The following is a 115343-nucleotide window of genomic DNA, read 5'->3' on the forward strand; positions in this document are numbered from 1 at the left end:
AGCGGCCAAGTTGTACTGGCGAAGCGAACACCCAATCACCCGGATCCGGGAAATCCGTTGCTTCGTGCCAGACTTTCAGCTCGGCAAGGAGTTCCTCGGCGATGGGCATCTGCTTTCCGGATTCGTCAGTCTTTACTTCGTCAACGTTCTGACAGACGATTCCGCGCTCGATTTGGAGGCGGCTTCCGTTCCAATCGAAGTCTGCCCATTTCAGGGCGAGAGCCTCACTGATTCGGAGGCCGAGCGAGACGCACAGTATTGCTATCGTCCGAAAAGGCTCAGGCAGATGTTGGGCGAAGAGGCGAAACTCCTCGACCGTCAAACTCCGCGGTTTCTTCACCCTCTTGCTGCCGCCCTTGATGGACACCAGCTCCATGGGATTGCGTTGTGTCGGAATGTCGCCCCGCCACATGGCATAGTCCCACAGCAAATGCAGTATGCCGCGGATGTGGACCTTGCTCTTCGGTGAAAGGACCAGTCCGCCCAACCAGATTTCCACTGGTCGAGCCTGGAGATCGGTGATCACATTTTCCTCGAACTTCGGGAGGACATGACACCGCAACCAGACATCGTAGCTGCGACGCGTATCAATGCGCGTTGGCATCTTCTCTATCCGGTAGCTTTCTACCAAGGCTTTCACCTTCGGTGCATCAGATTGCGTTTGTTGTTTGTTAGTGTCGTCAATGAGCTGACGACGGTGTGGTTCTGCTGCGCGTCGTGCTGAGGCCTTCGTCGGTAAATCCGACTCGTGCCCCAGCGGCTTGGTTCTTCTGGCCCCGTTCTCATCGCGCCAAAGGAAGTTCCAGGTTCGACGTCGCTTGTCAAATACAACACTTCCTTGTTGATGCCGTGCTCGCTTGGTCATCAATTCCTCCTAGTGAGCACGGACGGCATCCGGGAGTTTATCAAAGACCTCAGCTTAGGATTGGTGACTTCCTTCATCGCTAATTCACCGTGACCCGAGCACGAAGCCAGTGTGCAAGTTCCGATACCAAGAACCGCCAGGTCTTGCGCGAGCCGTGGCCGAGTGGATGTGCGGGGAGCGCACCTTGACGTGCCCAGTGCAGCAGCGTCCTCCGGTTGATCTTCAGGAACTTCGCCGCTTCGGTCGCATCCACGAAGCACTCGGAAACAGGCTTTAATTGATTCAGTACGACTTCAGGACTGCTCATGACTTCCTCCATAATTCCCTTGCGTTGAGGCTTTTGCGCGTTGGTCATGCCAAGCTTCCATGGCGACCGAAGCGCTGGATTCATTGAAGCGGCTGCCGTAATACTTAATCGTCGTCGAGACATCGTTATGCCAAAGCATCTTCGACAGCGTCAGATAATCTTTTGCGTGTTCCTTCAGCCAAGCGAACGCGACGATGTCACGGAAGAGGTGCGGTGTTACGCGGCGGCCACCATATCGGAGCGTCAACTCCGAGATCAGATTGCTGACAAACGCCTTACCAGCCACGTCCGATTCCCGAGGAACAAAGAGCGTGTCACACTTGCGGCCGTTCAAAAGAATCGGGCGATATCGGCTTAGATATTCTTCAAGCAACCCGACGAGGTGCCGCGGCACGAGACAATGTATCGGCACTCTCGTCTTCGTCTCCTTCTGGCTGAACTTGACTTGCCAGAACTCGGCATTCGCGTTCGCCGCTTCGGCCAGGCAGGCCCACTCAGGCTTATCGATGTAGCTGAAGGCCGGCACCTTAGCCTTGAATAGATTCGGATTCGGCCCCGCTACGCGACACTCGCGGATGTTACGTTGACGCCAAGGGAAGACCAGCAACCAGGCCACCATCAACTCGCCCATTACGAGACGGGCGACGTGCTCTTCTCCGTGTTTCGCGGCGTCATAGCGGTCCGCACGTATCTTCGCCGGAATCGACTCCAGAACGGCGTAGTCGAGATACTTCCTAGCTTTTCTGGCCTTGACGTCCTCATAGGTTTCGATCGGAACAGCCTCCAAAAGCGGGCGGAACCAGCTCACTTCAATGGCGCGATGTGCCGGATGCTTTGACACTGCGGCGAGGACGGAAGACAGCTCCGACACCAGCGGTCGCCCCTGTATCTTCTGTTCGTTGATGCACCACGAAATGAAGCCGGCGACCGTTGACTTCCTGATCAGTTGTTCCAATGACCTAATCTCGCCAATGTCAGCGACCTTCGTCGCAAAGCCGTACAACGCGCTAAGGGTCTGCCTTACACTCGTCGCCGAGACTGCCCTGATTTGAGCGCGTTTCGGCCGTTCAGGCTCGAACTCAGCAGTCTTCCAGCGAATCACTTCAGTGACCTCGTCCTTCAACTGCTGCGGGAACTCCGACAGCGGAACTCCATACTTCTTCTTCCGAAAGAAACCAAGCGGCGCGTTCTTCGTGTATCCGCAAGCAATCAGCGTCCGCCAACATGAATTGACCGTCCACTCCAAGTGCGAATAGCGTCTTCCTTCCATCGTCCGCTGTAGGACCCAGCGGTCGAAGTCGTCTTGCGTGACCTCTTGAGGCGAACTCTTGGTTTGCGCTAACCACTTGGCGACCGACAGACACTCATTCGTCTTTGCCCGGCTCAAGATCGTCTGCCATTCGCTTGACAAATGTGCACAGGGCACCCACCCGAGTGCTTGGGCTGCCTCCATAAGAATCCGCATGTAGTTGACGTAGCTGCGAACAGCCCCTTCTTTATGCTTTCGAGATTCCAAGAAAGGGCGGAAGCCTTCACGATTCATATGGATCAGATCGAGCGAGATATCGTCGGCTGGCTTCGCGAGGAATGCAGCAATCTTTGCTGCTGTGCTCCGAAGCATGGGTGTCTGTGACGTCGGCTGGCTATTGAGGTGCTCAAGAAGATCCGCGAGGGTTCTCACATCCGCGCGCTCGCGCGCGAACAGCGAGTCAGAACTTGGAAGCATCTCAGCAATTTGCGCACCATTAGGACTATTAACGAATGACATATATGCAATTTCTCCTAGCTCAACTCCGGTTTGAGTTGGTTTTATGTGCGTATAAAACGCGACGACCTCGGCATTGCGACGCTCGCAACCGAAGAGATACGCAAGGACGGCTTGAGCCGCTGATATACGGAAGCTGAGTGCAGGTTTGCGAATCAGCTGCCGTGGTCAGCGGCTCTCTAGCGCTCATTACTTCCGCTCTTTCTGGCTGCTCTGAAGGAACTCCTCCAGATCCTGCGGGAAGAATTTCCAGCGGCCCGGGAGAGCGCGCGGGGTCAGGCGCCCCGCGGCGATCCAGTTCTGGATCGCGCGGATGCAGACGTTGAAAATCTTCGCCACGTCGCGGTTGGCGTACATCGGTTGAAGCGGGAGGTTCTGGATGGCCAGAATGGACTCCAGCAGTGGGTACTTCACGCTCTCTGAATTTTCCATCTCGTGTTCTCCTCGGCCGCCAGGCACACACTTCAAGCGTTTGCACGCAAAGGCGTGCGTGGCGGTCAATTAGTTGAAAGTTTTGCCAGCGCCGACGATCACTGCTTCGTCTGCATCTTCACGATGCACCAGGCAGAGGTGCCTACCAAAGCGTCGCAACTGCACGTTGCTGACGTAAGCGAGAATGACAGCGAATCAGGGGCGTGTGCAGAGCGCATCGGTCCAATGTACCGATGGGATCATTCCGGGGTGTAGGTGGTGGATGAGTCTTCGGAGCTTATGACTTTCCGGGCCTTGCGAGCGCGGCGCAGCCAGTCTTCAATCGCCTCACGGATGAAGGCCGTCACGGTCTGGTCATATTCGTGGGCGAGGGCAGTCAGTTCTCTCCATTGAGAGATGGGGATCCGAACTTGCATTTGCTTTTCCGGTTCCTTCTTCGGACGGCGCAGAGACGCTGGGATATCGTCCTGTTGCGGCCGCTTCTGAGGTTCTTCGTTCATTGATTGCTTGTCCTTTCTGGGTTCATGTTCGGTTTAGTGTTGACTCGGGCGCTTGCAAGCCCCGAGCAAAAAGAAAAGCCCCGGCCAGCATTGGCCGAGGCGATCGATTGAACTCTTCAAACCCTGGTCGGGCACATCACCGACCCATCCCAGTGCTCCGTGTTAAGAATTCTGAAGTACAGCCTGGAGCTTGGCGCTTTCTTCCTCTGTCAGTTTCCGAGATCTGCTCTTCATGGCATCTCTGATCTGCCACAAGTAGTTGGACACTGTAATCAACTGATCTTTCCCGTTGTCCTCGCCCAATCTCCGGCACATTATCCGGACTTTATAGCTCGCGCCAGTTCGGAAATCCATCGCAACGAATTGTTCCTCCTGAGGTCGGTGGTCCTTAAGAAGTATTTTTATTTTGTTCTTCTCTGCGAATTCGGCGAGCACTTCGGCGATGGTTAGGCGGCCCACCCAGCCTAGATTAACGGATTCATAAAGTCTGTAGCGCCTAGTCGCAATGTCGTTGCAGAGCACCATCACTTGAGTAAGTACGGTAAACGGATGTTCAGCCCACGCTTCAACGAAGGTGTAATGGACACTAAAGCTCCCGTTCGGCCCTGATAACCAATCCTCAGACCAATCTGTGTGACCAGTTCCAGACGAAACTCGACCTTGGTCAGCACTGGTCACTCGGAGCAGTGCATCAGTTAAAGCCGTTAGGCCAGCATCGAAGTTCTTGCGGAAGTCCGCATACTTCTTCTCGCGCAGGAATGGAGGAATTTCGCAATCTTCCAACAATACCGGGAGCACGATTACCCGCTTCTCGTCGAGCTCCCTAATAAGTCCTGCATTCAGTTCCTTCTTGCACCACTCAGAGGCGACGGAAGCTTTCGAGAGAACAACAAGTAGCGCACTCGCGTCCTGAATCGCGTCCTGAATTCGGTTAAGAAGAGAATCTCCAACATTCAATTCCCACTGGTCAACCCACACGTGCGCGTTACGCCTAACGAGCTGCGTTGCGAGCTTCGTCACAAACTTAGAATCCGCATGGGAATAGGAGATGAAGACAGGCATGATTCCCTCACAATAGTTAGCGCGTACCTGGACTCATTGGTGCACAAGTTAAGTCCTATGGCTTGATGAAACAGTGTACTCGCGTTTGCGATTTCAGAGTTGCTGATGTAACATACTGCTCGCTGGCACCCTCGTGTGCTCAGCAAATCTAAACGCAAGCCGCAGCGTCGGCATTGCAAGGAGCGTAGAAATGGGCACCTCTGTCCATCGTTTCCGCGCATTTGAAATGCGCAAGATTACCCACCCCGTATTCACTTCCATTGACAAGTACTGGATGACAGTTGCCGCGAAGGATTTCCCGGCGGGAATTAGCACGTCAGTGAATGCACGAGATCCTGTCGGCCTTAATCGACGTGTGTACCAGGACGTCCGTAGCAGTTTGGATGGCACCACTGCGATCCCAGGCTCCTTCGACCTCATGAACAAAGGGATCACAATCTTGGCTAAGTCCGTCAGGCTGGTTGATAAAGAGAAGGGTCTCTTCGATGTCACGATTGACAATGAAGAGGGCGGTATCGTGGATGGCGCTCACACCGCCGAGATCATTCAAACTGCGAATGACGAGGGCACAACGCCAGACGAGCAGCACGTTGAGGTGTATATCAGAACGAACGTTGGCGAAGACCTTATCAGCGACATCGCTCGTGGCCTCAACACTGGTATCCAGGTCGCAGCACAGTCTATTTACAACATCGCCGGAGTGTTTGACTGGCTGAAGGAAGAGATTAAGGGCCAGAGGTATGAGAAACGGATTTCCTGGCGCGAAAGTGATGATGAAGATTATGACGTTCGCGATCTCATCTCTGTGCTCGAGGTATTCAACGTTTTCGATTTCCCAAACGAAATGACGGTGAGCAAGCACCCGTACTCTGCCTATGAGAAATGGAGTGCGCCACTCAAAAAGTTTGCGGATGATTTCAATGAGAACAAGGATGACCTGAGTAGAAGCAAGTACTATCGACTCAGGAATTTGCTGAAGGATGGCTTAACCTTGTATGACTACATCCGACACGATTTCCGCGACATGCATAATGAAGACGGTGGTCGGACCGGAAGGATGAATCTGATTGAGGAAGCGTCAGCGCGGCGTGGCACATTCGATTTCCCGTTCGCCGGTCTGAGTAACAGTCAGTATCGGCTCACCAAGGGAGCAACCTTCCCGATATTGGCGGCGTTCAGAACGTATGTTGAGGTAAATCCCAGAACTGGCGAAGCCAAGTGGAGAGGAGGGTTCGGCAAAATCCTTGATATCTGGAAAGACGCTGGTCCAAGCTTGGTGGAGGAAACATACCAGTTGACGCAAGAGGGAATTCGGAATCCAGATGCGATCGGGAAGAACAGAAAACACTGGTCGAACCTCTACATGCGGCTTCAGGTGCGTCTGCTTCAGGAACGCTTACAGGAAGAGCAAGTGAAGGCTGCAGGCCGCCGTCGCAACAGTTGATTTCGATTGTGGCTCATTCGGGCGCGATACAGTATCGCGCCCGAATCGACTGCAATCCATCTGCAATCACTTACGGGTTACTTACACATGCTTTTGTGTACCTTCAGTGCCGTCCGCGCTCTGTAAGTACTTGAAACTACGTGTGAGCGCGGATTCGATTCCTTCCGCGCTCACCACTTAAAATAACAACTTTAGAAGTCTGCTACTTCCGCCGAAATCGGGTCGTGTGCCCTGTTCTGTGCCACACCCCTTGGCTTAGCCTGTGGCTCTGTCTCAACTTCCCGAATCAATTCATCCGCGGTAAATGTTACGAGGCGGGTTCGCTCAGTCGATGATTTGGGCGCCTTCAGCCTTGAGTCGTTCGAGTGCATCCCTCATCTGTTGCAACTGCTCGGGCGGGTGCCCCTGCCACTTCGTTACTTCTCCCACCACACGGAGTGGATCGCGAGAACGGTAGGAGAGCGTTGGATTTCCGGGAAACTTCTTGTCCGTCAGATTGGGGTCGTCGACGATCGGTCCGGTCGGCTCGACGAGGTAAATCCTCTCCGGCCCATCGCCAGCAGCCAGTTCAGCGCCCCAGATGGCAGCATCAAGCGTAGCTGTAAAGTAGACCCAGGAGAGGGGCTTCCCATCTCCGAAGTTGGAACTGAACCCAGCTAAAATCAGATCGCCGTGCGCAAGATCCGCACGCGTTCCATGAAAGTACTGTCGGCGAAACTTGTTATCGATTGTCGACATAGGTCTGGTACTTCCTCTTTGATGCAACTCGCATGATAAGGAGGAACGACAGGGATTGGATTGCAGCAGGATCCGTTCTCTCGCCTTATATTTTACGGGTGAGTTTCATCTTTTCTGCCAGATCTGGCTCGGATCGGTCGCGGTAATGTAGGACACCCCGTTGTGACGGATGATCTTTCCGGTGACGCAGATGTGCTTGCCTCGATAGGTGATCTCTGGGCGACCGAATTTCGCTCGATCGTTGCCCCAGATCACGATCGCAAAAATCTGATGCGGAAATGGCCGATCCAAGTCAATGAATGTGGGGGTACCTATCGTTGAACGCGCTACATGCGTGTTAACTGCTCGTCCACAGACAGAAGCGGTCTCTCCGATATGTTTCCTGGCCTGGGCCGGTGTGTAATGTGTCTGACCAAGGGCGATAGTCGTTAACGACAGACACAGGAGGAACGAAGCGATTTTGATCGCTTTTATCCATGTTGCCGGAAAATGTTGTGCGTTGCTCATAGGGGAGTTTCAAGCCTCCGCGTTCCTGCAAGTCCGAAGTTGTTAATGCGAAGACTACGTTAGGAAAACTGAGGTGATCTTTTGCTTTGTACAGGCTTTTTCATCTCTGTGCGACGGGCCAACAGGACGGCATCCTGGAACTGCGAGACAACCTCGATGTCCTTCGTGGTGAACGCCGGCACGTGCTGTGTGCAGTTGCCAACACTGACTTGATACTCGCTTTTGGTGCGTCGTATCCAGGTGGAAGCCAATAACATCCAGGATAGGCCTGCCGCTATGATGCCTAATCCTTCCGTGCTCCGTGCAGCACCAAATAGCACTAACAGGAACCCGCTGACGATCACGAACACGGGGAACCACCGAATCGGCTTACGTTCGGAAACCCTGACCTCTGTAGAACTGGTTATCGGCAGACGGAACTGTCCGATCGCTAGCTCTCCATAATCGACGCGAACGTCACCAATCTTAAGGATTGGCCCAGGAGCTTCGACGAACGAAGGGGTTCGCCGCTCAACATTCTCATGCAGCCATAACGCTGATGCCTCAGTGACAGCCATTGCCATCTTCCTCGCGTAGGTATCCGGATAGGACTTCCACGCGAGAGTTGAGAGAGCAATTCGGCAGCCATTGTCACAGGATGAGGCGTCCTGTGGTGACGTGATTCGATCCGGCACTCGGAATGCAGATCAATCTACTTCCAATGGCCTGGGAGGGCACATGGCATTCGATTTTCTTGCGACTCCGCTCACCATCCAACAAACCGGGATCACTCCCCGTTTGCTCGATGAATTGACGCTTAAGGTCTTGTATTTGAACGGGGAAATGTATGTGAGTGAGCTGGGGACCAAGCTTCATGTGTCCTTTCCCGTGGCGGACCAAGTGTTCCAGCGCCTACGTCGAGACATGTTTTGTGAGGTAACAGGGATGTCAGGTGGTGTGCATCGCGTGACCTTGACCTCACAAGGCAGAAACCGGGCCGTGGAAGCTCTGTCACTGAATCAATACGTCGGTCCCTGCCCGGTGTCCCTTTTTGATTACATCGCGCGTATTCAAGCCCAGACAATTCAGAGGATGGAAGTCACTCCTGACAAGGTAGAGGCCGCGTTGTCACACCTGGTATTGGAACCGGCGACCGTTACCCAGGTTGGAACCGCCATGGCTTCTGGCAAAAGTGTCTTCCTATATGGGTCGACTGGATCCGGAAAGACTTCGGTCGCCGAGGCCCTCCGCTCGGTTTTCGAGGACGAAAGCATATGGGTGCCGTACGCGGTGGAATTAGACGGCGACATCATTACGATCTTTGACCCAATCGTTCACGAGACCGTCGAATTCGAAACAAACGAGCAGATCGATCAGCGCTGGCGTGCATGCCGGCGCCCGTGCGTGAAGGCAGGCGGCGAACTCACGCTAGAGATGCTGGACCTGGAATTCAACCCGACCACCAAGTTCTATACCGCCCCCATCCAGATGAAGGCCAACAACGGCCTTCTCATCATTGACGACTTCGGCCGTCAGCGGATGCAGCCCACCGAACTTTTGAACCGGTGGATCGTTCCCCTTGATCGGCGAGTGGATTTTCTCACTTTGCGAGGTGGCCGGAAGCTGGAGATTCCCTTTGACATCTTTGTTGTCTTCGCCACCAACTTGCGCCCGTCTTCGCTTGTTGAAGAGGCATTTCTGCGACGGCTGAATACCAAGGTAAAGATCGACATCATCACACCAGCGCAGTTCCAGCAGATTTTCCAACGCATATGCGCTGATTGTGGACTTGCGTATCAAGAAGCTCTGGTCGACGATTTGATCGGAACGATCACGGTAGAGCTCCAGCAGCCTCTGCGCGGCTGCTACCCCCGTGACATCGTGCAGCAGATTGTCTGGGAGGCGCGGTATCGCCAGATCGCACCGGAGTTAACAAGGCAAACACTGCAGCAGGCTTGCCGGAACTATTTTGTTTCAAAAGAGGAAGATGAGTACGTGCCGGCGCGATGAAATCTTAAGTGTGCACGGAAGTCATATGACCATGTGGGCATCCTTACATGTGCAAAACTTTGCAGTGCTTGTGCCGTGCGTGCTATCGACGAGGTTTAACGATAACGATTAATAGATTTAGAATTAACAACTTACCGACAAAAACGGCCGTGACCAAAGTAACCACTTTTGCGGCATGACAATTGCATGTTTACAGTGCGACAGCTGAGCACGACACGCATGCCAGCGCAAAAGAAGCGCCGTCCCGCAGTAAGGGCCGAGTAGGGAACCTTCCTATCCTCCTTCGACGCTTCGCTTCCCCCGCTGATACCAGAGTTTGGGAGGGCCAAGTGTTGGGAGAGGCCATTCGTCTTTGGTTTTGTAGTCCCGATGCAGGATTCACTCAAGTTATCGTCAACGCACTTGGTGAGTCCGAGTACGACGTCCGTACCTCCGACAGTTTCGAAGCGGAAGAATCGGAGTATCAGACACATGTCTGGTCCGATGTAGTACTTCTCGACGTTCGCGCACTCCTGCGCGAAGGTGATCTTGAACGGACGTATCAACTATTAGATCGCCTACATAGCAGACATGTAGTTCCCGCGCCTCCTATCGTGACGATTATTCCTGAAGACGAGCGAACGATGACGCTTCGTCTCATGGAGCGGGGCGTACACGATGTGGTGACAAATCCGCCGAACATGACAGAACTTCGGCTGATTCTTCGTCGCGCGCATCGATACTTCCAGATTGAAAGAGAGTTGGAGCAACTGCGCTCGCAATCGCAGTGCGCTGGAAGTTTCGATGGGCTCATCGGACAGTCGAAGAAAATGCAGGACATCTTCGTCCTGTGCCGGAAGGCGGCCAGTTGTGATGTGAGCGTGATGATCACCGGCGAAACCGGCACCGGTAAGGAGTTGCTGGCGCGAGCCATCCACCGATACAGTTCGCGGGCTTCACAGCCGTTTGTGGCATTCTCCTGTGCCAATCTTCCGGAAACGCTCGTAGAAGATGAGCTCTTTGGCCACGAGAAAGGCGCGTACACCGGAGCGGCAGGTATCCGACGCGGACGAATCGAGACTGCTGACCAGGGAACGCTCTTTCTGGATGAAGTTGGGGATATGGCAGTTGGTTTACAACCGAAGTTCCTCCGGGTCCTTCAGGAACGTACATTCGAGAGATTGGGAAGTTGCAAGCCGATTCCAGTCAACATGCGAGTGATTTGCGCCACCAATCGCAACCCCGAGGAGATGATCAAGGAAGGAAAGTTCCGAGATGACCTCTACTATCGGTTGAATGTCGTACAGATTCATCTTCCTCCATTGCGAGAACGTCGTGATGACATCCCCTTGTTGGCGTACACGTTCCTGGAGCGATTCGCGAAGCAGTTCGGAAAGACCGTGAACAAGTTCTCGCGGGCGGCGTTACAACGACTGGAAGAGTACGAGTGGCCAGGCAATGTGCGTGAACTCGAGAACACGATTCAGCGCGCGGTGGTAATGACGGATGGAGAGGTGATCGAGCCCTGGCATTTCCCGGCGGCCATGCAGACGCAGGAAGCAGAGCCGGAGGAAGTGACAGATGCCATGTCCAACTACTACGAGGAGGAGGTTAGGCGCTTCAAGCGTCGGCTTCTGCTCCGAACGCTCGAAGAATGCAGCTGGCAAAAGTCGAGCAGCGCGCGGCGCCTGGGTGTCGCCCGCGGATATCTGCATCGGCTGATTCATCAACTGCACATCGAGGAGCCGGAGGTTGCCGCAACATTGTCCAGAAGTTGCGGGCGGGTTGCTGTGCCGAAATGAGATAGCGAACTCATTTTTGCCGCACCGCGGAATGGGAATGGCTGTGTGATTGCAACATTGGTGACACAGGGGCGCTCCGACAAGGCGAGTGTTCACTGATGGTGACAGTTATGCGAACAGGAATAACCAGGACTTTACGAAAAGAAGAGGGAGCAGAACTACTGGAGATGGCATTTGTCATCCCCCTTCTGTTTCTTCTCCTACTGGGGATCGTCTGGTTTGCGCGGGCATACAACGTCTACGAGACCATGACACGCGCTGCTCGCGAGGGAGCGCGCGTCGCGGTGGCGCCAGCATGCTCGATGTGTTCAGGAGGGGGGCAGCTGCCAAGCGTTACGACCGTTGCGTCGGCGGTGAACTCCTCGCTGGTCGCGTCGAACCTTGACCCAGCGAAAGTGACCTGCGGCACCTGTCCTGGAACGTGCAATGGCTCCGCTCCGGCCATCTGCTACAAGTCCGACATGCTCCTGAATGGATCCACTATGCCACCCCAGTACGGTGTGCTGGTGAGTTTTGAGTATCCGTTCCAGATGCATATACCGTTCGTTACATTCAACCAGAGCATGACGCTCACCGCGGCGGTTCGCATGAGGCAGGAGAACTGATGAGCCGCCAACGAAGCGTGACCACAACGATGGCAGCAGTCCGGAACCGGCTGGTTAAGAACTCGTCAGGGTCGGAGATGCTGGAGTTTGCATTCGCCCTTCCAATCTTGCTCGTTATGGCGCTAGTTGTCTCCCAGTTCGCGGGAGCTTTCAACTTGAAGCAGATCTTGAACAATGCAGCCAGGGAGGGAGCGCGTGTAGCAGCGGGCGAATTTTCCGATTATGGAACGTTGACTAGCTGTTCCTCGGGAGATTGCGTAGCAGCGGTCGCGGAAACTATCTCGAGTTATCTGCAACAGGCGAAGGTGCCAACAGCGTGCACCTTCAGTACTTCGGCGAGTTCGTCCGATACCACCAACTTTGTCTGGACTTTCACTTCCACCGGCGGCGGTACTTGTTCAGTAGCCGTGTTGAAAGTGGAAAGGGCGGTATCGGTCGGGGGCAGCCCGAAGACGAATACCCGTGTAACCCTGACTTATCCAAGCCCGTACACCATGGGAGGATTGACGAAGCTCCTGGTGGCTAGCAGTACGAGCGAATTACCAAATTCGCTGACCTCCAGCGCGATCATGCCGAACATTCACTGATGGCAGGTGTGGGATGGTGCAGCGGTACAGCTTTTGAGGTTAGGAGATGAGGACAATGAGCGGATCGGCGAACCATCAACGCGTGGAGAGGAACGGCGAGCGCGGCGCAACCCTGGTTATCGTTGCGCTTTCCTTAATGTTCGTGCTGGCCGCTACGGCGCTCTCGATTGACCTTGGCTCCCTCTATCTTCAGAGAAGCGAAGCGCAGCGTGCGGCGGACGCGGGAGCGTTGGCCGGCGCACAAGTGTTCGCCAACTCGGGCTGCGCTCTTGATGGAAGCTGTCTCAGCAGTTCTATCCAAAGCATAGCCAGCACGAAGGCGACGCTGATTGCGCAGCAGAATCTGATCTTCGGAAAAACACCAACTGTTCCTACTCCAACTTTCGCGGCAGGCGGCGGGAACCAGAATGATCCACTGATTACGGTGACCGTTCAGACCCCCGCAAAGACATTCTTTTTACCACTTTCTGCTGGTGCTCAAATATCAGCGAAGGCGACAGCCGAAGCCTACAACCCGGGAGGCGCGGGTACGACGACCGGCCCAACTGTCTGCACCAGTTGCCTGAAACCGTTCTTCGTGCCCAACTGCGATCCGAATCACACGAGCCCAGCAAATAGTCTCTGTCCCGCGGGGACAGGGAGTGGTGGCGGGTATCCCGCTGCCTTTTTTAACGCCGACGGCACACTTGCGAATGGGACCGATATTGTGGGCCGAGAGTGGCAGCTTCATTATCAGAAAGTTTTGAACAACGGCACGTATGTGCCAAGCCAGTGGCTTGAGGTTGCGTTCGATTCTGATCCGACGGCTGGTTGTCCGGGCGGCCAAACCGCCACCGGTTGGTCTGAGAATGTAATCAAATGTTCGACCAAGGTCATTACCTGTGGAACTCAGCTCTGTACGAAGAATGGAAACATGGTGGGTCCTAACAATCAGGCTGTGGGTGACCTGATCTCGTACGGTAACGGGAGGCCCAACGGCACGAACGCGACGGATTCGATAACGTGCAGCGGCGGCGTGTGTACGATGACAGCAGGGAGCGGAAATCCATTTGCGACCTCAGGCCAGACGATCTCGCAAAGTTCTGCCCTGATCTCCGTGCCTGTCTACGACGGCACTATGCAGTCCGGGGGCGGTGTTGTGACCGTCGTGGGCTACATGCAGCTTTTTGTTAAGAACATTCAGCACCAGGGACAGGACGACATCATTACCGCCGTTATTGTTGGCGCGATGACTTGCGGTACGAGCAACGGTGGTGCGACGTGCAGCACGACCGGTGGCGGAAGCGGCACTGGCGGGACTACGAGCGGTGGGGGAGCTACCCTGATACCCGTACGGTTGGTGCACGATTAGCCTGGCCCTGTTGAGACTCGTTTAACAACCCCTGCAACCTAACCTCGCCATTCAAAGCTGCGCCTCGCACGCAGCCTCTCCGGCCGACTGTTGAGTCACGGCCGAATCGAGTGTGTTGGGATTCACCACACTCCTCAGCAAAGGATCCACTGTCAGCGATCTGTTTCATCCTCAGGCGGCGGTGTCACCAATGGTGAACACATTGGATGAGATACGCGATGCACGTTTGGAAAAGAGGCCATAAGTGCATGAATAACAACTACTAAGAACGATTTCGTCGCCGAAAGCGAATTGGCAGCGGAAGTGCTACTACTCTGGTCGATCCGCAAGTTCCGTTCAAAAGAAAAAGGAGAAACACATGAAGAACCTCGTGATGAAACTGTGGCGTGAAGAATCCGGCCAGGACCTGGTCGAATACGCGCTGCTTGTGGTTTTGATCGCGCTCGCAGCGGCTGCCACTTTCCCGGCGCTGGCTACGGCTATCGACACTGCACTCGGAAAAGCCGAGACCTGTCTGAACACGGGAACCTGCTAACGGCTGTTTCGCTCGATTACAGGTCCATTTATCTAACGGTTGTGGCTGGTTGGCACTTCCACCCCAATTAGCCACAACCGAATTTGAAAAAAGTCTTGAGAGAAGGCAATGCCAGAGTCGACCGTCAATCCACCGATCCTAATCATTTGGTCCCTCGCACTCATTGTTGCTGTTATAGCGGGCGTGATTGACTGGCGGTCTCATCGCATTCCCAACTGGCTGACCGTTCCGTCGCTGCTCTTGGGGATCGTCGCGAATTCCGTTGTTCTCGGTTTTCATGGCACGAAGTTGTCGTTGGAAGGCGCAGGCCTTTGCCTGATCGCCCTGCTGCCCGTCGTCCTGGTACGCGGGTTGGGCGCAGGAGATTGGAAGTTGATGGGCGCGTTGGGAGCTTTTCTCGGCCCGTACGCCGTCCTGGTGGTTCTCTTCGTGGCCGTCATGATCGGCGGAATCATGGCGGTCGTTCAGATGGTGAGTCATCGTCGAGTAAAGCAAACCCTCACAAATCTCTGGTTCTTGTTGTCGATGCTGATCATGTTGAAGTTCAAGGCACACGAGCAGATCAGTATCGACAGTCCAAACGGCCTGAAGCTGCCGTTCGGCGTAGCGACGGCGCTATCAACGGTGCTCTGCTTCGGTTGGGTTGGTATAGGCGCACACATTGTTCGTTAGTTGAAGTTGACAGGAGTAGCGAATGAATCGCAATCGGTTAATCCTTGGATTATTGCTCGCAATCTCAACGGGCCTGGTCACGAGCTTCTACGTGTATCGCCAGATTAACGCTCGTGTAGTGAAGTCACCCCAGGCACCCATGCGACAGGTAGTTGTCGCAGCCCAACCGCTCACGTTGGGTACCCGCCTCACACGGGACCATCTGCGCACGATCTCCTGGCCTGCTGACCAGCCGATCGCCGGCGTGTTCGCGGACGTTCAAGAATGCGTCGATCGGGCGGTGATCACCTCGCTTGTAGAGAATGAGCCGATCATGGAGGGGAAGCTGGCTCCCAAGGATGCGGGCGCAGGGCTTCCGGCTGCCATTCCGGAAGGCATGCGAGCCATGTCGGTGTCGGTGAACGACGTTATCGGAGTCGCCGGCTTCGTGGTTCCGAGCACCATGGTTGATGTTCTGGTCACCGGATCTCCTGAGAGTAGCAACAAGGGCGACACCATCACTCGCACAGTGCTCGAGAACATTCGAGTTCTAGCCGCAGGCCAGAAGGTAGAAACCGATAAAGACGGGAAGCCGCAAACGGTTTCGGTGGTCACGCTGATGGTCACTCCGGAAGATGCCAACCAACTGGCCATGGCGGCGACCGAGGGCAAAATCCAACTCGCGCTGCGCAACACGATCGATACGAAGAAGATGGATCCTCCATCGGTGATGCAGGCAAGGTTCTTTTCCGGTGGGCCCGTGGCGCCTCCGTCTCGCAAAACGAAACGATCGAACCCTGTGGTTGCACCTCCGCCGAGCTACGTAGTCGAGATGTTCGTGGGCTCCAAGCGGGAAGACAAGTCTTTCACTGAATAAGTGAACGGAGTCGGAATGGAAACGAATCTTGGGCGTAAGGGGACATCAATGATCCGTACGTTAGCAGTCACAGCCTTGCTGGCAGCCGTGCTGGGTATATGCATTTCGACACCGGTTTCTGCAACGGCGCAAACAGCCGCGGAACAAGGTGTGGCCACTGCCGCTGCACAACAGAACACTGTAGGTTCGGCGGGACAAGCTCAGCCGGCTGGCTCCGTGCCGGCACCAACTTCGGAGGCGGGCAGTAACCCACCTGCCGACGCCGAAGTTCAGATGGGCGAGGGAACTGGCGAAGCACAACAGCAAACTCTGCACCTTTTAGTAGGACGCTCCCTGGTGATCACCTCCCCCGGGAAGATCAAGCGGATTTCCGTTGCCGAACCGACGATCGCCGATGCGATTGTGATCAGCCCGTTCCAGTTGCTTGTAAATGGAAAAAAGCCTGGAGGCGTTTCGCTGGTTCTTTGGAACGAATCCGGTCAAAGCCAGACCTTCGAACTGCTCGTTGATCTCGACATCCTCGGACTGGCGCAGAAGATTCGCGAGGTGTTTCCCGAAGAGTCGGTGAAGGTAGAGGCGTCGAAGGACGCCGTCATGCTCTCTGGCCCCGTCACTTCAGCGGCGGTTGCGGAAAAGATCCTTGAAGTGGCGAAAACGGCGAGCCCCAAGGTGGTAGACCTGCTGAAGGTTCCGACCGTGACCACCGGCCAGGTTCTGCTCCAGGTGAAGTTCGCTGAAGTGGATCGTGGCGCACTCAGCCAATACGGTATCAATTTGTTCAGCTTGCCCGGCAACAAGTTCATTGGCACAACGTCGACCCAGCAGTTCTCCCCTCCTCAACTACAGCGGAATGAACCGCTGACGCCTACGACTGGCGGGTTCGAGGTTTCGGACTTGCTGAACATCTTCGTCTTCCGGCCCGACATCAACCTGGCAGCAACGATCAAAGCGTTGCAGAACAAAAACCTGCTGCAGATCCTGGCCGAGCCCAACCTGCTGACGCAGACCGGCAAAGAAGCCAGTTTCCTGGCGGGCGGCGAGTTCCCGTTTCCGATCGTGCAGAATACCGGCGGAGTATCCGCCGTTACGATCCAGTTCAAAGAGTTCGGCGTGCGGTTGTCATTTACACCGACGATTTCCGCCGAAGGTGTTGTGCACCTGAAAGTGAAGCCAGAAGTTAGCTCTCTCGATTTCGCGAATGCTCTGAACGTGCAGGGCTTTACGATTCCTGCCCTTTCGACACGGCGCGTGGAATCGGAAATGGATCTCCGCGATGGGCAGACCTTCGCAATCGCCGGATTGGTCGACAACCGGGTGATCGAACAGTTCAACAAGGTACCGGGTATCGGCGATATCCCGGTGCTCGGAAAACTCTTCCAGAGCCGGACGTTCAACCGCACTCGAAACGAGCTCATGGTCGTGGTGACTCCGAAGATTGTTCAACCTTTGGAGCCTGGTCATGAGCCCCAGGGGCCTGAATTCCCGAAACCGTTCATGCCAGCGTCAGCAGCGCCTGCTGACAAGGCAGCCGGGAAGTGAGCGAAGTTCTGGAAAGAACGGGAGAGAAGGTAACGGTATGTCAGCATTGATGACAGCAGCGGTGGTGAGTGGAGATTCGAGCAGCAGCACGCAGATACAGGCGTGGGCGCAACAATCGGGTCTGATCTCCACCGTACAGCAGTGGCCGGTGTTGGGAGACAAGCTTCCCGAAATCGGCCTGGACGTGCCGGGCGTCATCATCCTTGATCTGCCACGTGATCCAGAAACATTACTCCAGTTTGCCGGGCTGGTTCGGCGTAAGAGCCCAAACACACGTGTGCTCGCTTGCATTTCGGGCTCTAACCAGGATTCACAGCTGCTGCTCAAAGCAATGCGGGCCGGCGTGCAGGACATCCTGCCGAAGCCACTCGATGTGAAGGCGTTGCAGGAAGTGTTGTCACGCTTTGCGCAGGAGTTGCAGGTTGCCGAACACAAGAAGATCGGCAAAGTCATTGTTGTGATGGGTGCCAAAGGCGGTGTCGGCGCGAGCACGGTGGCCGTCAATCTCGGCGTGCAGATGCGGCAGCTAACGAAGAAGCGCGTTGGCCTGCTCGATTTCGGATTCCCGCTGGGCGTCGTGCAGCTCATGCTCGACCTGAAGCCGAGTTTTTCCATCCGCGATGCGGTCGAGAACGTGGACCGACTGGACGACCACTTCCTGGCGGGGCTACTGACTCCGCATGCCAGCCAGCTCCAGGTCCTGGTGGGAGCAAGCCATCCGGAGCAGTGGGATTGCGTAAATGCATCGGCACTGATGCGCATCGTCAATGTGGCGAGGGCCAGCTTCGACACTCTTCTGATCGATTACGGCGCTCAATTTTCGGGCGAATGGGGACCGGTACTCACAAACTCCGAAATCATGCTGGTGGCGGAAGCCGACGTGCCGTCGCTCTGGGCGTTGGAAAGACGGCTCTACGCGCTTTCCAGTCTCGGAGTGAGGCCGGAGAAAACGCACGTGGTGATCAATCGTTGGCACCGCGCCGATGTAACCACGATCAAGGCCGTCGAGAAAACCATCAAGCAGCCAGTGTTTGCCTGCATCCCCAATGATTTCGGAAAAATCAGTGATGCCATTAACGCCGGTGCGCCGCTTTGCGGGAATCACAATAACGGCCTCTTACTGAAGTATCAAGAGATTGCCGCGAGGCTGTGCGGCGTCCGGTTACAGGATCCAAAGCGGAGTTCATTGAGCGGGCTTCTGCCGTTCAGGAGAAGTTAAATGGGTCATCCTGCTGTAGCACTGACTGATTTCGAGGCGTTGAAGGCGACCATTCATCGCAAGTTGATCCAGAAGCTGAACCTGGAAAGCTTGACTGCGGCCGATCGCGAAGTGGTTCGCAAAGAAGTCGCGCTCATTCTGGAAGGGCTCGTCCGTGGAGAAGTCACCCCGATGAGCCTGCGCGAACGGGAACGCCTCTCACAGGAAGTGCTCGACGAAGTTTTTGGTCTTGGACCCCTCGAGTCATTGCTGAAGGATGAAACGATCTCCGACATCCTGGTGAACAATCATAACCAGGTCTACATCGAACGCCGGGGCGTATTGGAGAAGACCCCGATCGTATTTCGCGACGACCAGCATCTGATGGCGATCATCGACCGGATCGTTTCGCGGGTCGGCCGCAGGGTGGATGAGTCCTCTCCCATGGTGGACGCCAGACTGCCTGATGGATCGCGCGTTAACGCAATTATTCCTCCGCTCGCGCTCGATGGACCGTGCCTCTCGATTCGTCGTTTTGGCAAGGATCGTCTCGACGCGGAAGGCCTGCTGGCGAAGAATTCTCTAACGACCCAGATGCTTGAACTGCTGCAGGGATGCGTGAAGGCCAGGCTGAACATTCTGGTTTCGGGCGGCACCGGTGCCGGCAAAACTACCCTGCTGAACGTCCTCTCCTCCTTCATCTCCAACCGCGAGCGAATTGTAACGATCGAAGACGCGGCCGAACTGCAGATGCAACAGGAGCACGTGGTACGCCTGGAAACTCGGCCTCCCAATATCGAGGGCAAGGGCTTTATCCGTCAGCGACAGCTGGTAATCAACTCTCTCCGTATGCGTCCAGACCGCATCATCGTCGGCGAAGTGCGTGGAGAAGAAGCGCTGGACATGCTCCAGGCCATGAACACGGGTCACGATGGTTCGCTCACAACGATCCATGCGAATTCGCCACGTGATGCTCTGATGAGACTCGAAACGATGGTCGCCATGGCGAACCTCAACATTCCGGACACGGCAATTCGCCGCAATATCGCTTCTGCGCTCGATGTCGTGGTGCAGGTTTCCCGTATGAGTGACGGCACTCGAAAGGTGACACACGTTTCCGAACTGGTTGGCATGGAAGGCGAAGTGGTCACCATGCAGGACATTTTCACTTTCAGGAAACGTGGAATTTCCGATCAAGGAACGGTCGTTGGGGAGTTTGTTCCAACCGGGATTCGGCCTAAGTTCTCAGAACGGCTTTTGGTCTCCGGGATTCGACTGCCCATTGACATGTTCGAAGCAAAGAGATCGGCGTAGGACAAAGGGAAGGAATTATGGCAGCACTGCTGAGCTTTATAACGTTCGTGGTGGTGGCGTTGACGCTGCTGATCATCGTCCTTCTGGCGGGGCGACCCAGTCGAGAGAAAGTTATCAGCACTCGACTGGAAGCCGTGCAGAAGGCGCAAAAGCGAGCGGGCGCGTCACCCGAATTGCAGTTGATCCGCGACGAGTTGCTCAGCGACATCCCGCTGCTCAACCGGCTTCTTCTGCAATGGTCCTCCGTAAGCCGCTTGCGGTCGTTTCTTGCACAGGCGGGTCTGCAGACCAGACCTGGGAAGATCGTTCTGATCAGTGGCGTACTCGCCGGCGTGGGCTACGTGGCGGGTTCCTTCTTCCTACATAACCACCTGATTTCCGCAGGAATTGCCGTCGCCATGGCGTTTATCCCGATGGGAGTCGTTTATTTCCTTCGCCGGCGCCGGTTCAGGGCTTTTGAAGAGCAGTTCCCAGAAGCACTCGACCTGCTCGGACGTGCAGTGCGCGCAGGGCATGCTTTTTCCACCGGCATGGAAATGATTGGCGAAGAACTAACGGATCCAGTCGCAGGCGAATTCCGGGCGACATTTGAACAGCAAAATTTTGGTCTGCCCTTCCGCGACGCCATGATGAACTTCACCGAGCGCATGCCAATTCTCGATGTCCGGTTCTTCGTGACCGCGGTGCTCATTCAGAAGGAAACGGGCGGAAACCTGGCGGAAATACTCGACACCCTGGCAAGAGTGATTCGAGACCGCTTCAAGATCTACCGTGAAGTCAAAGCTCGTACTGCCCAAGGACGTTTGTCGGCAATGATCCTGATCGCGTTGCCTCCCGCGATGATGGTGATGCTGTTGATCTTAAATGCAAAGTACATGCGGTTGTTGTTCACGGATCAGCTAGGGATCTACGCGCTCTTGTTGGCGGGCTTTTTGCAGATGCTCGGCACGTTCATTATCTGGAAGATCGTGAATTTTGAAGTGTAGGGGAAGCTTACATGCTGTGGTCCGTGGTCGCATTGACGTTCTTTGCAACTGCCCTCATCGTGCTGGCGATGATGTATGCGTTATCTTCACCAGCCACGGCTGTCCAAGAGCGGTTACGGACGCTATGGGATGGTCCGGCGATCAAGCTTTCCGGTAGCCAGCGGTGGACCACGCAGAAGGAGCGTGTGGAACAACTGGTGATAGGAATTGGTAAGTTCCTGCCTTCTTCTCCGCAGCAGGATTCCCGTACCGCGCGCATGATGGCGAGAGCGGGATATCGCAAGCCGGAGAGCGTGCTGTTAATGCGCGGCATTAAGGTTCTCTTCCCGGTCGGGCTGGCAAGCGCGGTTTATTTCACCGGTGTTTACCACTTCAATCCGATGCTGGTAGTGATGTTCACGCTGGTGCTCGGCTACCTGGTGCCGGAATTCTGGTTATCAAGACGAATAAACCGCCGGAAAACAAAGCTTAGACGCGCTTTGCCGGATGCTCTCGATCTGCTGGTGATTTGCGTGGAAGCCGGGTTGGGTATCGACCAAGGCATGCTGCGGGTGGCGGAAGAACTTCGGGTATCTCATCCCGAGTTGAGCGATGAACTGCACCTGACGAACATGGAGGTTCGTGTTGGCAAGACACGCCTCGATGCACTTCGAGCACTCGGCACTCGAACGGGCGTAGATGACATCAAAGCTCTCGTCGCGATGCTAGTGCAGACGGATCGATTTGGAACCAGCGTAGCGCAGTCGCTGAGAGTTCATTCCGACGACATGCGGCTTAAGCGGCGCCAGCGTGCCGAGGAGATGGCGGCTAAGACGACCGTCAAAATGGTTCCGCCACTGGTCTTCTTCATTTTTCCAGCATTAATGGTTGTGATTTTGGGTCCTGCGGTAGTTGCGTTGGTTCGGCAGTTGATGCCGACACTGAGTCACTAATTGCAAAAGGTTCAGAAACGTTAAAAGGAGGATGACATGGATACCACCACGATTCGGATCATTGCCGGGATTCTATGCGTGATCGTTTTCGGCATCATCGTGATGCGCCGTCGCGCGAAAGCTGCGGAGTAACTTTAACCAGGGACGAGAGAACGAAGACAATGCCAGTACAGAAAGAAAACAACTACTACGCCTATAACCGCACGCAGGAAAGCTTTGCTGCCACCGATGTGAAGGTTGCAGATGGCTACTTCAGTCGCCTGGTCGGCCTGTTAGGAAAGACCAAGCGGTGGGCTCGTGACGGACGTGGGTTGTGGATCGTCCCTTCAAAAGGAGTGCATACATTGGGAATGCTCTTCCCCATCGACGTAGTGTTCCTCGACAAGAACCAGGTTGTTGTTCACGTTGAGGAGCACTTACGTCCGTTTCGTATTTCCAAGGTGTCGCTCAAAGCCAGCAGCGTACTTGAGTTGCCGGCACACACTATTTTTCGGTCAGGCACTCGGGTTGGGGACCAGTTTGACATTAAGCCGGTGCCGCAATTCCAGAGCTCGCCGAAGATTAAGCAGGAGAAGGCGGAAAGCGCGAAGCCCAAGACTAACCAGCAACAGACTGAGGGCAATCAAAGCGAAGATCGAGCTGTTTCGGTTGCGAGCAGAGACGTTTTGACTTCGTTTCGGAGTGAAGTCGTGCGTCGGCTCGTTGAGCGTGGCGCAGCCGGCAGCGAATAACAACAAGTTCCCGCTGAGGCGGGAAATCCTCTGGCGAGATCGGATGCGAGGTTGTTCAGCGGATCACTTCGCAGCAGTAATACACGATCTCGCCAGCGGAGAAATCGGAGACCGGGAGACGAAGCGTATTACGGACCGGAGTGATTATGCCTTTGGTGCCACAATTACTGATTGAACGCAGGCGACGTCCCTGGTCTCCGTTTGCCTGTTCGTTGATACTTCACGTATCGGTTCTTATATCCCTATATCAAATAAGCTTGTTAACACCTTACTTCGTACGCCCCGTCGTCGCCGTACAACTCCGGCCTATCGCACACGAACAGATCGTCTACTACCATCTCGAACCATCCAAGTCGAATAGCAAATTACCTGAAATTCACATGGTGCTTCGGGGAGCACCAGGGACACCGGCTGAACCCGGTTCCGGTCCGGCCGGTTCGGGCAATGAGCCCAAACTCGTAATCGCAGTTCGCCATCCACAATCGGACAATCGTGTCCAAACCATTCTGCAGCCGGCCTTTCCCCCCGAGATCAAGATCAAGTCCAACGTTTCGCTGCCGGATATAGTTCCGATACAACTCGTCGCTGCCAAACCTTCTTTGGCTCCGCCTCCAGAAGTTATCGTCATCCGGAAGGCTTCCGAGCCTCTTCCAATTCAGCAACCACCTCGCGTGGCTGTTAACGCGAACGACATTGCGAAGCTCAGGTTGCCCCAAGGATCGAATGCCGTGGCGGTGCTCGCTCCGGCTGATACCCCGATCCAGATTAAGACCAGTGCCGCCCGCGGCGACGGCGGCGCTCCGGGGTTACTGGTGCTGAATCAGGAGGCGGGACCATTGTCAGAGGTGCTGGCTGTTCCAGCCGGCAACCGTTATGGCGATTTCACCTTGGCATCAGACGGCGGAAATGGACCCGGCGGTGGTGGTAACGGGAAGGGATCTGGTGGACCGGGCACGTCGTCTACAGGTGCTGGTGTTGGTGGCGGAGGGACGGGAAAGAGTGGGGGCGGCGGCGGAACTGGTTCAGGCAATGGAGGCAACGGAGGTCCAGGCAGTGGAGGCTTCGGTGAAGGCGGGAATGCCGAAGTCACGATTGCCATAGCGGGTGGTGGCGGTGCAGGCGGCACGGCCATTCGTGGGGGCCGTCCCGAGAGCCTGAACGGAAACGCCGAAGCCAGTATTTTCCCCATATCGAAGAAGGCGCGCGTGCGCAAAGCTCCGTTTCTGATTGCGGCAGGACCAGGGGGAGGAGGCGGACTTGATGTCTACGGTGCATTGCGGGGAGGAAAGATCTACACGATCTTCCTGAACATGCCGGGAAAGGCGTGGATCCTGCAGTATTGCGCCCGCGAAGGCGTCGTCCAGAAGAGCAATCAGGTGACGTTCAATGACCCGGTGGCCCCGCCGGATGCGACCGAAGAGTTCGACTTCCAGCGGGTTGCGGTTAAACCGGAAGATCGAAACAAGCTCATCGTCCTGAAGGCCCGAATTGGTGTGGACGGCCTGGTCGGCAACCTGATTCTGTTCCGGGGGGTGCAGGCGCAACTGGATGCGCTGGCCTTAAAAGCCTTCGCCAAATGGCACTTCATTCCTGCTACTCGAGGCGGCCAACCACTTCCAGTTGAGGTGTTGGTAGGCATCCCCGTGAGCCGCTAAAAGCGACGAAATACCGCCCACAGGAGCGTCTCCGCTACGTTCCTCTGGAGTCGGCGGCAAGAGCACGATTGGTGACACTCGAGGTCACTTGCGACGCAGAATCAACAACTTACAAGGATAGATTCTGGTCTGCGGCTTGCTTTAGTAAGCGGTAGGGATAACGATGCTGGCATCCAGGTCGAGAGCGTTGGCCATTGTAGGAGCGGGGGTTCTTGCGCTCGGAATGCTGTCGGCCTACCTGTTTGCGCCAGTTACTTCAACACAGGCAGTTTCCTTCGGAAAGTCAGATGATTTCTTCGCACCGCGTAGCTTCCCAATCAGGCTGAGCAGCCCGCAGCACGCAAACCCTGTCTACCCGTATTCGGTAATTCCTGGCGGTCTCCATGACCTGAAGTCGCTCCGCGAACTTGTTCAGCGAGACCCGGTTCTGGCACAGCACTACTCCAACCTGAGCTTGCAGAACGTCCGGTTCGTTACGGCATCGGAGAAGAAGAGCGTTTTTGTGTCGTACCGAATGAATGGGAGGATCTTCTGGACGACTCAGCGGGTACGTATTCCTAAAGGAGAGACGCTCATTACTGACGGTTCGGAGTGGATCCGAACACGATGCGGGAATCGAATTTCGGAGACACCGCAAGTTCCCACTTCCCCAGAAGAACCACCTGTATCGGAGCTCGAAGACCCAATCCCCACATTTCTTCCCGTACCGACGGATCCGGTGGATCCGCCGTCTACAGTGGAACAAGTTATTCCCCCTGTGATCGAGTTGCCCTCGAATGTGCCGACGGACGCATCGGACATCCCTCCCTTCGTTGTACCGCTTCCACTTCCGCCTGGTTCGTCATTTCCACCGTTCCTGCCTCCGATACCAATCGTACCGCCGCTGGGCCCCAGTCACCCTCCGGTAGATCCGCCGCCGGTTATTCCTCCTCCGCACCGGCCGCCTCCTCCGATGTCTGTGCCAGAACCACAGTCTCTTCTGCTATTGGCTACCGGGCTCGGTGTGTTGATCGGTGCTTGCCGGAAATACAACCGATAAAGTTAGAAGAGTTACATGAGCTAGTTGGACAATCGTTGTGATCTGCTCACCGTGACGCCATCTGAGTCCCCGACCTTGTTGGCAAGGCTATGAACGGACTTGTGTTACTTGCGTTTCCGGGTTCGCGCAAAAGCTAAGCGGCGCGCCAGACATGTAGCGGCGGATTTCTTCTCCAGCGATATGAGCTGCTTTCTCCGCGGCCTGCTGTGTGCCTCCCGCAATGTGAGGGGTCATCACAAAGTTTTGTAGCCGCAGGAGAGGTGAGTCTGTCGGGATGGGCTCGTCTGGGAACACATCGGCTGCGGCGGCGAACAGATGCCCTGATTCCAACGCCTCTTGAAGAGCGTCGTAGTCCAACAGACTGCCCCTGGCGCAGTTCACGAGAACGCTTCCGCGCGGCATGAGGCTGATTTGTTTTCGTCCTATCATCTTTCGCGTTTCAGGGGTTTCTCGTGCGTGGAGCGATACCAGCCTTGAGCGCTTTAACAGATCTTCAAGGCTGGTGATCTCGACGCCGGGGTCGGGAGGAGTTTTGGAATAGGGATCGTAAACGAGAACTTTTGCTCCGAAGCCCTGAAGTATTTTGGCTACGCGACTGCCGATGGCTCCGTAGCCGATCAGACCACAGGTTGAGCCGTTGATTTCAAAGCCCGCTGTTTCGTAGGTGTATGTCCCGATCCATTCGCGATTCCGAATGCCGCGATCGGTGAAGGGGATCCTTCGCAGCGCTGCGAGAGCCGTCGCCACGGTGAACTCCGCAGTCGCGACGGCATTTCTGCCGGGGGTGAAACCGATGGTGATCCCTGCTGCAGTTGCGGCTTGCAAGTTTACGTTTACGGGACCACCTCGGCAGACGATGAACAGCTTCAAATCCTTAGCGTGCGCAATGATTCGCTTAGTCAGAGGCGCGTGATGTACCACGCAAACGGAGACACCTTGCAGGAGATCAATCATCTCTTCTTCGGAGCCTGATGCTTCCCGGACTTCCGCGATATCGCGAAACGGCTCGAGAGGGAAGGGCGTGGTCCCCTGGACGATATCGAATGAACGGCGTGCATCGCCGAGGCCTTGAAGCATAAGGTTCGGAGTGATGAAGTGATCGCCCATTAGTAAGAGTTTTTTCGGCATGAGTGCTTGTCACCTAGGTACTGTTGTAATTGGGACGTTGAATGACAACAGAGAAACTGAACTGTTATCGATTATGAGTTCGGTAATGGCGCCATTCTGGAGCAAAGGAAATCTCTCGCGATACAAATGGAGCGGTATTCCGAGCAGCTTGCAGACGGCAAGGCGGAGCACAGTATTGTGAGCCACAACGAGGTGGCGAGCATCGGCGTGGCCGGAGGCAGCGATCTCGTACAGGGCCGAGACGGTCCTTTCGGCAGCTGCGACCGGATCTTCTCCCCCGGGTAGGTGATGCGCTACCGGGTCCTGGCGGAAGGCAGCATATTCGGCAGGGAATTGCTGCTTCATGTCGGAGGCGGTAAGGCCTTCGCCTCGGCCGAAGTCGAGCTCTTTCAGGCGATCGTCGATCTGTAATTTGAGACCGGTGCTTTCACATGAAGGCTGGGCAGTCACGACGGCACGCTTGAGCGGAGACGACCAGATTGATGAGAGTGCCGCCTTCGCAGCCCATCCGGCTAGTTGTTCTGCCTGGGACAAGCCTTTATCAGTGAGGGCAATCTCGGTGAGGCCTGCGTACCTGTTTTCCGCGTGCCATACGGTTTCCCCGTGGCGAACGATGACAACGCGGCTCATGCGAATGCGCCTTCGAGAGAGAATTTGCCAACGTTCTCCGGCAGCCAGCCTCGTTTTACCAACTCGGTGATAAGGGTGCCATAGGATCCAGCATATTCAGAGAAGTCGCGGTTCGGAGTGACAGACTCACTTGAATGAACCATTGCTGTGGTCGCTTCGCGAAGCGAGGAACGGTGAGCTGCAGCCAGAATACACATTCCGAACGCTGGTTCGGTTACCTGCGGGATCGTCAGTTCGCGCTGAAGAACATTGCTGCGAATCTGGTTCCATGCCTTGCTGCGGGTAGCTCCTCCGCTGATGCTGATCGTGCCGCCGAGATCGGCGCCCAGGTATCGAGCGTAGTCGAATGACAGTTTTTCGATGAATGCCACGCCCTGGAGAAGCGCGAGATATCGATCTGCGTCGGGAATTGCGCCTGCCTTAGGGCCGACAGCAAACGAGTGCGCTTCCGGCGCCGCGAAGGGGAATCGCTCTCCGTGACCTGCTAGCGGATAAATCACAAGAGAAGACGGAGATGCGTTTTCGACGGCGCGGCTAAGAGCATCCAAGTCGGCATCTTTCAGTTCAGCCGTCAAAACGCCGGCACCGGTGCTGGAAGCACCTCCGGGTAGCCAGAAGCTATCGGGAGAACGGTGGGAATACATCACTCCGAGCGGGTCGCGCAGGAGATATTTCGTGACACCCTTTAGGACGAGCGTTGTTCCGAGAACTGAATTCCAGTTCCCCGGCTTGGTTGCGCCAGATGCGATCTGCGCTGCGCAACCATCTGTCATACCTGCAAAGATAGGGGTGCCGGCGGGAAGGCCGGTTTCGTCTGCTGATGATTGGCAGATGCTACCTATCATCGTGCCGGGGCCTACCACGTCAGGTAGAAGATCAGTTGAAATGTCGAGTTGATCGAAAATCGAGGAAGGCCAACTGGAACGGACGAGATCGAAACCGGTTTTCAGGGTGTGGCTGCTGTCGGAGGCTAGAATATGACCCGCAAGTTGCGCGTTGATGAAGTCATTCTGGTGTAGAAGCTTTGCCGAAGCAGGGAAGATATTGTTTCGGATGAGCCACAGTAACTTCGGCAACGCCCAGGATGGTTGCATGCGATAACTGAGCTGCGACCACAGGCTGGCACCGATTTCATTCACACGAACGGCTTCGTCTTTCGCGCGTCCGTCATCGTACATCAATCCGTTGGTTAAGGGCCGGCGCTGATCATCGACGATGAGGATGGTGCCCGAGGTACTGTCTACTGCAATGCCCTCGATGTTAAAGGCCTTCCCGGATTGTTGATGTAACTGCTGTATTACGGAACGACAGCAGATGACGGTCGCTTTCCACCACTGGAGAGGATCCTGTTCGTGGCGCACGCCATCTCTCATGCTGGTGAGTGGCGCCGATGCTGATGCGACGACATCGCCTTGCAGGTTAGCGGCCAGCGCACGGACGCTCTGAGTGCCAAGGTCGATTCCGATGAACAGCGACTCTGTCATTTCCGGCCTGCCTGCAAATGCCACTGAGGTGCGGAGAGAGTGCGCACTTCACGGAACAACTGGTAGCGGCGATCATAGTGAATGCGCCACTCGCGGGACGGTCCGAATGACGCGGCCGTCTGGATATGTTGCCGGATACCGTCTGCGCTGCTCGCGATTTCACCAGTGGCTGAGAGGCCGAAAACGTAAGCACCGCGCGCACCGGTCTCGGTATCGCGCGGACGAAGCACTTTTACTCCAACTACATCGGCAATCATCTGGCACCAAAAATCACTTTGTGCGCCGCCACCGCAAACTCTCACTTCCTGCAAGTCTTCGTTGTATGCGTTTTCTAAGCAGTCACGAATAACGAAGGATAGACCTTCATACACGGTCCTCGCCAGATGAGCGCGGTCGTGCGCCAGAGTGAGTCCGTGAAATGAGCCCCGAGCGGAAGAATCGAGGAACGGGGCTCTTTCTCCTGCGGGCGAAAGGTAAGGAAGGAAGAAAGGTCCGTCCCTGGTCGGCTCGGATGAAGAAGCCAAAGCGTCTAGCTCACTTGGAGTGGAGCAGGAAAACGTTCGGGCTGCCCAGTGCAGTGATTCGCAACCAGTGAGGGTCGGCATGGCACGAAGAAACTGCCTACGGCCAAGCGCGATTGTTGTGCCGGCGGGAGGGCCATCAAGATTTAACGACGAGAGAATCACTTCACTGCAGATCGTTGTCCCGAGAATGACACAGGCCTGTCCCTGGGATACGGCTCCGGAGCCAAGGGCGGTTGCCACGATATCGTAAGGCGCCATCACGACAGGAATTCCCGCAGTGAGACCAAGCTGCTGAGCAATACACCCGGAGAGCGGTGCTACCACTTTCCGACCAACTGCGATAGGCGGAAGGAGTTCGGCGAACGCTTGTGCCCCGTAGAGCTCCAACAGTCGAGGTGAGTACTGTTCCGCGCGAACGTCGCTGAAGGGGTTGGAGGCGTCGGACAGATCTGCGGCCAGTTCTCCGGTAAATCGGTAAAACAGCCAGCCATTACAGGTAAGAGCGGACTTCGATTTCGAGATCGTGCCTGGCTCGTGTTTGCTCAGCCAAGCCAGAATGGCATTGGGAAGGCCGGCATACGATAGGGACCCGCTGAGACGGAATGCCTGGTGAAGCACTCCATTGTCGTGCCATTGCTGCACGATGTCGGCTGCCCGCCCATCGTTCCAGAGGATGGCGTTTCTAACGGGAGAGCCTTGGGAATCGATGAGCCAGCAGCCATCACCCTGGGCGGTGGTGACGATTCCCCGGATCGGTTCAGAAACCTTTTTATTAATGGCGTGGACGGAAGCTAAAACCGCGTTCCACGTGCCGTTCATGTCCTGCTCGGAAAAACCGGAATGAGGCCTGAGGACTTCGCTGGGTTGCCGTTCCATTGCCAGTTCCGATCCATCATCAGCAAAGGCAACGGCTTTTATGACGCTAGTTCCGGCATCGATCGCGATCCAGGCCATGGGTACACTAGGCCTCAACAGGCACGGTCGATTGTCCCTGTTCTGCTTCTGTGGGCTTGTGTGTCAGGGTCATGGCTAGTGCGCCGCTGATGAGGTGCAGAATAGCGAAAATCCAGATCACGCCGATCTCACCCAGAGGAATGAGGAAGAGCGCGACGACGGCCGGTCCGGCCCAGACGCTCACTCCAGCTCCCAAGTTCAGAACCGACATGGCAGCTCCGCGACGGTCCGGCGCAAGCCAAGGCGTGAGCGCCGTAAGTGGCACATATCCGGCTAGCATGGCACCGTAAAGTCCGGCGGCGATCATCACCATCTGCGTGTGCGCTGGCCCGGCATTGGCAGGAACGTAGTACATGAGCAGTGTGGCGATCGCGGTGCCAACACCTCCGAAGGTAGCAACGGTGCGTCGCCATCCAAAACGGTCTCCGATGAGTCCGAAAGCAAGATTGCAGAAGATGTTCGATGTGAACATTACCGTTAGAACGTTGAGCCAGGCCGACATCTCAAACCCGAGCTTCTTGGTGAAGAAGATGGGCATGAATACCAGGAATCCCCATTGGGATGCGGTATTGATGGCGCGAACAATTGCCGCGACGCCTACGCGAGGAACCCGAAAAGCGAGGGTGACACTGGTGAGCAATGTTGTGATGGGCCGTTCCTCACGCGCGTGTTCACTGGGGCCACCGAGGGGAGTGCGTACCAACCCGAGCAAAGCAATGACGCCACCGACTAATACTATGGCGAGTGCCGCCCAGAGGGTTTGATAGGCACCGATCCGAGGCATCAGAACGCCGGCGACGACTGTTCCCAGCGTCGGTAAGCCTCCGGTGAATGCGAACCAGAACCAACCTGCGGCACTGCTCAGCCGTTCGCGTGGAGTAACACGCGTTACCCATACGAGGAATCCGTAGGCGAAGAGCGGATAACCGAAGCCACGGGCCGCATAGAAAGCGAGCATGGCAGGGTAGCGATTCGGTGCGATGCCGGCGAGCAGGAATCCGACCTGTGCGATCGCCCAGATCAGCAGACCAGCGAACATCACCCGACGGGTGCCCAAGAGATCTGAAAGAGCGCCAGAAAACCAGGCTGCTATGGAAGCCGTGACACCATAAACCGTGAAAAGAAACGCGACGGCCTGAATATCGATACCGCGGTCAACCAGGTAAGCGGACAAATAGCCCGACTCAACCCCATCGCCAATCATGAACAAGAGAAGACCGGCATAACCGATTGCCAGAGTGGAAGGAATTCCTAAGCGATCAAGCCAAGTGCTACGAGTTTCAGTGGGGTGGATTGATTCGGCCATGATCTTCTCCGGTTCAGAGTGTTTGCTGCGACGTGAGAAAAAAGCGGCTATGGAATCTCAACTGTGAATGCCGCTTCGATAAGCATCCCGGTTTGGAGGTCTACTCCGTACGCACGGCGATTCGGCGGATGAGTCCCGAAGTATTCCCGATAAACTTCGTTCACTGCGGGGATGTCGCGCACTACCTCCTGCAGGTAAAGCCGGACGGATGCGACTGCGGTTTTCTGAACTCCGGCTGTTGCGAGGAGTTCGTCAAGCTGGCGAAATATCTCGCGCAGTTCCGCTGTTACTCCGCCGGAAACAGGCTTCGACTCGCCGGGAGCGATGCCAACCAGCACGGCTTCCATGACTTTTCCGGAATGAATGACAGCAGCACTGAATGGAAACGTAGGACTTGTGCGTAGAAACTGCATAATCGCGACTGTATCCAGCGGCGATTGTGAGGGTCAATTTAGAAAGCGAAACCGTCCACAATGCTGGACGGTTCGCATTGGCATGAGAAAGTCTCAATAAGCAGAGCGCGAATTGCTCCGAGTCCGATTAGGGCTTGGAATAGAAATCGCGGACAGCCTTAACCACAACGTCGGGATGATCGGTAGCGAACGACATTGCCCCGAGGTCCAGCAGTTGCCAATACACTTCAGCTTCGTTCACGTCCCAAGGCAATATTTGAAGAACGATATCGTGGCGACGCAACTCGTCCCCGGTTGCACGAATGAACTTACGCGAGAGGTTGAAGGGCTCGGCACTGCTCTTGTCAGGATTCAAACGCACGTGCAGTTGAAGTTGCGTGATGCCTTCGAAGTTCGCGGCGCTGAGTTCCTCGATTCTCTTCTTGAGTGCGGCTTCGGTGCCACCCATCCAATTGAGCGTCTGTGCCTCCGGTACTAACTTCTTGAAGTCGCGGAGCAGTTGGTAGTTGGTGGTAGCAAAGACAATCTGCCCGGCGACTCCGTTTTCCTTCACCTCGGCGGATAGTTGGTTCAGATCAACATTCTTGATGTCCAGATAGAGGTGGCGTTCCGGCCTTCCACGCATGAGTTTGAAGACGTCAGAAATCCTGGATACGCGCCGGCCTTCAAACTGTTCGCCTTTCCAGCCGCCGACGTCGAGTTTCGATAACTCGGTGAACGTAACGTCCTGAACGCCTTTGTTTCTTAAATCCGGTGGTGCATTCTTTACGGTGCGTTCGAAGGTGGCATCGTGAAAGGCGACAATGACGCCATCTTTTGTAGTTCGCAAATCGGATTCAGGCCACGTTCCGAGTTTCCAAGCGAGTTCGAAAGCCTCGATGGTGTTCTCGGGAGCCAATTCGCCGGCGCCCCGATGGCTCTGAATGATGAACTGCTCGACGGGAACGTGGCCGCGAACCGTCCACTGGGAATTAGAAGTTGCACTTTGATCTGCACTGGCATTGGGAGCAGTGATACAGATAACCGAGACGATAAAAATCAGCAGCTTTAATCGACGATCGATGCTTGCAGGGCAAGAGGACTGGCGCCGTTTCATATGGGCGACTGTATCCAGCCGCGATGACGAGGGTCAATGTGCAAGAAAAAACCGTCCAATGTTCTGGACGGTTCGTACGTGCTTATCTCAGTGAATCAGTCGTCATCATCGTCCCGACCCATTGAAGCAGGGAACACGTTGTGCTTGGGCTCGGGCATTTTTGTGTCGCCCTTGCGGTCCCGCCAAAGAATCGAATTTAGGAGTTGAGCATCGATCCCGTCTGCATGACGGAAATTCATCGCTGCGGATTCCTTCGCACCGGGCGCATTCTTCTTGTTTATGACATAGATAAGACCGTTTTCGCGATTGCGATAGTCTGCCTTAAATGCGGGCTGATTCCCCGGGCCGCCGAACAATGACGCCATGATTGGAGCTCGAGCGTCGTTGTTGTTCATTGGCGGGAGACCGAGAACCACTTCCATGGTGTGGATGAGGTTAACAGTGGTGTAGAAGCCGGACTCGACGAAGGGTTTTTCTTTCGAGCCCGGAGAGTATTTGGAAATGATGAATGCCGGACTACGATGAGCGTCAACGTGGTCGACTCCATCCTGCGCGTCGTCTTCAAGGACGAAGATCGCTGTGTCATCCCAGTAAACGCTACTGGAGATTGCCTCTACAACACGTCCGAGGGCGAGATCGTTATCGGCCACCGCGGCTGACGGACTTGGCGCACCGACTTTAGTTCCACTGGTGTGATTGTTGGGTAGCCGCAAGGTGATGAATTGCGGCATGGGATCGCGCTTTGTTTTGTTGCGTTCCGTAACCCAGGAGTTGAATTCAACCAGAAATTCGTCTGCGCGCAGTTGGTCGGGGAAATCCATACGGAAGTCTGGATAATTAGGATCGTAGTGGTCGCGGAGTTCCGGTTTGCTGGGAATATTCTCAGCGAGGATGGGCACCGGCCAGGGATAAGGACTCTTGCCTCCGCCCCAACGTGCCGGGAGTGGCTCACCGAAGTTGATATGCGTCTTCGTGCACGTGACCGGCTTTGACAACGGAGTCCCTTCCTGCGGAGCCTGCCAGCCACGCTCTTCACCACACCATCGAGTTCTTACGTACTCACCGTAATGACGGTAGGTCTTCTTATTGCGAGCGAGATTGGTCCAGATATAACCGCTTCCCGGTTCATTCACATCCGGAATGCCGATAAGGAGAGGGAAGTCGTTGCCAACCTCACCTTCATAGTCGTAGGTGCGCTCGGCACTGCGATAGGCAATCTGCCAGGTTTTCTCCGTGTAGTCGCTGCTGATTGCGGCGGTGGACCAGACGTGTCCGTTGCCCGAGATTTCGCCACTCACGTAAAAATTGTCGAGCACACCAAACTGCCGCGCCAGCGCGTGCTGGTTTGGCGTGATGTCTTCACCGTACATCGTCAGCGAAGGGTCACCTTTGCCGACACCAAGATCGCCGAGGATCTGGTCGTATGTGCGATTTTCCTTAATGACATAGATGACGTGCTTGATCGGATTCTTTCCTTTTTTGAACGGAAGCTCGCCGACGTCTTCGTTCATCCGATTGCTCTCAACCACTTCCGCAGTGAGCTTGTCTAAATCGTTCATTGCTCCGGCTAACTTCACCCGAGCGAGAGAACCCTTCACCAGGGATGCGATATAGGTGTATCCCTTGGAGTAGCCAGGCTGCCCGACCTTGCGAGGAATGTTGTTGGGGCCTGTGCCTACACCTTTGCCGGTGGTGATGAGCAGGTCGCCAGCGACGATATCAACGGCCGTCGGATACCACTCGGTCGGGATGAACCCAGAGGCTTCCGGCATGCGACATGCCTTCGTCTTCGATGTGGCCGAGCACTTTCTATTGATTTGAGCGAGCGGGAAAACCGAGACGGAGTTGCTGCCGGAATTGGCGACAGCCAATGTCGCACCGTCGGACGAGACCGCAACCGAGTTTGGATATGCTCCCTGGTATTTCTGGTTTGGCAATCGCGTTGACAGATAGCCGACGACAGTGTGGCGAACGGTATTAATGACGGCGACTTCGTCTTTGGTCGAAAGGGCAACGAAGAGGAGTTCTCCGTCATGCGAGAGCGCCATCGCGGTGGGATGCGATCCTGAACTGGTTGGTGAATCGCCAGGCCGCAGCTTGTAAGAGCGCTCAACCTTTTTCGACTCGAGGTTCATCTCGGTGACCGTGGATGCGTTCCATAAACTGACCCAAGCCCGCTTGCCATCGGCGCTTGCCACGACTCCGTAGGGATATGCGCTCGGCACATAGTGCGAGTTGCTGACATCAAACCGCGAAGTGATCTTTCCGCTGGCGGCATCCATCAGTAACACGCAATCGGAAAGGTTGTTTGCTACGAGCAGTTGATCGCCGGCCCCTGTATTCACGACCGTAATTTCGGAAGGGAACGGAACCAGGCTGCCGGTCGGTGCCGATTTGTGAATGGATCCGCGCTCTTTCGAAGCCAGTATTGGCTGAGTCGGGATTTTGATAAATCGTTGAGGGGTGAGTTTCCCGCTCTCGATTGCGTATACGGCGATGCCGTTGCCGGTACTGCGATCGGGATGCTTGGTCCCATCCGGGTCGCTAAGTGAACTGAAGGGAACGTAAAGGTACTTGCTGTCGCTACTCCAGGCAAGGCCGAGGAAGAGCGTTTGTTTCGATCCGGGGCCCAGCCTGGGGTCAGTGAATCTTGTCACCTCGTTCGATTTGAGGTCCAGCAGCGAGACGCTTTGCCGGCCTTCTGTATCGGCTGTCCCGAATCCTGCTTCCAATATTGCGGCGAATTTCTTATCAGGACTTACTACAACATTTACGGGGAACGCGCCCATCGGTACCGGGTCACCGGGGATTTCCCCAAGTAGGAACTTGCTGGTCGGAAGCAGGATTCTTTGACGAAGAGGCTTGCTTCCCAGAACCGTCAAACAGAACAAAATTATGCATCCGAAAATTGCCAGGATACTCCACCGTTTGAGGCCTTTAGGAAAGATGAAACTTTGCACGAGATCTCCTATTCGATTCGAAGTTGCCGTATCGCAAAGGTGAAGACAACTTCAACATAAAGGAAGGGCGTTCAGCAATGATTCAGAAGACCCGAGCCTGTGAGCATTGCGGAAGCGGTGAAAAAAATCGTCCGGCACGGGGGAGGCTCTGTGCCGGACGATCGACATTGCAGCAATTACTTTCCGAGTTGCAGGAGGACACCTTGTCCTGGCGCGAGCCAGAAGTACTTCGGGTTATACGGGGTTACCTTGCCCGTACGCGCAGAGACGTAACTCACCGAAATCGGCTTGCTGGTGTATTCCGGATTGCAGTGGATCGAATGCGTCAGGCTCTTGTTGACGATCAGGGCGTAACGCGTGCCATCCTTTGCGGTGAAGTCGCCTACTACAACTTCGCCTTTCGGCATGCTCTTCACAAGGGATGTTTCCGAAGGTCCGTGATTCTCGGCCGGAATCTCGCCACCGATGTGGTAGACGTCATCGGTGCGTAAGGACTGGAATACGGGAGCGATATTCTGAATTTCGCGGTTCAGATCGCGAAGCCAATCCCAGGTTGGAGTTTTCTGCTCGAACTGATCAAGCGGGCCACCGCGCCAGTTGCCGAGATCGTCGGCGCCGAGGATCGGCAGTTCTTTCGAGATGAACTTGTAATACGAAATGCCGTTCACTCCGTATGCGAGAGAGGACCAAACTTGAATCCGAAGATCGGCAGGGCTCAGTTCCCGATATGCCCAGTGCGGGGAACTGAGAACGATGTTCCAGAACGGAAGCTTATGCTTGAGCGCAGCGCTACGGACCTGGGCCAGATTTTCCCAGAATAGGTTATCGAGAGTGCCGCTACCGTTCGGTTCGTAAAGTGAATAGCGATCATAAGAAAGCGCAGTGGGATGTGACACCTGGGCGAAGTTCTCCAGGTACTGGTCGTATTTGGCGCCCTTGCCGGGGAATAGATTGATATAGGGCCATTTTCCGGGCGCAAGTTCCTTTACTGCTGCGACGGCCTTGGCGAGCTCCGCGAAATCACGCTCTGGGGGCTCATCTTTGATGTGGATTCCATAGAGACCTTTCGGATTGCCGATTTCTTTCAATACCACAGGCAAATTCTTCCGAAACTGATCGCCATCGAAGGGCTTGGTCCAGTCTGATCCGGAGAGCCTGGAATCGAAGAGGATGCAATGGAGGTTCAGGCGACCACATGTTTCGAGCATCTTGGCAGGAACAAAGGCGACAGATGTAATTCCTGCGTCACGCATTGATTGCAGGATCTGTGGTTTGTCCACATAGTCCCACGCCATGAATGGGAAGCGAGCGTCATGGGTACCTTGTGCGACGACCGGTGTTGAAGCCCATGCAGCGATTAGCAGAGCGAGCAAGAGTTTGCGCATAGCTACCTTTTATGCAGATGTTTGTTTCGCCGACCAGAGTTTTTGCGAAACCGTCCATTATGGTGAACAAATAGTTACATAAGAGCGGTGGAGTTGTGATGCGGCTGAAGTGCACGTTGGCGAGCGAGCCATAAGAGAGAAGATCCGGCCAGCACCGCGACGATGGAAGTCCATTTCATCAACTCCCCAATTCCTCCGTGGTTCCGCATGACTCCGGCAACGAGGATGGCTGCGCCGGCGCCGAGACCGCCTGTCATGTTTACGAGTCCTGTTGCGAGTCCAAAACTTTCATGTCCGACGAGGTCATGCAGTGTCGCGAACACGTTCGCAACAAAGAAGCCCGAGACAATGCCAAACAACACTGCTGCGACTTTAAGCCAGATCAGCGAATGAGTGACAAAGATCAGCATGCAGAATGGCGAACACACAATCAGCCCAAATGCAGTTGTTTCCAGTCTACCTTCAGAACGCCGGAGACTGACGTAGTCTCCAGTCCACCCGCCCAGGAGGACACCAGCAGCGGCACCGGCTTGAAGATATAACGTACCGGTAATACCGCTGTTCGTGAGATCGAGGTGAAAACGATCGTGAATGAAGGTCGGTGTCCAGGCATAGAGGACCCAAAGCATGGCGCAGAAGGTAAAGAACGCAAAGGAAACGATGTGATATTGCCGCGAGCGCATCAGGACCCAAAGAGATGATGCTCGTTCGGAGTCTTTCCCAGGCCGCTCAAGCCGGATATTCCTGAACTGCCATATCAGGAAACAGGCATAGAGCAGACCAATCATGGTCATCGACGCATATCCTTTACGCCAGCCTATGTGCTCGGCCGACCAGCCTCCGTAATAACCACCTAAGCTGATGCCGATGAACTGCGCGAAGCCATGGATCGACAATGCTCGTGATCTGGTTCTGGTGTGCAGATCGGTAATCATTCCGATAGCGGCGGGAACGTATAGCGATTCGGTCAGCCCCATGGCGACGCGAGAGATAAGCAGTTCGGTGGCATTGCGACTGAGAACGGTTCCGAGACATGCAGTGCTCCAGAGAGCAAGTGCAGCGACGATAAGTTTGGGGCGTGATACTCGGTCAGCAACCCATCCCGACAAAGGCATGGAAAACGCGTAGGTCCAGGTGAAGAGGCTTCCCGCCAATCCCATTTCTAACCCGGAAAGAGAAAGGTCCTCTGCAATCCTGGGGAATGCGGAAAACAAGAACTGGCGATCTATGTAGTTGATGGCGAAAGCAACGGAAAGCAGTACCACGACGTACCACGAGTGTGATCGCCGCTTCGTTTCTGAAATTGAGGAAGGACTGGGCAAGAGGTGACTTTCCCAACAGGGGCACGTTAGCCTGGCGACAACAGGATAGGATGGATGATTCTAGGACCGTGTATTTCTTCCAGCATTATGGACGCACGTTCGAAAGATATTGCCCGCACCAATCCGGACGGGAAAGCATGACGATGAGGAGATTGAATGCGTTTGCAGGGTAAGAAAGCGCTTGTCACCGGAACCAGCACCGGAATCGGACGAGAAATTGCGAAATGGCTCACGCGCGAGGGCGCAAGTGTCGCCGGAGTCGACTGGGATGAGAGTGGTAACCAGGAAACGGCGCGGATCATCCAGTCTGCCAAGGGTTCATTTCAGGCACTCACCGCAGATGTCAGCAAAGGTTCAGACGTAGAGCGTGTATTTGCCGCCGCAGGAGCGCTGGACATCCTTGTCAACAATGCTGCCTCGGCAAAAGGCGACGGTGCCATTTCGCAAATCACAGAAGAGGCATGGGACGAAGTTCTAGCCATCTGCTTAAAGAGCGTGTTCCTGTGCACGAAAGCGGCCCTTAAGACAATGGTTCCCAAGCGTTCGGGTGCGATTGTGAACCTCAGTTCGGTAAATGCTCTTTCCGGTATCAACCTGAGTGCCTACACCGCCGCGAAGGGTGGCATCCTCTCACTGACCAGGCTGATCGCGGCGCACTACGGCGGATACGGGATCCGCGCAAATGCAATCTGCCCGGGTACGATCTTGAGTGAAACCTCAGACGAGTATTACAACGCGCATCCGGACATCAAGGCCGAGTTGACTGCGCTCTATCCAGCAGGGAAATTCGGCAAGGTCGAGGACATTGCCGCGGCAGTCGTTTATCTGGTTTCCGACGAATCCACCTTCATCAATGGGACGACACTGACAATCGATGGAGCGTTATCCGCAGTGCATCGGCTTTCCGTCGCCACGCCAAAACTGCCGTAACTTAACACTTCGACAACTGATATGAATCTCATCGGATACGTTTCTGACGAAGACTATCTCGCATTGCCTGACGTTCAAGCGGATTTCGAGTCTGCGAACGGAGGGCAGATTTACCTGTTGCGTTCGTCTGCGCGTGGCGCATTTTATGGCGACGTCCCGGATGGCAGCTATCGAGTGACGTTATCGAAAGCAGGCTACGGAGCGAAATGGGTGAACTGCGAGTTGAAGAAGGGCAGTCCTTACCAATTTCGGCTCCTTAGCGATTCGGTGTACGGATACGTGTGGCCGAAGTGGATCCGCTCGGGAGAGCAATCGGAGATTCGCGTTCACAGTCCGGAGCAGTATCAGTTGAGTCTTTGGCGTTACGGACTCATCAAGGAACATGTTCAGACGCTGAGTTGGTTCGACGAGCATGGCCCACGCGCGACCGTGCAGGTCACACCGGACGGAGACTATTCGCTGACGGGAGTTAACTGGAATCGGTACGGATACCTGGCTGTGCATCCTCAGCAGGTAATTGTCGCTCCTGAAAAGTCGGGCTTGTATTACCTGTGGGCGCGAACAGTATCGGGCAGAATGTTTTCGTTTCCGTGGGTGGTCGCGCCGAAGACGCCAAAATCTAAGATCGCCGTTCTGGCGTCCAGCAACACGTGGAATGCGTACAACAATTTCGGTGGTCGATCCAACTATGTGAATCCGGCGGGGCTTCCTCCCACGCCAACGGTCAATGCGAGGCTCGACCTGGCCAGGTATACGGACCTCACCGGTCCTTGGTCACCGCCTGATGCGGACTACAAACCTCTCGCGTTTGAACGGCCCGAAGTTGGCAACCACATATTTGACAATGATCCGTGGTCGGACACCTCGATCAAAGATCCGATTAAGGGACGTGTGCAGTCTGGACAAGCACCGGGGGAATGGCGGCTACTAGGCTGGTTGGAAGAGCAAGGATTCGAATACGACTATTATGCCGAAGCACAGTTGCATGACAGCACGCTTGATCTGGATTCGTACAAACTCCTCATCATTTCTGTTCATCCGGAATATTGGACCCGAGCCATGTATGACAGGGTTGAGCGCTGGGTACGCGCAGGTGGGCACCTAATGTACCTGGGCGGCAACGGCTTGAATTGCGAAATAACCATCGAAGGCGACATCATGCGGTGTTTGTCGCACGATGACACCAAATCTCCGAAGAGCAATCATGACTCAAGGATGCACCGGACCTTTCGGTCTGAGGCTGCGCTCCTCGGAGTTGCGTTTACCGATCCGGGGGCGATGACCGCGGCTCCATACCGCGTGTTGAACGAGACACACTGGGTCTATTCTGGAACTGGCCTTAAGAAGGGTGATCTGTTCGGCGAACACAGCCTTCACGAACGTGTCCCGGGCGGAGCATCGGGCCACGAGACGGACAAGATAACAGCCAGTTCACCGCAGAAGATCGCTCACCTTGCAAAAGGAACGAATGCGAACGAGGGCGGAGCTGATATGGTGTATTTCGAATTGGATAAAGGGGCTGTCTTTTCAGTCGGCTCTATCACATGGGTCGCCTGCCTCTTTCCGGATGAGAGTGTTTCCCGCATAACTCGGAACGTGATCGAGCGGTTTGTTGGGTCGAAGTAGTCCAAGGCTGTTTCGGTTCCGGCGTTATTTTCAGGCCCGTCCCGTAGGTTGAAATTCCATCCAGCTATGTGGACGGGACCAACTTCCCGCTACCCACCTGTGTTGAAATCTGCGTTGTTTATATCAGTACGTCTGCTGCCTCGGCTCCTACCTCAAGGGTTACGATGAGCGGCGCGGGCGTGTTATCCAGGAGCAACGCAATCATGAAAATAGTGAAAGCCGGCGGGCATCGCCTTTTTGAGCATGACCAGGAAACGGCTCAGACCGTCTCACGCATGCTCATCGATCTCGAGAAGAATGGAATGGATGCGGTGCGGAAGTACAGCCGGCAATTCGACGACTGGGTCCCGGCGTCATTTCAACTGGATCGCAAAGAAGTCGAACGGGCCATCGCGCAAGTCAGCCCCCAGGCGGTGCGCGACACAGATTATTGCCAGGGCAACGTGCGCACCTTTGCCGAAGCCCAACTCAAGACGATGCTTCCGTTGGAAGTGGAGATCAGGCCCGGCGTAACACTCGGACATAAGCATATTCCGGTGAGTGCAGTTGGCAGTTACATTCCGGGTGGCCGGTATCCGATGTTTGGATCGGCGCAGATGAGCATCATTCCGGCGAAAGTAGCCGGTGTAAAGAGGGTGATCGCATGCACTCCTCCGGTAAAAGGTCAGGGATACTATCCGGCAACAATCAACGCGATTGCGAAAGCCGGCGCTGACTTCATCTACATTCTTGGCGGCGTGCCGGCGCTGGCGCTTATGGCGTTTGGTCTCGATGGAATGGAGGCGGTAGACGTTCTCTGCGGCGCTGGAAACCGATTCGTCGCGGAAGCTAAGCGCCAGTTATTCGGGCGCTGCGGCATCGACCTGTTAGCGGGGCCGACAGAAATTCTCGTGATCGCAGACGACACGGCGGATCCTGCGCTGGTTGCTTGCGACTTGCTTGGCCAGGCTGAGCACGATCCGAACAGCGGAATCTGCCTGGTCTGCCTGAGCGAAGATTTCGCGCAGAAGACGATCAAAGAAGTCGAAAAGCAGTTGGCTGTTCTTCCGACTCGCGAAATAGCCAGTCTTTCCTGGCGTGACAACGGAATCGTCTATGTGGCTGCCAATGAAGACGAGGCGATTCGAATCAGCGACGATTACGCGCCCGAGCATCTGGAACTTCACGTAAAGCGTCTCGATTACTTTTTCGGCAAGTTGCAGAACTATGGGTCATTGTTCATCGGCGAAGAAACGACAGTGGCGTATGGCGACAAGACGATTGGAACCAACCACATCCTGCCGACGAGCAGGGCGGCGCGCTACACGGGCGGAGTGTGGGTCGGGAAATTCTTGAAGACTTGTACGTACCAGCGGATGACGCCGGAAGCAAGCGTGGAAACAGCCGAAGTTACAGAACGGCAATGCATCCTTGAGAATATGTTGGCGCACGGAATTACCGCCCGCGCTCGTATTGAGCGTTACGGGCAGACAGTAGGGACCAAATGAAGGAATCGGACAAACGTAGTTGGAAAGTAGGAATTGCTCGCAGGGTTATTACTCCGCCTCCCGGAGTGGAGTTGGCAGGGTTGGGTTACTTCCTGGAGCGAACGTGGCAAACGATCCACGATGACATCAATGCGACGGCATTGGTTGTAAGCGATGATCACGGGAAAAGCGTCGCTATCGTCGCTTTGGACGTCCTCTATATGGATTCTGAATATGTAGAGGCAATCCGCGAGAAGGCAGCGGCCGGCACAGATCTGCAACACGATGCGATATGCGTGAACTGTTCGCATAGTCACAATGCGCCGACGATGGGCTTCTTCGATGGCGCGGGAGAAATCGATCCCGACTACGTGCAGAGCACCGTCGAGCGTGCCGCCGAGGCGATCATCGAAGCGTGGAAGAATCGCAAAGCCGCCGTCATTACGACCGGTTCGCAACACCTTCCTAACGTTACCTACAACCGTACGCGTGATAACGGCCCAGTCGACGATCGCGTAAGTGTTTTGCGCGCGGATACTCTCGATGGGAAGCCGCTGGCCATCATGGTCAACTTCCACGCGCACCCCACCGTGTTCTGGCAGGTCGACGCACGTGCAGTTTCTCGCGACGCTCCGGGACAGATCGTTGATTTGCTCGAGAAGGAGTTTCCTGGTGCTACCGCAATGTATGTGCAAGGCACGTGCGGGGATGTGAACTTCAATCTCGAGTATTGGACGCCTGAGCATCACCTGGAAGCAGGGCAGGTTGTGTTTGACGCCGTGAAGGCTGCTTTGAAGAAATCGCGCGTGGTTGCGAATACGGGAATCGGGTTCACCGTTCGCAAGGGTTTGTTGCCCGCACGTCGTTGGAAGAAGGAAGAGATCCTTGCGATGTACGAGGAAGGGAAGCATCGGCTGACTACCGGCGACACTTCGGGATGGTTGCAGGGAATCGCAAGCACGATGGTCGGCATCCCCCATCGTTTGCCGGAGCGTTACGGCGGCAGCGTTGAAAAGGCGGTACAAGCTGTGTCCCGATTTGCGGTTCGGTGGGGAGAAGACGTTCTACCGAAATACGACAAGATGCCGGAAACACGAACTGTTGAATTCCAGGCGCTTCGGATAGGCGACGCGTGGATCGTGACGAATCCGGCGGAATTCTTCAGCACGCTTGCGCTTGAGATCAGGAAACGCTGGTTGCACGACGACCTGTTCATCTTGGGCTACTCAAACGGTTCCACGTCATATCTCCCGGATGCTTTTGAAGTAGACCGCAACAGCTATGCGTCTTTGCATGTACCGAAGGCGGTTCGGCAATTGCCGTTTACGCGTGAGTCCGGAATGGCGGCGGTGGCTGAAAGCGTGGCTGCATTGAAGGACGTGACGCCAGGAGAACGCAGTTGAAACTTCCATCATTCTGGACGAGACCGTTATTAACCTTGACCGTCAAAGGGCTGCAACTCTATACGAAGGAAGTCGTATCGCTGCCGTTCTGAATACTGCTTAGGTGCGACGCGTTCGACACAGAATCGATCTGGGGGGCTTAATGGGAACCGGCAATAATGGGAATGGAAGCATTGCAAGGGTGACGGGGCGGGCTGCGTTACAAACGGAAATTGAATTGTTTGACCGCATCCAGAATACGCTCTATACCGCAGTCATCGCCGATGCCTTGGATGAACTCGGATATCACGAGCAGGCCATGCGTGAATATCTGCGCCCACTGACTCCCGGAACCAAGTTTGCTGGTTGGGCGCGTACGATTTCATGCCGTGATATCTTCTACATTCCTCCGGATCCTTACGGCCTTGAGATCGAGGCGATCGACAGCATCCTGCCGGGAGAGGTTGTGGCTGTTGCGACTGGCGAATCAAAGCGGAATGCTCCCTGGGGAGAATTGCTTTCTACCGCAGCAACAGCGCGTGGTGCGCGTGGCGCCGTTATCGACGGTCTTGTACGTGACGTCAACAAGATCCAGAGCATCGGATTTCCCGTGTTTGCTGCCGGAATCAAGCCGGTGGACTCAAAAGGCCGCGGTCTCGTTGTCGATTACAATTTCCCTGTGATGTGTGGGGGGATTCTTGTAAATCCGGGCGATTTGATGGTTGGCGATTACGACGGAGTAGTCGCTATCCCGGCAGCACTTGTGGATGAAACACTCAGGCTGGCCACTGAGAAAGTTTCGAAGGAAAACCACAGCCGCAAAGAGCTCGCGAATGGCGCGTATCTCTCAGACGTGTACGCCAAGTACGGCGTTCTTTAAGGGCAACATCTAGCTACTGTTGACCTCTTTATCTCACTGCTACAACGTCGTCCCAAGTTACGAGGCATAGCACTGTGAAAGTCGCGGAGCTATGCCTCTTTGTCACATGTTGTGCCTGCTGTTTGAAGTCATAACTTTCGTCCAGCGATATGGATGATCCGGTGAAAGTGCTTGAACCCGAGCGTCTACATGAACGACAACTGAGCGCACCGATGCGATCCGAGCGCATTAGCGAAGTTTACCCTGGAAGATGTGGAGAGACCATGAGCTACACATATCGACTTCTGATTTGCCTGCTGCTGATGTCGGCCTTTGCTGCCGCTCAGGTTGGCACGCAGTCCTCAATAACCGGCACGGTCACGGATTCGACCGGCGCGATCGTGCAGGGCGCCCAGGTAGTTGCGACTAATGTTGCGACGGGCGCCACCAAACAAGTAGTTTCTGGTCCCAACGGAAATTTCGATATTCTCGCCCTGCCTCCGGGCGTCTATACCGTAAAAGTTAATGCGAAGGGTTTCAAGATCTGGGAGGACACCAGCTTGACGCTCACGGTTGGCAACAAGATCCGCGTCGAACCTGTCCTTCAGGTCGGCTCGGAAGGGCAGACAGTCACCGTCCAGAGCGATAACACAGGCGTGCAGACGGAATCTTCAACGGTGGAAACACTCGTTCAGATGAACCAGATCCGTGAGCTGCCGCTGGACACTCGCAACGCAATGTCGCTAGTCGCACTGTCGCCAGGAATGCGCATCACGGGGCAGAACGTGAACGGCATGCGCATCACCATGGTTCAAGGCAACGGCATGCGCGACAACAAAACCAACTTCCAGCTGAACGGGATCACCTCCAATGATGGCAGCTTCGAGGGCGGCACCGCTGTGCCGAACGTGGAAGCCGTTGCCGAGTTCAACGTTCAGACGTTGAACGCCGGGGCAGAGGCTGGACGCCAACCGAGCCAGGTGCTGGTTGTGACGAAGTCGGGTACGAACCAGTTCCACGGTGCGCTTTTCGAGTTCCTTCAAAACGACAAATTCAATGCGTACAACGCCTTTGCGGACAAAACGAAAGCGAAGCCGCGCGTCCGCTACAACCAGTTCGGCGCAGCCCTCGGCGGCCCTATCCGCAAAGACAAGACGTTCTTCTTCGGAAGCTTCCAGGGAACTACAATCCGAAACGCCACGTTGTTGAACGAAGCGGGCATTCCGGATGCATTCAAGACCGGCGACTTCAGCTCCCTGTCAACACCGATCAGGGATCCTCTCACTGGACAACCCTTCCCGGGCAATATCATTCCGGCTGACCGCATCAGCAATGCTTCCAAGTATTTCCTCCCGCTGTTTGTGAGTCCGAACGCAGCGAGCAATCGCTACATCGCGAATGCCACCACTCCGGATGACACTTGGGAATACCTCGGACGCATCGACCACCAGATCACTCCCAGTCAACACATCTATGGTCACTACGAATATTTGCGTGAGCCGGCTCTGAGAGTCGGGTACCTGGCGGATCCGGACACCTATGGCACGAACACCCTGAAGCAGCACAACCTCGGCATTAACTACCAGTGGACGCTCACGAACGCCACTCTGTTTACCGCCACAGGTGGATTCATGAGGACCAGGGACGACTATGCCAATCCAGCGCTGGGCCAACAGAATGATTCTCAGCTGGCTGGAATCCAAGGAATCCCAAGCACGGGCCGCGAAGCGTGGGTCGGTCCTCCGGATATCGGAGTAACGGGTTATCAGGGAATCAATTTCTCGGGTGGATACGGCGTGCCCGGAGCGCAGTGGAACAGCCAATACACCGGAAAGGCAAGCATCAGCCACGTTCGCGGATCCCACTCCCTCGGTGCGGGATTCGAATATAACGACCGCCATACGTATGGCGGACATGGCTCAGCCGCTGCTCGTGGCGTATTCACCTTCAACGGTCAATACACTGGCAATGGATTTGCCGATTATCTGCTTGGCTACACCAACGCCACCAGCCTCAATGATCCGCTGGTAACGTTCGGTCAGGAGCGTGCGCCATATGTGGGTCTCTACGTCACGGATACCTGGAGAGTTCGCCAGAACCTCACGGTAAACCTTGGACTTAGATACGATCGTTATCTCCAACAAAGTTGTTACCTAGATCTGTGTGCCAGCTGGAATCCGACAACAAACAAGATGGTGGTAGCCGCAGACGAAAACGGCAATCCCAATTTCTCCACGTTCCCAACGACAGCCGGTCTTGCGGCGGAAACTGCAGGCCTTTGGCAGACATCTGAAGATGCCGGTTATCCGCGCGGACTGTACAGAGCCAATGGGAACTGGGCGCCTCGCTTGGGAATCACTTACCGTCCATTTTCAAGCAAGGACATAGTTCTACGCGGCGGCTACGGCATTTACTACAACATCTTCACGGGAAACCGTGGAGCATCCTTGGTAAACCTGCCGGTTTGGACGGTTTATGGACAAACGTTCGGAGCAAGCACGCTCCAGTCTTGGGAGACAGCATGGGCGGCAGGTCCCAGCGGTGCAAAGAACTTTAACGTCTACTCTCCTCTGGTTGACATTAAGCCGACCAGAACGCACCAATGGAACGTGTCGGTACAGACGGCCCTGCCGGCGAAGACTAGCTTGACGCTGTCGTACGTGGGCACCCGCGTGCCGAATGAAATCTCCGCGTTCAGCCGTAACGTCCCGACGGTTGGGTTCCATGCGAATATTGCGGCAGATCGTCCGTACCCCGCTTTTAACATCATCAATACGTTCCAGAATATGGGCGAATTCTGGTACAACGGCCTGCAAACTTACGTGGAACGGCGGTTCGATAGCGGCCTGTCGTTTACGTTCGCATATGCGTTCTCCCGGACGATGATCGACAGGGTGGCAGAAGGCGAGTTCGACGCCCTCGCTGCTTATTCGCCGGATTGGTACAACCGTCACCGCTCGATCAACGACTTCCGCCACATTCAATCGGCTACCGTTGTGTGGCAGGTGCCTTACGGTCGAGGAAAGCGTTTTGGCGCTAACGCAAATGGCATTTTCGATGCGATTCTTGGCGGTTGGCAACTCTCACTGATGGAACAGGCGCGATCTGGACAGCCGCTGACGATGTCCCAGTCCAACGGGAATCTTGGCAATGGTCAGAGTAGCCGCCTGAACATTATTGGTGATCCTTCCGTAGCAGATCCGAGTAAGGATCTCTGGTTCAACACTGCGGCATTCGCGGCTGCGCCGCTCTATACCTTCGGCAACTCGGGTATCGGAGATGTCGAGGGCCCGGGCTTCTTCCAGGTAAACAGCGGGTTATCCAAAAACTTCAAAGTTACCGAGAAGAGCTTTGTGCAGTTCCGGTGGGAAGCCTACAACCTCTTCAATCGCGTAAATCTGGGCAACCCTGGACAAAACATCAACAGCGCGTCAACGTTCGGGAAAATCTTCTCGGCGTCTACGGCTCGCTACATGCAGTTCGGACTTAGGTTCGTGTTCTAAGCGACGAACAGAGGCTCTCAAATGCGTGTACCTACCAACTTGGCCGGGCGGATTCGCCCGGCTCTTTTTTTCGCGTTGCTCTCTTTGTCCACCACTGTTGTCGCGCAGACGGGAACCGCTCGCGACGCCAACGAAGTCACGGTATGGCTGGAAAGCTCTCTGAAGCGGGTTTATCCGGCTTCACCACCAGCTACGGAACGGAAGCTTAACCTGGTCTCGGCCAGGAACCAGACACTGTCGTTCCAGGCGGTTATCCGCAACCGAACAATTCAGAAATTGCGTCTGCAATGCGAGGTTTCGGCTCCTGCCGGGATCAGCGTGAAAGTTCGGCGAGTAGGCTATGTCCCGCTGCCGCATCGGACGACCGGAGTCGATGATGCGGAGACGGAGGGCCTCGGCTACATTCCGGGCCTGGTTCCCGATCCGCTCTTCCCAGAGCAGGTAACAGATGTCGGACCTGGGGAGAATCAATCGTTCTGGGTGACGTTGCATGTGCCTGCCGGCGTGAAACCGGGACCAAAGCCGATACAGGTGCAGTTCATATCAGAGGATCTTAAGACGAAGGCAAAGACCAATGTGGGGTCGCTTGCGACTCAAATCGACGTTAAGCCGTTCACCATTCAGCCTCGCCGCGATTTTCCGGTAACGCATTGGTGGAACCCGGATGCGATTTACGACCACTATAAAACGGAACCCTTCAGTGATAAGTGGTGGCAATTGGCTGAACTGTATTTGCGCGACATGGCGGATCACGGTTCCAACATGATTATGGTCCCGGTCTTTCATACCCGTCGCGAAGTGGTGCCGCGACCGCCTCAACTGCTGAGGGTGACGGAGATAACGCCCGGAAAGTACGAGTTCGATTTTTCGGAGGTACATCGCTTCATCGAAATGGCCAAACGCAGCGGAATCGAGTACTTCGAGTTTCCGCATCTTTGGCTGTACTGGGGAGTCCGCAATCCTGTCCACGTGTATCAGTTCAAAGGCAACCAGTGGACATTATTGTGGCCCACAGAATCGGAGCCAACGACTGGCGTGTTCCGTGGGTTTCTTGAGCAGTATCTCCCCGCTCTGCGCAAGTTCCTTGACCAGGAAGGACTTCCACCGGAACGCACTTTTTTCCACGTTTCAGATGAGCCCGGCAGTGGTGAACAGTTTGAGAACTATAAACGTGCGCGTGCCCTGCTGAAGGAATTGGCACCGTGGATGAAGGTGATGGATGCGTTGAGTGACGTGGAATATGGCCGGCAAGGCGTGACGGACTTCCCGGTCCCAATCCTTTCCAGTGCTCAAAAGTATATCGACGCGAAAATCCCTCACTGGGTGTATTTCTGCACGGGACCACGGGGCAATTACCTAAATCGTCTGTACGATACTCCGCTGCCCAAGATTCGCATGAGCGGCTTCGTCCTTTATCGGCTCGGTGCTCGTGGTTTCCTCCATTGGGGATACAACTACTGGTACAAGATGGAAACCCAGCAGCTCATAAATCCCTTTGAAGAAGGGGCTGGATTGGACTGGCCGGGTATTCCATATGGTGATCCGTTCGTGGTGTATCCCGGGGAGAATGGGCCAGTCGATTCCATACGGTGGGAGGTGTTTGCAGAAGGTCTACAAGACTATGCGATCCTGCAAACAGCTGGAGTATCGCCGACTTCACCGATGCTGAGCGGTATCAAGTCCTATCAAGAGTTCCCGAAAAATGAGGCGTGGATCGACAAAACCGTCGCAGCGCTGCTGGCGAATTCGGAGAAAGCGAAAACAAAATGAGAATTCTTTTTGTCGCGCTGCTTGCGTTCGCAAGCACTGCTGTTGCACAGACGGGAACACCTGCTGGTGCCGACAAACAAGTGACGGTCTGGCTGGAAAGCTCTTTGAAGCGAGTCTATCCAGCCTCGCCTCCAGCTACGGATCGCAAGCTCAACCTGGTTTCAGCCAGGAACCAGACACTGTCGTTCCAGGCGGTTATCCGCAACCGAACGATTCAGAAGTTGCGTCTGCAATGCGAGGTTTCGGCTCCTACCGGGATCAGTGTGAAAGTTCGTCGAGTCGGTTACGTTCCGCTGCCGCACCGGGCAACTAGAGTCGATGATGCGGAGACGGAAGGGATTGGTTATATCCCCGGCCTCGTTCCCGACCCTCTTTTCCCAGAGCAGATCGCAGATGTCGGTCCTGGCGAGAATCAATCGTTTTGGGTGACGGTGCGTGTGCCTGCTGGCGTGCAACCGGGACGAAAGCCGATCCAGGTTCAGTTCATTTCGGAAGATCTTAAGACAAAGGCGAAGACGAACGTGGGGTCGCTTGCGACTCAAATCGACGTTAAGCCGTTCACTATTCAGCCTCGACGCGATTTTCCCGTGACGCACTGGTGGTACCCAGATTCAGTTTACGACGAATACAAGACCGAACCGTTCAGCGAGAAATGGTGGCAGATCACCGAGCCCTATTTGCGCAACATGACTGAACACGGTTCGAATGTTGTCAGGGTACCGATGTTTCACACGCGGCGTGAAGTTGTACAGCGACCCGCGCAGCTCTTGAAGGTGCGGGAGGTATCACCGGGTAAGTACGAGTTCGATTTTTCTCCTATCCGTCGCTTCGTTCAGATGGCGAAGCGGAATGGGGTGGAGTACTTCGAGTTTCCCCATCTTTGGCTTTATTGGGGAGTTCGAAATCCCATTCAGGTATATGAATTGAAGGGTGACAAATGGTCGTTGCTATGGCCTGTTGAATCGCCAGCGACAACCGGTGTTTACCGGAATTTTCTTGAGCAATTTCTTCCAGCACTGCGGAAGTTCCTGGACGAGGAAAATCTTCCTCCTGAGCGTACGTTCTTCCATGTTTCGGACGAGCCTGGCAGGGGACATTTATCAGCTGCAGAAAGACTTGAAGAATTTGAGAACTATAAGAAAGCACGAGCACTGCTGAAGGAATTGGCTCCTTGGATGAAGGTGATGGATGCGCTCAGCGATGTCGAATACGGAAAACAAGGCGTGACTGACATCCCCGTTCCGATTCTTTCCAGCGCACAGAAGTACATCGATGCCAAAATCCCTCACTGGGTGTATTTCTGCACGAGCCCACGAGGCAAGTACCTGAATCGTCTCTACGACACGCCGCTGGCCAAGATTCGCATGAGTGGTTTCCTTTTCTATCGACTCGGCGCTGGAGGTTTTCTCCATTGGGCATACAACTACTGGTACAAAATGGATACACAGCAACTGGAAAACACTTTCCACGAAGGAGCTGGCAGTGATTGGCCTGCGATCCCGTACGGTGATCCGTTCGTCGTGTATCCGGGGGAGAATGGGCCCATTGACTCCATCCGATGGGAAGTCTTTGCCGAAGCGTTGCAAGACTATGCGATTCTGCAGACGGCTGGAGTATCGCCGAGTTCACCGATGTTGACCGAAATCAAGTCCTACCAGGAATTCCCGAAGAATGAGGCGTGGATCGACAAAACAGTCGCAACGCTGCTGGCGAATTCGGAGAAAACCAAAAGCAGTGATTAGCCGCGGGGGCGGCGTATTAGATGCTGGTTGACGTACATAGCCACTATTTCCTCAACGAACACTTTAGCCCGGAGTTCAAGCAGCAATCGCGCAGGTCGCGCAATGGGGTGGAAACGGATCTAACAGTCCGTTGGGAGGAATACCACTCTACTGCGCGTACCTGCCGAAAGACGGTGGTGTTCGGTGGAAAAGCCCGGCTCTCCGGGATCTGGGTGCCCGATCGCGAGGTGGCTGACTACGTGCGCCAGTACGAAGACCACCTCATCGGCTTCCTCAGCCTCGATCCTACGCAGGAGGGATGGCAGGAGGAGTTGCGAGAAGGGCACGAAGACTTGGGCCTGAGAGGCGTCAAGTTGATGCCGATGTATGCGGGGTTCAGGCCGGATGAACCGAAACTTGATTACCTATGGCAGTACGCTACTCGCAACGGACTGCCTGTCTTACTTCACACAGGTACTACTTTCATCGACAAAGCTCCGCTCGAGTGCACCCTTCCGCGACTTCTGGACAACGTTGCTATTCGGTTTCCGGATGTGAAGATGATTCTGGCGCATCTGGGTCACCCGTATGAAGGGGAGTGCATTGCCACCATCCGCAAGCACGCGAATCTCTACGCAGATTGTTCGGCGCTGCATTACCGTCCGTTTCAGCTCTATCACTCGCTGATGTTGCTTCAGGAGTACGGTGTATGGAACAAGCTGTTGTTTGGAAGCGACTATCCGTTCACCACGGTCGATGCAAGCCTGGCTGGGATGCGAGCGTTGAACAAGATGCTCGATGGCACCGGCCTACCCCGACTGAACATGGACAGGATGGAGGAGATGTTCGAAAGAGATTCGCTGACCCTGCTTGGCCTCTCCTGAGGCTAGCAGGGACCTCCAACAGCCGTGAACGTGTCGATCTTGCCTGACTCCAACTCCCGAACGATCTCCGCCAGTCGGCCGACAATCACCTGGAAGAACTTTTCGCCCTTTTCTTTCGAAGCGGTCCGCGGATCACCGACACCGCCATTTTCGCTGATTTCGTCGAATGTACGTGCCACGCTGACTGATCCACCGGAAAGCATGTCCTTGCCCAGGAACTCCGATTTCGACCAACGGCCATCGGCCCGAACGCGTTCTTTCTTTACGACATTCGGCTTGGCAGCGAGTAGAAGCGACGTTTCCAGCTCACAGGCATGGCCCATGCCTCCGAGTTCGCTCTCGCGGAGTCCGGCAAGCCCTTTCACAGCGGCATTCCAATAAGTAACATGCGCGATTCGAGTCTTCGGATACAGCAGCCGGCACTTGGTCAGGACAACATCCAGCGCGGAGACATTGCCTCCGTGTGCATTGAGCACAAGCACCTTCTCGAATCCCGCCTGTGCAATCGAACCGATGATCTCTGTCGCGAGGTCGAGATAGGTGTCGACAGATGCAGTGATCGTCCCGGCAAAGTTCATGTGGTGAGTAGAGAGTCCAAGCCACTGTGTGGGAAGCACGAGCAACCGGTTGCCGCACTCCGCATCGAGGCGCAGGCTAAGCTCGGTTGCGATCAGGCTGTCGGTCTCCATGGGGAGATGCGGTCCATGCTGCTCCATGGCGCCAAACGGGACGACTACAACGGTCGAACGATCCAATTGGTTGATCTCTTGCCAGGTCATTTCGGCTAATCGCATCTCAATCCACTCTCCTGCAACCGATGATTCTACTTTGAGAGGAGAGCCAAGTTCGCCGCGTCCAACATACTGAACGTTTCCTGTCACCTACTCTGCTTCAAATTTGACCTTGTCTTGCGATTCAAAATAGTCTGCCATGGCATGGCCTCGACCCATTTTCGCTTTCTCGCAAAATTGCTCTGCCTTCCATGTGCCATCTTCCTGAACACATCGATGGTTGCACAAACGCGCAGCAGCCATGGCGATTCTGCGAAGTCGGCGTCCAACGTTGATCGGGTGATGCCGGGGAGCGAAAAGGGCGGCGACTACATCCTTTACGTCGGTACTTACACCGTCCGGGGAAGTCGCGGAATCTACGCTTTTGAGTTTGACTCCTCCTCCGGCAAGCTACGTCCGATGGGGCTGATGGCCGAAGGAGTCAATCCCTCGTATCTGGTCTTGGATTCGAGAACATCGACACTCTACGCCGTTAGTGAGGTCAGTGATTACAAGGGGCAAAACACGGGCGCCATACAGTCTTACAAGATCGACTCCGGAACCGGAAAACTTCAGCTCCTGAATCAGATCAGTTCGCAAGGCAGTGGACCTTGTTTTCTATCGCTGGATGAAAGCCGGTATCTATTTGTGGCCAATTTCGGCGGGGGCAATATTGGCGTTTTCCCGCTGATGGATGGCGGGAGAATTGGGAGTGCCACAGCCCTGGTACAGCATCACGGCTCCGGCGCGAATCCCACCCGACAGAGCAAGCCTCGTCCTCATGCGATCGCACTCAGCCCAAATCGGAAGCTGGCTGTTGTCGCTGACCTGGGATTGGACAAGCTGCTGCTGTATCGCTTCGATCCTCAAAACGGGTCGATCACACCCTTACATCCGCCGAGCGTAAAGGTACATGACTCTGCGGGCCCCCGACATTTTGTTTTCAGCAATGATGGTCGACATTTATACCTGGTGAACGAGATCGACTCCACAGTGTCGGTGTTTTCAGTGAACCAGGACGACGTCACTTTCAAGCCGGTACAGACGATATCGACGCTTCCACCGAAATTTACCGGCCAGAACGACGCCGCCGAGATCCGCCTGATGCCCGATGGCAGGTTTCTCTACGTTTCAAATCGCGGCGGAGACAGCTTAACGGCTTACGCCGTAAACGCCGAGCAGGGAACACTAAAGCAGATCGGGACTTACTCCTCCGAAGGGAAAACTCCTCGCACATTCGACGTTGCGCCGGGAGGAAAGTTCCTGGTGGTGGCGAACGAAGCATCCGATGAAATTTCTATTCTTCGCGTCGATACTAATACCGGCGCACTGGCCGACACTGGAATACGCGAGAAGGTTGCTTCGCCGACATCGTTCGTGTTTTTCTCGAGGAAGCACTAGTCTGAATAGTCCTGCCATGGCTCGATTCGCCGTGTTTCCTCGATTTTGTCCATAATACTGGACGATGATCAGGCTCGCCTTGACGCCCAAAAGAGCAGATTGAACAATGACTCCCAGTCGCTTAAGTTCTCGTCGGAACAAACCCGAAAAGCAACCCGGACGTGCCAAGAGGACAACCACCATGTCGAATGCGAAGCCTGTTGCGGCATCAGTTGAGAGGGCGTTCTCGATATTGGAGTTTTTGAATACTTCCAAGCGTGGCTGGAATATTTCCGAGATGAGCCGGAAGCTCAATATTCCCAAGAGCACGACCCACGTACTGGTCTCAACGCTCGATCAGCTCGGTTACATCCAGCAGTCATCCCGCCGTTTCCAACTGAGCACCAAGATGTTCGGACTGGGCCGGAATGCGATTACCACCAATGCACTGCCACAGATGGCCCTCCCCCATCTTCGCTGGCTCGTGCAGGAAACAAAGCTGACGGCGCACATAGGCATTCTCGAGAAGAGCCAGGTGGTGTTCGTCCAGAAGGTCGACGGACCCGGAATCATCAAGTTCGACACTTACGTAGGGAAATGTTCGGAATTGCATTGTACCGGCTTAGGGAAGGCTCTTCTTGCTTTCCAACCGCAAGAAATGATCGACGCCATCCTCGCGAAGTACGTGTTCGGCCGCTTTACGAAAAAAACGATTTCATCGGCGACCGCATTCCAGAGCGAGCTCGCCCGAGTCCGCCAGCAAGGCTTCGCCATGGACGATGAAGAAGAAGAACTCGGTATCCGCTGTATCGCTGCACCGATCTTTGCATCAGGAGCTGTTCTCGGTGCAGTCAGCGTAACCGGTACCACCACGCAGATCAGGAGCGAAGATACGGACAGAATCATCCTGGCCTGCAAATCCGCAGCGGCCAGAGTCTCCGCCGTTGCCGTCGACCTCGCCTGAGGGTCGATCAAAGTGCCACAAATCAAGGGTCTTAGGAAGAGTCTCGGTGATCGTCGATTGTCATACGCACGTAGGTGAGCCGGAGCATTTCACAAAGAACTTCATTCAGGATGCGCGGACGGCTTCCGGAAATCCAAACCAGCAACTCGCCGTCAAATTGCCCGATCACTGGAAGGCCATGCAGTCTGTCGATAAGGCCATTGTCCTCGGCTTTCGCGCGCAGCATGTGGGCTACACGGTTCCAAACGAGTATGTCGCCAACTACGTCAAGCAGCATCCAGAGAAGCTCATCGGATTCTGCTCGATCGACCCGCACGACGATGATGCCGTCGAGCAACTGGACCACGCGGTTCTAAAGCTTGGGCTTCGCGGACTCAAACTCGGTCCCATCTACCAGAACGTTCATCCTTCCGACCAGAAGATCAAGCGGCTATTCAAGAGGGCTGAGGAGCTCGGCACTCCAATCGTCATCCATCAGGGCACAACGTTCTGCTGTAACGTGTCGTTGGAAGTCGCTGACCCTGTGCTGCTGCAACCGATCGCATTGGAGTTTCCGCGGCTGCGCATGGTTATCGCACACATGGGACATCCATGGATCGGCGAAACGATCTCTCTGATTCGCAAGCATCCATTCCTGTTTGCGGATATCTCCGCCCTTCACTACCGTCCCTGGCAGTTCTACAACGCGCTCGTGCTGGCGTCCGAGTACAGGGTGATGCACAAACTACTGCTTGGATCCGATTACCCGGTGACAACGCCGGCAGAAACGATCGCGGGATTGAAGAAGGTCAATCAGTTCACGGTGGGAACAGCCTTGCCCCGGGTCTCCGAAGCGGATATAGACGACCTTATATATAGGGACACGCTCAAGCTGTTGGATCTGGTGTAGCCCAGATTTTGCGCTGAACCGAACCTGCCGAATTTACTTCGACAGGTCCGGTTCCAGTCCAAGCCCGAATCCTTCGGGCACTAAAGCGCAACCGTCCGCGCAGCGAATTGGGTTCTGCGTGAAGTGCCGGTCGTAGTACAGGGGGCCGATGATGTCGTGGTCAACCGACTGTGCCAACACCGGCATGGCGACAGCGAGATGCAACATGGCTGCGGTCCCCAGGTCCATTTCAAGATTGCTTCCAATGATGCACTCGAGTCCTGCCGCGGCCGCCATTTGGGCGATCTCAATCGACCGCCTGATGCCACCATTCTTGCCCGGGTAGATGCTGATCAAATCGCAGGCGTCGGTACGAATCGCTTCCATTGCATCGTGTCGCGTAAACACCGATTCGTCCAGCATGATAGGAATCGACGTACGTTGCCGCAGACGCGCGCACCCCACGAAGTCACCACGGCGAATCGGTTGCTCGATCGCGTTCACGCCCAGGCGCTCAAGATAAGGGATTGCGCGCCGCGCATCGCCTTCGGTCCACCCGCTGTTTGCATCTACGGCTACACGGAAATTTTCGCCGACTTCGGACCTTACAGCTTCCACACGCGCGATGTCCTCCGGGACATCGATGCCGACTTTTACCTTTACCGACCTTAGGCCCAGGTTTGCGGCGTGTCTTGCGACTCGTGCCGCTTCGCGCGGAGAAAATGCACCGATGGAAAACTTCAGATGAATCGCAGGGGCTCGCCTCGGTCCCCCAAGCAATACGTGGCAGGGAACCTTCAGATTTTTTCCGGCAAGGTCGAGCAGTGCCATTTCCAGCGCTGCTTTCGTGAATGGATTACCGATGAGAAAGCGATCCATGGAGTCAACGAGTGCGTTGAACTCCAAGGGATCCTTGCCCACCAACAAAGGTGCCAACAGGTGCGAAATCAAATGTGAAGCGGTTCCCTGGTTCTCTCCACTCCAGGCAGGAGCCAGCGTTCCTTCGCCGTAACCCGTAATTCCTTGGTCGGTGTGAATAGCAACGAAGAGATAATGTGACTCCGGATGTGTTCCAGCTGCACTGATGATTGCCAAGTCCCGTCTCACAATCTGTGAAACCGGGATAACTTCAATTCCAGTAATCTTCATTTATGCTTTTAACCTTCACTTTCTACTTGTTGGAGCGGAAGCTCGGCCGGACGCTCGACGACTCGCTTCAACCTTGATATCGCGGTCCTCGCAAAGACAATGCCGGTTCCAACTGCGATGACAAATGAAACCGCCGCCAGAAGCATATGGCCGCCCGCAAACGCGAACAACGAAACTGTCAGGGTGAAATAGAAGAAGATGCCGATACTGGAGGACATCAGATCTCGAGACAGTTCGTGCTGGGGCAGTTCCTGTCCTGCGAGCGACAGGCTCCTGCGCACGGGACCCCACATGCCGATCGGCTTCGCTTTCAGATAGAACTCTTGCAGGATGTTCATCGGTTCGGGGCGTGTCAACAAAGTTGCGGTCAGGATGCAGAACCATCCCAACACAAAGAGAACTCCGAACCCTGCCCAGAAGGGATAACGATCCAGGTTGCTGAAGGCGGGAACCAGTCCATCCACACTTAATCCTGTCACGGAAGAGATCCACATTCGCAAGCCAGCCGGTAGCACCGCATCAGAACCAAACCAGACTATGTAGCCGGCTGGAAATCCTCCAAGGACCCCGACCATGTCACCGACTGCATTTGTCCGCCACCAGAACCATTTCAGCCACGCTAAAGGCAGTGAGAACACGATCAACGAGGAATTAATAAAGAGGATCCATTTTTCCAACTGCTTTGGATCGATCATGCCGCCCCAAATGAAGGCAGCCACGAGCAACAGCCCCGAGACAAGTCTGCTCGCCGACACGAATTCCTTTTGCGTGGCATTAGGACGGATGGTTCGACGGTAAATATCGTTAACCAGGTAGCTGGCCGCCCAGTTGCCGATCGACGAGATTGCCGCCATGTATCCTGCCAAACTGCTTACAAGCAGCAATCCAAACAATCCTGGCGACGCATATTCACGAACCAGATGACCCCAAAGTTCCGCAGGGGCGCTGACAGACGCAACGGGGTACAGCGCCGCAGCTCCTAATGCGATCACGATGAAGGGAATCAACCGGATGACCAGCGCCAACACTCCGTTGGAGATCTGGCCAACGATGGCGTGCCATTCATTCTTCGCAGCCATAAACCGTTGTGCTGTCCAGCCTTCTCCGGCGAAAGGCGATCCTGCGAAGAACAGACCTTGAATGATGAGCGCGACCACCGACGCAAACGTCAGAGTATGCCCGGCAGGAAAGGGGCTAAGGAATTCAGCACCTCGGGTGCCTGCAAGCGTCGTCCAAACATTCGAAATCCCGCCTGCCTTGTTTACCAGCACCAATCCCAATGCAAGATTGCCGCCCATCAGGATCGCAAATTGAAGGACGTCGTTGTAGGCGACCGCGAAAAGCCCTGCAATAAGGCTGTAAAGAATCGTGATGGCGCCGAACACGAGCAGTACGTGGAATGGAGACCAGCCAAGGACCGGGCTGGTGGTGGCCGCCATCCAAGCAACGCCGTACGCGATCGACGTCAAGCCCCATACACAGCAGGCATAGACGGCGTACATATTTCGATACACCGCAGCGCGCCGGCCGGCGTAACGTTTCTCGATGAACTCACCGGTGGTGACAACACCGAGTCGGCGCCACATTGGCGCCCAGATGATGGCCACAAGCGGCATCCAGATGACCCAACTGATCCAGGCCATCAGCCAAAGTCCGCTGAATCCGCCCAGGAACAGGACCATCACGAAGCCCTGTCCGCCTCCTGTGTAGCCAGCCACATCGGCAAATCCGATCACCCACCAGGGCAGGTTGCGGCCAGCGACGAAGAACTCTTCAATGCCTTTGCTCGCTCTTTTCCGGAAATACAGCGCGAGGGCAACGATTCCTAAGCAATAGACGACGAGAATGACCCAATCGAGTATCTGCATGAGAGACCCAGACCTTCAACCAAAGCAGCGTACAAGCAAAAACTGTCGCGGCCCGAATGCAGGCTCGTAGCGGAACCGCACATATTCGGAGCATATCGACCGGTGATTTCAACCGTCAACAAATCGCCGCCGTGGTGCTGAGAAACCGTTCAGTGGGCTGGACGCCGCAAAGGAACGTAATTTCCGGGACACATAATTAGATCATCGTGTTCAGACTGGATGGGAAGGTTGCGCTTGTAACTGGGGCCGCGTCAGGCTTGGGTCAGGCAATCGCTGTTGCCCTCGCACGGAGCGGTGCCGCTGTTGCCGTCACGGACAAAGATGCTGCGAAGCTCTCCGAAACCGAATCTCTTTTGAGCAGTACGGGTGCGCGTGTTGTTAAAGCGAAACTCGACGTCCGCGACTTGCAGGAAGTGAAAAGCGTTGTCAGCGCACTCGAGAGAACACTAGGGCGAATCGATATTCTCGTAAACAACGCTGGTATCAACCGTCCCGCGACAGGTCTTGCAGTCACTCCGGAACTCTGGGAAGAACATTTCAACACGAATGTCCGTGGCGGCTTCTTCGTTGCGCAAGCCGTCGCCCCCGGCATGATCGACAGAAAGTGGGGAAGGATCATTTTCATCTCCAGCCAATCCGGTGTAATCGGCATTCCCGGACAGCCGGTCTACTGCGCCACGAAGGGCGCGGTCATCCAGTTGGTGAGAACGCTGGGTCTGGAGTGGGCGAAGCACGGCATAACCGTGAATTCCATCGCGCCCACCTTCGTCGAGACCAACATGACTCGAGAACGCCTGAAGAATCCCGAGTTCCTCAATTTCGTGCTCGGCAAAATTCCCGCAGGCCAACTCGCAACTCCGGAGCACATTGGCGCTGCCGCGGTTTATCTTGCGAGCGAAGAAGCAGCAATGGTGAACTGCGAAACTCACCTTGTCGATGGTGGCTGGACGGCCTGGTAATCCTTCACTTCACAACCATCGTAGTGAATGGATGCACGTAAGCCATGAGCATGACCAGAATCCCGACCAGCGCCGCAAGAGCGATGGAGTGGAAGAAGACATAGCGGAGTATCGTTCCTTCGTGCCCGTACCACTCCGTGGCAGTACTCGCAACAACGATGCTTTGCGCGTCAATCATCTTTCCCATCACTCCGCCTGCACTATTTGCCGAAGCCATCAGCACAGGTGAGATGCCAAGTTGTCCGGCGGAAATTTTCTGCAATGATCCAAACAGGACGTTCGACGAAGTATCCGATCCTGTTAGAGCGACTCCCAGCCACCCCAGCAATGTTCCGAAGAACGGATACATCCATCCAGTGCGCGCGAAGGCCAGACCCATGGTCGCATCGAGCCCGCCATATCGACTGACGAATCCGATCGCCATCATGGCCGATATCGTGATGAGGGAATACCTGAGTTTCACGAGCGTGCGGATGTACAAACGAACGATGTCTCTCAATCGCAATCGCATCACGAAACCTGAGATCACGGCTGCGATCAGGATTCCGGTTCCCGTTGCTGAGAGCCAGTTCAACGAGAAGACGGCAGCCTCTTTCGTTGGTGTCAAAACGACAGGCGGCATTCGCTCCACTACGTTATGCAGTCCAGTCACCGGAAAGATGGGCGCGGAAACGCGATCCAATGCTCTTTTCACCTGGGGCATGCCCCACACGAAGACCAACACGCTCAGGACAATCCACGGCATCCATGCGCGCATCAACTCCTGTCTTGCGTATCCGTGATGCGCTCGTGCCACCGCTGTTTGACCCTCGTTATTGAAACGCCAAATCCGCTTCGGGTGCCAAACCCTGAGAAAGGCCATCAATGCGATCATCGATACCACGGAAGAAATGACGTTCACCAACCATGGACCGTGATAGTTCGAGACAACAAACTGCGGAATGGCAAAGGATACTCCCGCAACCAGAATTGCAGGCCAGATCTCGATCGTTGCCGCCGCACCACAGAAAGCCCAGATCAACCAAAATGGTACGAGGACTGAAAAGAAGGTGAGAATCGTCCCGACTTGCGCACTCAAAACCATCTCGCTGAAACCGGTCACCAGCTTCAGCGCCAAAATTGGGGTGCCTAGTGCACCGAAGGCTACCGGTGCGGTGTTCGCGATTAACGACAACCCCGAAGCTTGCAGGGGCCGGAAGCCAAGGCCAATCAAGATCGCAGCAGTCACAGCGACCGGAGTTCCGAATCCGGCGGCGCCTTCGAAGAAAGCACCGAACGAAAATGCAATCAGCAGCAATTGCAGGCGCCGATCCTGCGTAATGCCTGTCATGCTGCCCTGCAGCACCTTGAAAAGGCCAGTCTCAACCGTCAGCGTGTAAAGAAACAAAACGTTGATGACAATCCAGCCAATCGGCATCAGCCCGTAACCAGCACCGTAAATCGCCGTTGCTGCTGCGGCCCGAGCCGGCATATGAAATCCCGCGCACGCAACCAACAGTACCGCCGTCAGGCCGAAGATCGCTGCCCAGTGAGCCTTCACAATATTCAAAGCCAGCAACCCGAGCAGCACGATGATGGGAATCGCAGCCGCGAAGGTTGAAAGCCACCAATGCCCAAGCGGATCGTAAGCCTGTTGCCACGAGCCCGGCTGCGCAGGTAGCAGAAACACCGCGACCGCTGCTACGAGGAATGTGAGGAAAAGGACGATCGGGATGACTATGCGTAATCGACGACTGACAGTCGGCGGAGAATCACGAAGTTCGGAACCTGTGGTTGTCATTTGGCGCCGCGACAAAGGGCGCCTGAAAAGTACACGAAACGTCTGAACTTTGCAGTGAAACTTGAACGATGAACCGAAAAATGGGAAAGCCCCCAGGTTCGAGGGCTTTCCAGTTGGTTATAAATGTACTTTTAAATTTAAGGTTTTACTTCGCCGAAGCGCTGCAGCCCTTGCTCACAGTCTTGACGTCAGCGACATCGATCTCACGTTCCGAATTGGTGGAGACGGCGGCGCGATCAGCACCTTCCTTCTTGATGGTTCCACGGACTTCGACCATGTCACCAACGTGCTCGTTGATGTCCTTGTCGCTGTGGAGGCGGAACTTCTCGCCCTTCTCATCCGTAAGGAAGTAGTTGTTTTCCTTGCCGCTCACGCAACCCTTGAAGACAGGTTGATCGGCGTCGGTAGGCTGGCCAACATTGGTCTGCGGCTGCTGAGCACCAGCATCCGTCGCGGGCTGCTGGGCGTCAGGAGACATCGAGGGCTGTTGAGCATCCTGGCTCGCTGCCGGCTGCTGCGTTGCCGGTTGTGCCGCCGAGGAAGCATCCTGCGCGAAGCAGAGGCCCGCGGTCAAAAGAAACATCAGTGTAAGTACGAAAAAGCTTTTCTTCATCTTCGGATCACCTTGTTGGGGTTATTCGAAGTGGCAAATCATTCGAAGCATGATTTCGCGGAGAGGTGGCCTAAGACATCGGATATCCGTGTCATATCCAGTCATGCGATGGAGGGTTAGGGTACTAAGGTTCCACTTTCGTTTCGATTCTGCCCAGCAGCTTTGTTACGGGCGTCTTCGACAGCGAGACTTGCAGTAGTCGGGGGAACTTGTTCCAGCGAGAGTGGATAAATCCCAAGCGCCCGAGTTGCGGCGATGTCGACCGTGAGTTGCTGCTCAGTCCCGGTTTTCTTCAACCATCCGAGCGCGCGTGACTCTGCTTGCTTGAAACTGCCTTTCGGCAGAACTGTGAGATCCAGGTACAAGATCTCCTGCGATTGTGGTCCAAGTCGCACACCGGCGAAAGCGTGGCCCGGCACGATTACCACCACCGGCTGCAGTCCGAGGTTCTCCATCGCCGATGCGAAAAGAACTGACACATCCATGCAGTTGGCATTGTTCAGTTCCAAAGTTTCACGGGGAAGTCGAATGCGTTGCGCCTGATTGATGAACTCGCCGTATACAAAAATACTGCTCACGTAACTGATACCCGATTTCTGTAGCGCTCGAAAGATCGCTTCGGCCTGCGACCGCACTTGTGTTTGCAGGACCGTCTTGCTGGCGCTCCGAGAGATGTTGTATCCCCCAAGTCTGCCCCGAGGTGCGTATCGCCGTGCCTCCGACACAAGCTTCAGGACAGCGGGATCATGCGGTGTCACCCATCGTGCCACCAGTTGTGCGTTGGCGAACCGTTTGCCCCAGTACAGCTCAGCTCCGCTGTGCAGAAGTACCGGCTTCTTTTCAGAGAACAGAGTGTCTCCGTTCGGACTGTTCACCCTGACGTCGAGTTCGGCTCTGCGCACCTCGTGCGAGTCATAAGCTCTTGGCAGCAGAGGCGGGTTCAAGCGAATCTGCCGAGTCTCGCGCGGACCAACAATCAGTGTCTGTACAGAGCTGCGAGTCCAACCGGGAACTTCTGCTGTGACAGTGTGAATCGAAGGGGTATCAGAACGGTTTGTGATGCTCAGTATCGCGACTGGCCAATACTCGGCAGCCGACGTCCCCGCGAGTGCAGGGAAGATCTCGCCGCGTCCCGGCAAATCCAATTTGTACTCCAACAGCAATGGTGAAACAGGTACCGGTTGTACCAATATCGGCGGCGGAGGCGGTGGCTCGTCTCGTTGGTATCGCTCGCGCAGAATGTAGAACCACGTTGCTCCCAGAGCGGCGCCCAGCGCAACGCACAGGAAGAACAGCGAAATCGCGAGATTCCGCAGAGTTCTGCTGGAGAGGTGAAGGAGCATTGCTTAAAGCGTTAGATGCCTTAGGCTCTGCGGGCAGAAAGCGCTTTGATCGTATGATAGTATCGTCGCCAAATGTCGTACTCACCTCCATCGATTCAGCCGCAACGGAGGAAACTGCACGCCACCATCACGCGTGAACTGGCGCTTAAAATCATTGAAGCTGAGCGTCACTCTCAGGTAATCGCCTTTCCGAACGAAACCGAACTCAGTTCTCAACTTGGTGTCAGCCGAACGGTAGTTCGCGAGTCGATGAAAGTCCTCGTCGATAAAGGAATGGTCGAGATGCGTCCGCGCGCGGGGACGAAATCACGCGCTCGCGCTGCCTGGAACTTGCTCGATCCGGACATCCTCTCCTGGCAGGCAGAGTTGGGTCCCGACGCCCGGTTCCTTCGCGACCTATGTGAAGTTCGACTAGCAATTGAACCAACGGCAGCGGGATTCGCAGCGGTGCGTGCCAGTACTGCGGAACTTGACGAAATCGCACGTAGCCTCATGTTGCGGGAAGCGCTGCCGCACGATGCTGTCGTGCAACGCGTGGTGGAGTTGGACGTTCAGTTTTATCAATCGATGATTGCCGCGAGTCACAATCCTCTCCTGATGGGGCTTACCGCGGCGATTCGCGAACCATTCAAGACGACTCTACTTCACACCTTCCGTACGTCCACGAATATTGCCCTCAGTCTCAAAGCGCAGCGAGACCTCTTCCGCGCCCTTCACAAAAAGGATCCGGTCGCCGCCAGTCGCGCGGCCGAACGCGCCGTGGGTGTGGCTATGCTCGCTGTCGAAGAGAAATTACAGGCAGAAAAGAGAAGCGCCGGCTAGTCGAGAATTACGCCGGCGCTACGATTCAGAAGTTATGAGAGTCCGATGACTCGTCCTGTCTTCGTGTCGATGTCAATTTCGTAGTATCCCGGACGAGTGGAGAGCCCCGGCATCGTGCTCATTTTCCCCAGTAGCGGATACAGAAAACCTGCTCCGACGCTCGCGCGAATATCTCGTACCGGAACAATAAAACCCTTTGGCGCACCTTTGAGTGCCGGATCGTGACTCAGGCTCAGGTGCGTCTTCGCCATGCAAATTGGCAAGTGATGGAATCCTTGACGCGTGTACAGTTCAATTTTCTTTTCGGCTTCAGGCGAATACTCCACACCAGCACCGCCATACATTGCGCGAACAATGCACTCGATTTTCTGTTTGATGCTGGCATCGTCCGAATAAAGGAAATGGAAGTCGCTCGGTTTTGCGCATGCTTCCATTACGGCTTCTCCTAGTTGTATTGCTCCGGCACCGCCCTCGGCCCAGTTATCCGTCATAACTGCGTCTTCGGCTCCCGCAGCGAGCGATGCGCGTCTCACCACTTCAATTTCCGCATCTGTGTCGGTACTGAAGCGATTAATCGCGACCACAACCGGAATACCGAACTTTCGCACGTTCTCAATGTGCTTCATCAAATTCGTGCAGCCGTTTTGGAGGAGTTCGAGGTTCTCTTCCGTATAAGCGCCGGGTAGCGATTTGCCCGCCACCACCTTGGGACCGCCTCCGTGCATCTTCAATGCGCGAATGGTTGCCACCAGCACTGCGCAGTTTGGAACCAGACCGCTCTCCCGGCACTTGATATTGCAGAACTTCTCCAGTCCGATATCGGCGCCGAAGCCTGCTTCGGTGATCACGTAACCGTCTTTGCCGACGAGTTTCAATGCGATCTGGTCGGCGATAATCGACGAGTTTCCATGCGCGATATTGGCGAACGGACCCGCGTGTACAAACGCAGGAGTGCCTTCCAGGGTCTGCATCAGGTTCGGCATGATCGCGTCCTTCATCAGCACCGTCAAAGCACCGCCAACACCAAGGTCGTCCGCGGTGATGGGAGTGCCTTTGTAGTCTGTACCGATCACGATGCGGCCAAGCCGTTCGCGCATATCGGCAAGGCTCGTGGTCAACGCAAGGACCGCCATGATTTCGCTCGCAACGGCTATGTCGAATCCTGTCGAACGCGTCACGCCTTTCTCGTCGGGACCTTGCCCGATGATGATTCCGCGCAGCATGCGGTCGTTCGTGTCGGTTACACGCCGCCAGGTGACGCTTTCCGGATCGATATCAAGCCGCGCGAAGAGCGACCGCTCGTCCGCGGTCAGGTCGTTCGGATCTCGTTTCGTGATCCCCAGCTTTCGCAGCCGGCGAATCATGATGGGACTAAATCGTCGGCTGCCGTCTTTCTCCGAAGGGCAGAGGCGCTCGAAGAGCTCTTCATCCGTCTGTTCACGCTCGTGGAGAATACGTGTGTCGATGGCGGCTGCCAGCAGATTGTTAGCAGCCGTGATGGCGTGAATGTCCCCCGTCAGGTGGAGATTGAAATCCTCCATCGGGATAATCTGGCTATAACCGCCGCCCGCCGCCCCGCCTTTGATTCCGAAGGTCGGGCCCTGGCTGGGCTGCCGGATGCACGTGAATACGCGCTCGCCCATGTGAGCCCCAAGCGCCTGGCTCAATCCCACGGTCACCGTGGTCTTGCCTTCTCCCAAGGGTGTGGGAGTAATCGCCGTAACCACCACATATTTGCCGCCGGGTTTTCTTTTAAGTCTGTCCAGGATCGTGAGTTTTACCTTCGCCTTGGTGGCGCCGTATGGCTCGAGTTCGTGAGGCAGGATCCCGGCTTCGTTTGCTATGTACTTGATCGGAATAGGGATAGCTGCCTGTGCAATCTCAAGATCGCTGGGAACAACAGGTCTCTGTGCTTTCTTTTCAGCAATTCTCTGGGACCCTGTGACTGCTGAAACTCCCGGAAGGACGTCAATTAAGCCCATCGACATAGAGGAGATTTCCCCCATTAAAAAGCCGTACATCTCAATAATACTATGATAATATTTAAATGCCAAGAGGTCCGCTTGGCAGGTTGCGCCTATGAACGCTTTAGCTTCATCACGAAGTTCTCGCGTGATGTCACGCTACGCCGAAGCGCTCCTCAACCCATCTGCATTCGCCATCACCTGGGAACTAGTTCCCGGCCGAGGGGCAATCGAGAAAGCACAGGAAGCTGTCCTTATTACGGCCGAGCAGGCGGCTCGCACTGGCAAGGTTCACGCACTCACCATCACTGACAATCCGGGTGGAACTCCGGCATTATCTGCGGCGATGCTCGCCAGCGATGTGGCGAAGCTGGGCGTCGAGCCGCTGATTCACGTCACTTGTAAAGACAAGAACCGTAACGAACTCGAAAGCTTGCTTTACGGCCTTGAGCGCGCGAGCGTTCGGAATCTGCTGGTGATGACCGGCGACTATCCCAAGGATGGATTGTTGGGAGCGCCTAAACCGGTCTTCGACCTGGATCCTGTCACGCTGTTGTGGCTAATCGGAAGGTTGAACGAGGGCGCAGAGATTCCAACGTTGAAGGGCAGCACCAAGCTCACTCCGACCAGCTTTTTCGCTGGAGTGGCAGCGAGTCCCTTCAAAGTCCGCGAAGCCGAGCAGATGGGCCAGTACTACAAGCTGGCGAAAAAGGTCAGGGCTGGCGCGAAATTCATCGTCTCGCAGATTGGGTTCGATGCCCGGAAGTTTCACGAACTGCTTCTGGTAACGAAAAAGTTAGGTTCCGGACAGGTTCCTGTGGTCGGAAACATCTATATGCTTCCGCTGGGAGCGGCCAGACTGATGAACAGGAACGGTCTGCCCGGATGTATCGTTTCCAACAAGTTGCTCGCGGAGATTGAGCAGGAGGCGACTGGGCCGGACAAGGGGAAGCAGAAGCGGATCGAACGTGCCGCAAAGATGTTCGCTGTCTTGAAAGGTATGGGCTACGACGGGGCACATATCTCGGGCTTCGCAATGACCTGCGACGACTTAGAGCAAATTATCGGGCGTGGAGAGGAACTAGCCGGAAACTGGCAGGATCTGGTGCGGGAATTCGAGTACCCGTCTGAAGACGGCTGGTACTACTTCGAAAAGGATCATACGACCGGCCTGAACTCCGATCTCCCAGCACAGCGAGGCCCGCGGAAGAAGGTCACCGTTGGCTATCGCGCATTCAGGGCCCTGCACGAACTGATGTTCGAAAAATCGGGACCGCTATTCGGACCGATGCAACGCCTCTCGCAGGCCGTGGATGGCAGCCGCTTGGAAGGCGCGTTTACCACATTCGAGCAGGTGATAAAAGGGTTCGCCAACGAGTGTCTCCATTGCGGCGACTGCGCGATGCTCGACACCGGGTATCTCTGTCCGCAGAGTCAGTGCCCTAAGAACCAGCGCAACGGTCCCTGCGGCGGCAGTTTCAACGGATATTGCGAAAAATTTCCGGGCGAGCGCGAATGCGTCTGGATTCGCACGTATGAGCGGCTGAAGAGTGAATCTAAAGAAGATTTGATCGGCGATTTTCAAGTACCACCGATTAACTATGAACTCGCCAACAAGTCGTCTTGGATCAACTTCTACCTAGGACGCGACCATTCGGCCGAGCGGATCGGGATCGCCAAAGTTCCACCCAAGAAGAAATCCGGACCTGCCTGACAGCGTCTTTCGAGAGGACTACTTCTATGTTGATCATCGGAGAAAAGATAAACGGTACTCGCAAGTTAGTTGGCAAAGCGGTGCTCGAGCGCGACGCTGATCACATACGTCGCCTTGCAATTTCGCAGGTAGAAGCCGGTGCCGACGCCTTGGACATCAACGCGGGTACGCCTCCCGATCGTGAACCTGACGACATAGTCTGGCTGATCAACACCGTGCAGGAAGTCGTGGACAAGCCCCTCTGTCTGGATAGTCCGAATCCGGCAGCTTTGATTGCCGGTCTTAGCGCAACGAAGCAGTTGCCAATCATCAACTCCATTAGCGCGGAGCCGCACCGGCTTACGGGCGTGCTCCCGCTGGTCGCCCGGCATGGCTGCCGAGTGCTGGCGCTCGCGCTGGATGGCGGCACGATCCCGAATACGCCGGAAGGCAGAATGGGGATCATCCGTCGACTGTTTGAAGAGACCCGCAAGGCGGACGTCCCCGACAGCAACATGTACGTCGACGCCCTGGTTATGTCCGTAGGGACAGACAGCAATGCGTGCCTCGTCACTCTTGCGACCATGCGTGCGATTCGCGCCGAGTTTCCGGACGCTCACCTGACCGCCGGACTAAGCAATGTCTCTTTCGGATTGCCGGCTCGAACTCTGCTGAACCGTGCATTCCTTACGCTCGCTATCGAAGCCGGGCTGGACTCCGCGATTATCGATCCAACCGACCGCGGAATCATGGAAACCCTCTACGCCACCAACGCGGTTCTTGGCAAAGACCGTCATTGTGCGCAGTACAACCGGGCTTTCCGCGCAGGCAAGATCGGCACCAAGCCGGAGGAAAAGAAGCCCGAACCCGTTGCCGTGAGTTAGCGTCTAAGTCACTTCCAACGGCCGCGATGTGACGCTGGTCACAGTGATTTGGGTACAAATCGAAGTGTAATGAAGCCATGGCGGCGAAGTGACGCATGAAGGCTAAGCTCATTGCATGTCGCGTGCTCATCGAGGAAATGCGTGACTTCATTCCCGAAGACATCGACACGGAGATCTTTGACATCAGCCAGCACACTCGACCAAAGCTGTTGAAGGATTCGCTCCAGAGTGCAGTCGATCGTGCGGACGGGAAGTACGACACCATCCTGCTGGGATACGGTCTTTGCTCCAACTCCGTCGTCGGCCTGAAGGCCAGCCATTCCCAACTGGTGATACCGCGCATGCACGACTGCATCGGTATTCTCCTCGGATCCCATCACGCGTATCTCCGGGAGATGACGAAGGAACCGGCATTCTTCCTTACGAAGGGCTACATCAACGGCTACATCACCGACAAGTGCGGGCCGATGGAGGAAATGAACGAAGTGGCCTTGAAGTACGGTCGCGAGCGCGCCGAAAGAATTGTCGCGGAGATGATGAAGCACTACTCCAGGCTGGTATATATCCGTCCGCTCGATCCTGCCACCATCACACGCGACGAGCAATATGCGCACGCCATGGCAGACCACTTCGGAATGCGCTTCGAGGAAAGAGATGGCGTCCACGTTGTACTAACCCGGCTGGTGAGCGGTGAGTGGAACCATGATTTTGTGGTTGTTCCACCCGGGCAGGAAGTGACGTTAGAGCAGTTCATGAACTGATTATTAGGAGGGTGCAATGCCCACGATGGAAGAGATTAAGAACGCGCTGTCAGATCTGAATGAAGACACGACGCTGCAACTGGTGCAGGACGCCCTTCGCGAAGGACATCCGGCGTTCGAAATTCTTAAAGCCTGCCAGGAAGGAATGACCGACGTTGGAAAGCGGTTTGAATGCCAAGATTATTTCGTCTCCGACCTGATGATGTCCGGCGAAATCTTCAAGCAAATCAGCGCATTGCTCGAGCCGCATCTCAAGGCAGGAGGCGCACAGTCCGCTGGCAAGATCGTGTTCGGAACCGTGAAGGGCGACATTCACGACATCGGTAAGGACATTGTCATCAACATGCTGAAGTCGGCAAACTTCGAAGTGATCGATCTCGGTGTCGATGTGTCACCCGACAAGTTCGTCTCTGCCATCAAGGAAAGTGGCGCAACCGTCGTTGGCATGTCTGGCTTGTTGACGCTTGCGTTTGACTCCATGAAAGCCACTATCAGCGCACTCGAAACAGCAGGCGTTCGCAAACAGGTCCGCGTCATGATCGGCGGCGGCCCGGTTGACGGAAACGTTTGTAAGATCGTTGGCGCGGACGATTGGGGTTCCGACGCCCAGCAGGCGGTAAAGCTCGCAAAGGGCTGGCTCGAAGCGGTTCCAGCGTAGGTTTGCTCCCGAAAGGCTGGGTCTTCAGTGAAACCAATGAACACCGCCGATTGCCAGGTCACGTTTCAGCCGATCGGTAAACGCGTTGTCGTAAAGGCCGGCACAACTCTCCTCGATGCTGGACGGTTGGCTGGCCTTCTGCTTTCGGCGAACTGCGGCGGTGTTGGCATCTGCGGCAAGTGCCGCGTCAACGTCAAAGGCGACGGACTCCTCGCGACCACCGAGACCGAGCACTCATTTCTGGGCGAGAGCGCCATTGCTATTGGCGATCGTCTCGCGTGTGAAGCACGCGTGGCCTCTTCGGTCGTAGTCGAGGTGACGGCGGAAACATCCGGCTTCGGACAGAAGCTTCAGATCGAAGGTCCACAAAAAGAGGTCGAATGCGACTCCGGCATTCAGGCTGTGCGGACCCACGTAGCTCCACCGTCCCTCGACGATGCCCGCTCCGATTTTCGCCGCCTTTGCGACGCATTGCAGCGTGAGACCGGACAATCGAATTGGACCGCGCTCCCGGAAGCCGCTCGGCAGATCACGGACACATCCCGCAAACAGAACTGGCGATTGAGCACCTATATAGAAGGTTCGGAAGTCATCGGCGTATCAGCTTCTGATCGTCCTGTGCTCGGCCTGGCAGTTGATCTCGGATGTACGAAGATTGCCGCGTACCTCGTCGATCTCGCCAGTGGGAAGCAAATTGCTGCTGACGGCGTCCCGAATCCGCAGATCCCGTATGGCGAAGACCTGATCTCGCGCCTGGTGACTGCGAGCAAGTCCAACGCTGACGCCCAGGCTCTTGCCACCGCGGTACGCGCATCCATCCGTGAGCTTGCAACAGAGTTGTGCTCGCGGTCGGCGGCAGAAATACACGAGATTACCTCGTGCTGCATCGTCGGAAACACTGCGATGATGCACCTGTTGCTTGCGCTCCCTGTTGCCCAACTCCTTCATGCACCATTCATCGCTTCCACCGACGCCGCCCTCGAACTCCGAGCTTCCGACTTGGATCTGCAGTTCGCCCCGGCCGCCCGGGTCCGGATATTGCCGAGCATCGGCGGGTTCGTCGGCGCCGATCACGTTGCCATGATCCTCGCCCACGGCATCGACTCCAGCGAGAAGATCACGCTTGGTCTCGACATCGGCACCAACACAGAGATCGTTGTCCATGACCCGCGTACCGGATCGTTGCTCACCACCTCCGTTCCTTCGGGCCCAGCGTTCGAAGGCGGTCACGTGAGGGACGCCATGCGCGCGGCAACCGGAGCCATCGACAAGGTCTATTCCAGCGCCGGAACGATTCATTTCCATGTCATCGACGACACCCCACCCGTGGGCATCTGCGGTAGCGGCATCGTAGATCTCATCGCGGAACTATGGCACCTCGGATACATCAATTCCCGTGGTCATCTTCAAGCCCGTGATGAACGCGTCCGCAAAGGGCACCACGGTCTCGAATTCGTCATCGTCGATGGCGCCGATTCCGGAATCGGACGCGACGTTGTTCTTGCTCAGCGTGACATCACCGAAATTCAACTCGCGAAGGCTGCCATTGCCGCCGGCATCGCCACGCTGCTCGATATTGCCAATCTGCCCCCCGACTCCGTTCAGGAGGTCGTCGTGGCGGGGGCATTCGGCAGCAACCTGAATCTTCGCAGCGCCATCGGAATCGGGCTGCTCCCAGCCTTCCCTAACGCAACATATCTCCAGATTGGCAATGCCGCCGGCACCGGCGCCACCATGGCCTTGTTATCGAGGAACGAACGAGCCCACGCCTGTACCATCGCAGACCGTGCCACTCGTATCGAGCTCAAGAAACACGAGGTTTTCAACCGATATCTTGCTCGTGCCACGCAGTTCTAGTCCTGCCTCTGGAATCCATCAGAGTTCCGATTGCATCGAATCTGAGTTGCGGTTCTTGGAGCGTAAGTGCGTCTGCGCCGTTCTCTTCAAATATTGTTGGCAGTCAATTTCCTGTCCTGCTTGGCCTTAGCCCAGCAGGTCATCAAGATTGACCTCCGCGACGCCACAGGAGCCGCCATTCCGAACGCGCACGCCAAAATTGCTTGTTCGGGATATTCACGCGACCTCAACCTCTTGGAATCCGACCCCACTGTTCGAATCCCCGGTAACGCCAGCGACTGCCAACTTGCCATTCATGCTGAAGGCTTTCGGTCGAAACTACTGCAGATTCAGCCACGAACGTCTGCGCTAGAGGTCGTCCTGGTGCCGGGTGTCGTTCAGCAGTCGGTCACCGTCACGGCATCGCGCTCGCCGCTTGCCCCCGCTGACTTACCGATTACCGAGACTACGTTTACCGGTCGTGAACTCGTCAGCAACCCATCCGTCACCGTCGATGACAAGCTCCGGCAGCTCCCTAGCTTCTCGCTCTTTCGGCGCTCCGGAAGTCAAACGGCCAACCCGACTACGCAAGGAGTGTCTCTCCGCGGACTCGGAGCCAGCGGAGCCAGCCGCAGTCTGGTACTCGAAGACGGTATCCCGATCAACGATCCCTTTGGTTCGTGGATCTACTGGGGACGCGTCCCTGTGCAGGGGATTGAGCAGGTAGACATCGTCGAAGGCGGCACGTCTGACCTCTACGGCTCCAGTGCTCTGGGCGGTGTTATCAACGTTCGCACGCGTGCTCCTCAGCAGACCGCACTCTTTGCTGAAAGCTCCTTCGGGTCGTCAGCCACACCGCTCGGTTCGGCGGGCCTAAGCCTCGCGCAGGGGCCATGGAATGCTTTCATCAGCGGAGAAGCTTTCAAAACCAACGGTTACATCCCAGTCGCGCCGGACGAACGCGGAACAGTCGATACACCTGCTGCTTCTCGCCACCAGAATGGATCGATTCTCATCGGCCGCTCACTCCAGCAACTCGGAAGCATATTTCTGCGCGGAAGTCTCTTTGGAGAGTCACGAGAGAACGGCACTCCGCTCCAGATCAACAGCACCACCATCCGCCAGCTCTCAACGGGCGCCGATCTGAACACTGCTGCGGGCGTATTCACGCTCCGCGCTTACGGTGGTACCCAGGCTCTACACCAGACTTTCAGTGCCGTGTCGTCCGACCGGAACTCCGAATTTCTGACCACCGATCAACGCGTGCCGGTGCATCAGTATGGATTTTCGGCCCAATGGTCGAAAGTATTCCGCGGCAAGCACGTTGTCACCAGTGGGATCGACGGCCGCGATATCACCGGCGACACCAATGAGCTTCAATTCGTTTCTGGGGCTCCGAATGCTTACTACATCGCCGGCGGCCGCCAACAGTCATATGGCTTCTATCTCGCCGACTCGTACCAGTTGACCTCCCGGTGGATGCTGTCTGCTTCTGTTCGAGCCGACCTATGGCGCAACATCGACGCTAGTTCTCGTCGCATTCCTTTCCGGGCAGCAACGACGGTCACGCCATTTGAGAATCGTTCAGAGTGGGCCTTCAGTCCCCGGGTGGGGCTAACGAGAAGGGTAAGCAGCCGGGCTTCGCTTCATGCTTCCGTATACCGGTCGTTCCGCGCTCCAACCTTGAATGAACTCTATCGGCCATTTCGGGTCGGCAACGTTCTCACCCAGGCGAACGCGAATCTTGGCGCGGAACATTTCACGGGAGGCGAAGTCGGCTCCGTAGTCTCAGTGCCGGGCGACGTCATCCTGCGAGGCACATTTTTCGCCGGGGTCCTTGATGGACTGGTGGGAAACATTACCCTGAACACCACCCCAACACTGATCACCCGGCAGCGCCAAAATCTTGGGACGGTGCGGGTTCGCGGCTTCGAACTTCAGGGCGAAAGGCGTTTGTCGTCAAAGTTCAGCCTAGCTGCCGCATACCAGTTCACAAGCTCGATCGTCACCGACTTCGAAAGCGATCCGAGCCTCATCGGTTTACGTGTTCCGCAGGTTCCGCGACATTCGTTCAGTTTCACTGCCGGCTATGACAACCCCCGCATTGTCGCTGTGTCTCTTCAAGGACGCGCCGTTGGCAGGGAATTCGACAACGATCGCAACACACTTCCTCTTGATCGATATTTCACATTGGGTGCACAGGTCTCGCGCGACATTGTTGAAGGCGTCGCCCTTTTTGCCGCTGCTGAGAATCTGCTTAATTCTCGTTATGCAATCGGTCGTACGCCGGTGACGACCATCGCGGCTCCCGCCCAGGTTCGTGTCGGTCTCAGGATTCGTATTTCCCGGGCAAAATAGCCATTACACGTTCAGGATGTAACGTTCCATTGCCCGGGCGAATCCTTCTTCCTCGTTGGAACTCGTGACGTAATCTGCTTCGCTCTGAATATCGGCAGTTGCGTTACCCATCGCAATGCTCATTCCGCTTTGTTGAAACATGCAGACGTCATTTTGCATGTCGCCAATCGTTGCAATGGACGAAGGCGGAATATCAAGCAGTTCGGCCAGCAGCAGGATGCCTTCCGCCTTGTTCGCCGCAGGATGCGTTATATCCAGGTAGTAGTTCTGGGAGCGAAGCGCCGACACCGCGCCAGCGAATGCCTGCTGTATCTTCTTTTCCGCTGCTGCAACCGCGTCGAAATTCTCCGAGACGCCCACGATCTTCGCCACTCGATCCGAAGGGATCACTTTGAAATCAGGTACCACCGTGGGGTCGAACTTCACCGCATGTTGCTCGTGCTCAACATAAGGTCCCTTCGGATTTCGCACAAACCAGTGGGTATCGGTGTAAACCCATACGTCGATCCCGGTGCGCGGCACCTCTTCGAGCAAGCGCTCGACGACGATCGGTTCCAATAATTTTTCGCGCCTGATCGTCGTCAGGTCAGCGTCGACCACGAGCCCTCCATTAAAGGCCGGAACGGGGTCGGTCAATCCGATCACGTCGCCAATTACTTTCAAAGCTTGTGGAGGACGGCTGCTGATGATCGTGAACCGGATTCCTTTCGCGCGCAGAGAGCGGATTGCCTCGAGTGCAGCGGCCGTTATGGTCTTGTCCTTGGTTACGAGCGTTCCGTCCACGTCCGATACGACCAGGCGGATCGTGTCGCCCTCAGGCCTTCCAGTTCTTGAAGGAGACACAGTATTCACCATCTATGTTGAGAATCCCCGATACACTGTTGCACTGAGAATATCAGCCCGCGGATAACCACTGGATAAATGACCATCGATGCCACACTTCCGTTCGCCTTTATCTCCGCCTTGGCGTGGGCGTATCTCTTGTTAGGACATGGGGGTTTTTGGCGGATCCAACTGCCTCCACGCGGGAAGCCGCTTAAACCTGCGCGAGTGGTCGCAGTTGTCCCTGCTCGGAACGAGGCGGCCGTCATCTCGTCGTCGATCCGATCCTTGCTGGCACAGGCTGACGTCGATCTTACCGTTATTCTGATTGACGACAATAGTTCAGATTCGACTGCAGAAGTCGCGCGTGCCGCAGTGTCTGGCTGGGATCGGCTGATTGTTATTCACGGAACGGAGGTGCCCTTCGGTTGGACGGGCAAGGTCTGGGCCATGCAGCAAGGCGTCGTTGCGGCACAGACGTTCTCGCCGGAGTATCTTCTATTTACTGATGCTGACATCGAGCACGATCCTGACAGCATCGCGAGCCTGATCGCCATTGCCGAAATGCGTAATTGCTCCCTTGCTTCGTACATGGTTCGGCTCCACTGCGAGACCGTTGCGGAAAAACTGCTGATACCCGCTTTTGTCTTTTTCTTTTTTAAGCTGTACCCGCCCCGCTGGATTGCAGATCCAAGGTTGCCGGTTGCAGGAGCGGCAGGCGGCTGCATTCTGCTCAAACCAGAAGCTTTGAAGTCAATTGGCGGCCTTGAATGCATCCGCGGCGAAATCATTGATGATTGCTCGCTCGCACGGGCAGTGAAGCAAACAGGCGCTCGGCTTTGGCTTGGCGTCACCGACAGCGCAAGAAGTATTCGACCGTATGGCACATTCGCTGAAATCGGGCGCATGATCTCTCGTACCGCTTTTAACCAGCTTCGACATTCTCTGCTGTTTTTGCTGATTGCGGTCGTCGGATTGCTCGTCGTCTATGTCGCGCCTTGGGTAGCTGTATTCTCTGGGGGTGTGCGGACGTGTGCCTTGGGCGTGCTCGCAGTTGTGCTGATGTTCATTGCTTACCTGCCGATGATCCGGTTCTACCGCTTACGCCCATACTGGGCACTGACGCTGCCCGTCGCCGCCATCTTCTATTTAGGGGCTACTCTGAGCTCCGCTATTCGTTACTGGTCTGGTCGCGGGGGCGAGTGGAAGGGAAGGGCCCAGGACGCTCGGCTACATACCTGAGAATGCAAAACAACTGCCGAATTGCCGGCGCTAGTCATGCCTTTGCAACTCATCCCATTTGCTGCACGGCAGGTTGTTCAATCTGCTGCTACGTCGTACATTTATAAATGCACAATTGTGTCGTTTAGCTCGAAATCACTTCTATGAACATTAGACAATTTAGAACTGCGCTGTTAATCGCAGTCGTTTCTTTGGGTTTTGCCGGCTGTAGCCAGAAGGGCAACCAGGCCGCTGCCGCCGGTACGGGCGCGCCTGCCGCCCGGGTCAAAATTGTGAAAGCTGCACCGCAGCCGGTTGGGCAGTACACGGAGTATCTTGCGACTCTCAAGTCCCGCAACTCCTCGATTTTGCGCCCCGAAGTGGAAGGCCAGATCACGGAAATCATGGTCCAGTCGGGCGACCGTGTGCAGCGCGGAACCCCATTGCTCCGGATCGATCCCCGCAAGCAGCAAGCTACGGTCAACTCTCAGGAAGCAACTCGCCGTTCGCGGATCGCGAATCTGGAATGGGCACGGACGGAGTTGGAGCGTCGCAAGAAGCTGGCTGATGCCGGCGTAATCAGCAGACAGGATCTGGAGCAGGCACAGACTCAGTACGACGCTGCGAAGGCAGATGTCGATGCGCTTGAGGCGAGTGTCCGTGAGCAGCGTGTCCAGTTGCATTACTTCACCGTAAACGCACCTGCCGCTGGAGTCATCGGCGACATTCCCGTCCGGGTTGGTGACCGCGTCACCAGCACCACGATTCTGACCACCCTCGACAAGGGCGGTGAACTCGAAGCGTACGTTTCGATTCCGGCCGAAAAGGCAGGCTCGGTAAAGCTCGGGACTCCCGTCCAGATCGTCAACGATGCCGGTGACGTTATTGCCACCACCAAGGTGTCGTTCATCTCGCCTCGAGTCGATCCCGATACGCAATTGCTCCTGGTGAAGACCGACGTGCCGAACTCGAATGGACAGTTCCGCAATGATCAGGTGGTTCATGTTCGCGTCGTCTACTCGCAGCAGCAGCAGATCCTTGTGCCGGTCACTGCCGTCGTCAGGCTCAGCGGTCAGCCTTTCATCTATGTAGCCGAAAACAATGGCGGCCAACTGGTGGCAAAACAGCGCGCCGTACAACTCGGCGAGGTGCACGGCAACGACTATGTTGTCCTGAACGGTGTCAAACCGGGCGATCAGATGATCGTTACCGGAACGCAAGTTCTCGCCGACGGCGCACCTGTCGCGCCCGCTTCCTAGGAGCCGGACGTTATGGTTGACTTCTTCATTCGACGTCCGGTATTCGCGACGGTTTGTTCGCTGCTCATCATTCTTGCCGGCGGAATTGCCATTCCGACTTTGCCGATCGCGCAGTTCCCGCAGCTTGCTCCGCCGCAAGTCTCGGTCAGCGCTTTCTACACCGGTGCAAACGCGCAAGCCGTGGAATCGGGCGTCACGATCCTGCTGGAACAGGCGATCAACGGCGCGGAAGGCATGCGCTACATCAGCTCCAGCAGCGGCAACGACGGCTCAAGCAGCCTGACTGCAACCTTCGAGCTTGGCCGTGATCTCGACATCGCCGCTGTCGAAGTACAGAACCGCGCTTCGACCGCCTTGGGCCGATTGCCTGCCGAAGTCCAGACGACCGGACTGAACATCAGCAAGAACTCCGGGTCGTTTGTCCTCGCGCTCGGTTTCTACTCCGAGGATGGGCGTTACGACCCGCTCTTCATCAGCAACTATCTCGATGTTTACGTTCGCGATGCCTTGAAGCGCGTGAAGGGCGTCGGAAACGTGATGATCTTCGGCGAGCGCAAGTACGCGATGCGCTTGTGGCTCGATCCGGTGAAGCTGGCTCGCCGCAAACTGACTGCTTCTGACGTCGTGAGTGCGCTGCGGGAGCAGAACGTGCAAGTTGCCGCGGGACAGATCGGCGACGCTCCGGCGATGCCGAATCAGGCATTCCAGATCAGCGTTCGCGCGGCGGGACGACTCACGACTCCGGAAGAGTTCGAAGGCATTGTGCTCAAGCGCGGGGCTGATGGCTCGCTCGTGCAGTTGCGCGATGTTGGCAGAGCAGAGCTTGGCGCGGAAGGTTACGGATCGAACCTGTCGTTCAATGGCCATGAAGCCATCGGAATGGGCGTGATGCAGCTCTCAAACGCCAACGCACTCGACGTTGACGCCGGGGTTCGGGCGGAACTAGCGAGGCTGGCAAAGCAGTTTCCACCGGGGCTGAAATACCAGGTAGCGTTCAATACGACGACAGCAGTGGGCGAGTCGATTCGCGAGGTGCTGAAGACGCTCGCGGAAGCCGTCCTGATCGTTATTCTTGTCATCTTCCTGTTCCTGCAGACATGGCGAAGCACGCTGATTCCGGCGATCACGATTCCGGTTTCGCTCATCGGCGCATTCGCCTTCGTAAAGCTCTTCAACTTCTCTATCAACACTCTGACTTTGTTTGGCATCACGCTGGCAACGGGCCTCGTGGTTGACGACGCCATCGTGGTGATCGAGAACGTTGAACGTCACATTGAAGAAGGCATTCACGACGCAAAAGTCGCGACGCAAATCGCCATGAAGGAAGTGACTGGCGCTGTGATCGCGACGTCGTTGGTGTTGATCGCCGTGTTCGTGCCGGTGTCGTTGTTCCCGGGAACGACGGGCCGAATGTATCAGCAGTTTGCGTTGACGATCGCCTTTTCGATCGCCGTTTCGGCGTTCAATGCCCTGACGCTCACACCTGCTCTTTCGGCGCTGCTGCTGCGTCACACGGACCGCCAGAATATTGTCTTCCGCGGCTTCAATACTGCGGTGGTTCAGATTACGCGCGGTTACCGTTTGCTGCTCGACAAACTGGAGCATCGCAAACTTCCCATCATCATCATCTTCATTGTTGGCTTGGCGGCGACTTACTGGATTTACGGCAAAGTTCCTACCAGCTTCGTTCCTAACGAAGACCAGGGTTACTTCATCGTGGTGGCGCAAACTCCACCGGGCGCATCGCTTGAGACCACGACGAAAGTTACCAACGCCGCGAGCGCAGTGCTGGCGAATGACCCTGACATTCAGGCTGTCTTTTCGGTTCCGGGCTTCAGCTTCAGCGGATCGGCTCCGAACCGCGGATTGATCTTTGTGAACCTGAAAGACACCGAGCATCGCAAGGGCAAAGACCATTCTGCCGCGGCGATTATCGAGCGACTTCGCGGGCCGCTTTTTGGCATTCCGGACGCGCTTGTCTTTGCGTTCCAACCACCGCCGATTGAAGGCCTGGGCCAGTTCGGCGGATTCACCTTCGAACTCCAGCAACTCAACGCGGGCAACATGGAGGACTTGCAGAACGCACTGAACAAGGTGATCCAGGAAGGCAGCAAGCGTCCCGAACTGACGAACTTGTACAGCGACTTCAGCGCTCGCGATCCGCAGATCCTGGTGGAGATCGACCGCGAGAAGGCGAAGAGCCTTGGTGTTTCCTTCACGCAAATCACTTCCACTCTCCAAATTTTCATGGGCTCGCAGTATGTGAACGATTTCGATTTCAATAACCGTTCGTACCGCGTGTACGTGCAGGCGGACAAGCAGTTCCGCTCACAGCCGCGCGACCTGCGCCAGTTCTACGTCCGATCGGACGACGGCACGCGGATGGTGCCGCTCGACTCGGTGGTGCACGTGCGCGAGGTTACCGGTCCTCCGGTGATTCCGCATTACAACCTGTTCCGCTCGGCGGAGATCAATGGCAGCGCCGCTCCGGGTTACAGCTCCGGACAGGCGATCCAGGCAATGGAGGAGACGGCGCGGAAGGTCTTGCCGACCGGCTACTCGTTCGAGTGGACGGGACTGTCGCTGGAGGAGATCGAGTCAGGTTCGCAGTCGTTCCTGCTGTTTGGGCTCGGCCTGGTGGTCGTGTATCTCACGCTGGCGGCGCAGTACGAAAGCTTTGTGTTGCCGTTCATTATTCTGTTGTCGGTACCGATGGCGATCCTGGGCGCACTGGGAGCACAGTGGTCGCGCGGACTGCAGAACGACGTGTATTGCCAGATCGGATTGGTGATGCTGATCGGACTGGCGAGCAAAAACGGAATTCTGATCGTCGAATTCGCCGAGCAGTTACAGCACCGAGGCATGGGGCTGTTTGCGGCGGCGGTAGAGGCGGCGAGACTCCGGTTGCGTCCGATTCTGATGACTTCGGTGGCGTTCATCCTGGGCGTGCTGCCGCTGGTGTTTGCGACGGGCGCCGGCTCGGCGGGGCGGCACTCGGTCGGCACGACCGTCGTGGGCGGCATGGTGGTTTCGACGTTCCTGAACCTGTTCATCATTCCTGTTCTGTACGTGATCGTCCGCACGGTGATACCGATGAAGGTTGCGGTACCGGCCGAGCAGCAGCTGCCGGAGCCAGGGACGGCGGATTAATCGAATCAGGGATAGCGGTTAGGGGTAGGGCTTAGCGGCGAGGAAGCCCTTGCCGGTAGCGGTCGCGGACTGTACCCCCTCCCCCCTCCCCCCCGGTTTTGCCTTTCTATAAGAAAACAAAGCAGTTACGAGAGCGCGAAAATCTCCGTATATGAAAACAAAGGGCTTGTAAATCCTTTGAAATCAAGAGAATACAGCTTGTATATGAAAACAAAGGGGTTGAACAAACAAGTCGTTAGTTATTAGTTGTTGGTCGTTGGCAAAGCTCTGTTCCTGAAGACTTTGCGTGACTAATGACAAAACCCAAGTACAGAAGTTCTTCGGCTTCGCCTCAGAATGACAAACCCGCAAGAAACAAGTACAGGGGTTCTTCGGCTACGCCTCAGAACTCAGAATGACAAAGAACGAAAACCATCTACATTTTCAGGATAGCAATTGGGGTGGGGGGAACATGCCACGGTTTTGAAATTTGTTTTTCGAGTGGAATCAAGAGTTTGCGGCGAACGAGAGCGTTAGACTCACTTGACAAGAAATTTCCCAAAACGGGCCGCGGATTACGTGGATGAGACGAATTGTCGCGGATAAATCAGGCGAGTCAGTGTCGCAAGAGGCTGGTGAGGTAGGCGCGAGTTGAGTCGGAGTCCCAGCGGTAGGCTCCCATCAGGCGGAGGGTCATGGTGCCGTGTGGGTCGATGAAATAGGTGGTCGGGTATCCGATGCCGACGTTTTCGGGCAGGCCGGTGATGGTGGCGAGCGGTACGTTGATTTTGTTCTGGTCGACGAACTTGCGGACCTTGGCAGGTTCTTCCGGGCTGACGGCGAGAAAGACGACCGGCTCGGCGGACATGGACTGGGCGAGCTTCTCTATTTCGGGCATTTCGGCCAGGCAGGGCGCGCAGGTGGTAGACCAGAAGTTAAGGAAGACGGCCTTGCCTTTCAGGTCGGCGAGGGTGAAGCGGGAGCCGTCGAGTCGGCGGAGCTGCCAGCGGTCGGGCTGTTCCAGATTGGAACCGGGAAACCAGGGCTCGCGCAAGAACTTCTGCATGTCGCGGTTGTGGCCTGAATAGCGCAGTTGTACCTGCGCGAGGTCGATGCGCCGCTCCTCGAAGTAGGCGTAGAGGTACTGCACGGCGACGAGGGTGAGCGCTACTCCGAGACCGAACGCCAATGCTAACTGGAGAACACGTCTGGACATGATGGCTCCTCAAACTGCTGAAGGAACGATGCGGGTTGAGAGACTTGCATGGAGATTATCTAGTACGGCGGCATCTCGTACTTCTTTTTGAGGACCCGGTCAGCATTCAGGTATTGCAGCATGATGACGTCGTTTTGTCGTCGAATTGCATCAAGGATCTGATTCTTATCTTCGGCTGGAAGAAATAGGAGACGCTTTCCCTCGTCCTGTAAATTACGAAGTCTTTTCGCGTCCTCCGCAGAGGCCGTTCGGGAAAGGTTGAGGAGCAGCTTGAATTTGTACAGCCACTCGACGCGGCTGTCTTGCCGCAGGGATGTTTGCGACATGAAAGCCAGCAGATAATCGAGGACTCGCTCCCGGGTTGCGCCGTTCGGCGTCAGGTCGAACAGCACCATGAGGAGTTCTTGTTTCTGGTAGAACGAGCAAGCTGAGCAAGTGCTATCTTCGTGCGCCGCGCCGATATGCGAGAGGGCCTCATTGACGTCAGACTCCCAACCGTCGAACGCGAGCGGGTTCCCATCCTCCGACGCAGGGTAGGCGTTTGCACGCTGCAGCTCGCTCAATTTATAGGTCGCGCCGCGGCTGAGTTCAGCGGCATTGGGTATGAGTTCAACGACAGCGGATTTGCCGGAACTTTTCGACCGCAGTTCTTCAGGGCCGATGGCACGGACTGCGTTTGCCTGAGAAGGGAAACGTGAAAGGAGTTGATTGAAGGTTGCGGCAATCTTGTTTCGGTCTGAAGTGATGTCGGCACAGGCCGGTTGGCCGCCGCTGCCGATGAGAAACGCGCGGTAGGCATTGAGCAGTTCGGTAGTTCCGTCCGCAGGGCTTCTCGCCGCCAAGCTCGCTATCGCGTTGCTGAGAGTCGTCCTGGTTTGAACAAGTCGAAGTCTTCTCTGCAATTTGGGATCGGCAGCTACCGAGGCATTCTCGATAAATCCCAATTCCCGATCGGTAGCCACCATGTCCCGCAGCTTCTGGCTGTAGAGAGATGTCAGGCGCCGAAGTTCGTCCGGGTCTTTGACGGTGTCGAAGATCAGTATTGCAAGCGGTGCAAGTTGAACAGAAGAAGTCGTCGTCGCGATCTGGTTGTCGATGAGGTTCGAGGCTGCGCGAATTTCCATGAGTTTTCTAGACGCGTCGGTGCGAACCTTTGCAGCTATGTAGTAAAAGGGCCAGATGTCCGGGATAGTCGGAGACTCACAGCCCGTTGATGGCACATCGATTCTGAGGTCTTGCAGCATCTGGCGGGCGCGAGCCGGATTCACGCGAAACATGATCGTAATCACGCGCGCCTGGATGCTCAGGGTATCGAGGCTAAGCGTGAGCGCTTGTTCAAGCTTGCGAGAGCGCGAGAAATGATCTCCGGTGATGTCGGCCAGCTTGAAGGGATACTGCGCGGTTCTGGCGTCCTGATACAGACGCTCGAGCGTAGAACTGGCAATTTTTGCAGGGATATTGGGGTTCGATTCGAGGACGTCAAGCTGTATGTCGGCGCGGTACTCGATGGGCAGGCTGTCGGCGTCCAGCAATAACTGACGGACCTCGGCAGAGGCTTGCGGTTTTGGCTTGGCGATAGCAGCGCGTTCTTGCGCCGATGCAGGCAAGAAGGCGCACAGCAGAAATGCCGCGGTGAGCCATCGGATTACAGTCGGCATGATGGCTCCTCAGATTCCTGAAGCAACCGCTTGGATTGCGAGTTGGGCATGGAAATCATTGATGAACGCGGAGTGCGGACCAAAACAGTATGGCGAGGAACAGGATGGTTAGCGCGCAGCAGGCGAGGGACACGGAGATGAGGAGGTTGCGTCCGAGGCGTCCGGCGGTGAAGGAGCGGACGAGCATGACAGCGGCGGCGATGGTGACGCCGAGCAGCGATACGGCGCCGAACAGGACAAGTGCCTCGGCGAGGCTGCCATAGACAACGCCAACTCCGGTGGCCTTTGTCTCTGACATACCGCGAAATGCACCGCGGAACATGATTCCGAAGAAGAGAAGGAAGGGAATCCAAGCCAGAGCGACGCCCCAGAGGAACGACTGCTTGCGCGGCAGTTCGGGAGCGGTGTCCATGGGGAGAGGTTGGCACACGGACTTAACGGCGGCAATGGCAATGTGCTCGTATTAGCGGGGGAGTTCAGAAATGGGAAAGCTGCCCGATTCCACATCTGCCGGAAGAAGGCAGATGTGGGGCACCCAAGCAAATGGTAATATGCGCGTTTTAGCGTAGGAGTTCGGATTTGGAAAAGCTGCCCGTATCCACATCTGCCAGAAGAAGGCAATTGTGGGTCACCACGCAGTTCTACTCCCGGTCTCGGGATTCAAGTTCAAGGCGATACTCTCATGTACTACAAGGACCATGGGGCACATGCCGGGATTTTTTGAGGGAGGACCAAATTCATATGTGTACAACGCGAAGCGCTTTGAACGTGACCCTTCTCGTATTCTTGTGCGGTGTAGCTACGCCATCATTGTTATGCACCGTGGTGCCAGTCCCTGGCAGTCTCGATATTTCTGCATTGATGGAAAAATCAGATGTTGTTGCGAGTGGGACTGTTCAATCCATTGTTTCTTCTGAACCAGAAGTCATCACCTTGAACGGAGTTCGAGTTCGGAGAGTACTCCGGAAAGCCGAAGTACTTACATGGCGCATATATAAAGGTGTTGTTAAAGACAAATTCACAGTTAGTTTTTATAGCTATGACAATCCGTCCGTAATTCAACCAGCCATCAAAGCAGGTCAATTCGCACTGTTTTTTCTGCACCAAGGCGCTCCAGGCAATCTGAGCTACTCCGATGACTACTTTGCCCGGTTCTTTATTTCAAAATTGGCGGATCCTACAACCGCTTCATCGGGCGCAATAGAAATGCTGCAAGCTGACCTGATAGAAGGGTTGGCTGATGCTGATCACGATCAAGTCGGGACTAATCTCGAGTTGCTGCTTGGAATCAAGAACTCGATTAAAAGCCCACACCTTATACATCGAGCCGTTCCGTTGCTTCACAATCGAGATACGCGGATCGCTGCTTTGGCATACGCCGTCCTTTTCAAACAATGCGCCATGCAAGATATTTCTGGGCTCAAATCGTTTCTCGACAGTGTACCCGTCGAACGTGAAGGCGGGGTGCTGGAACTTGCGAATAATCTCTGCCCCTCTCAACTAACAGATGGTCAACTTCAACTCCTGATTGAGATATCGGGTTCGAAGCATCGGGTCATTAGAAACTCGGCGGTGAATTGCCTTAGACAGATGAACACTCGCGCTGCAGTCCCAGCTATGCTGGCGCGACTAGATGATCCAGATCCCTATATCGCCTTTTCAGCCTTAAAGTACCTAAGTGAAGTTACCGGATTACAATCAGAAGAGTACTCTCCGGATCTGCCGACATTCCTGCAAAATCGCGATGGCTTAGTGCAGAAATGGAAGTCTTGGTCTGCCGCAACTAACAACAGACGTTGATCCCTGCTCGCTGCCCATGCCTACGCCGTTTCCCACCCCAACGCCCGGTCCACTGCGCGCTTCCAGTCGCGCAGGAGGCGAGTGCGTTTCGCCCCATCAAATGATGGCGTGAATTCCTGATCCAAAGCCCAATGTTGCGCGATGTGTTTCGTGTCCTGCCAATAGCCGACCGCCAATCCTGCCAGATATGCCGCGCCTAACGCTGTGGTTTCGGTGATCTTTGGGCGGGCGACGGCGACGTCGAGGATGTCGGCCTGGAACTGCATGAGTCGATTGTTGACGGACGCGCCGCCATCCACCTTCAGCCGCGAGAGCTTCAGGTTGGTGGCGCGCTGCATGAGGTGGAGCACGTCTCGGCTCTGGTAGGCGATGGACTCGAGCGCGGCGTGCGCGATGTGCGCCGACGTGGTTTCGCGCTTGATGCCGACGATTACGCCGCGCGCGTACGGGTCCCAATGAGGAGCGCCGAGTCCGACGAACGCCGGGACGAGAAAGACGCCGCCGGAATCTTCGGCCTGTGCGGCGAGCGACTCGATTTCCGACGACGAACGGATGAGCTTGAGTCCGTCGCGAAGCCACTGCACGACGGCGCCTCCGATGAAGACTGCGCCTTCGACCGCGTAGGTGACCTGGTTGCCGATCTTCCAGGCGACGGTGGTGAGCAGGCCATCGGCGGGCGGAAACGGCTGCGCGCCGGTGTTCATGAGCAGGAAGCATCCGGTGCCGTAGGTGTTCTTGGCGGTGCCGGGCGTGAAGCAGGCCTGGCCGAAGAGCGCAGCCTGCTGGTCACCGGCGATGCCAGCGATGGGAATTCTGCGTCCGAAGAGCGATGGGTCGGTTTCGCCGTAGACCTCGGACGACGAACGCACTTCCGGCAGGATTTCGCGCGGGATGCGGAGCAGGTCGAGCAGTTCCTGGTCCCACTGAAGCTTATGCAGGTTGAAGAGCAAGGTGCGGCTGGCGTTGGAGACGTCGGTGATGTGGCACTGGCTGCCGGTGAGTCGCCAGACGAGATAGCTGTCGACGGTGCCGAAGAGGATTTCGCCGCGATGGCAGCGCTCGCGCAGTCCGGGATGCGAGTCGAGAAGATGCACGATCTTAGTGGCGGAGAAATATGGGTCGATGACGAGGCCGGTTTTCTGGCGGAAGATCGGCTCGTGGCCTTCACGCTTGAGGCGTTCGCAGATCGGCGCGCTGACTCGGCTTTGCCAGACGATGGCATTCCCGACAGGCTTGCCGGTGGCGCGCTCCCAGAGGATGGTGGTCTCGCGCTGGTTGGTGATGCCGATGGCAGCGATGGACTCGGCTGAGATTTGCGCGCGGCGGATGGCTTCATGCGCGACGGCGAGTTGTGACGTCCAGATGGCTTCGGGGTCGTGCTCGACGTCGCCGGGAGCGGGGTATATCTGCGGGAACTCCTGTTGGGCGAGCGAGGCGATGTTGGCGTGGTGGTCGAAGAGGATGGCGCGGCTGGACGTGGTGCCCTGGTCGAGGGCGAGAATGTAGCGCTCGGGCATCTTGGGTGGGGATTGTAGAGGGTTTTCGTTGGCGGACAAAGTGGCGATGCGGTTGGAGTGTGCGGCAAATCGGAGGCGAGGCAGACGATTCGCTGCATCGAAGGTAGGAGCTGGGTAGTCTGATTAAACGATGTCTTCTGAGCGCATTCCTGTCTTACATGAGAGTTCGTTGAAAGCGGCCGCTGGTGGCCGGAAACGAGAGTACCGCTTTCCGCCCGGGCTGGAACTGAACCTGATCTTCTACGCGTTTCGCAAGTTTCGTCCGCAGGATCCGATACGGCTGTTCGAATACCTGGTGGAGAAGTATGGGCCGGTATCGCACTACAGGATTGGGCCGGAGCACATTGTGTTTGTGAATGATCCGGAGCTGATCCGCGAAGTTCTGGTGGTGCAAAACGACAACTTCGTGAAAGAGCGTACAGTGCAGCGCACGAAGATGCTGCTCGGAGAGGGGATGATTACCGCCGAGGGAGAGAAGCATCGGGCGCAAAGGAGAGTGGCGCAGCCTGCATTTCATCGTCGGAGGATTACGGGTTACGCCGAGACGATGGCGGCCGAAGCGCTGAGAGTGCGCGAGCGTTGGCGCGACGGCGAGACGATGGACGTGTCGCAGGAGATGATCGGCCTGACGCTGGAGATTGTGTCGCAGACGCTGTTCGACACGCGGCTTGGTCCGGAGGTGAAAGAAATTGCCGCGGCGATCAACCAGATCATGGACCTGTACCACTTCCTGGTGGTGCTTCCGGCGGCAGAGGCGCTGGTGAATTTTCCCATTCCGCAGATGCGACGGTTCAGGCGGGCGAAGGCGCGTCTGGATGCGGTGGTGCAGAGGATGATCGAGAACCGGTTGCGGTCGGACGGCGAGCATGAAGACCTGCTTGACATGATGCTGCGCGGAGCAGGAGTCGAGCGGATGGAGGATTTGTCGGCGGAGACTTCGGAGTACTTGCGCGACCAGATCATCACGATATTTCTGGCGGGTTATGAGACGACGGCGAATGCGATGACGTGGACGTGGTATCTGCTGTCGCAGAACCCTTCAGTAGAAGAGCGCATGCATGCTGAAATTGATCGCGTGCTGGGTGGGCGAGTGCCGACGGTGGACGACGGCCCGCAAATGAAGTATGCCGAGATGGTGATGGCGGAGTCGATGAGACTGTATCCGCCGGCATGGGCGATGGGACGGAAGGCGCTGAACGATTTTGAGCTTGGTCCGTACTACCTGCCGAAGGGAACGACGGTGCTGGCATCGCAGTGGATTGCGCATCGGGATGCGAGGTACTGGCCGGAGCCTTTGGAGTTCCGGCCCGAGCGATTCGCGGCTGATGTACCGCCGAGGCCGAAGTTCAGCTATTTTCCGTTTGGCGCGGGAACGAGGCAGTGCATTGGCGAGTCGTTCGCGTGGATGGAGTGCGTGCTGATACTGGCGACACTGGCGCAGAAGTGGCGTCTGCGGCTGGTTCCGGGGCATCGGGTGAAGCCGCAGCCCTTGATCACGCTGCGGCCAAAGTATGGCATGAAGATGGTGGCGGAGCAGCATTAGGCGACCTTCTGCAGGTACGCTGCGTGGACGGTACGGCGCTTTGAGGGATCGTCGAATTCGACCATGACACGGCGTCCGCGGGAACGGATGACGGCACCTTGTCCGAAGCGCGGGTGGCGGACGCGCTGGCCTTCGTCGAAGACGGCTTCGGGTTGGGTGTCGGCGTTGAGTCCTAGACGGCCTTCGGCGCGGGCGCGGCAGTTGTCACAGAGTCCGCAGTCGAGTTGGGGCTCGTCGCCGAAGTAGTCGCGCAACAGGCGCATGCGGCAGGCGGTGGATTCGGCATAGCCCATCATGCGCTGGAGACGGCGCTGGTCGTTGGCGAGGCGGATGTCGTAGACGAGCACGAACTGCTGGACTTCGTCGGTGCTGCGGAATTCGCGGCGGAAGAGGAGCTTGCGTCCGCGGCGAATGACGATGCCGAAGTCTTCGAGCTCGGCAGCGACGACCTTCACCAGACGTCGAGAGAAGCCTGACGATTCCGCGACAGCCTTCACATGGATGGAGCCGCCGTTCTGCGCGGCAAGCGTTTTGATGTGCTCGTAAATCTTGAGCGCGTCTTCACGGCTGGGATACTTCCGCAAAAGAAAGTATTGCTGGATGAGGCGGTCGCCGCGTCGGTAGAGAAGGACGGCGCGCGCGGGTTTCTCGTCGCGTCCGGCGCGTCCGGCTTCCTGGTAGTAACTCTCAAGTGAATCGGGAAAGTGGTAGTGGATGACGTAGCGGATGTCGAGCTTGTCAACGCCCATGCCGAAGGCCTTGGTGGCGACCATGACGCGGAAGGCATCGTTCATGAAACCGTCCTGTGCGGCAACGCGGTCGCGAGCCTTCAGCCTGGCGTGATAGTTGGTGGCCTTGATGCGGTTGTCGACGAGGAACTGGCAGACTTCATTCGCGCTGCGAACCGTCGCGGTGTAGATGATGCCGGTACCTTCGGTGTTGCGAACGATGTCGAGCAGAGCCGCGAGTTTCTTCTGCTTCGTAGTGGTTCGCTGGACTTCGAAGACGAGGTTCTCGCGTTCGACACCGGTGTTGATGATGGTGGCGTCGGGGATGTCGAGTTCGCGAATGATGTCGTCGGAGACTTCCTTGGGTGCAGTGGCGGTGAGCGCAAGAACCGGCGGATTGCCGAGTTGGCGTCGCGCGTGAGCGAGCGAGAGGTAGGAGGGGCGGAAGTCGTGTCCCCATTGCGAGATGCAGTGGCCTTCATCGACGACGAAGAGCGAGACGCCGTGATGGTTGAGCAGGTCGAGCGTTTCCTGGTCTTCGAGGCGCTCGGGTGTCATGAAGATGACGGGGTGCTCGTTGGCGAGGATCTCTTCGATGACGGTGCGCTCCTCGCGAATGGTGAGCAGAGAATTCAGCTTGGCTGCGCCGATGTCTACGCTTTCGAGCTTGGCGCGCTGGTCTTCCATTAGGGCGAGCAGAGGTGAGATGACGAGAGTGGCCTTCGGCAGGAACAAGGACGGAAGCTGGTAGCAGAGACTCTTGCCGGCGCCCGTGGGCATGATTCCGAGCACATTCTTGCCGGCGAGGACGGCTTCGATGATCTGGCGCTGTCCGGGGCGGAACTTACGAACGCCAAAGCGGCGGGCTTCGTCGGAGAGAACCGACCAGTCGAGAGTAGCGGTGGGTTCGGCGACAGCAGGTTGAGGCGTGGCTTCGGGCAGTTCCGGTGAGAGCGGCGCGGGCGTGTCCATGTACTTAGTAAAGATGCGGAGATCGAGAGAGGCGATTGGTGCTTGGAATCAGCGGCTTGGGAATTGTTGACCTGACCGTCCGTAGTGTTTACATGTCACAGACTGGAGTGACGCCCCCTCAATAACCTTCTGAACAGTACGAAGGGGAGGAATTCTCCTATGTGTCTTGCCATCCCGGGCAAGGTAGTGAGCGTGGACGAGGGCGTCGGGCGGATCGCCAAGGTTGAGTTTGGCGGGATTACGCGCACGGCGAGCCTGGACCTGGTGCCGGAAGCCGGCGTCGGCGATTACGTTCTGGTCCACGTGGGATTCGCCATCAGCAAAATTGACGAAGAAGAAGCCCACAAAACTCTCGAGGCGCTGCAAACCCTTGCCAATCTTCAGGACGAACTCGAGCCGGAGGAGTCCGATGCCGCGGTGAAGCGCTCATGAAGTACATCGACGAGTTCCGCAATCCGAAGATCGCGCACAAGCTGGTGGATGAGATCACGCGCAAGGTGTCGCGCGAGTGGACGATGATGGAGATCTGCGGCGGCCAGACGCACACGCTGGTGCGCTATGGCTTCGAAGAGATGCTGCCGAAGCAGATCAACCTTGTACACGGGCCGGGATGTCCGGTCTGCGTAACGCCGCTGGAAGTGGTGGACAAGGCGATTGAGATTGCCTCGATGCCGGACGTGATCTTCGTTTCCTATGGCGACATGCTGCGCGTGCCGGGATCGCAGAAAGATCTCTTTCACGTGAAAGCGGATGGCGGCGATGTCCGCGTGGTGTACACGCCGATGGAGGCGGTGAAGCTGGCGAAGGCGAACCCGGAGAAGAAGGTGGTGTTCTTCGGCATCGGGTTCGAGACGACAGCACCGCCGCACGCGATGGCCGTACTGGCCGCGAAGCGTGAAGGGCTGAAAAACTTCTACCTGCTGGCGTCGCATGTGCTGGTTCCGCCGGCGATACGGACGCTGCTGGATGCGCCGAACAATTGCGTGCAAGCGTTCATCGCGCCGGGGCATGTGTGTACGGTGGTCGGATTCGACCAGTACGAGTCGCTGGCGAAGAAATACAAGGTGCCGATTGTGGTGGCGGGATTCGAACCGCTAGACCTGCTGGAAGCGATCCACATGCTGGTGATGCAGTTGGAAGAAGGTCGCTGCGAGGTGCAGAACCAATACGCGCGATCAGTGACACGGTACGGAAACCTTCCGGCGCAGCGGGCCGTGGAAGAGGTGTTCGAGGTTTGCGACCGCAAGTGGCGCGGTATCGGCGAAATTCCGCTGAGCGGCATGCGAATCCGCGAGGAGTTCGCAGCCTTCGATGCAGAGCGAGTGTTCGGGCTGGAAGATCGCACGGTCGAAGAGTCGAAGGAGTGCATTGCGGCACAGGTGCTGATGGGATTGAAGAAGCCGCTCGATTGTCCGGCGTTTGGGACGCGCTGCAAGCCGGAGATGCCGCTGGGAGCACCGATGGTGTCGCCGGAGGGCGCATGCTCGGCCTACTACCAGTACAAGCGGCATCTGGCTCCATCGGCCTTGCCGGTTGATACGCACGTGGGGACGGACTGATGAGCACGAAGACGGAACTGACGATTACGTGCCCAGCCCCGATTCCCGCCGGAGACAAGATTCTGCTCGGGCATGGGAGCGGCGGAAAGCTTTCGGCGCAACTGGTGGAACGGGTGTTCCTGCCGGCGTTTGGGAATCCGACACTGGATCAGTTGAACGACCAGGCGACATTCGCGATTGATGGCGTACGGCTGGCGATGACGACCGATTCCTTCGTGGTGAAGCCATTGTTCTTTCCGGGTGGCGATATCGGTTCGCTCGCCGTTCATGGGACGGTCAACGATCTGGCCATGGGGGGAGCGCAGCCGCTGTTCCTGAGCGTGGCGTTCATCCTGGAAGAAGGTTTGCCGATGGAATCGTTGCAGAAGATTGCCGATTCGATGCATCGGGCGGCCGATGCGGCAGGCGTGCAGATCGTGACCGGGGACACGAAAGTTGTCGAGCAAGGAAAGGGCGACGGCCTTTTCATTAACACCTCGGGAATCGGCGTGGTACCGAATGGCCTGATGCTGGGCAGCGAGAAAGCAAAGCCCGGGGACAAGATCATCCTGAGTGGCAGCATTGGTGACCACGGAATTGCGATCCTGGCGCAGAGAGAAGGCCTGGAGTTCGAGACGACAATCGAGAGCGATACGGCTCCGTTACACAAGCTTGTTGACGCCATGCTCGGTACTGGCGCGGCCATCCGGTGCATGCGCGACCCGACGCGCGGCGGTCTCAGCAGTTCGCTGAACGAGATCGCCACGCGTTCGCAGGTGGGCATGATGATTGAGGAAGAGCAGATCGTGGTACGCGAAGAAGTACGCGGCGCGTGCGAGATGCTGGGGTTGGATCCGCTGTACGTGGCAAATGAAGGAAAGATGATTTCCATCGTCGAAGCGGCTGCGGCTGACCGTGTCGTGGCTGCCATGCGCGAAAACGTGTACGGGCGCGAAGCACGCGTGATTGGCACGGTGACGGAGAAGCATCCGGGAACTGTGGTTATGAGAACTGCCTTCGGGACTACGCGAATCGTCGATATGCTCGCGGGCGATCAGCTGCCGAGGATTTGCTAACGGCAGGGGAGCTAGCGGCTAGGGGACAGGATGCACGAACTCAGCATTGCAACGTCAATACTTGATGCAGTCGAACGTGAGGGGAAGCTCCATCCTGAAGCGAGTTTCAAGGCAGTGGGCCTGCGGATTGGCGAAGTCTCCGGTGTTGATATCGACTCGCTTACATTTGGCTGGGAGGCGATCACCAAAGACACGGAGTGGGAATCGCTGAAACTTGTGATCGAGAGTGTCCCACGCAAGAACCGGTGCACACAGTGCGGAAATGAATTCGCGGTGCGAGATTACGAGATTGAATGTCCGGCGTGCCATTCACTGGCAACAGTGAATCTGAGCGGAGACGAGTTGGACATCGCGTATATCGAGGCGGAAGAACTGGAAGGAGCGGAAGCATGAGTCGCGTGGTGGTGGAAAAGAAAGTCCTGAATGAAAACCAGATCCTGGCTGAGCAGTTGCGCGAACGTTATCGCCAGAACGATGTGTTTTGCCTGAACATCATCAGTTCGCCGGGATCGGGGAAGACGTCGCTGCTGGAGCGCACGCTGGAACGTTTTCCGAAGGACACGCGAGTCGCGGTGCTGACCGGCGACATACAGACAGAGAACGATGCGATCCGGTTGGCGCGCGCAGGATTTCCGGTGAAGCAGATTACGACGGGCGGCACGTGCCATCTGGATGCGCGAATGATCGAAAAGCATTTGGTGGGCTGGGACCTTGGGGCCCTCGACTTCCTCCTGGTCGAGAACGTGGGAAACCTGGTCTGCCCGTCCAGCTACGACCTTGGCGAACATGCCAAGGTCGTAGTTTTGAGCGTTACAGAGGGCGATGATAAGCCGCTGAAGTACCCGTCCATCTTCTTCAAGGCAGAACTGGCGGTGATTAACAAGATCGATCTCCTGCCGTACGTGCCGTTCGATATGGCGAAGGCACGCGAGAACATCCAGAAAGTGCATCCGGGAGCGGAGATCATCGAAGTGTCGTGCACAACGGGCGCTGGGCTCGATCAATGGCTGAACTGGCTGGAAGCACGACGGGAGAAAGCGATCGGCGCGCCTGTGCGTTGATGCATGTCCACAAAAGCCCAACCCGGCTCACTGGTTCGAAAGCGCATACAGATCACGGGCGTGGTGCAGGGAGTTGGGTTCCGTCCTTATATCTATCGATTGGCGAAAGAGTGCGGCCTTGCCGGAACGGTGCTGAACGATTCGGCGGGAGTGGACGTGGAAGTCGAGGGCGATGCCGTCCCGGTCGAGAAGTTCATCGCACGGGTAAGGCCAGAGGCACCGCCGTTATCCAAGATTGTCACGTTTGATGTCTCTGAGTTGCCGGTACATGGCGACCGGGAATTCCGGATCGTCATGAGTCACGGCACGCAAGAGCAGAAAGTGCTGATCTCGCCGGACGTGGCGGTCTGCCAGGACTGCCTGCGCGAGATGTTCGATCCGCATGATCGTCGCTACAAGTATCCGTTCATTAACTGCACGAATTGCGGCCCACGCTTCACGATTGTTCGCGATATCCCTTATGACAGGCCGCTGACCTCGATGGCGGTCTTCCCGATGTGCCCGGAATGCCAGCGTGAGTATGACGACCCGGCAAATCGGCGATTTCATGCGCAACCGAATGCATGCTGGAAATGTGGCCCGCAGGTGCAGTTGTGGGATGCGACTGGGAAAGCCGTGACCGGGAAGGATCCCGTCGGAGCAGCGGTTGCAAGATTACGAGCCGGCGAGATCGTTGCGATCAAAGGGCTCGGCGGATTTCACCTTGCGGTGGATGCGACGAACAACGATGCCGTGGAGAGACTGAGGCAGCGCAAGCGTCGGTTCGAGAAGCCACTGGCGATCATGGTGCCGGATGTGGAGACAGCGCAACGGTACTGCGAGTTGCCCGACGAATCGCGGCGTGTGATGGAGTCGGTGCAGCGGCCGATTGTGTTGCTGCGCAGGAAAGTGGTTTCCCAAATCTGCCAAAAGCCGGCAGGCATGGGGAACTATCAGGTATCAGACAGAATCGCGGAGTCGGTGGCGCCTGGAATTCATGAGCTGGGAGTGTTTCTCCCGTACACGCCGCTGCATCACCTGATCTTTGCTGCAGGGAAGTTCAAGGCGTTAGTGATGACGTCGGCGAACCTGAGCGAAGAGCCGATCGCCATCGATAACCAGGAAGCGCTCCAGAGGCTTGGAGATATTGCCGACTGGTTCCTCGTACACAACCGGGAGATCCTGATTCGCAGCGACGATTCGGTTGTTCGCGTGAGCGGAGCGAAGATAAGACAGATCCGCCGGTCGCGTGGGTTCGTGCCGATGCCGGTGTTCCTCAACCGTGACCTGCCTCCGGTGTTGGCTGTGGGCGGGGAACTGAAGAATACGATCTGCCTGACACGGGCGAAGACGGCCTTCCTGAGCCAGCATGTCGGCGACCTCGAAAACATGGAGAGCTTCGGCTTTTTTGAGGAGACGGTCGAGCATCTGACGCGAATCCTGGAGATTGAGCCACAGGCGGTTGCGTACGATCTGCATCCGGACTATCTGTCGACGAAGTGGGCGCTTGAGCAGAAAGGCAAGAAGTTGATTGGCGTGCAGCATCATCATGCGCACATCGCGAGTTGCATGGCCGAAAACGGTCTGGATGAGAGTGTGATTGGTTTCTCCCTGGATGGGACCGGCTACGGCACGGATGGGAAGATCTGGGGCGGCGAGGTGCTGATCGCCGACTATACGGGTTTCGAGCGAGCGGCGCATTTCGAATACATTCCGCTTCCCGGTGGAGCGGCGGCGATCCACGAACCGTGGCGAATGGCGGTGAGCTATTTGCGGCATCACTTCGGGGCGGAGTTCGCGAATCTCGATATCCCCTTTGTAAGATCGCTTGATTTGAAAAAGCTCGGCGTCGTCGTCCAGATGTTGCAGAAGGGAATTCATTCACCACTGACATCGAGTTGCGGACGGCTTTTCGATGCCGTGGCGGCCCTGGCGGGCATTCGCAATATAGTCAGCTACGAAGGGCAGGCGGCGATCCAGTTAGAGAACACGATTGTTCCGGGTGAAGAGCGTGATGCGTACGAGTTCGAGATCTGCGAACAGGATGGCACGCGCATTATTCACACGCGACAATTATTCGAAGCGATGGTTCGCGATTTGTGTGCCCGAGTCGAGCGCGGGGTGATTGCGCGGCGCTTCCATGATGGTCTGGTCCGAATATTTGCGGAAGTCGCCGAGGCGATTCGCAAAGACACTGGTCTGCGGAAGGTCTGCTTGAGCGGCGGCACGTTCCAGAATCTTTACCTCGCTGAAAATCTGCAACGGCGGCTGGAATTGGCAGGCTTCGAGGTCCTCACACAATCGGAAGTGCCATGTAACGATGGCGGTTTGAGTTTAGGCCAGGCGATGATCGCGGCATCCCAGTTGCGTTCGTAACAGGAAAGAAACTTCTTTTGCTCACCTTCCACTCATAACTCTGTCTAAGGCCTCAGGATCGGCGATTTCGTCGGCTTGGGCGCATGAATCTCCTCGAGACAATACGGCAAACCATCAGTGCAATGCGCGCGCACAAGCTGCGCAGCTTCCTCACAATGTTCGGGATTATCTGGGGCATTGCCTCCGTCATCATCCTTGTCGGGCTCGGAAAAGGTTTCAACACCGACCAGAAGAAACGAATGCATACCATTGGCATCGACCTGATGGTGGTGTGGGGTGGGCGGACCAGTGCGCAGGCGGGCGGCTATGCGGCGGGAAGGCCGATCCGGCTAAACATTAATGACGCGTACCGGTTGAAGGAAGAAGCGTACCTGTTCAAGACGGTGAGTCCGGAACTGATGCGTCCGGTGTCGCAGGTCAGCCAGTACAACGCGGCGTCGCGGCCGGTACGCGGCGTGTGGCCGGAGTATCAGCGGTTTCGGTCGCTCTCGGTTTCGCAGGGACGGCTGATGTCCGAGCAGGATGAAAGACTCGCGAGGCGAGTGGTGGTACTCGGAGTGGAAGCGGCGCAGCAATTGTTTCCGGGCAAGCCGGCCATTGGAAGCACGATTCAGATGGCGGGGTATCCCTATGAAGTGATCGGCGTGCTCTCGAAGAAGAAGCAAAACGGCAGTTATGGCATGGGTCCGGATAACACGCAATTGTTCGTGCCTTATTCGGCAATGGCACGCGATTTCCCTCCGAAGGAGCGCCCGTGGCACGTCGCGGGATACATCAACACCCTGGTGCTCGAAGTGGCGGATCCGGAGCAGCACGATGCAGCGAAAGCGCAACTGTATCGAATCCTGGGCAGTGCGCATCACTTCGAGCCCGATGACGAAGACGCGATCTGGGTTTGGGACACGTTGAAGGGCGCGAAACTGAACCAGCGAATCTTCAACGTGATGACGATGTTCTTCGGCGCGGTGGCACTCATGACGTTGTCCCTTGGCGGGATTGGAGTGATGAACATCATGTTGGTGTCGGTGACGGAGCGCACGCGGGAGATCGGCGTGAGGAAGGCTCTCGGCGCGACGTACGGCGATATCAAGAGGCAGTTTTTCACCGAATCGGCGGTGCTGACGCTCATCTCGGGCCTGGTCGGATTCACGGTCGGGGTGGGGATCTGTTTCGTGATGCAGAACGTAACCTTGCCTGATTTCATTCCTGCACCGGAGATTTCGCCGGCGGCGATTGCTGCTTCGATTATCACGCTTGGGCTGATCACGATGACGGCCGGTATGTATCCGGCGTCGCGGGCGGCGAACAAGGAACCGGTGGAGTGCCTGCGGTACGAGTGAAAGAATGCCGACAAGAGAGATCATTACCGAAGGTTGGAACTCGCTGGTACGCAACCGGCTGCGGTCGTTCCTGACGATGCTGGGCATTGTGTGGGGATTGGTGACCGTGGTGCTGTTGCTGGGATACGGACAAGGCGTGGGCCAGAGCGTGCTGAGCGCGTTCATGGGAATCGGCAACAACGTCGTGATCATGTGGGGCGGGCAGACGAGCATGCAGGCCGGCGGCGAGCGCGCCGGAAAGCGTGTCCGCTTCAAGTACGAGGATGTGCAGTACATCCGGGAAGAAGTGCCGCTGGTGAGCGCCGTAAGCGCCGAGCACGACGACATACTCGGATTCAAATTCAATAACCGGATGGTGTCGGTACAAACGAAGGCGATTCAGTATCCGTATGGGAAGATGCGGCGCCTCGACGTGGAAGAAGGCCGGTACTTCGAAGAATCTGACTTCGTCGAACGGCGGCGCGTGCTGGTAATGGGAAGGAAGGCGGCGAAGAAAATCTTCGGGACCAGGCCAGCCGCAGGCGAACAAGTTTCGGTGAATGGACAGAGCTTCACCGTCATCGGCGTCTTGCGAAACAAGATTCAGGACGCGTCGAACAATGGGCCGGACAACGAGAATGTTTTCCTGCCGTTCGAGACTTACCGGGAGATCACGCCGGTACGCGATCCCGGGATGATGGTGTTCCAGGCGTCCGATCCGGCGGAGCACGAAAAGGTCATCCGGTTGGTGCGGGCGTCGCTGGCGCGGCATCACAACTTCGATCCGCGTGACGAGAAGGCCGTCACGATGTGGAACACGATGGAGAACGTGGAAGAGTTGAACCAGTTTTCCTTCGCATTGCAGGTGCTGCTTGGGCTTATCGGGGCGATGACGCTGGGAGTCGGCGGCGTAGGCGTGATGAACATCATGCTGGTGTCGGTAACGGAGCGCACGCGTGAGATTGGATTGCGGAAGGCACTCGGGGCGAAGCCGAAGAACATCCTGATGCAGTTCCTGCTGGAAGCGACGGTGCTTACGTTTATCGGTGGCGCGATTGGAATGCTGCTGGCCGTTGTGCTGGCGAATGTGATTCCGCCGATGCCGCTGTATTCGGAGGCATTCAAGACAGCCAATCACGAGGGCGACATCTTTCTGCGTACGTCGCTGCCGGTGATGGTAAGCTCGTTCGTTATCCTGGCGCTGGTGGCGATCAGTTCCGGCTTCTATCCGGCGATGAAGGCAGCGCGCATGGATCCCGTGGAGGCGCTGCGCTATGACTGAGTCGCTCTCCTCGTAATTGAACGTGTATTCTGTTCGCCGAAGTAAGTCCTCTTAAAGGCGAATATGAATAAGCGACTTCTGCTCATAAGCAGTTCCCGCGTGCATGGCGGCGGATACCTTGACCATGCTGAGAATGAAATCCGTGATTTGTTTGCCGGGGTTCAACGTGTGTTGTTTGTTCCGTACGCGTTGAAGGATCAGGATGGATACGCGTCGGTGGTGCGTGCAAAGTTTGAGGCGACGGGATATGGGCTGGATTCGATTCATACGGCGGCCGATCCCAAGCAGGCGGTGAATTCGGCGCAGGGAATCTTCATCGGCGGCGGGAATACTTTTCGGCTGCTGAATACTCTTTACAAGCTGGACTTGATCTCGGCGATTCGCGCACGCGTAGAAGCGGGCATGCCGTACATGGGATCGAGTGCGGGGTCGAATGTTGCCGGGTTGAGCATCAAGACGACGAACGACATGCCAATTGTGCAGCCACCGTCCTTCGAGGCGATTGGACTGCTCAAAATCCAGATCAATCCGCACTATCTGGATGCCGATCCGAACTCCACGCACATGGGCGAGACGCGCGAGCAGCGTTTAAAGGAATACCTGGAAGAGAATGACGTGCCCGTGGTAGCGATCCGCGAGCCGGCCATGTTGCGAGTTGAAAATGATCGCGTGCAATTGAAGGGAGCGAAGGGCGCGAGAATCTTCCGGCGCGGCATGGAGCCGTATGAACTGGAACCGGGAAGCCTGGTGGAGTTCTAGATCGACTGAACGGGGATGGCCGTTACGTCTTCGATAAGGCCCACTTCCTTCTGAACGAACGGCTCGGCGTATTCCACACCTGCGAGCAATCCGTAAAAGCGGGCCATGGTTTCCATGCGCTGGCGGATTTCCTGTTCCGGTACGAAGAGGTTGGCGCCGGTCTGTTGCTGGCCGTATTGCGACTTGTAGGCCATCAAGGACTTTAAGCGGATCTCGAACTGCTCGGTGATGTCGACGACAAACGAGGGGCGCGTGTCCGCGTAAAGAGAGGCATACAAAATCTTGAACGGACGATAAGGTGTCTCGCTCGCGAGTTCTGCGCTTCCGATTGTGACGCTGAGTGATTCGGGCGTGATTCCGGTGAGATCGAGTTTTTTTAATCCGGCGAGGAAGCAGGCCTCGTAGCCGAGAGGCGAAGCGTTCTTGTGGTCCGGGTGACGCGCTTCCCAATAGGGGAGGATCACCACCTTCGGCTGGAGCATGCGGATTACACGAGCCACTTTAAGCCGGTTCTCGTGCGTGTTCTCGACACGGGTGTCGGGGATATCGAGGGCACCTCGCCAGGAGACCTGAAGAATGTGCGCGGCGTCAGCGGCTTCGCGAGCACGGTCTTCGGCAGTACCGCGGGTGCCCATTTCTCCGCGGGTGAGATCGAGGATGGCTGTGCGCTGTCCGCGTTGGGCGGCATTGAGCAACGTGCCGCCACAGGTCTGTTCAACGTCGTCGCGATGCGCGGCAATGGCGAGGATGTCGATTCCCATTTCGGTTTATTGAACATCAACACCTCGAAAAAGCCAATTGCGTTGTCAAACTCTCGGTTACAATTCCGCCGAAATGAACCGCGTGGTGCTTTTATTGATCTTCGTTTGCTCTGTACTCGTTACTGCAGCGGTTGCTCAGAAACAAGCCTCAGAGAAACAGCGGTCAACAGTGACCTCTTCTTTTGAACAGGCCTCTCAGAAGTTCCTTCAAGCAATTCGCGATCAGGACGTAGAAGCAATTAAGAGATTCCTGCCTTCGGATGGAGTTGCACTAGGACATGAACAGCCGCCGACCGCGTTACAGACTCTGCTCAACGAGTTGGACCAAAGACGCGGATTTTACTGTCAGCTTTTCGACGGCGACTGTTTAGAGCGTGAGTTCGAACGCAAGTTCGGGTATTCGGGGGATCCTCACCTGGAATCGATTCTCGACCTACTGCGAAAGAATGCGGTTACGATCAAGAAAGAGGTATTTGAGGACAAGGAGTGGTGGGGAACTCTCGAGCTCGTGCGAAAAGAGCCGCGTCCGGCAACTCCTACCTACACCTTACACGACTTTCGGCTAGTGAGTGGCAAGTGGATGCTACAGGTGATCTGGAGCGAATAGCTCACCCACTACTTCTTTCTCTGGACCAGGTAGTAAGCAATCTCCTTCAACGTCGCAGCACGCTCTCCGTAAGGGTTCAGCGCGTCACATCCGGCTTTCACTAGTTCGTCCGCCATCTGCTTGGCTTTGTCCAGGCCGTAAAGCGAAGGATACGTAGCCTTGTCGGCCTTCACGTCTTTTCCGGCTGTTTTGCCCAACTGTTCGGATGTTTGCGTGACGTCGAGGATGTCGTCGGCGATCTGGAAGGCCAATCCGGCTTTGCGCCCGAAGCAGCGAAGCCGTTCGATGTCATCGGTGGTGCCATTTGCGTAATAGCCGCCATTGACGAGGCAGGCGGTAATAAGCGCCCCGGTCTTCGAACGATGGATATATTCCAGGGTCTGCGCGTCCGGATGCTTGTGCTCGGCCTCGAGATCCATGACCTGTCCACCGATCATGCCTTCGATCGTGCCGGTGGCGTGTGCGGTCTCGGCGATGATCTTCACGCGTGCCTCGGCAGAACACTTCAGGTTCGCCAGCACTTCATACGCATAGGTCTGTAACGCGTCGCCGGCGAGGATGGCTGTCGCCTCTCCGAAAGCCTTGTGGCAGGTGGGGCGTCCACGGCGGAGGTCGTCGTTATCGAGGGCGGGAAGGTCGTCGTGGATCAGGGAATACGTGTGGATCATTTCCAGCGCCGCGCCGAGGTCGGCAACGCCGGCTGGGAGCGAGCCAGTGATCATGCGGGCGGCTTCCATCACGAGGATTGGACGGAGACGCTTGCCTCCGGCAAACACGGAATGGCGCATGGCCTGGTGAATGGAAGGCGGATGCTGTGCGGCAGGTGGTAAAAGGCGTTCAAGCGCCTCATCGGCCATTGCGCGGCCCTGTTCTAACGTGACCTGAAGCATAAGCCGTGAGTATAAATTACGGCACTCTGGATTCCATGTGATACGCATCCAAGTTCGGTATGCGCAAAGTGAAGAATCCTCCGGTCGAGCCCGGTGCGGTACCCGCAGACGAGTTAAAGGCTAATTTTCCAGATATCAAGTTGCCGATCCAGCCGCCATATCCTCCGATGGAGGCAAAGTCAGTGGACGAGATCCCGCTTGGGAACGCCTGGATTTACGAACCAAAATGGGACGGCTTCCGTTGCGTGGCATTCCGCAGTGGGGATGAGGTATTGCTGCAATCGAAGGCGGGTCAACCACTGGGACGCTACTTCCCGGAACTGCTGGAAGAATTGCGTAAGGTGCCGCAAGAGAAATTCGTTCTGGATGGCGAGATCGTGATATTCCGCGGCAAGCACCTGTCATTCGATGACCTGCTGATGCGCATTCATCCGGCAGAGAGCAGGATACGCAAGCTGTCGAAGGAGACGCCTGCGAGCTTGCTGACTTTCGATTTACTGGTGGAGAACGGGAAGTCGCTGGTGGAAAATCCGCTTCGTGAACGACGGGAGAAACTGGAGGAGTTTTTCCGCCACGTACCGAAAGGAAGTTCGATCCGGCTGTCTCCCTCTAATTCCGATCATGCCAAGGCCGAGCACTGGATGCGCGAACTGGCTGGTAGCGGATTCGATGGCGTGATTGCAAAACGCACCGACGCGGCCTATGCGTCGGGCGAGCGCACCGGCATGGTGAAGATCAAGAATATGCGGACGGCTGACGTGGTGGTTGGCGGGTTTCGATATGCGACGAAGGGCAATGTCATTGGTTCGATGCTGCTTGGTTTATATGACGATCATGGGGAATTAAATCACGTCGGATTTACGTCGAGCTTCACGCCACAGATGAAAAAAGACCTGAAGAAAATCCTGGAACCGCTGCGTGGTGGTGAAGGCTTCACCGGCAACGCGCCGGGTGGGCCGAGCCGTTGGTCGACGGAACGGAGCGCGGAGTGGGAGCGGTTGGACCCGAAGCTCGTGTGCGAGGTGCAGTTTGACCACTTCTCGCAGGGACGCTTCCGGCATGGGACGAAGTTCCTGCGGTGGCGTCCGGAGAAGTCGCCGAAGCAGTGCACGTACGAGCAACTGGAAGTGAATAGCGCAAAAGGGCTGGAAGCACTAGGGCTGAAAGCGGCGTAGGCTACGCCTTGGCCTTCAGCGCTTTGAGCTTCAGCTGCTGTTTTGGCTCGAATCCTATGCGTCGGCGAGGCGGAACTGCGGCGGGGGTCATTAGCTGCTTGATTGCGCCGAAAAGCTGTCCAATGGCTTTGTCGTTATTGTCGATGCGCTTTTCCAGTTCTCCAAGTTTTGCGGCCAGTTCGCGGTGGTTAGCCAAAACTTCGCGCAACCGGACAAATGCACGAACTACGAATACGCTCATCTCGACGGCGCGAGGGGAGTTGAGAACCGTAGCAGCCATGATTGCGCCGTGTTCGGTAAAAGCAAATGGAGCATAGCGTCGACCACCATAACCGCAGCTTGAGATCACAAATTGTGATCTCAAGTTTGAGAACTCATCATGTGTCAACAAAATGAGAAAGTCCGCTGGGAATCTTTCGCTGTTACGCTTTACAGCCTGATTCAGGACGCGTACTTCGACGCCATAAAGACCAGCCAAATCACTGTCCAAAATCACCTTCTGGCCGCGCAGCATGAAAATTGAGTTTTCTATCGGTCGACTCGTTTTCGGCAGCTTCGTCAATCGTATCGCTCTTGAGGTTGCAATTTGTAACCTCAAGTCTGCCAGCACTACTGAGATCTAGTAAGTGACGAGTAATCGTGGAGTTCGGCCCGAAATATCCGAACAGGTCATGCTTTTGAGGTCTAGCAGCATAGAAAAGGCGCGAACCGAAGTCCGCGCCTTCGATCTTGAGGTTGCATATTGCAACCTCAAGTTGGCTCTACTGCTGTTTCCACTCCGGAACCCGTCCCGGCGTCCACGGCGCGCCTGCGGCTTCAAGTTGCTTCTCGAGATCCCGCAGGTCCGCATCCACCAACTGGCGAAGCTTGCCGAGTACATCCGCAAACTCCTGGGAAGCGATTTCGTAATGCTTCACGTGAGTTCCGGTCGGCTTCACGATGGCGAATCGCTGGCCTTCCATGATGTCCTGCACGCGATCGTCGATGGAGAACGGGACATTCTCGTTTCGCGCCGCAATCGCTTTGTCGCCGCGAAGAGCACGCAACAGATCGTTGTTGCGCTGATCGAGTTGATCGGCCATCTGCCCCAGTTTCGGGTCGGCAGTAGGCGTCTCCTGCAACGCACGGCGGATCGCCTTCAACTTGGTCTTGGTTTCGTTCGACAAGTTGATGGCGCCCGAAACGGCCCGGTAGAGATCCGTTACCTTGCGCTGGAAGTCGCGGAGGGCGGCACGGTCCTGCGCATTCATTCCATCCTGACCTTCCACGACAACTTCGAACTTCTGCGGTGTTGAAAGGGCGGTGGTAACTCCGCCGACCTTCTTGAACATCTGCATCGAGTAAGAGCCGGGCAGCACCATGGGTCCCTGGTTGCCGGCAGGCGGAAAGTCTTCGTCGGCATCGCCAGCATCGGTCGGGAGCGATGCCGCGGGGTAACGCAGGTTCCACGTTGCTCGCTGGAAGCCTTTATCGTTCTTAGCGTTCACGCGACGCAACGGCTTGCCGGTTTCGTCGTAGACAACGAAGAAGACTTCCGGCGCCAACTCTTCCGCTTCCGCGCGCAGTTCGTCGTTGGTCGGATACTTGATCGGCTTATTCGCCTTTGCCGCTTCTTTTTCGGCGTCGTGGCGAAGCTCTTTCCTGGTTTTCAGCTCGTCCTTCAGGTAATACGTGAAGGTGCTTCCGAACGGCGGGTTCTCGCCGAGGAAGTACGTCTCGCCCATGAACGCCTTGTTACGGCCGCCGATCGGGCGAGTCTGCACGTACATGAGCGTATTCTTCGCCGGATAAGTAAGGACGTCCTGCTGAACGACTTGCGGGTTTACCGTGCGCAGGGGCGAGTAGTCATCGAGGATGTAAATGCTGCGACCGAACGTTCCCACCACCAGATCGTTTTCGCGCTGCTGAATGGTCAAGTCGTGCACAGCAATTACAGGGAAGTCGCCGCCTTTGAGTTGAATCCACTTTGCGCCGCCATCAACCGTGAACCATAGTCCGAATTCGGTTCCGGCAAAGAGCAGCTTTGGATTGACGTGGTCTTCCGCAATGGTGTGAACGTAACCGTTCTCCGGCAGATTGCCGGCGATGGACGCCCAGGTCTTTCCGTTGTCGGCAGAGCGCAACAGGTAGGGCTTGAAGTCACCCTGCTTGTGATTGTCGAAAGCGGCGTAAATCACGCCGGGTTCGTGCTGAGACGCGAGCAGTTTACTGACGTAGCTGCGGTCTGGCACGCCAGCGAAGGTTTCGTATTTCGTCCAGTTCTTGCCGCCATCCTGCGTGACCTGGATTAGTCCGTCGTCGGTGCCGACATACAGGATTCCATCCTGCTTCGGCGACTCAGCGAACGAGACGATGTTTCCGTAAAAAGATGTGCTCTGGTTCTTTGCCACAGCATCGGGGGGCCACACCTTGCCCATCACAGGAAGCTGGTTGCGATCGATCTGCCGGGTAAGATCCGGAGATATCACCTGCCAGTCATTGCCCTGGTTGTCGCTACGGAACACGACGTTCGCCGCGAAGTAAATGCGCTTGTTGTCGAAGTGCGAGATCGCGATGGGCGAGTCCCAGTTGTATCGGTATGGCGGACCACCCTTCGGTTCCGGAGGAACGATGCCGATGGATTCACCGGTGCGGCGGTTAAACCGGACGATATTGCCGTACTGGTACTCGGCGTAAACGATATTCGGGTCCTTTGGATCCACGACGGAATGGAAGCCGTCGCCTCCATTGATGAACGTCCAGTCCGCGTTGGCGATGCCGTTGACTGACTTTGTTTGCGAAGGTGCGCCCCAGGTTGAGTTGTCCTGTGTGCCGCCGTAGACGTTGTAGAAGGGAACCGCGTTGTCGATTCCGACGCGATAAAACTGTCCAAGTGGCAGATTCTCAAACCAGCGCCAGTTTTCGCCGCGATCATGCGTTTCGTACAGTCCGCCATCGCAACCGACGAGGTAGTAGTCGGTGTCGGTGGGGTCAATCCAGATCACGTGGTTGTCCACGTGCTTATTCTTCTCGCCGAGATTCCGTAGCGTTTTGCCGCCATCATCGGAGACCTTGTAATACACGCTGCCTACATAAATTCGGTCGGGGTTCTTGGGATCGACGTTAATCTGCGAGTAGTACATTGCGCCGGAGTCGAACGGATTGCGGCGCTCCCAGTTTGAACCTTTGTCCACGGACCGGAAGATGCCACCTTTGCCATCGGCAGCTTCAACGGTCGCGTAGATGATGTTGGGGTTAGACGGGGCAATTGCCAGGCCGATTCGGCCAAGCTCTACTTTCGGCAGGCCGTTCTTCAGTTTGGTCCAGTTGGCGCCGCCGTCGGTGGTCTTGTAGATGGCCGCTTCGGGGCCGCCGTCGATCAGCGTCCAAACATGGCGACGCCGCTGGTACGCCGTGGCGTACATGGTGTCGGGATTCTCGGGATCCTGAACGAGATCGGAAATGCCGGTGTTCTCGCTGATGTTGAGGATCTTCTCCCAAGTCTTGCCGCCGTCCTTGGTGCGATAGAGACCACGGTCACCACCGGCGCTCCAGAGCGGTCCCTGGGCTGCGACGTAGACGACCTTCGAGTCACGTGGATCGACGATGATGCGCCCGATGTGCTCGGACTTCTTCAGACCAACGTTGGTCCATGTCTTGCCGGCGTCTTCTGATTTGTAAACGCCATCGCCGTAGGAGACGGAGCGCTGGGCGTTGTTCTCGCCGGTGCCGACCCAGATAACGTTTGGATCTTTCGGATCAAGCGTGAGGTAACCGATCGAATAGGAGCCCTCGCCGTCGAAAACCGGAGTAAAAGTGGTGCCGCCATTGGTGGTCTTCCAGACACCGCCGGACGCTACGCCAACGTAAAAGTGCGCGCGGTTCTTCGGGTTCACGGCCAAAGAAACGATACGGCCAGAAATCTGCGCTGGACCGATGAGGCGGAGTTTTAGTCCGTCGAAGGTTTTGGTGGAAAAGGGATCTGCGGGCTTCTCTTCCTTAGCGGCTGTGCCGGGGGCCGGCTTCGCAGCTTCGGCCTTCTGAGTCTGCTTTTCCTTCTTCGATGGTTTGGGAGTTTTTTCCTGGGCGAGCACAAAAGGGGAAGCCAGACAAAAAACAAGAATGGCGCTGAACAGCGGACGAAATGGTCGCAAAGGCGTCTCCTGCTACGGAAGCTGGGATGAAAGAGAACCGCCTTTTATACAACGAGAGTGGCTGAATGTCAGCAAAATCGGGACGACTACAGCGGATGCTCTATACTGCGCTGTTCCACTATGGCGAGAAAGAAAACAGTATACGGACACGGAACGGCACAACATCACCTGCCGAAGAACTACTGTTTCGGCTGCGGCCCGGACAATGCCGACGGTCTGCGGCTGAAGTTTCACTTTGATGAAGAACATCACAAAGTGACATGCAAGTTCCGGCTGCCGAGGCGTTACTGGGGTCCGCCGAAACACGCACACGGCGGGATCGTTGCGACTATCCTCGATGAAGCGATGGGCAAGGTAAACAAGCTGCGACAGGTGATTGCCGTAACCTCGGAGATGACAGTCCAGTATCTCAAGATGGTGCCGCTCGGAAAGTGGGTGGTCGTCGAGGGCTGGGAAGAGCGCGTGCACGGACGCGAACATCACAATGCCGCCGAGATCCGAAACGATAAAGGCGAAGTTCTCGCTCGCAGCACCGGAAAGTTTATTGCTGTGGATCCGGAGCGGATGTTCAGGAAGTACGCCATAAAGCGCGGCTAGCAGTTTTTGCTTTCTCAACGCCGGTTAATACATCTCAGTAATGTGGCTAGATACGACGCGGTCGTAGTTGGATCGGGGCCGAACGGACTCGCGGCGGCCATCACCTTGGCGCGCGAGGGATTATCCGTCCTGGTGCTGGAAGCGCAGGACACGATCGGCGGCGGCGCTCGGTCCGCCGAACTCACGCTGCCCGGGTTCGTCCACGACATGTGTTCTGCCATCCATCCATTCGCGTTCGCCTCGCCTGTGTTCCGCGACTTTCCGCTTGAGCGATACGGCCTGAAGTGGGTGCATTCGCCGGCTCCACTTGCGCACCCACTTGATGGCGGCAACGCGGCGATTCTGGAGAACTCGCTAGAGGAGACGGCGCAGCGTTACCCCGAAGATCGCGATGCGTATCGTGCTCTGTTCGAGCCGGCAGCGCGTGCATGGATCGACTTTCAGAGAGAAGGCTTCCGGTCGCTTCCTCGGCAGATTGGGAAGGTTGCGGTTGGGTTCGAGGCGCTGCGTCCGGCTCGCCGGATGATTGAGTCGCGGTTCCGTGATCCGGCATTGCGGGCATTAATGGCAGGGAATGCCGGTCATGCGATGCTGCCGCTGGAGAAGTCCGGATCGAACCTGGTGGTGTTGGGCCTGGTGACGATGGGGCACGTCGGCGGATGGCCGTTCCCGGAAGGCGGCGCCCAGAAGTTGAGCGACGCCATGGCGGCCCACTTCCGATCTCTTGGCGGTGTGATCGAGACCGGGGTGCGGATCACAAGCTTGCGCCAGGTGCCACCGGCGAGGGCAGTTCTGCTCGACGTAACGGCGCGTCAGGTGCTGGATATCTGCGGGGAGCAGTTGCCCCGGATGTACAAGAGCGTCCTGCGCAATTTTCGCTACAGCATGGCGGCGTTCAAAGTCGATTGGGCACTCAGTGAGCCGGTGCCCTGGCGTTCCGCGGAAATCCGCCGAGCGGCAACGGTACACATCGGCGGCACGCTGGAAGAGATCGCAGCCGCGGAGAGGGTGGTGTGGAAGGGAGGCATATCTGATGCGCCGCTCATCATCGCCGCTCAGCACTCCCTATTCGACCCCACGCGCGCGCCAGCGGGGAAGCACACGTTCTGGGCGTATTGCCATGTGCCGAATGGTTCCGACGTGGACATGGTGGAGCGAATCGAAAAGCAAATTGAAAGGTTTGCTCCGGGCTTCCGGGATTGCATACTGCAAAGGTCGGTTATGCCTCCGCGTGCTCTTGAAGCCCATAACCCCAACCTTATCGGCGGTGATATTGTCGGTGGCGTTCAGGACTTGTGGCAGATAGGAATGCGTCCTTCATTTCGGTATTGGGCTACTCCGTTGAAAGATGTCTTCATTTGTTCTTCTTCCACCCCGCCCGGGGCCGGTGTGCACGGCATGTGCGGATGGCTCGCCGCAAGACTCGCTCTGAAGAGGCGGTTCCAGATTACGCCGAAAAAGCTTTTCGACAACGACCGATAACACGGTGGATCAATCGCGAAAATTTGCATAGAAACTCAGTGGTGCTAGTCCTTGGTTACATTCGGGAAAATGTGCGCCTGGGTTAGGCTGTCACGGAACATCGAGGGAAGAATGAAGAAGATCGGTTTCCTGGTTTGCTTGTTCCTTATCGGCGCCGTATCCCTGGCCGCACAGACCCCCAACAGCAAGAAGACGCCCGTACCAGCGGCCGCCGTAACTACCGCTAGCATCAGTCCGGCAAAAGAAGCTTCTATCCGCCGCCTGCTCGAAGTTTCCGGAGCAAAGGGCGTTGCCATTTCCATGATGGATTCCATGGAACAAAGCATTCGTCCCATGATGACGAGCGCGCTACCTCCGGGAGACTATCGCGAACGGCTAGTGGAACTGTTCTTCCAGAAATTCCATGAGCGGCGCGATCCCCAAGTGCTGATCGACATGGCGGTACCCGCCTACGACAAGTACTTCACCGAAGATGAGATCAAGGGATTGGTAGCTTTCTACGAAAGTCCGCTCGGCAAGAAAGCGGTCGGCACACTGCCCAAGTTAACGGGCGAGATGCAGCAGATGGGTGGAGAATGGGGCCGAAAAATGGGCCAGGAATGCATGACCGAAGTTCTGAAGGAGAATCCGGACCTGGCGAAGGCAGTGGAAGAGGCGGCAAACAAGGCGAAGAGTTCAAGCTCAGGAAAATAGCGACTGCCCTGTCCGGCTTAGGTCGAAAGGTACACTGCTGAGTTGTACAATAGACGTGTAACCCGGCACTTCACTGCGCAAGGGATTTCTGCGTCCATAGCACTTTCCCTGCAATCTAAGCTGGATAAGAGGCAATCGTTATGTCTGAGAACAATGGCAACAGCACTGGTCTGCGTTTGAAAACTGGTTTGGCGGAGATGTTAAAGGGCGGCGTGATCATGGACGTCATGAGCCGCGACCAGGCCGAAGTTGCCGAGACGGCCGGGGCAGTCGCCGTCATGGCGCTGGAGCGTGTGCCAGCCATCATCCGCACGGAAGGCGGCGTGGCCCGCATGGCCAACCCCAAGCTGATCAAGGAGATCATGGCGGCCGTCTCCATTCCCGTCATGGCCAAGTGCCGTATCGGTCACTTTGCTGAGGCACAGATCCTGCAAGAGATCGGCGTCGACTATATCGACGAGTCCGAAGTCCTGACCCCCGCTGACGAAGAGCACCACGTAGATAAGCACGCCTTCAAGACGCCGTTCGTTTGCGGCGCCCGCAACCTGGGCGAAGCGCTGCGTCGTATCGCCGAGGGCGCGGCGATGATCCGTACCAAGGGTGAGGCAGGTACAGGGGACGTGATTCATGCCGTTAAGCACATGCGGCAGATCGTCAAAGAAATGAAGCAGTTGACGGTGATGTCTGAAGAAGAGCTTTATGCTGCGGCAAAGAACCATCAGGCTCCTTACGAGCTGGTTCGATTGGTAGCCAAGAAGGGCAAACTGCCGGTTCCGAACTTCTCGGCAGGCGGCATTGCTACCCCGGCGGATGCGTCCCTGATGATGCAGTTGGGCGCTGAGTCGGTGTTCGTCGGGTCCGGCATCTTCATGAAGGACGGCCACACGGCTCTGGACCTGAAGAACCCTGAAGAGCGCGCCGACGCCGAAGCTCGCGCCCGCTCCATCGTGCTGGCTACCACCCACTACCAGGATCCCAAGGTTCTGGCCGAAGTCAGCGAGAAGATCAAGAGCTCGATGAAGGGATTGGCGGTGGCCGCTATTCCGCAAGGCGAACTGCTTCAGACCCGCGGCTGGTAACCCTGGAACTCGGTTTTAACGTATTCCGTCCCTCAACTTCGGTTGAGGGACTTTTACGTTTTTGTGGGATATGATTCCCGCATGGCAAAGAACCGAGCGCCGCAGCCGTTTGAAGTCGATTGTCCGCACTGCCATGCCGTGCTGAAAGTTGACGCCGAAGTGAAGGCAGTCATCTCGCATACTCCTCCCGTGGCGCCGAAGATGTTCGAGAACTTCGAGGCGGCGGCGAACGCGATGAAGGAACAGGAAGGCCGTCGCGAATCGTTGTTCCGTCAGTCGGTGGAGGCGGAAAAGAACAAAGCCAGCTTGCTGGAAAAGAAGTTCCAGGAAGCGCTCAAGAAAGCGAAAGATACTCCCGACGAAAAGCCGCTGCGCGATTTCGATCTCGACTAACCGATGGCAAAACCTCTTCTGCTAGGACACCGCGGTGCGCGCAAATATGCGCCCGAAAACACTCTTCCAGCGCTGCAACTCGCGCTGGATCACGGCTGCGATGGCTTTGAGTTCGACGTTCGCCTGACCTCCGACGGAGATGCCGTCGTCTGCCACGATCCCAAATTCGAGGGGCTTGTCGTTGAACGCAGTACACGCGACGCGCTCACCGGCCGCTGGCACGACGAAAATGGCCTCTGCGGTCTCGACGATGTGCTGGAACGCTTCCAGCAGGCCGCGTTCCTCAATATCGAACTGAAGGTGGAAGGCGCGGAAGAGTACACGCTGGAACTGCTCAAGAGATTTCCACCCGCAAAGGGCTGCATTGTTTCGTCATTCCTGCCGATCGTTCTGGAACAACTGAAGCAATTAGGGTCCGAAGTTCCGCTCGGCCTGATCTGCGACTCGCATCTGCAACTGGATCCCTGGCGCGAACTGCCGATCGCCGCCGTGATGGCGCACCGGAACCTGGTGACGCGTACGCTGATCAAAGAAGTCCACGAGGCAGGTAAGCAGGTGTTTGTCTGGACCGTAAATGGCGCGACGGAGATGCGCGAGTTCGCGGAAGCCGGAGTGGATGGCATCATCTCAGACGACACGCTGCTGCTGGGTAAGACGCTGAACGGCGCTAGCGAATAAACATCGTCGGTTGATGGGCGGGCCGCACGAAGAACCTTTCGAACTCCTCTTCGAACGCCTCGATCTCGTAACTGATCTGCGAAGTCGTCCAGTGCAATGCCGCACCGATTCTTTCCGCAGCCGTACGCGTGCAATCGTCCGTCCAGCAGGGGCCAAGCGCCACCGGTACGCGGCGCAGCAGGATATCGGCGAGTGTCACCGCGTGTTCGCGGCGTACGGCGTACACAGCTTCGCCGACCACATGATCGCTGTGCTCACAGATCGGACGTCGCATCGAGTCGTCCTGCTGGATCACGTTGAAGACCGACGTCGCGAATGGTCCGAAAAACTGTGCAATGGCCTTCACCGAGGCAAGCGGCAGACGCGCGAATTCGACCATCTCGCGATACAGTCGGCTCAATGACTGCTCGTCCATTCCCTCCTGGACAACGAAGCCTCGGGGCTCCTTCACATCGATACCGATCGCGCGCGCGCAATCGCGGGCGAGACTCGCAGCCGTCGTAAGCTTCCCGCCGACGACAGAAATCATTCCGGTACCGCCGTCATCCTTGTGATCGACCAGAAAGTGGCGTCGCGTGATCGAGTCAGGTGCCTGCTCGTCGATGTAGGGAAGAGGGCGAATTCCGGCAAACGCAGCGCGAACGTCCGTGATCCGATATGGGACCGAAGGGAACACGCGCTGGAACGCGGCAAGAAGATAATCGATTTCGCTCGATGCCGGCCGCACCAGATTTGGATCGGTGTCGTCGCGAATTTCGGTGGTTCCGACCAGAATCTGTCCGGCCCACGGAAGGATGAACACAGGACGTCCGTCGTGCGCCTCGGTATAGATCGCCGAGGCCGGCGCGCCTTCGAAGGTCGGCAACAGAATGTGGCTGCCGCGCACTCCACCAACGAGCGGTTCATCCATGGGAAGGTTGGCTCGTTTGCAGATGGAATCGGCCCACGGTCCGGTGGCGTTGATCACCCAGTCGCACTGCACTCGATACTCATCACCGGAAAGACGATCACGCAAAAGAACGCTATCGACTTCGTCGTTCCTGCGGTCGACAGCCAGCAATTCGGTGTGATTCCGGATGGTTGCGTTGTGCGATCCGGCAGCGTGCAACCACTCGGCGATCAACCGCTCGGGGTATTCGCACTGCGCGTCTTCATAAGAGAACACCGACCAGCGCTGCCCGCGATCGAGGAATTGCTCGAGACGGCGCCGATCGGAGGCGGAATCTCCATTGGGTTTCACCCTGGCGAACTTGCGATAGAGCCATAGTCCGAAACGGATCTCGAGTGCGCTCCGATGCGAGTGCTCGGGCATGGCCAGCAGGAAATTGAGCGGACGAACCAGGCTCGGGCTCTCCGCCAGCAGGCGTTCGCGCTCCCGAAGGGACTCCCGCACCAGTCCGATTTCGCCGTGTTCCAGGTAACGCAGGCCACCATGGATGATCCGCGTGGCGCGACTGGTGGTACCCGATCCAAAGTCGTTCTGCTCAACAATCAGGAGGGATTTTCCCGCTTTGGCGCACTCGCGTGCTATGGCAACACCGCTGATACCGCCGCCAATCACGACGATGTCGAATTGTTCGCCATCTAGAGGCGGACGTGCTGTACCGGGCATCATCTTTGATTTTCGATGCGTTCCGCGTTCATGGCGATTGAAGATTGTGGTTCCGAGGCAATAGATTAGTGGTGATGCCAACTACAGGGGAACGATTTGAACGCGCCGTGGCCATCATGGCGCGGCTGCGAGCGCCCGGCGGATGTCCGTGGGATCGCGAGCAGACTTTCGACACCATCAAGCCTTTTACGCTGGAAGAAACGTACGAAGTCCTGGAAGCGATCGACAATCGAGACTGGGATGAACTGACCGGTGAACTCGGCGATCTGCTATTGCAGGTGCTCTTCTACGCCGAAATGGCGCAGGAAGAGAAACACTTCTCGATCGATGACGTGCTCGACCGGCTGTCGAATAAGTTGGTGAACCGGCACCCGCACGTCTTCGGCGATGTGGAAGCGAAGACGTCAGCCGAGGTCCTGAAAAACTGGGAAGCGATCAAGGCCGAGGAGAAGAAGAAGCGCCTAGAGTCCGGTGGCGGTAAGTCGGCGAAAGAGGAAGAGCAGTCCCAATCCGTGTTGGCCGGGGTTTCCAAGGGAGTGCCGGCACTTCTGGAAGCCTTCAAGATCAGCTCTCGCGTGGCACATG

The 115343-nt window shown here is 56.3% G+C and carries 96 protein-coding genes (2 of these 96 running past the window's edge); 59 read left to right on the forward strand and 37 right to left on the reverse strand.

All coding sequences use genetic code 11. The features are described from left to right. The 6 genes from VN577_01780 to VN577_01805 all read right to left on the reverse strand — a co-directional run. On the reverse strand, positions 1 to 865 hold the 5' portion of the coding sequence (locus tag VN577_01780; protein ID HWR13529.1) for a site-specific integrase. 278 nt of this gene lie to the left of the window's left edge; the window shows 865 of its 1143 coding nt (coding positions 1-865); it begins with the start codon at positions 863 to 865; its stop codon lies beyond the left edge, outside the window. Positions 866 to 944: 79 nt separating this feature from the next. Beyond that, positions 945 to 1172, reverse strand: a complete 228-nt coding sequence (locus VN577_01785; protein ID HWR13530.1) for a helix-turn-helix domain-containing protein — start codon at positions 1170 to 1172, stop codon at positions 945 to 947. Beyond that, positions 1159 to 2940 (reverse strand): site-specific integrase, encoded by a 1782-nt coding sequence (locus VN577_01790; protein ID HWR13531.1) that lies wholly within the window; start codon positions 2938 to 2940, stop codon positions 1159 to 1161. Before VN577_01790 ends, VN577_01785 begins: the two co-directional genes overlap by 14 nt. 186 nt (positions 2941 to 3126) lie before the next feature. Then, a complete protein-coding gene (locus VN577_01795; GenBank protein ID HWR13532.1) occupies positions 3127 to 3369 on the reverse strand; it encodes a helix-turn-helix domain-containing protein in 243 nt (80 codons plus the stop codon). Between the two features lie 239 nt (positions 3370 to 3608). Further along, positions 3609 to 3869 carry a hypothetical protein gene (locus VN577_01800; protein ID HWR13533.1) on the reverse strand — a complete coding sequence of 87 codons (261 nt, stop codon included), beginning with the start codon at positions 3867 to 3869 and terminating at the stop codon, positions 3609 to 3611. A gap of 162 nt (positions 3870 to 4031) precedes the next feature. Beyond that, positions 4032 to 4931: a toll/interleukin-1 receptor domain-containing protein gene (locus tag VN577_01805; GenBank protein HWR13534.1), complete on the reverse strand. Its 900-nt coding sequence runs from the start codon at positions 4929 to 4931 to the stop codon at positions 4032 to 4034. A 190-nt stretch (positions 4932 to 5121) separates the two neighbouring features. Between VN577_01805 and VN577_01810 the strand changes: the two genes are divergently transcribed. Then, positions 5122 to 6375: an AIPR family protein gene (locus VN577_01810; protein ID HWR13535.1), complete on the forward strand. Its 1254-nt coding sequence runs from the start codon at positions 5122 to 5124 to the stop codon at positions 6373 to 6375. Positions 6376 to 6699: 324 nt separating this feature from the next. On the opposite strand, the gene arr is transcribed toward VN577_01810, so the two are convergent. The 3 genes from arr to VN577_01825 all read right to left on the reverse strand — a co-directional run bounded on the left by arr (position 6700) and on the right by VN577_01825 (position 8177). Beyond that, on the reverse strand, positions 6700 to 7113 hold the full coding sequence (gene arr, locus VN577_01815; protein HWR13536.1) for an NAD(+)--rifampin ADP-ribosyltransferase: 414 nt from the start codon (positions 7111 to 7113) through the stop codon (positions 6700 to 6702). Between the two features lie 105 nt (positions 7114 to 7218). After that, positions 7219 to 7620, reverse strand: coding sequence for a hypothetical protein (locus VN577_01820; GenBank protein HWR13537.1), 402 nt, complete (start codon positions 7618 to 7620; stop codon positions 7219 to 7221). 59 nt (positions 7621 to 7679) lie between these two features. Continuing rightward, the gene (locus VN577_01825; protein HWR13538.1) at positions 7680 to 8177 is read right to left on the reverse strand and encodes a DUF6232 family protein; all 498 of its coding nucleotides are present in this window, start codon (positions 8175 to 8177) and stop codon (positions 7680 to 7682) included. 160 nt (positions 8178 to 8337) lie between these two features. Between VN577_01825 and VN577_01830 the strand changes: the two genes are divergently transcribed. The 15 genes from VN577_01830 to VN577_01900 all read left to right on the forward strand — a co-directional run bounded on the left by VN577_01830 (position 8338) and on the right by VN577_01900 (position 24351). Further along, positions 8338 to 9609 carry a hypothetical protein gene (locus VN577_01830; protein ID HWR13539.1) on the forward strand — a complete coding sequence of 424 codons (1272 nt, stop codon included), beginning with the start codon at positions 8338 to 8340 and terminating at the stop codon, positions 9607 to 9609. A 329-nt stretch (positions 9610 to 9938) separates the two neighbouring features. After that, complete coding sequence (locus VN577_01835; protein ID HWR13540.1) at positions 9939 to 11390, forward strand: sigma-54 dependent transcriptional regulator; 1452 nt, start codon at positions 9939 to 9941, stop codon at positions 11388 to 11390. A 110-nt stretch (positions 11391 to 11500) separates the two neighbouring features. After that, the gene (locus VN577_01840; protein HWR13541.1) at positions 11501 to 11995 is read left to right on the forward strand and encodes a TadE family protein; all 495 of its coding nucleotides are present in this window, start codon (positions 11501 to 11503) and stop codon (positions 11993 to 11995) included. Further along, entirely contained in the window at positions 11995 to 12582 is a 588-nt protein-coding gene (locus tag VN577_01845) for a TadE family protein (protein HWR13542.1), read from the forward strand. The genes VN577_01840 and VN577_01845 overlap by 1 nt, the downstream gene beginning before the upstream one ends. Positions 12583 to 12637: 55 nt before the next feature. Next, positions 12638 to 13933, forward strand: a complete 1296-nt coding sequence (locus VN577_01850) for a pilus assembly protein TadG-related protein (protein HWR13543.1) — start codon at positions 12638 to 12640, stop codon at positions 13931 to 13933. 358 nt (positions 13934 to 14291) lie between these two features. Next, entirely contained in the window at positions 14292 to 14468 is a 177-nt protein-coding gene (locus tag VN577_01855; GenBank protein ID HWR13544.1) for a hypothetical protein, read from the forward strand. A 108-nt stretch (positions 14469 to 14576) separates the two neighbouring features. Next, positions 14577 to 15140 (forward strand): A24 family peptidase, encoded by a 564-nt coding sequence (locus VN577_01860; protein ID HWR13545.1) that lies wholly within the window; start codon positions 14577 to 14579, stop codon positions 15138 to 15140. 22 nt (positions 15141 to 15162) lie between these two features. Further along, entirely contained in the window at positions 15163 to 15996 is an 834-nt protein-coding gene (gene cpaB, locus VN577_01865; protein HWR13546.1) for a Flp pilus assembly protein CpaB, read from the forward strand. A gap of 48 nt (positions 15997 to 16044) precedes the next feature. Further along, positions 16045 to 17535: a pilus assembly protein N-terminal domain-containing protein gene (locus VN577_01870; GenBank protein HWR13547.1), complete on the forward strand. Its 1491-nt coding sequence runs from the start codon at positions 16045 to 16047 to the stop codon at positions 17533 to 17535. 37 nt (positions 17536 to 17572) lie between these two features. Further along, entirely contained in the window at positions 17573 to 18754 is a 1182-nt protein-coding gene (locus VN577_01875) for a P-loop NTPase (protein HWR13548.1), read from the forward strand. Continuing rightward, on the forward strand, positions 18755 to 20047 hold the full coding sequence (locus tag VN577_01880) for a CpaF family protein (GenBank protein ID HWR13549.1): 1293 nt from the start codon (positions 18755 to 18757) through the stop codon (positions 20045 to 20047). Between the two features lie 17 nt (positions 20048 to 20064). After that, a complete protein-coding gene (locus VN577_01885) occupies positions 20065 to 21033 on the forward strand; it encodes a type II secretion system F family protein (GenBank protein ID HWR13550.1) in 969 nt (322 codons plus the stop codon). Between the two features lie 11 nt (positions 21034 to 21044). Next, positions 21045 to 21965 (forward strand): type II secretion system F family protein, encoded by a 921-nt coding sequence (locus tag VN577_01890; protein ID HWR13551.1) that lies wholly within the window; start codon positions 21045 to 21047, stop codon positions 21963 to 21965. A gap of 161 nt (positions 21966 to 22126) precedes the next feature. Then, the gene (locus tag VN577_01895; GenBank protein ID HWR13552.1) at positions 22127 to 22696 is read left to right on the forward strand and encodes a DUF192 domain-containing protein; all 570 of its coding nucleotides are present in this window, start codon (positions 22127 to 22129) and stop codon (positions 22694 to 22696) included. A gap of 257 nt (positions 22697 to 22953) precedes the next feature. Continuing rightward, positions 22954 to 24351: a hypothetical protein gene (locus VN577_01900; protein ID HWR13553.1), complete on the forward strand. Its 1398-nt coding sequence runs from the start codon at positions 22954 to 22956 to the stop codon at positions 24349 to 24351. Positions 24352 to 25477: 1126 nt separating this feature from the next. On the opposite strand, the gene VN577_01905 is transcribed toward VN577_01900, so the two are convergent. The 10 genes from VN577_01905 to VN577_01950 form a co-directional block, all read right to left on the reverse strand. Then, a complete protein-coding gene (locus VN577_01905; protein HWR13554.1) occupies positions 25478 to 26518 on the reverse strand; it encodes a 2-hydroxyacid dehydrogenase in 1041 nt (346 codons plus the stop codon). A gap of 9 nt (positions 26519 to 26527) precedes the next feature. Continuing rightward, positions 26528 to 27148, reverse strand: a complete 621-nt coding sequence (locus VN577_01910; protein HWR13555.1) for a histidine phosphatase family protein — start codon at positions 27146 to 27148, stop codon at positions 26528 to 26530. Next, complete coding sequence (locus VN577_01915; GenBank protein ID HWR13556.1) at positions 27145 to 28632, reverse strand: FGGY family carbohydrate kinase; 1488 nt, start codon at positions 28630 to 28632, stop codon at positions 27145 to 27147. Before VN577_01915 ends, VN577_01910 begins: the two co-directional genes overlap by 4 nt. After that, positions 28629 to 30110 (reverse strand): FGGY-family carbohydrate kinase, encoded by a 1482-nt coding sequence (locus VN577_01920; protein ID HWR13557.1) that lies wholly within the window; start codon positions 30108 to 30110, stop codon positions 28629 to 28631. The genes VN577_01915 and VN577_01920 overlap by 4 nt, the downstream gene beginning before the upstream one ends. A 7-nt stretch (positions 30111 to 30117) precedes the next feature. Beyond that, positions 30118 to 31416, reverse strand: coding sequence for an MFS transporter (locus VN577_01925; GenBank protein ID HWR13558.1), 1299 nt, complete (start codon positions 31414 to 31416; stop codon positions 30118 to 30120). A gap of 47 nt (positions 31417 to 31463) precedes the next feature. Further along, positions 31464 to 31829 carry a RidA family protein gene (locus tag VN577_01930; GenBank protein ID HWR13559.1) on the reverse strand — a complete coding sequence of 122 codons (366 nt, stop codon included), beginning with the start codon at positions 31827 to 31829 and terminating at the stop codon, positions 31464 to 31466. 127 nt (positions 31830 to 31956) lie between these two features. After that, complete coding sequence (locus VN577_01935) at positions 31957 to 32925, reverse strand: glycerophosphodiester phosphodiesterase family protein (protein ID HWR13560.1); 969 nt, start codon at positions 32923 to 32925, stop codon at positions 31957 to 31959. A gap of 95 nt (positions 32926 to 33020) precedes the next feature. Further along, entirely contained in the window at positions 33021 to 35885 is a 2865-nt protein-coding gene (locus tag VN577_01940; protein ID HWR13561.1) for a bifunctional YncE family protein/alkaline phosphatase family protein, read from the reverse strand. Positions 35886 to 36061: 176 nt separating this feature from the next. After that, positions 36062 to 37270, reverse strand: coding sequence for a hypothetical protein (locus VN577_01945; protein HWR13562.1), 1209 nt, complete (start codon positions 37268 to 37270; stop codon positions 36062 to 36064). 74 nt (positions 37271 to 37344) lie between these two features. After that, positions 37345 to 38535 (reverse strand): MFS transporter, encoded by a 1191-nt coding sequence (locus VN577_01950; protein ID HWR13563.1) that lies wholly within the window; start codon positions 38533 to 38535, stop codon positions 37345 to 37347. A gap of 213 nt (positions 38536 to 38748) precedes the next feature. On the opposite strand from VN577_01950, the gene VN577_01955 reads away from it, so the two are divergent. From VN577_01955 to VN577_01995, 9 genes are all read left to right on the forward strand, one after another. Then, a complete protein-coding gene (locus tag VN577_01955) occupies positions 38749 to 39522 on the forward strand; it encodes an SDR family NAD(P)-dependent oxidoreductase (GenBank protein HWR13564.1) in 774 nt (257 codons plus the stop codon). A 21-nt stretch (positions 39523 to 39543) separates the two neighbouring features. After that, positions 39544 to 41148, forward strand: coding sequence for a N,N-dimethylformamidase beta subunit family domain-containing protein (locus VN577_01960; GenBank protein HWR13565.1), 1605 nt, complete (start codon positions 39544 to 39546; stop codon positions 41146 to 41148). 203 nt (positions 41149 to 41351) lie between these two features. Further along, positions 41352 to 42635 (forward strand): histidinol dehydrogenase, encoded by a 1284-nt coding sequence (gene hisD / locus VN577_01965; protein HWR13566.1) that lies wholly within the window; start codon positions 41352 to 41354, stop codon positions 42633 to 42635. Continuing rightward, positions 42632 to 44017: a neutral/alkaline non-lysosomal ceramidase N-terminal domain-containing protein gene (locus tag VN577_01970; protein ID HWR13567.1), complete on the forward strand. Its 1386-nt coding sequence runs from the start codon at positions 42632 to 42634 to the stop codon at positions 44015 to 44017. The genes hisD and VN577_01970 overlap by 4 nt, the downstream gene beginning before the upstream one ends. Before the next feature lie 142 nt (positions 44018 to 44159). Continuing rightward, positions 44160 to 44876, forward strand: a complete 717-nt coding sequence (locus VN577_01975; protein ID HWR13568.1) for an RraA family protein — start codon at positions 44160 to 44162, stop codon at positions 44874 to 44876. A 263-nt stretch (positions 44877 to 45139) separates the two neighbouring features. Beyond that, complete coding sequence (locus VN577_01980) at positions 45140 to 48358, forward strand: TonB-dependent receptor (GenBank protein HWR13569.1); 3219 nt, start codon at positions 45140 to 45142, stop codon at positions 48356 to 48358. Positions 48359 to 48442: 84 nt separating this feature from the next. Then, positions 48443 to 50128, forward strand: a complete 1686-nt coding sequence (locus tag VN577_01985) for a DUF4091 domain-containing protein (protein ID HWR13570.1) — start codon at positions 48443 to 48445, stop codon at positions 50126 to 50128. Then, positions 50125 to 51870 carry a glycoside hydrolase domain-containing protein gene (locus tag VN577_01990; GenBank protein HWR13571.1) on the forward strand — a complete coding sequence of 582 codons (1746 nt, stop codon included), beginning with the start codon at positions 50125 to 50127 and terminating at the stop codon, positions 51868 to 51870. Before VN577_01985 ends, VN577_01990 begins: the two co-directional genes overlap by 4 nt. A gap of 20 nt (positions 51871 to 51890) precedes the next feature. After that, a complete protein-coding gene (locus VN577_01995) occupies positions 51891 to 52733 on the forward strand; it encodes an amidohydrolase family protein (GenBank protein ID HWR13572.1) in 843 nt (280 codons plus the stop codon). Positions 52734 to 52735: 2 nt separating this feature from the next. Here the strand turns inward: VN577_01995 and VN577_02000 are convergent, their stop codons facing one another. Further along, positions 52736 to 53527 (reverse strand): creatininase family protein, encoded by a 792-nt coding sequence (locus tag VN577_02000; GenBank protein HWR13573.1) that lies wholly within the window; start codon positions 53525 to 53527, stop codon positions 52736 to 52738. A gap of 213 nt (positions 53528 to 53740) precedes the next feature. Between VN577_02000 and VN577_02005 the strand changes: the two genes are divergently transcribed. The 3 genes from VN577_02005 (at position 53741) to VN577_02015 (ending at position 56736) form a co-directional block, all read left to right on the forward strand. After that, complete coding sequence (locus VN577_02005; protein HWR13574.1) at positions 53741 to 54904, forward strand: lactonase family protein; 1164 nt, start codon at positions 53741 to 53743, stop codon at positions 54902 to 54904. 181 nt (positions 54905 to 55085) lie between these two features. Then, complete coding sequence (locus VN577_02010) at positions 55086 to 55847, forward strand: IclR family transcriptional regulator (GenBank protein ID HWR13575.1); 762 nt, start codon at positions 55086 to 55088, stop codon at positions 55845 to 55847. A 46-nt stretch (positions 55848 to 55893) separates the two neighbouring features. Further along, entirely contained in the window at positions 55894 to 56736 is an 843-nt protein-coding gene (locus VN577_02015) for an amidohydrolase family protein (GenBank protein HWR13576.1), read from the forward strand. Positions 56737 to 56769: 33 nt separating this feature from the next. Here VN577_02015 and VN577_02020 read toward each other — a convergent pair whose 3' ends face one another. Further along, positions 56770 to 57864, reverse strand: a complete 1095-nt coding sequence (locus VN577_02020) for an enolase C-terminal domain-like protein (GenBank protein HWR13577.1) — start codon at positions 57862 to 57864, stop codon at positions 56770 to 56772. Between the two features lie 8 nt (positions 57865 to 57872). Further along, positions 57873 to 59732 carry a hypothetical protein gene (locus VN577_02025; protein HWR13578.1) on the reverse strand — a complete coding sequence of 620 codons (1860 nt, stop codon included), beginning with the start codon at positions 59730 to 59732 and terminating at the stop codon, positions 57873 to 57875. Positions 59733 to 59938: 206 nt separating this feature from the next. On the opposite strand from VN577_02025, the gene VN577_02030 reads away from it, so the two are divergent. Continuing rightward, entirely contained in the window at positions 59939 to 60691 is a 753-nt protein-coding gene (locus VN577_02030; protein HWR13579.1) for an SDR family oxidoreductase, read from the forward strand. A gap of 4 nt (positions 60692 to 60695) precedes the next feature. Here VN577_02030 and VN577_02035 read toward each other — a convergent pair whose 3' ends face one another. From VN577_02035 to VN577_02045, 3 genes are all read right to left on the reverse strand, one after another. Then, positions 60696 to 62471, reverse strand: a complete 1776-nt coding sequence (locus tag VN577_02035; GenBank protein ID HWR13580.1) for an L-lactate permease — start codon at positions 62469 to 62471, stop codon at positions 60696 to 60698. Positions 62472 to 62616: 145 nt separating this feature from the next. Next, entirely contained in the window at positions 62617 to 63084 is a 468-nt protein-coding gene (locus VN577_02040; GenBank protein ID HWR13581.1) for a DUF5818 domain-containing protein, read from the reverse strand. 116 nt (positions 63085 to 63200) lie between these two features. Further along, complete coding sequence (locus tag VN577_02045) at positions 63201 to 64427, reverse strand: hypothetical protein (protein ID HWR13582.1); 1227 nt, start codon at positions 64425 to 64427, stop codon at positions 63201 to 63203. A 72-nt stretch (positions 64428 to 64499) separates the two neighbouring features. Here VN577_02045 and VN577_02050 point away from each other — a divergent pair, with 72 nt between their 5' ends. Next, positions 64500 to 65249 carry an FCD domain-containing protein gene (locus tag VN577_02050; protein HWR13583.1) on the forward strand — a complete coding sequence of 250 codons (750 nt, stop codon included), beginning with the start codon at positions 64500 to 64502 and terminating at the stop codon, positions 65247 to 65249. Positions 65250 to 65281: 32 nt separating this feature from the next. Here VN577_02050 and VN577_02055 read toward each other — a convergent pair whose 3' ends face one another. Continuing rightward, the gene (locus VN577_02055) at positions 65282 to 67237 is read right to left on the reverse strand and encodes a formate--tetrahydrofolate ligase (protein ID HWR13584.1); all 1956 of its coding nucleotides are present in this window, start codon (positions 67235 to 67237) and stop codon (positions 65282 to 65284) included. A gap of 127 nt (positions 67238 to 67364) precedes the next feature. On the opposite strand from VN577_02055, the gene VN577_02060 reads away from it, so the two are divergent. The 6 genes from VN577_02060 (at position 67365) to VN577_02085 (ending at position 75403) form a co-directional block, all read left to right on the forward strand. Beyond that, positions 67365 to 68927 (forward strand): methylenetetrahydrofolate reductase C-terminal domain-containing protein, encoded by a 1563-nt coding sequence (locus tag VN577_02060; GenBank protein ID HWR13585.1) that lies wholly within the window; start codon positions 67365 to 67367, stop codon positions 68925 to 68927. A 26-nt stretch (positions 68928 to 68953) separates the two neighbouring features. Further along, the gene (locus VN577_02065; GenBank protein ID HWR13586.1) at positions 68954 to 69790 is read left to right on the forward strand and encodes a dihydropteroate synthase; all 837 of its coding nucleotides are present in this window, start codon (positions 68954 to 68956) and stop codon (positions 69788 to 69790) included. A 95-nt stretch (positions 69791 to 69885) separates the two neighbouring features. Next, complete coding sequence (locus tag VN577_02070; protein ID HWR13587.1) at positions 69886 to 70551, forward strand: DUF1638 domain-containing protein; 666 nt, start codon at positions 69886 to 69888, stop codon at positions 70549 to 70551. Positions 70552 to 70567: 16 nt separating this feature from the next. Then, positions 70568 to 71209 carry a cobalamin-dependent protein gene (locus tag VN577_02075; protein ID HWR13588.1) on the forward strand — a complete coding sequence of 214 codons (642 nt, stop codon included), beginning with the start codon at positions 70568 to 70570 and terminating at the stop codon, positions 71207 to 71209. A gap of 36 nt (positions 71210 to 71245) precedes the next feature. Next, positions 71246 to 73066 carry an ASKHA domain-containing protein gene (locus tag VN577_02080; GenBank protein HWR13589.1) on the forward strand — a complete coding sequence of 607 codons (1821 nt, stop codon included), beginning with the start codon at positions 71246 to 71248 and terminating at the stop codon, positions 73064 to 73066. A 66-nt stretch (positions 73067 to 73132) separates the two neighbouring features. Beyond that, complete coding sequence (locus VN577_02085) at positions 73133 to 75403, forward strand: TonB-dependent receptor (GenBank protein HWR13590.1); 2271 nt, start codon at positions 73133 to 73135, stop codon at positions 75401 to 75403. A gap of 3 nt (positions 75404 to 75406) precedes the next feature. Here VN577_02085 and VN577_02090 read toward each other — a convergent pair whose 3' ends face one another. After that, the gene (locus VN577_02090; GenBank protein HWR13591.1) at positions 75407 to 76246 is read right to left on the reverse strand and encodes a Cof-type HAD-IIB family hydrolase; all 840 of its coding nucleotides are present in this window, start codon (positions 76244 to 76246) and stop codon (positions 75407 to 75409) included. A 78-nt stretch (positions 76247 to 76324) separates the two neighbouring features. Between VN577_02090 and VN577_02095 the strand changes: the two genes are divergently transcribed. The 3 genes from VN577_02095 (at position 76325) to VN577_02105 (ending at position 81855) form a co-directional block, all read left to right on the forward strand. Then, a complete protein-coding gene (locus VN577_02095) occupies positions 76325 to 77467 on the forward strand; it encodes a glycosyltransferase (GenBank protein HWR13592.1) in 1143 nt (380 codons plus the stop codon). A 143-nt stretch (positions 77468 to 77610) separates the two neighbouring features. Next, positions 77611 to 78705, forward strand: a complete 1095-nt coding sequence (locus tag VN577_02100) for an efflux RND transporter periplasmic adaptor subunit (protein ID HWR13593.1) — start codon at positions 77611 to 77613, stop codon at positions 78703 to 78705. 12 nt (positions 78706 to 78717) lie between these two features. Beyond that, complete coding sequence (locus VN577_02105; GenBank protein HWR13594.1) at positions 78718 to 81855, forward strand: multidrug efflux RND transporter permease subunit; 3138 nt, start codon at positions 78718 to 78720, stop codon at positions 81853 to 81855. A 595-nt stretch (positions 81856 to 82450) separates the two neighbouring features. On the opposite strand, the gene VN577_02110 is transcribed toward VN577_02105, so the two are convergent. Genes VN577_02110 through VN577_02120 form a run of 3 tightly spaced genes read right to left on the reverse strand, consistent with a single transcriptional unit; the run spans position 82451 to position 85120 of the window. Then, a complete protein-coding gene (locus VN577_02110; GenBank protein HWR13595.1) occupies positions 82451 to 83050 on the reverse strand; it encodes a TlpA disulfide reductase family protein in 600 nt (199 codons plus the stop codon). Positions 83051 to 83109: 59 nt separating this feature from the next. Then, positions 83110 to 84708: a hypothetical protein gene (locus tag VN577_02115; GenBank protein HWR13596.1), complete on the reverse strand. Its 1599-nt coding sequence runs from the start codon at positions 84706 to 84708 to the stop codon at positions 83110 to 83112. 55 nt (positions 84709 to 84763) lie between these two features. Continuing rightward, positions 84764 to 85120 (reverse strand): hypothetical protein, encoded by a 357-nt coding sequence (locus tag VN577_02120; protein HWR13597.1) that lies wholly within the window; start codon positions 85118 to 85120, stop codon positions 84764 to 84766. A 350-nt stretch (positions 85121 to 85470) separates the two neighbouring features. Here VN577_02120 and VN577_02125 point away from each other — a divergent pair, with 350 nt between their 5' ends. Continuing rightward, a complete protein-coding gene (locus tag VN577_02125; GenBank protein HWR13598.1) occupies positions 85471 to 86508 on the forward strand; it encodes a HEAT repeat domain-containing protein in 1038 nt (345 codons plus the stop codon). Positions 86509 to 86528: 20 nt separating this feature from the next. Here the strand turns inward: VN577_02125 and glpK are convergent, their stop codons facing one another. Beyond that, on the reverse strand, positions 86529 to 88025 hold the full coding sequence (gene glpK, locus VN577_02130) for a glycerol kinase GlpK (protein ID HWR13599.1): 1497 nt from the start codon (positions 88023 to 88025) through the stop codon (positions 86529 to 86531). Positions 88026 to 88155: 130 nt separating this feature from the next. On the opposite strand from glpK, the gene VN577_02135 reads away from it, so the two are divergent. Then, a complete protein-coding gene (locus VN577_02135) occupies positions 88156 to 89568 on the forward strand; it encodes a cytochrome P450 (protein ID HWR13600.1) in 1413 nt (470 codons plus the stop codon). Here VN577_02135 and VN577_02140 read toward each other — a convergent pair. Further along, positions 89565 to 91268 (reverse strand): ATP-dependent DNA helicase RecQ, encoded by a 1704-nt coding sequence (locus VN577_02140; protein HWR13601.1) that lies wholly within the window; start codon positions 91266 to 91268, stop codon positions 89565 to 89567. The genes VN577_02135 and VN577_02140 overlap by 4 nt on opposite strands. A 159-nt stretch (positions 91269 to 91427) precedes the next feature. Here VN577_02140 and VN577_02145 point away from each other — a divergent pair, with 159 nt between their 5' ends. The 9 genes from VN577_02145 (at position 91428) to pepE (ending at position 100658) form a co-directional block, all read left to right on the forward strand. Continuing rightward, positions 91428 to 91700 carry a HypC/HybG/HupF family hydrogenase formation chaperone gene (locus VN577_02145; protein HWR13602.1) on the forward strand — a complete coding sequence of 91 codons (273 nt, stop codon included), beginning with the start codon at positions 91428 to 91430 and terminating at the stop codon, positions 91698 to 91700. Next, a complete protein-coding gene (gene hypD, locus VN577_02150) occupies positions 91697 to 92827 on the forward strand; it encodes a hydrogenase formation protein HypD (GenBank protein ID HWR13603.1) in 1131 nt (376 codons plus the stop codon). Before VN577_02145 ends, hypD begins: the two co-directional genes overlap by 4 nt. Further along, positions 92827 to 93882 carry a hydrogenase expression/formation protein HypE gene (gene hypE, locus VN577_02155; GenBank protein ID HWR13604.1) on the forward strand — a complete coding sequence of 352 codons (1056 nt, stop codon included), beginning with the start codon at positions 92827 to 92829 and terminating at the stop codon, positions 93880 to 93882. The genes hypD and hypE overlap by 1 nt, the downstream gene beginning before the upstream one ends. 30 nt (positions 93883 to 93912) lie before the next feature. Beyond that, entirely contained in the window at positions 93913 to 94275 is a 363-nt protein-coding gene (locus VN577_02160; GenBank protein HWR13605.1) for a hydrogenase maturation nickel metallochaperone HypA, read from the forward strand. Further along, positions 94272 to 94943: a hydrogenase nickel incorporation protein HypB gene (gene hypB, locus VN577_02165; protein ID HWR13606.1), complete on the forward strand. Its 672-nt coding sequence runs from the start codon at positions 94272 to 94274 to the stop codon at positions 94941 to 94943. Before VN577_02160 ends, hypB begins: the two co-directional genes overlap by 4 nt. A gap of 3 nt (positions 94944 to 94946) precedes the next feature. After that, positions 94947 to 97298 (forward strand): carbamoyltransferase HypF, encoded by a 2352-nt coding sequence (gene hypF / locus VN577_02170; GenBank protein HWR13607.1) that lies wholly within the window; start codon positions 94947 to 94949, stop codon positions 97296 to 97298. 83 nt (positions 97299 to 97381) lie between these two features. Further along, a complete protein-coding gene (locus VN577_02175) occupies positions 97382 to 98638 on the forward strand; it encodes an ABC transporter permease (protein ID HWR13608.1) in 1257 nt (418 codons plus the stop codon). Positions 98639 to 98642: 4 nt separating this feature from the next. Next, complete coding sequence (locus VN577_02180) at positions 98643 to 99899, forward strand: ABC transporter permease (protein HWR13609.1); 1257 nt, start codon at positions 98643 to 98645, stop codon at positions 99897 to 99899. A 63-nt stretch (positions 99900 to 99962) separates the two neighbouring features. Continuing rightward, positions 99963 to 100658 carry a dipeptidase PepE gene (pepE, locus tag VN577_02185; protein HWR13610.1) on the forward strand — a complete coding sequence of 232 codons (696 nt, stop codon included), beginning with the start codon at positions 99963 to 99965 and terminating at the stop codon, positions 100656 to 100658. On the opposite strand, the gene bshB1 is transcribed toward pepE, so the two are convergent. Then, entirely contained in the window at positions 100655 to 101419 is a 765-nt protein-coding gene (gene bshB1 / locus VN577_02190) for a bacillithiol biosynthesis deacetylase BshB1 (protein ID HWR13611.1), read from the reverse strand. The two genes, pepE and bshB1, sit on opposite strands and share 4 nt — an antisense overlap. 169 nt (positions 101420 to 101588) lie before the next feature. Between bshB1 and VN577_02195 the strand changes: the two genes are divergently transcribed. After that, on the forward strand, positions 101589 to 102026 hold the full coding sequence (locus VN577_02195; GenBank protein ID HWR13612.1) for a hypothetical protein: 438 nt from the start codon (positions 101589 to 101591) through the stop codon (positions 102024 to 102026). Positions 102027 to 102034: 8 nt separating this feature from the next. Here VN577_02195 and VN577_02200 read toward each other — a convergent pair whose 3' ends face one another. Next, positions 102035 to 102883 (reverse strand): farnesyl diphosphate synthase, encoded by an 849-nt coding sequence (locus VN577_02200; protein HWR13613.1) that lies wholly within the window; start codon positions 102881 to 102883, stop codon positions 102035 to 102037. A gap of 92 nt (positions 102884 to 102975) precedes the next feature. Between VN577_02200 and VN577_02205 the strand changes: the two genes are divergently transcribed. After that, the gene (locus tag VN577_02205; protein ID HWR13614.1) at positions 102976 to 104091 is read left to right on the forward strand and encodes an ATP-dependent DNA ligase; all 1116 of its coding nucleotides are present in this window, start codon (positions 102976 to 102978) and stop codon (positions 104089 to 104091) included. A 1-nt stretch (position 104092) separates the two neighbouring features. Here VN577_02205 and VN577_02210 read toward each other — a convergent pair whose 3' ends face one another. Continuing rightward, positions 104093 to 104653, reverse strand: coding sequence for an ORF6N domain-containing protein (locus VN577_02210; protein ID HWR13615.1), 561 nt, complete (start codon positions 104651 to 104653; stop codon positions 104093 to 104095). Positions 104654 to 104852: 199 nt separating this feature from the next. Further along, the gene (locus tag VN577_02215; GenBank protein ID HWR13616.1) at positions 104853 to 108224 is read right to left on the reverse strand and encodes a hypothetical protein; all 3372 of its coding nucleotides are present in this window, start codon (positions 108222 to 108224) and stop codon (positions 104853 to 104855) included. Positions 108225 to 108344: 120 nt separating this feature from the next. On the opposite strand from VN577_02215, the gene VN577_02220 reads away from it, so the two are divergent. The 6 genes from VN577_02220 (at position 108345) to VN577_02245 (ending at position 113146) form a co-directional block, all read left to right on the forward strand. Further along, the gene (locus VN577_02220; GenBank protein HWR13617.1) at positions 108345 to 108821 is read left to right on the forward strand and encodes a PaaI family thioesterase; all 477 of its coding nucleotides are present in this window, start codon (positions 108345 to 108347) and stop codon (positions 108819 to 108821) included. 6 nt (positions 108822 to 108827) lie between these two features. Then, positions 108828 to 110303, forward strand: coding sequence for an NAD(P)/FAD-dependent oxidoreductase (locus VN577_02225; protein HWR13618.1), 1476 nt, complete (start codon positions 108828 to 108830; stop codon positions 110301 to 110303). Positions 110304 to 110414: 111 nt separating this feature from the next. After that, positions 110415 to 110996, forward strand: a complete 582-nt coding sequence (locus VN577_02230; GenBank protein ID HWR13619.1) for a DUF2059 domain-containing protein — start codon at positions 110415 to 110417, stop codon at positions 110994 to 110996. A gap of 140 nt (positions 110997 to 111136) precedes the next feature. After that, positions 111137 to 112075 carry a pyridoxal 5'-phosphate synthase lyase subunit PdxS gene (gene pdxS / locus VN577_02235; protein HWR13620.1) on the forward strand — a complete coding sequence of 313 codons (939 nt, stop codon included), beginning with the start codon at positions 111137 to 111139 and terminating at the stop codon, positions 112073 to 112075. Between the two features lie 81 nt (positions 112076 to 112156). Then, complete coding sequence (locus VN577_02240; protein ID HWR13621.1) at positions 112157 to 112468, forward strand: hypothetical protein; 312 nt, start codon at positions 112157 to 112159, stop codon at positions 112466 to 112468. 3 nt (positions 112469 to 112471) lie between these two features. Then, complete coding sequence (locus tag VN577_02245) at positions 112472 to 113146, forward strand: glycerophosphodiester phosphodiesterase (protein ID HWR13622.1); 675 nt, start codon at positions 112472 to 112474, stop codon at positions 113144 to 113146. Here the strand turns inward: VN577_02245 and VN577_02250 are convergent. Next, positions 113136 to 114761, reverse strand: a complete 1626-nt coding sequence (locus VN577_02250; GenBank protein ID HWR13623.1) for a glycerol-3-phosphate dehydrogenase/oxidase — start codon at positions 114759 to 114761, stop codon at positions 113136 to 113138. The genes VN577_02245 and VN577_02250 overlap by 11 nt on opposite strands. Positions 114762 to 114832: 71 nt before the next feature. Here VN577_02250 and mazG point away from each other — a divergent pair, with 71 nt between their 5' ends. Then, on the forward strand, positions 114833 to 115343 hold the 5' portion of the coding sequence (gene mazG / locus VN577_02255) for a nucleoside triphosphate pyrophosphohydrolase (GenBank protein ID HWR13624.1). Its footprint extends 383 nt past the window's final position; 511 of the gene's 894 nt are visible here — the first part of the coding sequence; the start codon lies at positions 114833 to 114835; its stop codon lies beyond the right edge, outside the window.

This window comes from Terriglobales bacterium, assembly GCA_035561515.1.
Taxonomy (GTDB): Bacteria; Acidobacteriota; Terriglobia; order Terriglobales; family Acidobacteriaceae; genus DATMXP01.

Excerpts from the sequence above, each read along its gene's own strand:
- VN577_01785 (HWR13530.1), bottom strand. The coding sequence starts at position 1,172 with ATGAGCAGTCCTGAAGTCGTACTGAATCAATTAAAGCCTGTTTCCGAG.
- VN577_01790 (HWR13531.1), bottom strand. The coding sequence starts at position 2,940 with ATGTCATTCGTTAATAGTCCTAATGGTGCGCAAATTGCTGAGATGCTT.
- VN577_01795 (HWR13532.1), bottom strand. The coding sequence starts at position 3,369 with ATGGAAAATTCAGAGAGCGTGAAGTACCCACTGCTGGAGTCCATTCTG.
- VN577_01800 (HWR13533.1), bottom strand. The coding sequence starts at position 3,869 with ATGAACGAAGAACCTCAGAAGCGGCCGCAACAGGACGATATCCCAGCG.
- VN577_01805 (HWR13534.1), bottom strand. The coding sequence starts at position 4,931 with ATGCCTGTCTTCATCTCCTATTCCCATGCGGATTCTAAGTTTGTGACG.
- VN577_01810 (HWR13535.1), top strand. The coding sequence starts at position 5,122 with ATGGGCACCTCTGTCCATCGTTTCCGCGCATTTGAAATGCGCAAGATT.
- arr (HWR13536.1), bottom strand. The coding sequence starts at position 7,113 with ATGTCGACAATCGATAACAAGTTTCGCCGACAGTACTTTCATGGAACG.
- VN577_01820 (HWR13537.1), bottom strand. The coding sequence starts at position 7,620 with ATGAGCAACGCACAACATTTTCCGGCAACATGGATAAAAGCGATCAAA.
- VN577_01825 (HWR13538.1), bottom strand. The coding sequence starts at position 8,177 with ATGGCTGTCACTGAGGCATCAGCGTTATGGCTGCATGAGAATGTTGAG.
- VN577_01830 (HWR13539.1), top strand. The coding sequence starts at position 8,338 with ATGGCATTCGATTTTCTTGCGACTCCGCTCACCATCCAACAAACCGGG.
- VN577_01840 (HWR13541.1), top strand. The coding sequence starts at position 11,501 with ATGCGAACAGGAATAACCAGGACTTTACGAAAAGAAGAGGGAGCAGAA.
- VN577_01845 (HWR13542.1), top strand. The coding sequence starts at position 11,995 with ATGAGCCGCCAACGAAGCGTGACCACAACGATGGCAGCAGTCCGGAAC.
- VN577_01850 (HWR13543.1), top strand. The coding sequence starts at position 12,638 with ATGAGCGGATCGGCGAACCATCAACGCGTGGAGAGGAACGGCGAGCGC.
- VN577_01855 (HWR13544.1), top strand. The coding sequence starts at position 14,292 with ATGAAGAACCTCGTGATGAAACTGTGGCGTGAAGAATCCGGCCAGGAC.
- VN577_01860 (HWR13545.1), top strand. The coding sequence starts at position 14,577 with ATGCCAGAGTCGACCGTCAATCCACCGATCCTAATCATTTGGTCCCTC.
- cpaB (HWR13546.1), top strand. The coding sequence starts at position 15,163 with ATGAATCGCAATCGGTTAATCCTTGGATTATTGCTCGCAATCTCAACG.
- VN577_01870 (HWR13547.1), top strand. The coding sequence starts at position 16,045 with ATGATCCGTACGTTAGCAGTCACAGCCTTGCTGGCAGCCGTGCTGGGT.
- VN577_01875 (HWR13548.1), top strand. The coding sequence starts at position 17,573 with ATGTCAGCATTGATGACAGCAGCGGTGGTGAGTGGAGATTCGAGCAGC.
- VN577_01880 (HWR13549.1), top strand. The coding sequence starts at position 18,755 with ATGGGTCATCCTGCTGTAGCACTGACTGATTTCGAGGCGTTGAAGGCG.
- VN577_01885 (HWR13550.1), top strand. The coding sequence starts at position 20,065 with ATGGCAGCACTGCTGAGCTTTATAACGTTCGTGGTGGTGGCGTTGACG.
- VN577_01890 (HWR13551.1), top strand. The coding sequence starts at position 21,045 with ATGCTGTGGTCCGTGGTCGCATTGACGTTCTTTGCAACTGCCCTCATC.
- VN577_01895 (HWR13552.1), top strand. The coding sequence starts at position 22,127 with ATGCCAGTACAGAAAGAAAACAACTACTACGCCTATAACCGCACGCAG.
- VN577_01905 (HWR13554.1), bottom strand. The coding sequence starts at position 26,518 with ATGCCGAAAAAACTCTTACTAATGGGCGATCACTTCATCACTCCGAAC.
- VN577_01910 (HWR13555.1), bottom strand. The coding sequence starts at position 27,148 with ATGAGCCGCGTTGTCATCGTTCGCCACGGGGAAACCGTATGGCACGCG.
- VN577_01915 (HWR13556.1), bottom strand. The coding sequence starts at position 28,632 with ATGACAGAGTCGCTGTTCATCGGAATCGACCTTGGCACTCAGAGCGTC.
- VN577_01920 (HWR13557.1), bottom strand. The coding sequence starts at position 30,110 with ATGGCCTGGATCGCGATCGATGCCGGAACTAGCGTCATAAAAGCCGTT.
- VN577_01925 (HWR13558.1), bottom strand. The coding sequence starts at position 31,416 with ATGGCCGAATCAATCCACCCCACTGAAACTCGTAGCACTTGGCTTGAT.
- VN577_01930 (HWR13559.1), bottom strand. The coding sequence starts at position 31,829 with ATGCAGTTTCTACGCACAAGTCCTACGTTTCCATTCAGTGCTGCTGTC.
- VN577_01935 (HWR13560.1), bottom strand. The coding sequence starts at position 32,925 with ATGAAACGGCGCCAGTCCTCTTGCCCTGCAAGCATCGATCGTCGATTA.
- VN577_01945 (HWR13562.1), bottom strand. The coding sequence starts at position 37,270 with ATGCGCAAACTCTTGCTCGCTCTGCTAATCGCTGCATGGGCTTCAACA.
- VN577_01955 (HWR13564.1), top strand. The coding sequence starts at position 38,749 with ATGCGTTTGCAGGGTAAGAAAGCGCTTGTCACCGGAACCAGCACCGGA.
- VN577_01960 (HWR13565.1), top strand. The coding sequence starts at position 39,544 with ATGAATCTCATCGGATACGTTTCTGACGAAGACTATCTCGCATTGCCT.
- hisD (HWR13566.1), top strand. The coding sequence starts at position 41,352 with ATGAAAATAGTGAAAGCCGGCGGGCATCGCCTTTTTGAGCATGACCAG.
- VN577_01970 (HWR13567.1), top strand. The coding sequence starts at position 42,632 with ATGAAGGAATCGGACAAACGTAGTTGGAAAGTAGGAATTGCTCGCAGG.
- VN577_01975 (HWR13568.1), top strand. The coding sequence starts at position 44,160 with ATGGGAACCGGCAATAATGGGAATGGAAGCATTGCAAGGGTGACGGGG.
- VN577_01980 (HWR13569.1), top strand. The coding sequence starts at position 45,140 with ATGAGCTACACATATCGACTTCTGATTTGCCTGCTGCTGATGTCGGCC.
- VN577_01990 (HWR13571.1), top strand. The coding sequence starts at position 50,125 with ATGAGAATTCTTTTTGTCGCGCTGCTTGCGTTCGCAAGCACTGCTGTT.
- VN577_01995 (HWR13572.1), top strand. The coding sequence starts at position 51,891 with ATGCTGGTTGACGTACATAGCCACTATTTCCTCAACGAACACTTTAGC.
- VN577_02000 (HWR13573.1), bottom strand. The coding sequence starts at position 53,527 with ATGCGATTAGCCGAAATGACCTGGCAAGAGATCAACCAATTGGATCGT.
- VN577_02005 (HWR13574.1), top strand. The coding sequence starts at position 53,741 with ATGGTTGCACAAACGCGCAGCAGCCATGGCGATTCTGCGAAGTCGGCG.
- VN577_02010 (HWR13575.1), top strand. The coding sequence starts at position 55,086 with ATGTCGAATGCGAAGCCTGTTGCGGCATCAGTTGAGAGGGCGTTCTCG.
- VN577_02020 (HWR13577.1), bottom strand. The coding sequence starts at position 57,864 with ATGAAGATTACTGGAATTGAAGTTATCCCGGTTTCACAGATTGTGAGA.
- VN577_02025 (HWR13578.1), bottom strand. The coding sequence starts at position 59,732 with ATGCAGATACTCGATTGGGTCATTCTCGTCGTCTATTGCTTAGGAATC.
- VN577_02035 (HWR13580.1), bottom strand. The coding sequence starts at position 62,471 with ATGACAACCACAGGTTCCGAACTTCGTGATTCTCCGCCGACTGTCAGT.
- VN577_02040 (HWR13581.1), bottom strand. The coding sequence starts at position 63,084 with ATGAAGAAAAGCTTTTTCGTACTTACACTGATGTTTCTTTTGACCGCG.
- VN577_02045 (HWR13582.1), bottom strand. The coding sequence starts at position 64,427 with ATGCTCCTTCACCTCTCCAGCAGAACTCTGCGGAATCTCGCGATTTCG.
- VN577_02050 (HWR13583.1), top strand. The coding sequence starts at position 64,500 with ATGTCGTACTCACCTCCATCGATTCAGCCGCAACGGAGGAAACTGCAC.
- VN577_02055 (HWR13584.1), bottom strand. The coding sequence starts at position 67,237 with ATGTCGATGGGCTTAATTGACGTCCTTCCGGGAGTTTCAGCAGTCACA.
- VN577_02060 (HWR13585.1), top strand. The coding sequence starts at position 67,365 with ATGTCACGCTACGCCGAAGCGCTCCTCAACCCATCTGCATTCGCCATC.
- VN577_02065 (HWR13586.1), top strand. The coding sequence starts at position 68,954 with ATGTTGATCATCGGAGAAAAGATAAACGGTACTCGCAAGTTAGTTGGC.
- VN577_02070 (HWR13587.1), top strand. The coding sequence starts at position 69,886 with ATGAAGGCTAAGCTCATTGCATGTCGCGTGCTCATCGAGGAAATGCGT.
- VN577_02075 (HWR13588.1), top strand. The coding sequence starts at position 70,568 with ATGCCCACGATGGAAGAGATTAAGAACGCGCTGTCAGATCTGAATGAA.
- VN577_02080 (HWR13589.1), top strand. The coding sequence starts at position 71,246 with ATGAACACCGCCGATTGCCAGGTCACGTTTCAGCCGATCGGTAAACGC.
- VN577_02095 (HWR13592.1), top strand. The coding sequence starts at position 76,325 with ATGACCATCGATGCCACACTTCCGTTCGCCTTTATCTCCGCCTTGGCG.
- VN577_02100 (HWR13593.1), top strand. The coding sequence starts at position 77,611 with ATGAACATTAGACAATTTAGAACTGCGCTGTTAATCGCAGTCGTTTCT.
- VN577_02105 (HWR13594.1), top strand. The coding sequence starts at position 78,718 with ATGGTTGACTTCTTCATTCGACGTCCGGTATTCGCGACGGTTTGTTCG.
- VN577_02110 (HWR13595.1), bottom strand. The coding sequence starts at position 83,050 with ATGTCCAGACGTGTTCTCCAGTTAGCATTGGCGTTCGGTCTCGGAGTA.
- VN577_02115 (HWR13596.1), bottom strand. The coding sequence starts at position 84,708 with ATGCCGACTGTAATCCGATGGCTCACCGCGGCATTTCTGCTGTGCGCC.
- VN577_02120 (HWR13597.1), bottom strand. The coding sequence starts at position 85,120 with ATGGACACCGCTCCCGAACTGCCGCGCAAGCAGTCGTTCCTCTGGGGC.
- glpK (HWR13599.1), bottom strand. The coding sequence starts at position 88,025 with ATGCCCGAGCGCTACATTCTCGCCCTCGACCAGGGCACCACGTCCAGC.
- VN577_02135 (HWR13600.1), top strand. The coding sequence starts at position 88,156 with ATGTCTTCTGAGCGCATTCCTGTCTTACATGAGAGTTCGTTGAAAGCG.
- VN577_02140 (HWR13601.1), bottom strand. The coding sequence starts at position 91,268 with ATGGACACGCCCGCGCCGCTCTCACCGGAACTGCCCGAAGCCACGCCT.
- VN577_02145 (HWR13602.1), top strand. The coding sequence starts at position 91,428 with ATGTGTCTTGCCATCCCGGGCAAGGTAGTGAGCGTGGACGAGGGCGTC.
- hypD (HWR13603.1), top strand. The coding sequence starts at position 91,697 with ATGAAGTACATCGACGAGTTCCGCAATCCGAAGATCGCGCACAAGCTG.
- hypE (HWR13604.1), top strand. The coding sequence starts at position 92,827 with ATGAGCACGAAGACGGAACTGACGATTACGTGCCCAGCCCCGATTCCC.
- VN577_02160 (HWR13605.1), top strand. The coding sequence starts at position 93,913 with ATGCACGAACTCAGCATTGCAACGTCAATACTTGATGCAGTCGAACGT.
- hypB (HWR13606.1), top strand. The coding sequence starts at position 94,272 with ATGAGTCGCGTGGTGGTGGAAAAGAAAGTCCTGAATGAAAACCAGATC.
- hypF (HWR13607.1), top strand. The coding sequence starts at position 94,947 with ATGTCCACAAAAGCCCAACCCGGCTCACTGGTTCGAAAGCGCATACAG.
- VN577_02175 (HWR13608.1), top strand. The coding sequence starts at position 97,382 with ATGAATCTCCTCGAGACAATACGGCAAACCATCAGTGCAATGCGCGCG.
- VN577_02180 (HWR13609.1), top strand. The coding sequence starts at position 98,643 with ATGCCGACAAGAGAGATCATTACCGAAGGTTGGAACTCGCTGGTACGC.
- pepE (HWR13610.1), top strand. The coding sequence starts at position 99,963 with ATGAATAAGCGACTTCTGCTCATAAGCAGTTCCCGCGTGCATGGCGGC.
- bshB1 (HWR13611.1), bottom strand. The coding sequence starts at position 101,419 with ATGGGAATCGACATCCTCGCCATTGCCGCGCATCGCGACGACGTTGAA.
- VN577_02200 (HWR13613.1), bottom strand. The coding sequence starts at position 102,883 with ATGGCCGATGAGGCGCTTGAACGCCTTTTACCACCTGCCGCACAGCAT.
- VN577_02205 (HWR13614.1), top strand. The coding sequence starts at position 102,976 with ATGCGCAAAGTGAAGAATCCTCCGGTCGAGCCCGGTGCGGTACCCGCA.
- VN577_02220 (HWR13617.1), top strand. The coding sequence starts at position 108,345 with ATGGCGAGAAAGAAAACAGTATACGGACACGGAACGGCACAACATCAC.
- VN577_02230 (HWR13619.1), top strand. The coding sequence starts at position 110,415 with ATGAAGAAGATCGGTTTCCTGGTTTGCTTGTTCCTTATCGGCGCCGTA.
- pdxS (HWR13620.1), top strand. The coding sequence starts at position 111,137 with ATGTCTGAGAACAATGGCAACAGCACTGGTCTGCGTTTGAAAACTGGT.
- VN577_02240 (HWR13621.1), top strand. The coding sequence starts at position 112,157 with ATGGCAAAGAACCGAGCGCCGCAGCCGTTTGAAGTCGATTGTCCGCAC.
- VN577_02245 (HWR13622.1), top strand. The coding sequence starts at position 112,472 with ATGGCAAAACCTCTTCTGCTAGGACACCGCGGTGCGCGCAAATATGCG.
- VN577_02250 (HWR13623.1), bottom strand. The coding sequence starts at position 114,761 with ATGATGCCCGGTACAGCACGTCCGCCTCTAGATGGCGAACAATTCGAC.